Source organism: Pseudomonas frederiksbergensis (genome assembly GCF_003732705.1).
Lineage (GTDB): Bacteria > Pseudomonadota > Gammaproteobacteria > Pseudomonadales > Pseudomonadaceae > Aquipseudomonas > Aquipseudomonas frederiksbergensis_F.
Map to the genome: position 1 here is coordinate 1 of NZ_MOBR01000011.1, position 87,336 is coordinate 87,336.

Below are 87,336 nucleotides of genomic sequence, written 5' to 3' on the forward strand. Positions count from 1 at the left end.
ACTTCCTCATGAAACACCCCATCGGTTGTGTCCAACTTTTGGGGTGCAGACCAGAGCGTGGGAACGATCAACGACACAATTGTAGGAGCGAGGCTTGCCCGCGAAGGCGTCAGCCCTGTCACCACCGCACTTGGAACCCGCACGTAAACAAAAACCCGCACAAGGCGGGCTTTGCTTTTGATCGTTCCTACGCTCCGCGTGGGAATGCAGCCCGGGACGCTCCGCGTCCCTCCCAGAGCCGAACGCAGAGCGTCCGTTGAGGCATTCCCACGCGGAGCGTGGGAACGATCATCAGTCAGCCAAACGCCAGGTCGTGCCGCCCTTGCCGTCTTCCAGCACCACGCCCATCGCGGTGAGCTGGTCGCGGATGCGGTCGGATTCGGCCCAGTCTTTGCCGGCACGAGCCGCCAGACGCGCGGCAATCAGCGCATCGACTTCAGCCGCATCAACCCGGCCTTCAGCGCCGGCCTGCAGGAAGTCATCCGCCTCAAGCTGCAACACACCCAGCACGCTCGCCAGTTCTTTCAGGCGCGCCGCAAGCCCCGCCGCTGCCTCGAGATCGCTCTCGCGCAGACGGTTGATCTCGCGCACCATCTCGAACAGGACCGCACAGGCTTCCGGCGTGCCAAAGTCGTCGTTCATCACCTGAGTGAAGCGCTCGACAAACGCTTCGCCACCGGCCGGCGCCACGCTCGGCAGGCCTTTCAACGCGTGGTAGAAACGCTCGAGTGCGCCTTTGGCGTCCTTTAGGTTGTCTTCCGAATAGTTGATCGCGCTGCGGTAGTGGCTCGACACCAGCAGGTAACGCACGACTTCCGGGTGGTACTTTTCCAGCACGTCGCGGATGGTGAAGAAGTTGTTCAGGGACTTGGACATCTTCTCGCCATTGATGCGAATCATGCCGCAATGCATCCACGCGTTGGCGTAGGTCTTGCCGGTGGCCGCTTCGCTCTGGGCGATTTCGTTTTCATGGTGCGGGAATTCGAGGTCGCTGCCGCCGCCATGAATGTCGAAGGTCTCGCCCAGGCAGCAGGTCGACATCACCGAGCACTCGATGTGCCAGCCCGGACGACCGTCGCCCCACGGCGATGGCCAGCTCGGCTCGCCTGGCTTGGCGCCTTTCCACAACACGAAGTCCAGCGGGTCCTGTTTCGACTCGTCGACTTCGATCCGTGCGCCAATGCGCAGGTCTTCGATCTTCTTGCGCGACAGCTTGCCGTAGCCCATGAACTTGGCGACGCGGTAGTACACGTCGCCATTGCCCGGGGCGTAGGCGTAACCCTTGTCGATCAGGGTCTGGATCATCGCGTGCATGCCGGGGATATGCCCGGTGGCGCGCGGTTCCATGTCCGGCTTCTTGATGTTCAGGCGCGCTTCGTCTTCGTGCATCGCCGCGATCATGCGCTCGGTCAAGGCCTCGAACGACTCGCCGTTCTCGTTGGCCCGATTGATGATCTTGTCGTCAATGTCGGTGATGTTGCGCACATAAGTCAGGTCGTAACCGCTGAAGCGCAACCAGCGGGTCACCAGGTCGAACGCGACCATGCTGCGGCCGTGGCCCAGGTGGCAGTAGTCGTAAACGGTCATCCCGCAAACGTACATGCGCACATTGTTGCCATCCAGCGGCTTGAACACTTCTTTGCTCTTGGTGAGCGTGTTGTAGATCGTTAGCACGTTAAATCCCTTGAATCACTGGCCCCACGAATCACGCAAGGTCACGGTACGGTTGAAGACCGGAGCGCCCGGTTTCGAGTCCTTGATATCCGCGCAGAAGTAACCTTCGCGCTCGAACTGGAAACGGTCTTCCGGCTGTGCATTGCCCAGCGAAGGCTCCGCACGACAACCAGTGAGAACTTGCAGCGATTGAGGGTTGATGTTGTCCAGGAAACTGGCGCTGTCTTCCGCCTTTTCAGGGTTCGGCGAGCGGAACAGACGATCGTACAGACGCACTTCGCACTCGACGCTGGCCGCGGCCGGCACCCAGTGCACCACGCCTTTGACCTTGCGGCCTTCAGGGTTTTTGCCGAGGGTTTCCGGATCGTAGGAGCAACGCAGTTCGACGATGTTGCCATCGGCGTCCTTGATCGCTTCGTCGGCACGGATCACGTAGCTGCCGCGCAGACGCACTTCGCCGTTCGGCTCCAGGCGCTTGTAGCCTTTTGGCGGCTCTTCCATGAAGTCATCGTGGTCGATGTAGATTTCACGGGCGAACGGCAACTGGCGCACGCCCAGTTCTTCTTTCTGCGGATGACGCGGCAGTTCGAGGTTTTCGACCTGATCTTCCGGGTAGTTGGTGATCACTACCTTCAGCGGACGCAGCACGCACATGGCGCGCGGAGCGTTCTGGTCCAGATCCTGACGGATGCTGAACTCGAGCATGCCGAAATCCACCACGCCATCGGAACGGTTGGTGCCGACCATGTCGCAGAAATTGCGGATCGACGCAGGGGTGTAGCCACGGCGGCGGAAGCCCGACAGCGTGGACATGCGCGGATCGTCCCAGCCGAACACGTGCTTTTCATCGACCAGTTGCTTGAGCTTGCGCTTGCTGGTGATGGTGTAGTTCAGGTTCAGGCGGCTGAATTCGTACTGACGCGGGTGCGCCGGTACTGGCAACGCGTCGAGGAACCAGTCGTACAGCGGACGGTGGCTTTCGAATTCCAGGGTGCAGATCGAGTGGGTGATGCCTTCGATGGCGTCCGACTGACCGTGGGTAAAGTCATAGTTCGGGTAAATGCACCACTTGTCACCGGTCTGGTGGTGATGGGCGTGGCGGATGCGATACATGATCGGGTCACGCAGGTTCATGTTCGGCGAAGCCATGTCGATCTTGGCCCGCAGCACGCGTGCGCCGTCCTGGAATTCGCCGGCCTTCATGCGGGCGAACCAATCCAGGTTTTCTTCCACGGAGCGGTCACGGAACGGGCTGTTTTTGCCCGGCTCGGTCAGGGTGCCACGGTATTCCTTGGCTTGCTCCGGGCTCAGGTCGTCGACGTAGGCCTTGCCGGCCTTGATCAGCTCGACGGCCCAGTCGTGCAACTGGTCGAAATACTGCGAGGCGTAGCGCACTTCACCGGACCATTCGAAACCCAGCCATTTGATGTCGCTTTCGATCGCGTCGATGTATTCCTGGTCTTCCTTGGCCGGGTTGGTGTCGTCGAAACGCAGGTGCGTGACGCCGCCAAATTCCTGGGCCAGGCCGAAGTTCACGCAAATCGACTTGGCGTGACCGATGTGCAGGTAGCCGTTGGGCTCAGGCGGGAAACGGGTGACGATCTGCGTGTGCTTACCCGAGTCCAGGTCCGCCTGGATGATCGGGCGCAGGAAATTGACCGGCACGGCAGGGCCGGTCTTGGAATTCGAGGTAGGGTCGACAGTGGGCTTGCTCATAGGATCCTTGAACGTACGAGTGCGCGGCCGGAACGAAAGGCCTGACAAAACAAAGGCGCTATCATAGCCGATGCTGTCAAGCCGCTGACAGAGCAGGCCCTAAATCAGGTGCGTTTAATCCACCTGTTTTTAAAAACTGCCTCGAAATTAACGCCCGTCGCGCTAAACTGCGCACCTTGGCTGCTGTTGGCCGGACCGGTTAAGGGCCTTGATGCCCCCAAACCCACGAATTTATTAGAAGAGTACCGATCATGACCCAAGTCAAACTGACGACCAACCATGGCGACATCGTCCTGGAACTGAACGCTGAAAAAGCACCGGTTACCGTTGCCAACTTCATCGAATACGTCAAAGCCGGCCACTACGAAAACACCGTTTTCCACCGTGTGATCGGTAACTTCATGATCCAGGGCGGCGGTTTCGAGCCAGGCATGAAAGAAAAGAAAGACAAGCGCCCAAGCATCCAGAACGAAGCAGACAACGGCCTGCCGAACGAGAAGTACAGCGTGGCCATGGCTCGCACCATGGAGCCGCATTCGGCGTCCGCGCAGTTCTTCATCAACGTAGCTGACAACAGCTTCCTGAACCACAGCGCCAAGACTACCCAAGGCTGGGGCTATGCAGTCTTCGCCAAAGTGGTTGCCGGCACTGACGTCGTGGACAAGATCAAAGGTGTTTCCACCACCTCCAAGTCCGGCCACCAGGACGTACCAGCAGACGACGTGATCATCGAGAAAGCCGAGATCATCGAAGCGTGATATTGCTGATTTCAGACTTGCATCTGGAAGAGGAGCGCCCGGACATTACCCGGGCGTTTCTGGATTTGCTCGCCGGACGCGCCCGCTCGGCGAGTGCGTTGTACATCCTCGGCGACTTTTTCGAGGCGTGGATTGGCGACGATGCCATGACGCCGTTCCAGCGTTCCATCTGCCAGGCCCTGCGCGATCTCAGCGACAGCGGCACGGCGATTTTTCTGATGCACGGCAATCGCGACTTCATGCTCGGCAAGGCCTTTTGCAAACAGGCCGGCTGCACGCTGCTGAAGGACCCGAGTGTCGTGCAGTTTTACGGCGAACCCGTGCTTTTGATGCACGGCGACAGCCTCTGCACCCGCGATGTCGGCTATATGAAGCTGCGTCGCTACCTGCGAAACCCGATCACCCTGTTCATCCTCCGCCACCTGCCCCTGCGCACCCGCCACAACCTGGCGCGCAAGCTGCGCAGCGAAAGCCGTGCGCAAACGCGGATGAAGGCCAATGACATCGTCGATGTCACGCCCGAAGAAGTGCCGCGAATCATGCAGGCGTTTGGCGTGAAGACGCTGATCCATGGGCATACCCATCGACCGGCGATACACAAGTTGCAGATTGGCGAACAAGCGGCCCGGCGCATTGTGCTGGGGGATTGGGATCGTCAGGGCTGGGCGTTGCAGGTGGATGAGCAAGGGTTTTCCCTGGCCCCGTTTGATTTTGGGACACCGCCGCAGCTTGCATTGCCTAACGGCTAAGAGCCACCCCTCTCCCCAGCCCTCTCCCCAGAGGGGTGAGGGGGAAAGGGAGCAGATCTCCATCGTTTTCCAAACCTGAGTTCGACTCAGACTTTCAGGTCGATGTAGCTCGAAAGAACACCTCGGTCAGTCCCCTCGCCCCTCTGGGGAGAGGGTTAGGGAGAGGGGTCGATCTCAAGCCCTGCACTCAATGCCCAGACGCCGCAGGCCCGGCTTTCGCCGCGAACGGCGGTTTGGCCAGCCACACGATCAGCATCAACCCGAAGAATCCCCACCCCAGCAACGTGAAGTAATCCACGGTAGAGAGCATGTAGGCCTGGCTGGTCAACACATGATCGAGCTGCGCATACGCCGGGGTACTCGCCCCGCCCAGGGTGTTCAAGGCATCCCGGGTAGGTTGGTCGTAGGTGGTGATGCTTTCGCTCAAGTAGGCGTGATGCTGGTCCGCCCGACGAATCCAGATCCACGTGGTCAACGACGCCGCAAAACTACCGCCCAAGGTTCGCAGGAAGGTCGCCAGGCCCGCGCCATCGGCGATCTGGCTCGGTGGCAAGTCCGACATCAAAATGCTCAAGGTCGGCATGAAGAACAGCGCCACGCCAATGCCCATGAACAGCTGCACCAGGGCGATGTGCTGGAAGTCCACCTCGTTGGTGAACCCGGCGCGCATAAAGCAGCTCAGGCCAATCGCCAGGAACGCCAGCCCAGCCAACAGCCGCAGGTCGAATTTATGTGCGTATTTGCCGACAAACGGCGACATCAGCACCGGCAGAATCCCGATCGGCGCTACCGCCAGACCGGCCCAGGTAGCGGTGTAGCCCATCTGGGTTTGCAGCCACTGCGGCAGGATCAGGTTGATGCCGAAGAACCCGGCATAACCCAACACCAGGACAATGGTGCCGATGCGGAAGTTGCGGTAAGCAAACAGCCGTAAGTTGACCACCGGATGCTTGTCGGTCATTTCCCAGATGATGAACACCGCCAGGGCAATCACGGAAATCGCTGCGCCGATAATGATGAAGTTCGATTCGAACCAGTCCAGGTCATTGCCCTTGTCGAGGATCACCTGCAACGCGCCGACGCCAATGATCAGCGTGATCAAACCGACGTAATCCATCGGTTGGCGACTGGTTTCCACCGGACGCGCCTTGAGCTGCGAACGCACCACCATTACCGCGAAAATCCCGATCGGCACGTTGATAAAGAAGATCCACGGCCAGCTATAACTGTCGGTGATCCAGCCACCCAAGATCGGGCCGGCAATCGGCGCCACCACCGTGACCATCGCCAGCAACGCCAGGGCCATGCCGCGCCTGGCCGGGGGATACACCGCGATCAGCAGGGTTTGGGTCATCGGGTACAACGGCCCGGCCACCAGGCCTTGCAGCACCCGGAAGCCGATCAGTTCCGGCATCGAGGTCGAGATGCCGCAGAGAAACGAGGCCAGTACAAACAGAATCGTGGCCCAGAGAAACAGCTTCACTTCGCCGAAACGCCGACTCAACCAACCAGTCAGCGGCAGTGCAATCGCGTTGCTCACGGCGAACGAAGTGATCACCCAGGTACCCTGCTCCGAACTCACGCCCAGGTTGCCGGAAATCGTCGGCAAGGCCACGTTGGCGATGGTGGTGTCGAGCACTTGCATAAAGGTCGCCAGCGACAGGCCAATGGTGCTGAGCACCAGGCTGGGCGGCGTGAAAGACGCGTTATTGCTCATCGCTAATCCTATGGAACCGTGGCGTGCGCGGCGCCGTTCAACCGGCGCCGCTGACCTTGTGTGGGAGTGAGCCTGCTCGCGAAAGCGGTGATTCAATCAACAGAGATGTTGAATAGAAAGCCGCCTTCGCGAGCAGGCTCGCTCCCACAGGTTGGTGTGATGGCGAATCAGCGTTGCGCGGTCTTGCTGACCGCAGCGCTGTTGTCATGGATCAGCTGGGTGATCATCGCATCGGCCTCGGCCAATTGACGGTCATAGACGTTGGTGCTGAACGAAGCCTTTTGCGGTGGCTGTTGCGCCAGCACCGGGCCGCTCTGGTCATGCAGGTTCACATCCACTTGAGTCGACAGGCCAACCCGCAACGGATGTTTGGCCAGTTCTTCGGCGTTGACGTGAATCCGCACCGGCACACGCTGCACGATCTTGATCCAGTTACCGGTGGCGTTCTGCGCTGGCAGCAAGGCAAACGCGCTGCCGGTGCCGGCGCCGAGGCTGTCGATGGTGCCGCTGAATTTCACGTCGCTGCCGTACAGGTCGGCCTCGATGTCCACCGGTTGGCCGATGCGCATATCGCGCAGTTGGGTTTCCTTGAAGTTGGCGTCGATCCACAGTTGATCCAGCGGAATCACCGCCATCAGCGCCGTGCCCGGCTGAACGCGCTGGCCCAGTTGCACGGAGCGTTTGGCCACGTAACCGGTCACCGGCGCGATCAAGGTGCTGCGGGAGTTGTTCAGGTAAGCCTGACGCAAGTTCGCGGCGGCTGACATCACGTCCGGGTGCGACGAAACAACCGTGTCATCGACCAGCGCGCTGGTGGTTTTCAGTTGTTGCTGAGCATTGGCCAGGGCGTTTTGCGCCGAGGTCAGGTCGTCGCGGGCGTGGGACAGTTCTTCCTGGGAAATCGCGCCGCCAGCGGCGAGGTTTTTCCGACGGTTGAAGTTGTCCTGGGCTTTTTGCACATTGGCTTGCTGAGCGTTGACCTGGGCGCGCATGCCATCGACGTTGCTGTACAAGCCGCGCACTTGACGTACGGTGCGAGCCAGGTTGGCCTGGGCACTTTGCAAACCGACTTCGGCGTCATTCGGATCGAAGTTAACCAACACCTGGCCTTCGTGGACCAGATCCCCATCGTCGGCACCGATGCTCACCACCGTACCGGTGACCAGCGGGGTGATTTCCACCACGTTGCCGTTGACGTAGGCGTCGTCGGTGCTTTCGTTCCAGCGCCCGTAGAATTCGTGATACGCCCACACGCCGGCACCGGCGAGGATCACCAGAATCGCCAGCACCGTCAGCATGACTTTGCGTTTGCGTGGGTTGCTGGTGTCTTGAGCGTTTTCAGGAGCTTTTGTAGTTTCGGCAGTGGCCATGACAAGTACCTTGAATTAGTTGTTCAGCTTGGCTGGGGCTGGATTGGCCGAGGCGATGGTTTCGGCCTGGAAGCCGCCGCCGAGCGCCTGCATCAGTTGGATCGACAAATCGATCTGCTCGGCATTCAGGTTTGCCAGTTGACGCTGGGCCTGGAGCAATTGCTGTTCGATGCTGAGCACGTCCAGGTAATTGCCGATGCCGGAACCGTAACGCTGGACCACGGTGTTGTAAGAATCCTGGGCAATCTCGGTGGCGTGCTGCTGGGCACCAATCTGCCGGCCGATATCGCGCAACTGGTTGATGGTGTCGCTGACATCCCCCAGCGCCTTGACCAGGCTCTTGTTGTACTGCGCCACCGCCAGGTCATAGTCGGCGTCGCGGGCATCGAGGTTGGCGCGCAAGCGGCCACCGTCGAAGATCGGCACCGAGAGGGTCGGGGCAATGTTGAAGAAGCGACTGGCCGAACCGAACATCGCGTCACCCAATAAGGATTCGGCACCGGCGGCAGCCGTCAGGTTCAAGTTGGGATAGAACTGGGTCTTGCTCGCGGCGATGTCCTTGCTCGCGGCCTCGACCCGCCAGCGCGCGGCCACCAGATCCGGGCGACGACCGAGCAACTCGGCCGGTAACACCGACGGCAAGGCCACGGCGCTGGCCTGGAGGATCTTCGGCCGGGCGATTTCATTGCCGCGATCCGGGCCTTTGCCCAGCAACACGGCCAGAGCGATTTTCGCGCTGTTCAGGCGTTTTTCCGCATCGATCAGGCTGGCTTCAGAGCTGGCTTCCAGGCTTTCGGTCTGCTGGAACTGGTATTGACTGTCGATCCCCGAACTCAAGCGACGCTGGCTCAGGTCAAGCATTTGCTTAGTGCGCTTGAGGTCTTCATTGGACAGGTCATAAACGATGTGCGCCTGACCCAGATCGCTATAGGCGCGAGCGACGTCGGCGGACAGGGTCAACTGCGCGGCCTGCTGATCGACTTCAGCGGCGCGGGCCTGGCCCAACGCGGCCTCCCAGGCGTCACGCTGACCGCCCCAGAGGTCGAAGTTGTAATTGAAACTGGCGCTGACATTACGCACGGTGGCGTAGGCGTCGCCCTGCCCCAGCGGGTCTTGATCCTTGGCCAGGCGCGAACGGCTGATACCGGCGCTGGCATCGAGGGTCGGCATCCGCGCGGCATCGGCGGCATACGCTGCGGCGCTGGCCTGATGGGCGCGGGCGTCGGCGATTTGCATGTCCGGGCTGTCGTGCAAGGCTTCGCGGATCAGACCGTCGAGTTGTGGGTCGCCGAGGCTTTTCCACCAGTCGCTTTTCGGCCAGGCAGCGGGCGACAGGGTTACGCCGCTCAGGGATTGCCCGGCCTTGAGGGTTTTCGCATCGACACTTTTGCCTTCGGTGTTCAGGCCGCTGTAGCTGGCGCAACCGGCCAGAATCATCGACACCAGCACCAGGCTCAGGCCAGTACGCAAGGTTTTGCTGCTCATTTGTCACCTACCCGCAGCAAGGTGATCGAGTCACCGGCTGCCACCAAGATTTTCTTCAGGATTCGTTCCAGGGTTTGCAACTCGTCCGGGGTGATGGCGCCGGCCAGTTCGTTCATGGCATCGGCGCCGATGTCCGGCAGACGATCAGTCAATTGCTGGCCTTGTTCGGTCAGCACCAGTTGCACCTGTCGGCGATCGGCTTCGGAGCGTTGGCGAGCGAGGAAACCTTTCTGTTCCAGACGATCGAGCATTCGGGTCATCGAACCGCTGTCCAAGGACAGGTGACGGCACAACTCAGCCGGGGTATCGACGCCGAACTGGGCCATGATGATCAGCACTTTGAACTGCGCGGCGGTGATGCCGTGAGGTTCCATGTGCGTATCGATGATCCGGTCCTTGAGCAACGCGGCGCGCCCGAGCAGGAGGCCGAGGTGGCAATGCTTGAATTGTTCCGGGGTGAAATGCTTCATCTGACCACCAATTAGCTGCCTAGGCAGAGAATGTATGTCGAGATGTTACTGCCTAGGCAGCGAATGTCAACGTAATAGTTAGGATGCTTTGTATTTAGCTGATAAATGGCGGCGTGACTGATCGTTCCCACGCTCTGCGTGGGAATGCAGCCAGTGACGCTCTGCGTCACGATTCAAGAGCGGAACGCGGAGCGTCCCGGTAGGCATTCCCACGCAGAGCGTGGGAACGATCAGGTGGACGGGTTTAGAAATCCCGCTTGTAGAAGATATCCAGCGAACTGGCTACGCCGCTGGCGGCTTCGAGGTAGACCTTTTTGCTCAGTTTGTAACGCAGGGCAATGGTATTCGCCGGTTCAAACACCCCTACGCCATAACGCAAACTGAGTTTCTCGGAGATGTTGCCGCTGGCCACCACCGCCGTCGTCGTGCCGCTGCCCTGGGTGTCGAGCTGGAAGTCTTGAATGCCCAAATCCTTGGCCAAACCACTGGTCACCCCGGAGCTGCCCATCAAACCCAACCCGAGGGCCGCTTGGGCCAGCATGTTGTTGTCTTCACCGTTGGTGCTCAGCGGACGCCCCAGCACCAGATAGGACAACGCTTGCTCCTGGCTCATGGCCGGTTCGGAGAAGATTTGCGTGGTCGGCTGCTCGGCGCTGCCGCTCAAGCGAATGCCGGCGATGACGTCGTCGGTCTGGCGAATCGCTTCGATGTCCAGATAGGGCTGATCGAGCGGCCCGGCAAATAGCAGCCGCGCACGCCGCACCGTCAGGCGCTGGCCATAGGCGCGGTAACGACCGTCGTTAAGCCAGAGTTCGCCGCGGGTGTCCATGTTGTCGCCGATGTGCATATGGCCTTGCAGATTCGCGGTCAGGCCAAACCCGGCAAAGCTGAGTTTGTCCTCCCCCACCACCACATCAATATCCATTTTCATGGCGATGGGCGGCTTGCCTTCTTCGGTCTGCGCACCGACGATGATCGTGTCATCGGAGACCTTGACCGTCGATGGCGGCAATTCGCGCACGGTGATTTCACCCTTGGGCACCAGCACTTTGCCGGCGATGGCCAATTCGTCGCCCTTCATCGAGATTTTCAGGTCCGGCGCCACTTCAAGCTTCGCGTAGGGCTCGACGGTGACCGGCAATTGCGTGCCTTTGAGCGCCAAATCCACCACCAGCGCCTGCCCCCAGGCGATGTTGCCGTTCAAGCTGCCCTGCCCGGTCTTGCCGCTTTTCCAGGCGCCGTTCAATTGCACGGTTTCGCCGGCGATCACCGCTTTAAGCTGCAAGTCTTGCACTTCCATCGGCAGTTCAGCCCCAGACACCTCGCCATCACTGAGCAGCAGATTGCCGTTGACCAGCGGCGCCAGCAGTCCGCCGGACAAGGTGCCGCTGCCATTCAAACGACCGGTGAGCTTCTCGACCATCGGCACAAACGGTCGCGCCACCGACAGGTCCAGACCGTTGAGGCGGAACGAGCCGGTCAGCGGTTTGTTCTTGGCTAGCGGGTTGATCTGCGCCTGCACCATCAACTCGCCGAGCTTGCCGCCGACGAAGTTGAGGTCGGTGTCGATACGCTTGGGCGTGAGCTTGCTGGTGAGTTTGAGCGTCTGGTACGGGAAGTCCAGCCACTGATCCTTCTCTTTCATACGCAAGGTGCCGCCGCTGGCATCGATGCTGATCTGGCCGTTCGGGCCGCTGGCTGGGAGGTCCAATTGCAGGTCAGCGTTGAGCTTGCCCTTCCAGGCGAAGTCCTTCGGCAACCACTGGGCAAGACTGTCGATCGGGAATTGCTTGAGGTGATAACGCAGCTTCGGTTCCGGCATCAAGCGCTGGTCTTCGCCGCACAAACTGGCCGGCCCAGACATCCAGCAATGCGCGCCGAAATTGATTTTGCCGTCCGCCAATCGCTCAAGCTTGGCCGGACCTTGCAGCTTCCAGTCCTGACCGCCAGCCTGGATATCGCCGCTGGCCAGACGTCCGCGCCAGTTGCCTTTGTCCAGCGTGCCGTCGAGGCCCAGGGCCAGTTTCAGCTGCGGGCCTTGCAGGTCGAGGCTGAGTTTCTGGTTCTTGATATCGCCCTGGGCGCTGGCGGTCAAAGTGCCCAGCGAGGTTTCGCCGGCCTGAATGCCGCTGCCCTTGAGGTCGATTTTCGCCCGTTGCGCGCTGTCGAGGGTGGCGTCGAGGTTCAGGCTTTGCAGGCGATTGTCTTCGAAGGCCAGTTGCGAACCTTGCAGACCGAGCTTGCCTTGGGGCGCCTTGAGGGTGCCGGCGACATCGACCCGGCCGTTGAGTTGCCCGCGCAGTTGCGGCCAGAGTTGAGCGAGGCGCGGCAGCTTGATGTCGATTTGGCCCGCGAGTTTCTGTTGCAGGCGGCCCTTGCCGTTGATGCTGTTGTCGCCGAGACGAATCTGCAGGGCATTGAGGTTCCATTGCTCACCGGCCCCATCGGCCTTGGCCTGGATCACCGCCGGCTGGCCGCGCAGTTTGCCTTTCAAATCGAGGTCGGCGCTCAGGCTGAGCTGGTCGTTCTTCATCTCGCCTTTGCTGCGCAACGGCCCGGCCAAGGTGCCCGGCAACTCCGCCATCCAGTACGCCGGGTTGATCGCCGACAGGTCGAGCGCGGTGTCCCAGGCAATGCCATCGGCGAATTGCAGGTTCAGATGGCCTTCGGCCTTGCCCTGCCCGGCTTCGAGCTGGAATTGTTGCAGGTAGATTTTTGTCAGATCGCCAGCGAATGGGCTGCTCATCGTGAACGCCCCGGCCGGGCCATCCAGTGCGGCTTTGAAGTTGCCGAGGTATTTGCCATCGGTGTAGGACACTTCGCCATTGAAGCTGCGCAATGCCACTTGTGGTTCGTCGATCAGCGGATAGAGGCGGTGCCACGGGAAGTCCAGCCAATCGATCTTCGCCTGGGCGCTGAGGCCTTTGCTCCAGTCGAGGTTGCCGGTGAGCTTGAGGCTTTGCTTGTCGTTGGCGGTCAGGTCGAGCCCGGCGATTTGTGCGCCCTTGGCGTCGACCTTGCCTTGCAGCATCAATGCGACCGGGCCTTGTTCGGCGGGCAGTGTGGCTTTGCCGAGCAGCTGGTAACCGTTTTTCAGGTCGCCGTCGCCGGTCAGTTCCAGTTGATTGAGTTGCAGGGTGTCCGGCAGACCAGCGGCGGGCTTGAAGCCGTCGGCGGTGATTCGCACCTTGGCCGGCAGGTTTTCCACCAGCGGTTGCAGTTCGCCGGTCAGTTGCCCGTTCAGGTAACCGCTGCTGTCAGCTTTCAGATTGAGGGTTTTCAGCAGGTCGCCATCGACTTTCAAGGCCAGCGTCCAGGGCGCGGGCGTCGACATTGTCAGCTTGCCTTCGGCGGTCAGCGGCCAGTTGCCGCCGGGTTGCAGCAGGCCGGAGAGGTTCAGGCTCAGGTCGTCACGCTGCAATTGCACCGAGTCGATCTGCAAACCCTTTGCGGTCCAGTGCGCCGCCAGTTGCAGGCCTTTGAGTTCTTCGCTGCCGTTGAACAACAAGCTGCCGACCTTGACGTCGCCCAGTTCAATTGCCAGTGGCAGCTTTAAGTCTGGAAGTTTGATCGGGCCGCTGCTTTCTTCTTCGGCGCCCGGCGGGAATTGCAGGCTGACTTGATCGGCCTGCAATTGCTCGATGCACAAGGTCATGCGCGTCAGGCACAGCGGCGACCAGGCAAAAATCACTTTGCTCAGCTCCACCCGACTGCTGTCCTGCTGCCACAGCAGATGATCGGCGCTCCACTGCCCGCCCAAGCGGCCCTGGAAATTCTCCACGGTCAGACCCGGGACAAATCCGAGCGCCCAGCGACTGCCGGTCGCCGTGCCCAGCACCGTGGCCACGGCCAGGACGACCAGTAACAGCAGCGTCAGAATCGTCAGCAGCGTTATTTTCAAACCACGCTTCACAGCTCAGGCCCCATGGAAAAGTGCAGTCGAATGCCGCCGTCGTCGTCCATCGCGTGGGCCAGGTCGAGGCGAATCGGCCCGACCGGCGAGACCCAGCGCACGCCGATACCGACACCGGTCTTGAGGTTCGGCAGTTCGAGTGTGTTGAAGGAATTGCCTTGGTCGATAAAGGTCGCGACCCGCCATTTCTCGGCAATGGAATATTGATACTCGACGCTGCCGGCAATCATGTAGCGACCGCCGATGCGATCGCCCTCGGAGTTTTCCGGGGATAGGCTCTGATAGTCGTAACCGCGCACGCTCTGATCGCCACCGGCAAAGAAGCGCAAGGACGGCGGCACCGATTTGTAGCCGTTGGTGGCGCTGCCGCCGACCTGCACCCGGCCGAGGAAGCGGTGTTTGTCGAAGACCGTGGTCAGGCCTTTGACCAGCGCGGTGCCGTAAAGCAAGTTGGTGTCCGACCCCAGCCCTTCCTTGGCGACTTTGGTTTCGAAGGTCAGGCGATAGCCATTGTGCGGGTCGATGCGGTTGTCGCTTTTCAGATACGAATAGCTGACGCCCGGCATCAACAACGTGCTCAGGCCCGAGTCATCGCCGAGGGTGTATTCCTCGCGCTGCCATTTGAGCGACACCACCCGTTGCCAGCCGCTGGGCAACTTGCTGTGCCATTCAGGGCCGAGGGTCAGCAGCTTGCTCAGAGAGTCGGTGCCGGAAATTTCTTCATATTGATAACCGGCGGCCCAGCGCAGCTTGTCGGTGAGCGGCGGGTCCAGGGGAATGTCGTAGAACACCCCGACGTTCTGCCGTGGCGCTGACACTTCGGCTTCCCAGCCATAGCTGTCGCCCTGAGAGTTGACCCAGTGCCGGGTCCAGTTGGCCTTGATCCGCGGCCCGACGTCGGTGGAGTAACCCAGACCCAGGCCCATGGTGCGCGGCTTGCGGGTGTCGAGTTTGACCGCCACCGGGATGACATCGTCCTTGGATGCCGTCGGGGCCGCGTCCACCCGCACGCCTTCAAAATAGCCGCTCGATTGCAGGGCCTGATTGAGTTCAGCGATCAGTTCGGAGTCATACGGCGCGCCAGCCTTGAACGGCACCATGCGTTGCAGCAGGTCTTCGTCGAACGGTGTGTCGCCTTCGAACGTGACCTTGCCCAATGCGTAGCGCGGGCCGCTTTCATAAATCAATTCGACATCGGCAACGCCGGCGCGGGGGTCCACCAACAGCTTTTGGCTGGTGAAGTGGCCATTGAAAAAGCCGAAGCGCGAGGCCTGGTTCTGGATCAGGCGCTTGGCGTCTTCGTAATGGCCATGATTGAGCACGGCGCCGGGCTTGAGCAGCTCTGGCGGCGGCTTGCGAAAAGATTTGAGGGAACCGGCCGGCCCGTCGATGCGCACGGTGACGTTGCGCAAATGGATCGGTTCGCCAGGGTCAATCTTCAGCGTCAGGCGCGGCTTCTCGCCGCCCTTCACTTCGCTGTCGATCTGCGGCTGGTAGTAACCCAAGGCCTGGGCGGCCTTGCGTGCCTGTTCTTCGGCGCCACGACTGAAGCGCAACAAGGCTTCTTCATCACGATCGCCGAGGCTGCCGATATAGCCCTCTATATTGGCTTTCAGTTCATCGTTGGACGGTTTGATCCGCACATCCAATTCACTTTGCGCCAGCGCCGTGCAGCTGGTTAACAGCATGAGCACGCCACTGGTAAATCTTCCTGGAAACTTCATAGGCGCGGATGCTATCACGAGCTTGGGAGCGTGATAGAGCCTGGCGTGCAGCGAAAGTTCTACCGTTATGCCGTTGCAGTTTGTAACACCTGGGGATTGGCGTGGAAAAACACGTGTTCGCGGATCGGTCCTACCGCCACTTCGCCGATTTCCTCATAGCCCTGACGCTTATAGAACTCCAGATAACGCGGATTCCCAGTGTCGAGAATCACCCCTTCCGAGTGTTCATCCACCGCGCACCAGTTGTGCACCGCTTGCAGCAGTTGCTCGCCGAAGTGTTTGCCCTGGAATTGCGGGTGAATCCCCAGCAAGGGCAGCACGTGCACGGCGTCGGACGGCACGCAGGCCGCGACCGCATCGTGGTATTCGAGGTAGCGACGGGTGCAGCGGAAACCGGTGCTCAGCACCATGCGCAGGCGCCAGGCCCAGCTTTCAGTGATGCCCAATCGGCGTTGTGGCGGTGCGATCAGGGCGATGCCGATCAAACGGTCGTTGACCAACAGGCCGATGGCCGGCAAATCCTGGAGGAAATGCTGCTTCACCAGTTCGCGCACCGTGGCCCGAACTCGCTGCTCATAGCCAGGACGCTCGGCTTCGAACAGGTAGCCGAACGTCGGCTCGTGGCGGTAAGCCTGGTACAGCAAAGAGCGCGCTTCGCGGGAGTAGCCGCTGTCGAGCATGTGGATATCGGCGATGGCGGTCGAGGTTTCAGGCATAACGGTAGATCTCCCCGGGGCACCGTTCAAATGACGGCACTCTTCTGGTTACGAGCCTATAGCGCTGGCACAGTTCCTTTCTGATCCGAATCAGTGTTGTGGCTCAGGCCGTCTTCGCGAGCAGGCTCGCTCCCACAAAGGTATAGACCATAACCCTGTGGGAGCGAGCCTGCTCGCGAAGGCGCCAGCAATGGCGCCACATTCCTTCAGCCAAACACGAATCCCCTCACCCCAACACTGGCCCCATTCCTACATGTCAGCTAGCATCGCCCTTTTGCCAGGACTGCCGACCATGAAGATCGTCTCCTTCAACATCAACGGGCTGCGCGCTCGCCCGCATCAGCTGGCGGCGCTGATTGAAAAGCATCAACCGGACGTCATCGGCCTGCAGGAAACCAAGGTCCACGACGACCAATTCCCGCTGGCCGAAGTCCAGGCTCTGGGTTATCACGTGTATTTCCATGGCCAGAAAGGCCATTACGGCGTTGCCCTGCTCTCGCGTCAGGAACCGCTGGCCCTGCACAAAGGTTTCGTCACTGATGAAGAAGACGCCCAGCGGCGCTTTATCTGGGGCACGTTCGCCGACGCCAATGGCGTGCCGGTGACGATCATGAATGGCTATTTCCCACAGGGCGAAAGCCGCGACCACCCGACCAAGTTCCCGGCCAAGCAACGTTTCTATAACGATTTGCAGGTGTTGCTGGAAAGCCAGTTCACGAATGAACAGCCGCTGGTGGTGATGGGCGATGTGAACATTTCCCCGGAAGACTGCGACATCGGCATCGGCCCGGACAACATGAAACGCTGGCTGAAAACCGGCAAGTGCAGCTTCCTGCCGGAAGAGCGCGAGTGGATGGCACGCCTGAAGAACTGGGGCCTGGTGGACAGTTTCCGGCACCTGAACCCGGACGTGGCTGACCGTTTCAGTTGGTTCGATTACCGCAGCCGCGGCTTTGAAGACGAACCCAAGCGCGGGCTGCGGATCGACGTGATCATGGCGTCCCATGGCTTGTTGCCGCGGGTGAAGGATGCCGGGGTGGATTACGACCTGCGGGCGATGGAAAAACCATCGGATCATGCGCCGATCTGGCTGGAATTGAGCTGATCTCGCACGACCGATCGTTCCCACGCTCTGCGTGGGAATGCATCCCGTGACGCTCTGCGTCACATTCAGCAGCGGAACGCGGAGCGTCCCCGGCGGCATTCCCACGCAGAGCGTGGGAACGATCAGTGTCATCTTTTGGAAACTTTACTGACTTATTCTCCCGGCACTCCCTTTGGCTTACTTAAGGTGCCGGCATGACGCTGCGCGTATTGTTCCTGTTAATGGTGTGTCTCAACCTGCCGTTAATGGCCACCGCCAGTGACTTGCCGATGTCTGAAAGTGGCCCCGTGCTGCGCATCCAGGGCTCCAACACCATTGGCGCGGATTTGGGCCCGGCGCTGGTCGCAGGGCTGATGCAGGAGCAAGGCCTGCTCAGGGTGCACAGCGAAACCCCGGACAAGGCCAACGAACAGCGGATCGTCGGGCAAACGGCCCAGGGTCGGCGGGTGGTGGTGGAAGTCGCGGCCCACGGCTCCAGCACCGGTTTCACCGCCCTGAGAAACGCCACCGCCGATCTCGCCGCCTCGTCGCGCCCGATCAAGGACAGCGAACTGGCGGACCTGAAATCCCTGGGCGATCTGAAAAGCCCCAGCGCCGAACAAGTCATCGCCATCGATGGCCTGGCGATCATCCTGCACCCGCAAAATCCGTTGAATCAGCTCAACACCGAACAACTGGCGCGGATCTTCAGTGGCGAGGCCAGCACATGGGAAGAACTCGGCGGGATCGGTGGGACGATTCATCTGTATGCGCGGGATGATCAGTCGGGCACCTACGACACCTTCAAGGAATTGGTCCTCAGTCGGCGTGGGAAAAGTCTCAGCAGCGCAGCGAAACGTTTCGAGTCCAGCGAGCAATTGTCCGACGCGGTCAGCCTCGACCCGCAAGGTATCGGCTTCATCGGCTTGCCCTACGTGCGCCAGGCCAAAGCGGTGGCGATTGTCGACGGACAGTCCCAAGCGATGTTGCCGCTCAATAGTTTGATTGCCACCGAAGACTATCCGCTGTCCCGGCGACTGTTCTTTTACCTGCCGCCCAACAGCAAAAATCCCTGGGCCGAGGCGTTGGTGGCCTTCGCGCAAAGCAACAAGGGCCAGGCGATCGTCGCGGCCAACGGCTTTATCGCCCAGACCGTGCAGGCGATGGCCGTCACGCCGAATGCGCTGATGCCCGAGGGTTATCAGGCCCTGAGCCGGCATGCCCAGCGCTTGACCGTGAATTTTCGCTTCGAAGAAGGCAGCGCAAGCCTGGACAACAAGGCTCGGCAGGATCTCTCGCGGGTGCTCGACTATATAAAGCAGCACGACAAGGGAACCCGTGAGGTCACGCTGGTGGGATTTGGCGATGCCAAGAGCGATCCGGCGCGGGCCGACCTGCTGTCGAAACTGCGGGCGATGGCGGTGCGGCGGGAACTGGTGAAAAGCGGTGTGGTGTTTCGCGAGATTCGTGGCTTTGGCGCCGAGATGCCGGTGGCGGCGAATAGCGCGGATGAGGGACGGATCAAAAATCGGCGGGTTGAGGTTTGGGTGTATTGACCACGTCAATCGTTCCCACGCTCTGCGTGGGAATGCATCCCGTGACGCTCCGCGTCACCGCTACAAAAGCGGACGCGGAGCGTCCATGGCGGCATTCCCACGCGGAGCGTGGGAACGATCTGTAGGTGTTATTGCCCGCTACGCATCATCTCTTTCGGCACATATTTACCGATCTCGAATTTGCCAATCGCCGCGCGGTGCACTTCGTCCGGGCCGTCGGCCAGGCGCAGGGTGCGTTGCATGGCGTACATGTAGGCCAGCGGGAAGTCGTTGGACACCCCGGCACCGCCATGAATCTGGATCGCCCGGTCGATCACGCGCAACGCCACGTTCGGTGCAACAACCTTGATCTGGGCGATTTCGCTTTTGGCAATCTTGTTGCCCACGGTGTCCATCATGTAGGCGGCTTTCAACGTCAGCAGCCGCGCCATGTCGATTTCCATCCGCGAGTCGGCAATCTTGTCGATGTTGCCGCCCAATCGCGCCAGCGGTTTGCCGAACGCGGTACGGCTGACCGCACGTTTGCACATCAACTCCAGCGCACGCTCGGCCATGCCGATTGAGCGCATGCAGTGGTGAATCCGGCCAGGGCCCAGGCGACCCTGGGCGATTTCGAAGCCGCGTCCTTCGCCCAACAGGACGTTTTCGTACGGCACCCGGACGTTTTCAAACAGCACTTCGGCGTGGCCATGGGGTGCATCGTCGTAGCCGAACACCGGCAGCGGCCGCACGATTTTCACGCCCGGCGTATCCACCGGCACCAGAATCATCGAGTGCTGGGCATGGCGCGGCGCGTCGGGGTCGCTCAGGCCCATGAAGATCAGGATCTTGCAGCGCGGATCGCAAGCACCGGAGGTCCACCATTTCTTGCCGTTGATCACCCACTCGTTGCCATCACGCACGGCGCGGGCGGCCATGTTGGTGGCGTCGGACGAGGCCACATCCGGCTCGGTCATGGCGAACGCCGAACGAATCTCGCCGCGCAACAGCGGTTCGAGGTAACGCTGCTTCTGTTCTTCGTTGGCGTAACGCACCAGCACTTCCATGTTGCCAGTGTCCGGCGCGGAGCAGTTGAACGGCTCCGGCCCCAGCAGCGAGCGACCCATGATTTCTGCCAGGGGCGCGTATTCGAGGTTGGTCAGGCCCGCGCCAAGCTCGGACTCAGGCAGAAACAAATTCCACAACCCCTCGGCCTTGGCCTTGAGTTTGAGCTCTTCCATGATCGCCGTCGGCTGCCAGCGATCACCCTCGGCGACCTGACGCTCGAACACGGCTTCAGCGGGATAAACGTAGGTGTCCATGAACGCGGTCACGCGCTCACGCAGTTCCTGAACCTTGGGCGAATAAGCGAAATCCATGGGCAGCTACCTTCTTTTGTGAAGTTGTTTGGGGCATGCAATCGATGCTAGAACAGCTACGAAAATTTACCTAGCCTATTCTCGGCGTGTATTAACATTCATCACCGATATATGATCGGGTGATCGCAAAGGCCTCCGGCCACAACAAAAAGCCCCAAACAATAAGAGTGCCGCGCAATGAATCTGAGCAAGGTCGACCTCAACCTTTTCATCGTCTTCGACGCGATCTACACCGAAGCCAACCTGACCCGCGCCGGGCAGATTGTCGGCATTACCCAGCCTGCGGTCTCGAACGCTCTGGCTCGCCTGCGCGAGACCTTCAACGACCCGTTGTTCGTGCGTACCGCCCAAGGCATGGTGCCAACGCCGATGGCCCAGAACATCATCGGTCCGGTGCGCAACGCCCTCTCTCTGCTGCGGGTTTCGGTGCAGGAAAGCCGGATTTTCAATCCGTTGCAGGCAGTCAAGACTTACCGCATCAGCATGACCGACCTCACCGAAGCGGTGATCCTTCCGGCATTGTTCCAGCGCCTGCGTCGCCTGGCGCCGGCGGTGATCATCGAGAGTTTTCTGTCCAAGCGCCGCGAGACCACCAAGGAACTGGCGGCCGGTCGCCTCGACTTTGCGGTGGATGCGCCGCTCAACACCGACCCACAAGTGCGCCACGTCAAGTTGATGGAAGACCGTTACGTATGCGCCATGCGTAAGGGTCATCCGTTAGCGGGCAAAGAAAAATTCACCCTCGACGATTACCTGTCGCTGACTCACATCCATATTTCCAGCCGCCGCAGTGGCCTGGGGCATGTCGATCTGGCGCTGGGAAAAATGGGGATTCAGCGCAAGATCGCCCTGCGCTCCCAGCATTATTTGATGGCGTCCCAGGTGTTGCAGCAGACCGATATGGTCATGACCGTGCCGGAGCGTTTTGCCCGTCGCCATGATCTGCACGCGTTTAACCTGCCGGTCAACGACGTGCCGCCGGTGGAAACGCACTTGTATTGGCACGAAAGCACCGACCAGGACCCGGCCAACCGCTGGATGCGCGAGCAGATGATCGAGTTGTGCCAGCAAGTGACGGCGCATGAGAAGAAGCTCGACAAAGCGTAGGAGCAAAGCTTGCTCGCGATAGGATCGCTGCGGTGTGCCTGAAAGACCGCGTTATCGTTCTTCGCGGGCAAGCCTTGCTCCTACAGGTTTGGAGTTGTTCACACCATTTCGGTACAACCCAATCCCGTAGGAGCGAGGCTTGCCCGCGAAGAGGCCATCAGCCACACCAAAAACTTCCGCCCCTTGACGTAAACGTCAACCTGCCATTAGCTTAGCGCCATGACCTTCTTCGAGCGCTTCCATGAGCAGCCAGACCTACAGCATTTCCGACCTCGCCCGCGAGCTCGACATCACCACCCGGGCCATTCGCTTTTATGAAGAGCAAGGCCTGCTCAGCCCCGAGCGCCGTGGTCAGGAACGCATCTACTCGCCCCGGGACAAGGTCAGCCTGAAGCTGATCCTGCGGGGCAAGCGCATCGGTTTTTCCCTGGCCGAATGCCGCGAGCTGATCGAACTCTACGACCCCACCGGCGGCAATCAGAAACAGCTGCAAACCATGCTGACCAAAATCGCCGAACGTCGCGAACAGCTGGAACAGCAAATGCTCGACATCGAGCAGATGAAGCTGGAACTGGATACCGCGCAGGAGCGTTGTACCCAGGCGCTGGAGCAGACGATCAAAAGCCAGCAACCGGTTCAATAAAGCCTTACACAATTGATCGTTCCCACGCTCCGCGTGGGAATGCAGACCGGGACGCTCCGCGTCCCTACCGAAGCGGACGCATAGTGTCCATTGAGGCATTCCCACGCAGAGCGTGGGAACGATCTCTAACAGACAGGTGAATTGTTATGTCCCTCCCCTCCCACGTACGCCTGATCGAAGTCGGCCCCCGCGACGGTCTGCAAAACGAAGCCCAGCCCATCAGCGTCGCGGACAAGGTGCGACTGGTCGACGCCCTGAGCGCCGCCGGCCTGGGCTATATAGAAGTCGGCAGTTTTGTTTCGCCCAAGTGGGTGCCGCAAATGGCCGGCTCCGCCGAGGTCTTCGCGCAGATCCAGCGCAAGCCCGGCGTGACCTACGGCGCACTGGCGCCGAACCTGCGCGGGTTTGAAGATGCCATCGCGGCCGGCGTCAAGGAAGTCGCGGTGTTCGCCGCCGCGTCCGAAGCGTTTTCCCAGCGCAACATCAACTGCTCGATCAGCGAAAGCCTGGCGCGGTTCGTGCCGATCATGGAGGCGGCCAAGCAACATGGCGTCAGCGTGCGCGGTTATGTGTCGTGTGTATTGGGCTGCCCTTACGAAGGTCACGTCGCGCCGGAGCAAGTCGCCCTGGTCGCGCGCGAGTTGTATGCCATGGGCTGCTACGAAGTCTCCCTCGGTGACACCATCGGCACAGGGACTGCGGGCGCGACCCGCAAAATGTTCGAAGTGGTTTCGGCGGATGTACCGCGAGACAAACTGGCCGGGCACTTCCACGACACCTACGGCCAGGCCATGGCCAACATCTACGCCAGCCTGCTGGAAGGCATCGCCGTGTTCGACAGCTCTATCGCCGGCCTCGGCGGCTGCCCATACGCCAAGGGTGCCAGCGGTAACGTCGCTACCGAAGACGTGGTGTACCTGCTCAACGGCCTCGGAATCGAGACCGGAATCGACCTCGACGCGTTGATTCTGGCGGGCCAGCAAATTTGCACAGTACTGGGGCGCCCGACCGGTTCGCGCGTGGCCAAGGCTCGCAGCGCCCAGTGAGGGAGCGGATGTGTCCAGGTGTTACCGCTGTGTAAGAAACGTGGGGGACAAGCGAGTAACACGGAAACAAATTGTCGGGCTTTTACCGAGTGAAAAATCCATTGAAAACACAAGCCGTTGATTTAAAAGGATTTTTAAAACTTGGCACGGCTCCTGCTATCTCTATTGCATAACAAGAACAAAAAAAGCGGCAAACCTAATAAAAATAAGACGTAACGACTCTGACATAACAAAAACAACACGGCAGAGACGCAGCTAACAGATTTTTTTGGAGAAGATGTACTTTTCAGGGTGCTTTTCGGAGTAACCCGCAACCGGGCAGAGAACAATAAAACTACCTTCAGGTAGCTCCCGAACTGGTTGGATCGCTTGGCGAAAAAGTAGATCAGCGCTCAAAAAAATACGTTTGCTCTTGACCCCGGATGGGGGTCGACTAAAACAGCGGTAAAGGGCCACGGTTGCCAAAAACAACAACAGACCGCCCCTCAATAATAAAAAAAGAGCACGCGCAACGACAAATTAAAGGGGAGCTTCGGCTCCCCTTTGTGCTGTCTGTATTTCACTAAAACCGGCTTCTGTAGGAGCGAGGCTTGCCCGCAAAGGGAACGCCTCGATCTAACAGAAAAACCGCGTCATCGTTCTTCGCGGGCAAGCCTCGCTCCTACGGTATCGCTTTGAGCTCCTCGATACTGATCTCGCGCATCCGGAATTTCTGGATCTTGCCGGTCACGGTCATCGGAAACTCTTCCACGAATTTGAAGTAACGCGGCGTCTTGAAGTGGGCGATGCGCGACTTGCACCAGGTTTTCAGCTCTTCTTCGGTCGCGCTGTGGCCGGGGTGGAATTTGATCCAGGCGACTATTTCTTCGCCATAACGCGAGCAAGGAATACCAATCACCTGCACGTCCGCCACCGCCGGATGGGTAAAGAAGAACTCTTCCAGCTCTCGTGGGTAAACGTTCTCACCGCCACGGATGATCATGTCCTTGTTACGTCCGGCGATGCACACGTAGCCCTCGTCGTTCATGCTCGCCAGGTCGCCGGTGTGCATCCATCCGGCCTGATCGATAGCTTCAGCCGTGCCCTGCGGGTTATTCCAGTAACCAAGCATCACGCTGTAGCCGCGAGTGCAGAGTTCGCCAATCGTGCTGCGGGGCACCAGGTTACCGGCCTCGTCGATGATTTTGCTTTCCAGTTGCGGCTGAATGCGGCCCACGGTGGTAACGCGCAGTTCCAGCTCGTCTGACGGACCGGTCTGTAAAGACACCGGACTTGTTTCCGTCATGCCGTAGGCAATTTGCACCTCACTCATGTGCATCTCATTGATCACCCGGCGCATCACCTCGATCGGGCACGTCGCCCCGGCCATGATCCCGGTGCGCAGGGTCGACAGATCGAAGGACCCGCGTTGCGGCTGATCGAGCATGGCGATGAACATGGTGGGTACGCCGTAGAGCGCGGTGGCTTTTTCTTCGGCGACGGTGGTCAGGGTCAGCAGCGGATCGAAAGCATCGTTGGGGTAAATCATCGTGCTGCCATGGGTGATGCAGCCGAGGTTGCCCATGACCATACCGAAGCAGTGATACAGCGGCACCGGGATCACCAGCCGATCATCGGCGCTCAGGCCCAGGCTTTCGCCGACCATGTAACCGTTATTGAGGATGTTGTAGTGACTGAGGGTCGCGCCCTTGGGAAAACCGGTGGTGCCGGAGGTGTACTGGATGTTCACCGGTTGGTCGAAATGCAGGCTGTTTTGGCGTTCATTCAACTGTTCGACCGAGACGCTGGCGGCGAGATCGGCCAATTGCGACCACGGCAGGAAACCCGAGGGCGGCCGGGTGTCGAGGCTGATCACACCGCGCAGGTCCGGCAGGCGTTCGCTGTGTAATTGACCGATGGATTGCTCCGCCAATTCCGGCACCAGCCCTTGCAACATCCCGTGATAATCGGACGTCTTGAACGCCCCGGCGCACACCAGCCATTGGCAACCGGATTGCTTCAACACGTATTCGAGTTCGGAGCTGCGGTAGGCAGGGTTGATGTTGACTAGGATCACGCCGATTTTCGCGCTGGCGAACTGGCTGATGCACCACTGCGCGCAGTTCGGCGCCCAGATGCCGAGGCGGTCGCCAGCCTGCAAGCCCAGCGCCAGCAGTGCCCGGGCGTGCAGGTCCACGGTATCGGCCAGTTGCTGCCAGGTATAACGCAGCTGTTGATGACGCACGACCAGTGCTTCGCCGTCCGGGTATTGCGCGACCGTGTGATCGAACTTCTCGCCGATGGTCATCGCCAGCAAGGCTTTGTCCTGGGAACCGCAGGTATAGCTGCGCTGCGGGTTTGCACTGGGTTGATCCATGACGACCCCTATTGTCTTTTTTGTAGGAGCATGGCTTGCCCGCGACAGGAGCAATGCGGTGTGGCTGTAGGACCACGTTATCGTTCATCGCGAGCAAGCTTTGCTCCTACAGAGTCGCTCAAGTTGACGTTAACGTAAAGGGTGATTGACAGCCATTCGTCACAGGCTTACGTTAACGTAAAGGTGAGAGCCGGATCACTGCCCTCCCTACCCTACAAAAAAGCCAAAAGGTGACCCATGAGCTACCCATCCCTGAACTTTGCCCTCGGTGAAACCATCGACATGCTGCGCGATCAGGTTCAGTCCTTCGTCGCCAAAGAGATCGCCCCGCGCGCGGCTCAGATCGACATCGACAACCTGTTCCCTGCTGACCTGTGGCGCAAATTCGGTGACATGGGCCTGCTGGGCGTCACCGTGCCGGAAGAATACGGCGGCGCTGGCCTGGGCTATCTGGCGCACGTAGTGATCATGGAAGAAATCAGCCGTGGCTCGGCCTCGGTGGCGTTGTCCTACGGCGCGCATTCCAACCTCTGCGTGAACCAGATCAACCGCAACGGCAATCACGAACAGAAAACCAAATACCTGCCCAAACTGATCAGCGGCGAGCACATCGGCGCCCTGGCCATGAGCGAACCGAATGCCGGTTCCGACGTGGTGTCGATGAAACTGCGCGCCGACAAACTCGGCGACAAGTACGTGCTCAACGGCAGCAAGACCTGGATCACTAACGGCCCGGACGCCAACACCTACGTGATCTACGCCAAGACCGACCTGGAAAAAGGCCCCCACGGCATCACCGCATTTATCGTTGAACGCGACTCCAAAGGCTTCAGCCGCAGCAACAAATTCGACAAGCTCGGCATGCGCGGCTCCAACACCTGCGAGCTGTTCTTCGATGACGTCGAAGTGCCGGAAGAAAACATCCTCGGCGTGCTCAACGGCGGCGTGAAAGTGCTGATGAGCGGCCTCGACTACGAGCGCGTCGTGCTGTCGGGCGGTCCGACCGGGATCATGCAGTCGTGCATGGACCTGATCGTGCCGTACATCCACGACCGCAAACAGTTCGGCCAGAGCATCGGCGAATTCCAGCTGATCCAGGGCAAAGTCGCCGACATGTACACCCAACTCAACGCCAGCCGCGCCTATCTCTACGCGGTGGCCCAGGCTTGTGAACGCGGCGAAACCACGCGCAAGGATGCGGCGGGCGTGATCCTCTACAGCGCCGAACGCGCCACGCAAATGGCCCTCGACGCGATCCAGATTCTCGGCGGCAATGGCTACATCAACGAATTCCCGGCGGGTCGTCTGCTGCGTGACGCCAAGCTGTACGAAATCGGCGCCGGCACCAGTGAGATCCGTCGCATGCTGATCGGTCGCGAACTGTTTAACGAGACGAAATGAATTTCGCCAGCGGCAAGCGACAAGCTTCAAGCGGCAAGAGAGATGCGCTCTTGCTTTACTTGTGGCTTGCAGCTTGAAACTTGAAGCTGCTACGGAGTAGCACCATGATCCTGCATACCCAGCTCAACCCCCGTTCGGCGGAGTTCGCCGCCAACAGCGCGGCGATGCTCACCCAGGTCGACGCCTTGCACACCCTGCTCGCCCAAGTGCAGCAAGGTGGCGGTCCGAAGGCGCAAGAACGCCACACCTCCCGGGGCAAATTGCTGCCCCGTGAGCGGATCAATCGCCTTCTCGATCCGGGCTCGCCGTTTCTGGAAATCAGCCAACTGGCGGCCTACGCGGTGTACGGCGAAGACGTTCCGGCCGCTGGCGTGATTGCCGGGATTGGCCGCGTGGAAGGCGTCGAATGCATGATCGTCGCCAACGACGCCACGGTGAAAGGTGGTTCGTACTACCCGCTGACCGTGAAAAAACACCTGCGCGCCCAGACCATCGCTCAGCAAAACCGTTTGCCGTGCATTTATCTGGTGGACTCCGGCGGCGCCAACCTGCCGCGTCAGGATGAAGTGTTCCCGGACCGTGAGCACTTCGGCCGGATCTTCTTCAACCAGGCCAACATGAGCGCCATGGGCATTCCGCAGATTGCCGTGGTCATGGGCTCGTGCACCGCTGGCGGTGCTTATGTACCGGCCATGGCTGACGAAGCGATCATGGTCCGCAATCAGGCAACGATTTTCCTCGCTGGTCCGCCGCTGGTGAAAGCCGCCACCGGTGAAGTGGTCAGCGCCGAAGACCTTGGCGGGGCCGATGTGCACTGCAAGATCTCCGGGGTCGCCGACCATTACGCGGAAAGCGATGAACACGCCCTCGCCTTGGCCCGACGCAGCGTTGCCAACCTCAACTGGCGCAAGCTCGGCGAGTTGCAGCAACGTACGCCGATCGCGCCGCTGTACAGCAGCGACGAGTTGTACGGCGTGGTCTCGGCCGATGCCAAACAGCCGTTCGATGTGCGCGAAGTGATTGCACGACTGGTCGACGGTTCGGTGTTCGATGAGTTCAAAGCACTGTTCGGGACCACGCTGGTGTGTGGCTTTGCCCACTTGCATGGCTACCCGATCGCGATCCTCGCTAACAACGGCATCCTGTTCGCCGAAGCCGCGCAGAAAGGCGCGCACTTTATCGAACTGGCCTGTCAGCGTGGCATTCCGCTGCTGTTCCTGCAGAACATCACCGGGTTCATGGTCGGCCAGAAATACGAGGCCGGCGGCATCGCCAAGCACGGCGCCAAACTGGTGACCGCCGTGGCGTGCGCCAAAGTGCCGAAATTCACCGTGATCATCGGCGGCAGCTTCGGCGCCGGTAACTACGGCATGTGCGGGCGGGCTTACGATCCACGTTTTCTGTGGATGTGGCCGAACGCACGTATTGGCGTGATGGGCGCCGAGCAGGCGGCTGGCGTGCTGGTGCAGGTCAAGCGCGAGCAGGCCGAACGCAGTGGCCAGGCTTTCAGCGCCGAACAGGAAGCCGAGATCAAGCAGCCGATCCTCGATCAGTACGAAGAGCAGGGTCACCCCTACTACTCCAGCGCACGGCTGTGGGACGACGGCGTCATCGACCCGGCGCAGACCCGGGATGTACTGGCCCTGGCCTTGTCCGCGTCGCTGAACGCGCCAATCGAACCGAGCCGCTTCGGCGTGTTCCGGATGTGATTTGTTGGAGCGAGGCTTGCCCGCGAACAGGCTGGACGCGGTGCAACAGATACACCACGGCGCTTCCTTCGCGGGCAAGCCTCGCTCCTACAGAATAAAGTTGTGGAGACGGACCAATATGAGCGACTTCAACACCCTCGAACTGCTGACCGACCCGCGGGGTTTCGCGACCCTGTGGCTCAGCCGTGAAGAAAAGAACAACGCGTTCAACGCCGAAATGATCCGCGAACTGATCCTCGCCCTCGACAAAGTCTCGGGCGATGCCAGCCTGCGGTTTCTGCTGGTGCGTGGACGTGGCAAGCATTTCAGCGCCGGCGCCGACCTGGCCTGGATGCAGCAATCGGCCGAGCTCGACTACCACACCAACCTCGACGACGCCCGGGAACTGGCGGAGCTGATGTACAACCTGGCCAAGCTGAAAATCCCAACCCTGGCCGTGGTGCAAGGTGCGGCGTATGGCGGCGCGCTGGGCCTGATCAGTTGCTGCGACATGGCCATTGGCGCCGATGACGCGCAATTCTGCCTGTCGGAAGTGCGCATCGGCCTGGCGCCAGCGGTGATCAGTCCGTTCGTGGTGCAGGCCATCGGCGAACGCGCGGCACGGCGTTATGCCCTGACCGCCGAACGTTTCGGTGGGCAACGGGCACGGGAAATCGGCTTGTTGTCGGAGAGTTATCCGGTGGCCGAGCTGGAGCAAAAGGTCGAACAGTGGATCGACAATCTGCTGCTCAACAGCCCGGCGGCGATGCGTACCAGCAAGGACTTGCTGCGCGAAGTCGGCCATGGCGCACTGACCCCGGCGCTGCGGCGCTACACCGAAAACGCCATCGCGCGCATCCGCGTCAGCCCTGAAGGCCAGGAAGGCCTACGGGCCTTTCTGCAAAAACGTCCGCCGAGCTGGCAAGCCGCAACCACCCCCAAGGAGCCGCGTTGATGAGCGCACCTGTTCTCACCACCCTGCTGGTGGCCAACCGCGGCGAGATTGCCTGCCGCGTCATGCGCACCGCCAAAGCCCTGGGCCTGACCACCGTTGCCGTGCACAGCGCCACCGACCGTGAAGCCCGGCACAGCCGCGAAGCAGATATCCGCGTGGACCTGGGCGGCAGCAAAGCCGCCGACAGCTACCTGCAAATCGACAAAATCATCGCCGCCGCCCAAGCCAGTGGCGCTCAGGCGATTCACCCGGGCTACGGTTTTCTGTCTGAAAACGCCGGGTTTGCCCGTGCAATCGAAGCCGCCGGCCTGATATTCCTCGGCCCGCCCGCCTCGGCCATTGACGCCATGGGCAGCAAATCCGCCGCCAAAGCCTTGATGGAAACCGCCGGCGTGCCGCTGGTGCCGGGCTATCACGGCGAGGCGCAAGACCTCGACACCTTCCGCGACGCCTGTGAACGCATCGGTTATCCGGTGCTGCTCAAGGCCACGGCCGGTGGCGGCGGTAAAGGCATGAAAGTGGTCGAGGACGTCAGCCAATTGGCCGAAGCCCTGGCCTCGGCCCAGCGTGAAGCGCAATCGTCGTTCGGCGATTCGCGGATGTTGGTGGAAAAATACCTGCTCAAGCCGCGTCACGTGGAAATCCAGGTGTTTGCCGATCAGCACGGCAACTGCCTGTATTTGAATGAACGGGATTGCTCGATCCAGCGCCGACATCAGAAAGTCGTCGAAGAAGCACCGGCCCCAGGCCTGAGCGCGCAATTGCGCCGGGCCATGGGCGAAGCGGCGGTGCGTTCGGCTCAGGCCATCGGTTACGTCGGTGCCGGTACGGTGGAGTTTCTGCTGGATTCCCGTGGCGAGTTCTTCTTCATGGAGATGAACACGCGCCTGCAAGTCGAGCATCCGGTCACCGAAGCCATCACGGGCCTGGACCTGGTGGCCTGGCAGATTCACGTGGCGCGCGGTGAAGTATTGCCGATGACCCAGGATCAGGTTCCGCTGATCGGCCATGCCATCGAGGTGCGGTTGTACGCTGAAGATCCGGGCAATGATTTCCTGCCAGCCACCGGGCGCCTGGCGTTGTATCGCGAATCCGCCGAGGGTCCGGGACGCCGCGTGGACAGCGGTGTAGAAGAAGGCGATGAAATCTCACCGTTCTATGATCCGATGCTCGGCAAGCTGATTGCCTGGGGCGAGGACCGTGAACAGGCGCGCCTGCGGTTGTTGAGTATGCTGGATGAATTCGCCATCGGCGGGCTCAAGACCAACATCAACTTCCTGCGCCGCATCATCGGCCATCCCGCATTCGCCGCGGCGGAACTGGATACCGGGTTCATTCCCCGTTATCAGGAGCAACTGCTGCCAGCACCTGCCGACCTTAGCGATGAGTTCTGGAAAGCGGCGGCACAGGGGTTTGCGCAGGGCCAACCCTCGGTGTTCCGTGCCGATGATCCAAGTTCGCCGTGGGCGATCAACAGTGGTTTCCGTGCCGGATTACCCAAAGAAATCACCCTGCATTTGAGTTGCGAGGGTCAGGATCGAGCGTTGACCCTGGGCGATGTGAGTACTGCGCAGCTCAAGGGCGAGCAACTGTTGACCGAGCACAACGGCTTGCGCCGCCAGCATCGGGCTATCCGCCGTGGCGACGCTCTGTACCTGCAATGGGAAGGTGAACTGCGCCGGGTCGAAACGTACGATCCGATCGCTGCGGTCGAATCCAGTCACAGCCATCAGGGCGGCCTGACCGCGCCTATGAATGGCAGCATTGTTCGCGTGTTAGTGGAGGCCGGGCAAACGGTGGAAGCCGGGGCGCAACTGGTGGTGCTGGAAGCGATGAAAATGGAGCACAGCATTCGTGCGCCCCATGCCGGAGTGATTAAGGCGTTGTACTGCCAGGAAGGCGAGATGGTCAGTGAAGGCAGTGCGTTGGTGGAGCTGGAAGAAGCGTGAAATGAAGATCGGTCCTACGCATTGCGAGGACCGATCTGATTAGAATTTGGCTGTCGCCTGAACCACCACGCCGATAATTCGGCACTCCTCGGTGAAAAGGGCTTTCGGATACGTCGGATTGAGCGGGACCAGGTAACGCTGCCCGCCCTCTTCGATCAGCTTGCGAAACGTCGCTTCCGAACTGTCCGGCCACTGAGCGATCACCAGTTTTCCGGGCTCCGGCACAATGGCCGGGTCCACCAGGATCATCATCCCCTCGGCAATGCTGATGCCGGTGGGCGCGGTCATCGCGTCGCCCATCACGCTCAGCCAGAAGGCCGGGCCCTGGGCGTGGTAGTCGGTCAGCTCGAAGCGTTCCTCCTTGCGGTACACCGTCAGCTCCCCGTCGCGCAGTTGCGCCGGCTCCTTCCAGTCACTGACCGGGTAGCGGAAGTACGGGTTGTACTTGAGCGCCAGCGGCATCTCCTCCTCTTCCAAGATGAGTGGTTCGCGGATCACCAGCGCCACTTCGAGAAAGTCCATGCCCAACGCCTTCAACACACGGTTCATGTTGACGACGCCAGGATCGCGGCGTTTGTTCAGCCAGTGGCCGACGCCGCCCTGGGACATCCCGAGGCGATCTGCGAGTTCTTCTTGAGTGATTTTGAGTTCACTCATTTTGGCCTTGACCAATTCAATCCATTTATCCATGTGCGGCACGATACGTGGACGCCTCCGGCCATCAAAACACATATTGTAGTATTTAAATTCTGGTCACAAATACAGTACGTACTAGGATAAGTGAACGGATCTGAATCAATCACGGAGTTCACCCAATACCATGACCAACCCCAATCACGACGCGCCAGACACCCAGTTCGACACGACCTTCACCTCGCCAAAAGGCTGTGCCGCCGCGCAGCGGGCGCTGGACTATTACTTGAAACCATCTGTTTCAGAAGTAGAAATCCAGACGCGCTTTTTTGATGTAAACCGCAATGTCAGCAGTGAGGAGGAGTTGGTTCATGCGTCCGACCTGCTGCGCTGTGCCGCCGCCACCGCACAAGAGTCGGCCGACAACCTGCAAGGCGTAAACCGGGCGCTGGCATTTTCGGTGGTGCACATGATCGACATGGCGCAGGCAATGGTCGACCGATCCCTGGATGGCGATCAGAACGACTGAGACGGATGTGTTTTCGAGGAGGACGGGAAAGAATTTCCCAATCGAGCAGATAAAATTATTTGACTTGCAAACGAGAATGATTATTATTGCATGCAGCTGGTCGCGAGATCAGTCGATGGACCAGAGGACCTTAGGTCGGTCTCCTGGACTATCTCCTCATCAGGCTAATCACGGTTTTTGACCCGGCTTTATGCCGGGTCTTTTTTTTGCCAGTTATTCTGGCTTTGGCTTCAGGCTAATGAAGACTGTAGGTGCTGCGAATCCGATGGCCGGCATGATATCAAAAGAATATCTGTTGGCAAGAGAACCCCGGCAGCATTGGGCCAAACTAATCCAAAATAGCACTTGAGAATCAATCCCACAGTCTCTAAGCTGCTTCGGCGTCAAGGAGGACGCCCCCCGCTTCACACCGCAATTTTCCCCCGATTCATTCCCGCCTTGCGTGTAAAGTAGCAGCCATAAAATCATAATCAGGAATCGACTATGACCGTGGCTAAATCCTCTTTCGATATCAGCGCAAACTTCGACAGCGGCAACATTGAAGTGCTGGACATCAGCAACCCGTTGCAAGCGCTTCTGGCGATCAAGCCAGACACCCGCAGCCAGCATTTCCAGTGGTTCCACTTCAAGGCAAGCGGTCTGCATGTCGGTCAAGAGCATTGGTTTCGCCTGAACAACGCCAGCAAATCCTCGTACAACAAAGCCTGGGACGGTTATCAGGCCGTGGCGTCCTACGATCACGTCAACTGGTTCCGGGTGCCCACGATTTTCGAAGGCGACTGCCTGCGCTTCAGCCTCGAAGCCACGGCCACCCACGCCTGGTTTGCCTACTTCGAACCCTACAGCCGCGGTCGCCATGACTGGCTGATCGAGCAGGCGCTGACCAAGGCCGGCACTGAACTGCTGGCCACCGGCAAAAGCGTCGAGGGCCGCGACATTCAGTTACTGCGCAAAGGCAGTGGCGCCGAAGGTCAGCGTAAGGTCTGGATGATTGCGCAACAGCATCCGGGCGAGCACATGGCCGAGTGGTTCATGGAAGGCGTGATCGAACGCCTGGAAAAGCACGACGACCCTGTATTGAACAAACTCCTGGCCAGCGCCGACCTGTACCTGGTGCCGAACATGAACCCGGATGGTGCCTTCCACGGTCACCTGCGCACCAATGCCATGGGCCAGGACCTCAATCGCGCCTGGCAGAGCGCCAGCCAGGAAATCAGCCCGGAAGTCTTTTTTGTCCAGCAGCAGATGGAAAAATACGGCGTCGATTTGTTCCTCGACATCCATGGCGATGAAGAAATCCCCTACGTGTTCACCGCCGGTTGCGAAGGCAATCCGGGTTATACGCCGCGGCTCGAGAAACTCGAAACCCACTTCCGCGATCATCTGAAGCATCTGACCAAAGACTTCCAGACCAAGTACGGCTACACCCGTGACCTGCCGGGTCAGGCCAATATGACCCTGGCCTGCAACAGCGTCGGCCAGAAGTTCGACTGCCTGTCGCTGACCCTGGAGATGCCGTTCAAAGACAACAACGATGCGCCGAATGCGCTGACGGGTTGGTCTGGCAAGCGTTCCAAGCAGTTGGGTAAAGATGTGCTGACGACCGTTGCGGAGATGGTTGATACGTTGCGCTAAGATCAAAAGATCGCAGCCTTCGGCAGCTCCTGCGAAGGCGCGATCTTTACTCAGCCGCCACCCGCACACAATCCTCCGGCCCCAACAACCGCCCATCCTCGGCGCGCAATTCCAACGGTCGCACCGGCCGCCCCTGCTCTCGATCAACCACCCGTGAATGTGCCTCCCCCGCCTCAAAGAAAAACGCCTCGCCCCACTGCCGCAACCCGATGATCAGCGGAAACAGGCCTTTGCCCTTCGCCGTCAGCACGTACTCCTGATACGCACTGCCATCCGATGCCGGCACCAGATCAAAAATCCCGTGGGCCACCAATGTGCGCAATCGCGCCGAGAGAATGTTCTTGGCCATGCCCAGGTTGCGCTGAAACTCGCCGAACCGACGGATGCCATCGAACGCATCGCGCACGATCAGCAACGACCACCAATCGCCGATGGCATCCAGTGACCGGGCGACCGGGCATTCGGCGCCTTCCATGCTTGTACGTTTAACCATGATCGCGCTCGCAGACTGCAAATGTGGTTGCAATATAAAACAAGCCTCCTTACCGTACAACTGGTTTTATCTTGAAACCACAAGGAGTCTGGCATGAAGCCCAACCATTCTTTAAACAGCGGCGTGGTGTTGCTGTTCGCTGTCGCCTGCGGCCTGGCCGTCGGCAACGTGTATTACGCCCAACCGCTGCTCGATGCCATGGCCGACGCCTTTGCCATGAACCCGGCGACTATCGGCATCGTCGTCACCCTCACTCAGGTCGGTTACGGCGCGGGGCGGTTGTTGCTGGTGCCGCTCGGGGATCTGCTCAACCGGCGGCGCCTGATCGTGACGCAAACGCTGTTGTCGGCCCTGGCGTTGCTGATGATCGCGTTCGCACAGAACAGCACCTGGCTGCTGATCGGCATGGCGTTGACCGGGTTGTTGGCGGTGGTGACGCAGGTGTTGGTGGCGTATGCGGCGACCCTGGCAATTCCGGAACAGCGCGGACGTGTGGTGGGTGTGGTCACCAGCGGCATTGTCGTCGGCATTTTGTTGGCTCGAACAGTCGCTGGCGGCATGGCGGATCTGGCCGGTTGGCGTTCGATCTATCTGTTATCGGCGGGGCTGACCCTACTGATGGCGCTGCTGTTGTTTCGCGTGCTGCCCAAACATGAAGCGCCGCAACCCTCCCACACTTACACAGCGCTGATCGGCTCGGTCTTCACCTTGTTCAAGGAAGAACCGGTGCTGCGCCAACGAGCGATCCTCGCCCTGCTGACTTTCGCCAGCGCCATGGTGTTGTGGACGCCCATGGTGTTGCCCCTGAGCGCCCCGCCGCTGTCGTTGTCCCACACACAAATCGGACTGTTCGGACTGGCCGGCGCGGCGGGCGCACTCGCAGCGGCCCGCGCGGGTCATCTGGCTGATCGTGGTCTGGGTCAATGGACCAGTGGTTTATCGCTGTTGCTGATGCTGGCGTCGTGGCTGCCCATCGCCTTCACCCAATCTTCGTTGTGGGCGTTGTTGCTGGGGGTCATTACGCTGGATCTGGGTTTGCAGGCGGTGCACGTCACTAGCCAGAGCATGATCTACAGCGTGCGGCCTGAAGCGCAGAGTCGACTGACCGCCGGGTACATGCTGTTTTATTCAATAGGCAGTGCGCTGGGGTCGATTGGTTCGACGACGATGTATGCGTGGGGTGGGTGGATCGGTGTTTGCCTGTTGGGGGCCGGGATCAATGCTGTAGCGCTGATCTACTGGTGGCGAACACTGCCCGCCAAAACCCCCGAAGTCTGTGGGAGCGGGTTTGCTCGCGAAAGCGGTGTGTCAGAGACATAAATACCGACTGACACGCCGCCTTCGCGAGCAAGCCCGCTCCCACATGGGATCCTGCTGACTCAAACTCAACCGCGATCCTTACCCCGCAACATGCTGTCCAGCACATCATCGCGACGCACCCAGCCATGAAACAACGCCGCCGCCAGATGCAGCAGCACCGTCAGGAACAACAGATACGCCAGATACCCGTGAGCCTTGCGCAGTACCGCAAACACCTGCGCATTGGCCGGCACAATCGATGGCAGCTGCAACGAACTGCTGAGCATCACCGGGTCGCCCGCCGCCGAAATCATCGCCCAGCCCAGCAGCGGCAAAATCAGCATCAGCGCATACAGCAAGACATGGGACGCCTTGGCCGCCAGCACCTGCCAACCTGGCAGGTCTGCCGGCAGCGGCGGTTGCTGCGTGGAAAAACGCACAACCAGGCGCACGATCACCAACAGCAAAATCGCAATACCCAAAGGTTTGTGCAGGTGAATCAGCCACTCATGGCGCTCGGACACCGAAGCCACCATGCCCGCGCCGATAAACAGCATCGCGATGACCATCAATGCCATCAGCCAGTGCAGCAGGCGCGCCAGCGGGACGAAATGCTTGGGTTGGGCGCTCATTGTTGAGCCTCCTGTTTGGCGGCGGGCAACTGATTGACTTCGCTGGTGCGACGCAGATAGGAACTGGCGTAACCGGCGGAACGCGCGGCGAGCAGCGGGTCGTCGGAACCTTCGATCCCGGCCGGCAATACCAGCGGGTCGTAGTTAATGTCGCGGCACTCACCGTTCAATTGCGGCTGGGTCGCTTCCAGCACCAAAGTCCCGGCATTCAGCACTTTTCGGCCATCGGGCCAAGCCTTGCTGGCGTCATTCACCGGGTCACCGGGGTTGGCCAGGATGATATTCAACTGCCAGCGCAGGGGCCCTGCGGAAATCCGCTGCACCAGGTCTTTCTCAAGGAAATCCCCTCCTTCAGGCGCTGTGGCTCCCGCCGCGTCCTTGACCACCGGCACCATGCTCCAACGCACGGCCTGCTTCTGACCGGATGCATTCACCAGGTAAAACGCGTTGACGCTGTTGTAGGTTTCCGTCACGTAACTGGCCGACGGTTTAGCGGTTTTGATCCAGGCCAGGAACGGCCCGGCTTCTGGATGCGAACCAAAAAATGCTGGAACGGCAGCAGGATTGGGTTTGCCCGTGGCCGGATCCGGCGATTGCGCCTGCTGCAACTGATAGAACGCCTCGGGCGTGCCCACCGGGAACACCGGCATGCTGTTCATCCCGGTACGCCACTGCTGACCGTTGGCCTGGGTGAAGCGCAACGCCATGCTGCGGATCGGCACCGCACTGTCCGGTGCGTAAGGATTGCCGGCCGGCAGTGCGAAACGTCCTACCACCGGGGTCTGCGCCTCATTGAATACCTGGGCGCTGGAATAACTGCGCGCCTCGCCACTGCTCTCGAAATGCCCGATCACGCACACGCCTTTGGAGTGGTTACGCCGGAACCCCGGGTGCACGCCGTTGTTGGTTTCCAACACATTGATCAGTTTTTTCGGCGTCAGGCGTTGTGGGTCAAAGGTGCCATTGACGTAGGCAAAAGCCCCGGCCACTGCCGCGACGATGACCGCGATGCCGGCCAGGCGCGCTGTCAGGCTGGCGGTACTCAGCGGCGGCCGGTTGGGCGGTGTTGAGCTATCTACCATGAAAGACTCCAGGGCCATCGGCCACAAGTGAGAAGAACCAAGCAGACGCGCCCCAAACCGGTTTATTCCATCGCTCCGTATTTATTTTTACGGACGTGGAATAACCTCGCATGCCGGGCGTCTTCCTAGTCCAGCGTAGTGACTACTCAGAAACTCATGAACGATATCGACGAACAACTGAGAGAAATCATTCCCAGATTGCGCAGGTTCGCAGTGTCGCTCACGCGCAACCCCAGCAGCGCCGACGATTTGGTCCAGGCCAGCCTCGAGCGGGCGCTGTCGAGTTGGAGCGACAAACGCCCCGACGGCGACCTGCGCGCCTGGCTGTTTTCGATCCTGTATCGGCAGTTTCTCGACGCTCACCGGCGCTCCCGGCGGTATGCGCGGATGCTCGAATTCTTTACCGGGCGTGACGATGCGCAGCCGTCCGCCGAGCGCACGGTAATCGCGCAAACCACCCTGCAAGCCTTCGATCAGCTCAACACCGAACAGCGCGCCTTGCTGCTGTGGGTGTCGGTGGAAGGCCTGACCTATAAAGAGGTCGCCGAGATTCTCGGCGTCCCGACGGGCACCGTGATGTCTCGCCTGTCCCGCGCCCGCCAGGCCTTGCGCGAACTCAGCGACGGCGAAATCAGCCGCCCTTCCCTGCGGAGACTCAAATGATCAGCATGCCCCCAAGCGAGCGTGACCTGCACGCCTACGTCGATCACCAGCTCAGCGATGCGGACCGACGTCTGGTGGAGACTTTTCTGGCCACTAACGCCGACATTTGCGCGCAGGTGCGCGCCTGGCAACAGGACGCCCAACAACTGCGCGCGGCCCTTGGCGGAGCCTTGCAGCAACCGGCCAACCCGGAACTCGATCCGGCGCTGATTCGCCAGCGCCTGAAACGTCAGTCCCGGCGGCATCTGGCCAGCGCGGCGGTGTTGTTGATCGCGGTCAGCGTGGGCGGGATCAGTGGCTGGCAGGCGCGGGAGATGACCCTGCTCAGCACTCAGGCGCCGATGGCCGATGCCATGCAGGCGTACCGGTTGTTCGCTCAGCAAGGCATGTTGCCGGCGGACTACAAGGTCAGCGACGACGGCGACATACAGGGTTGGCTGGACCGCTACTTCACCCAAGCCCATCGCCTGCCGGATCTGGCGGGGGCCGGTTTCAAACCGGTCAGCGGACGTTTGCTCAGCACCGAGCAAGGGCCGGCGGCGATGGTGGTTTATGAAGATCAGGGCGGGCACAAGATCAGCTTCTACGTGCGCCCGCCCGGCCCGAAAAACTACCTGCTGCCACGGGGCAGTCGCAGCGATGGTGAGTTGCAGGCCGAGTATTGGTCGGGCGCCGGGTACAACTATGCGATGGTCAGCCCGAGTGATACGGCAGCGGCGCGGATGCTCAAGCAAACCGCACAGTTTTAGCCGAGCGATCGTTCCCACGCTCTGCGTGGGAATGCCTCAAGGGACGCTCCGCGTTCCAGCTCCGGCAAGGGACGCGGAGCGTCCCGGGCTGCATTCCCACGCGGAGCGTGGGAACGATCATCAGGCCTGACCGAAAACTTGGGAGGGCCTGCGCAATAACGGATCAAACGGATTAATCCGTGGCCCGATCAGCGCCGCCTCACGCTTTAGCATCTCCACCACCGTCGGCAACCTATCCGGCCCCAAGCGATCGCTGACGGTGGCCACACTCAACGCCGCCACCGCCCGCCCGTCACGATCCAGAATCGGCACCGCCACCCCGGCCATGCCCTGCAACACCCCCGTGTTCCGTCCGGCATACCCCAACGCTCGCACGTTATCGACTTCCGAGCGCAGGAACACTTCGTCATACAAATGGAAGTCCTTGAGCCGCGGCAGGTTGTAGTGAATCACCGTGTCCCGCTCTTCTTCCGGCAGAAACGCCAGGATCGCCAGACTCCCTTGCCCGACGCCCAGCGCCACCCGCCCGCCGATATCGCCAGTAAAGGTACGAATCGGAAACGGCCCTTCGCTACGATCCAGGCAGATTGCATCAAAGCCACTGCGCGCCAGCAGAAACAACGAATCCCCCAACGACGCCGACAGCCGCAACAGCGCCGGTCGCGCCAGTTCCCGCAGGTTGCCGGTGTTCCCCGCCCGCGCCGCCAGGGCGAAGAAATCCAGGCTCAGGCGATAGCGTTTACTGCGTGCATCCTGCTCGACCATGCCTTCGTCCATCAGGCTGCGCAGCAAACGATGCGTCGTCGGTTGCGACAAACCAATGCGCTGGGCCAGTTGCGTCACACGCTCACCGCCCTCGACCGTATCACCGAGGCTGCGCAGCACCGCAAACAGCCGGGAGACGGCGCCGACACCGACTTCATTTTTGTTTTCATTCCGCTCAGTGGAATCAGACATGGGTTTTCTCGATGAAAAATTTACTCACTGAATGAAACTGAAAATAGTCATCGCTTCAGTGAAATAGGCCATTGAGCCCATCCTATTCTTCGTCCTACTCTGCGTCCATACAGGGGCGATTCGAACAACAGCGGCAGCCGACCCACGTCGAGCGCCAACGCACCCCGCATCATCCTTTCGTATCTGCCCATACAAAAAAGCGCGACCCCGGCCGCGCATAACAATCTCAGGTGGAGCGCAGCTATGGCATTCGTGCAACTTGAAAACCTCGGTAAACGCTACGGCGAAATCGACGCAGTCGTCGCCACCAACCTCTCGGTGGAGAAAGGCGAGTTCGTGTCCCTGCTCGGCCCTTCCGGCTGCGGCAAAACCACCACGCTGCAAATGATCGCCGGCTTCGTCGAAGTCAGCAGCGGACGCATCGTGCTCGACGGTCGCGACATCACCCACGCCAAACCCGCCAGCCGTGGCCTGGGCGTGGTGTTCCAGAGTTACGCGCTGTTCCCGCACATGAGCGTGCAGGACAACGTCGCCTTCGGCCTGCGCATGCGCAAAGTGCCCAACGCAGAATTGCAGCAACGCGTTGATCGCGTCCTGAAACTGGTGCGCCTCAACCAACACGCCGAGCGCTATCCACGGGAATTGTCCGGTGGCCAGCGTCAGCGTGTGGCGTTGGCTCGGGCGTTGGTGATTGAACCGCCGGTGCTGTTGCTCGACGAACCGCTGTCCAACCTCGACGCCAACTTGCGCGAAGAGATGCAATTCGAGATCCGCCGCATCCAGCGTGAAGTCGGCATTACCACGTTGATGGTCACCCACGACCAATCCGAAGCGCTGTCGATCAGCGACCGCGTGGTGGTGATGCAGGCCGGGCGCATCACCCAGATCGACGCGCCGTACACTCTTTATGAACACCCGCGCACCGAGTTTATTTCCGGGTTTGTCGGCAAGGCCAATCTGCTGCCCGGCGAGCGCGATGGCGCCGGTGTGGTTCAAGTCCGCAGCGGCGGCGACCTGACCCTGAGCCTGCGCCCGGAAAAAATCGATCTGAGGGAAGTCGGTCAGGGTCGCTTGCCTGGGAACATCGTCAGCCGCTTTTTCCTCGGCAGCCAATGGTTGTATGGCGTCTCGACGACCTTGGGCGAACTCAGCGTGGTGCGTCGTAACGACGGCTCGGCGCCGCTGGCCGAAGGCACGGCGGTGGGCCTGGACTGGGACGCGGCGTTGCTGCGGGTGCTGAGTGTCGATGAGGTGTCGGCATGAGTGTGCTCGCCAACATCCGTCAGGGCCGCCAAGGCTATTTATTGTCGGCACCGGCGCTGGCGCTGTATGTGTGCCTGCTGGTGATTCCTTTGCTGCTGACACTGGTGCTGTCGTTCAACGTTTTCGACTACAGCTCGGGGATCAACAGCGACGCCTACACCCTCGACCACTACAGCAGCCTGCTCGGCGATCCGTACTTCTACGAGATTTTCCTGCGCACGTTCTGGATCAGCGGCCTGACCACCCTGCTGTGCGTGGTGATTGGCGTGCCCGAGGCCTACATCCTCAGCCGCATGGGCGCGCCGTGGCGTTCGATTTTCCTGATTCTGATCCTCACCCCGCTGCTGATTTCGGTGGTGGTGCGCGCCTTCGGCTGGAGCCTGTTGCTCGGCGCCGACGGCCTGGTCAACCAGACCCTGCAAGCCTTCGGTGGTTCGCCGATGAAGCTGCTGTACACGCCGTTTGCGGTGGTGATTGCGCTGGTCCACGTGATGCTGCCTTTCATGATCATTCCGGTCTGGACCTCGCTGCAGAAACTCGATCCGGCCGCCGAGCAAGCCGCGCTCTCGCTGGGTGCCAGCCACCTCACGGTGATGCGCAAAGTGATGCTGCCGCAAATCATGCCCGGCGTGTTGTCCGGCACCTTGATCGTGTTCGGCCTGGCTGCCAGCTCCTTCGCCATTCCGGGCTTGCTCGGCGGACGTCGACTGAAAATGGTCGCCACGCTGATCTACGACCAGTACCTGTCAGAGCTGAACTGGCCGATGGGCGCGGCGATTGCCGTGGCTCTGCTGTTGCTCAACCTGCTGATCATGCTGTCGTGGAACCGGATGATCGAAGGCCGCTACAAGAAGTCATTGGGATAACTCGACATGTCCAAGAACGGTCCTTTCGCCCTGTTGTTTCATGCCCTGGTGGTGCTGTTCATGCTCGCACCGCTGGTGGTGGTGTGCCTGGTGGCTTTCACCCCGGAAAACACCCTGAGCCTGCCCACTACAAACTTCTCGCTGCGCTGGTTTCGCGCGGTGTTCGAGCGTGCCGACTTTGTCGATGCGTTCTACAACAGCCTGATTCTGGCGTTCTGCGCCGCGACCTTGGCGACGCTGATTGCGGTGCCGGCGGCGTTGGCCATCACCCGTTATGAGTTTCCCGGGCGGGGCTTTTTCAATGGTTTGTTTTTGTCGCCGATCATCATTCCGCATCTGGTTTTAGGCGTCGCACTGCTGCGCCTGTTTGCGTTGATGGGCGTGAATGGCAGCTTCGGCTGGCTGATCTTCGCCCATGTGTTGGTGATCACGCCGTATGTGCTGCGGCTGGTGCTGGCGTCGGCGATTGGCCTGGATCGCAGTGCCGAACATGCGGCGCAATCCTTGGGTGCCGGGCGTTTCACGCTGTTCAAGCAAATCACCTTGCCGATGATTCTGCCGGGGGTGGCCGGGGGTTGGTTGCTGGCGTTTATCAACAGTTTCGATGAGGTCACGTTGTCGATTTTCGTCACTTCGCCGGCCACGCAGACGCTGCCGGTGCGGATGTACGTGTACGCCACTGAGTCCATCGATCCAATGATGGCGGCGGTCTCGGCTCTGGTGATTGGCCTGACGGCGTTGACGATGATTCTGCTTGATCGGGTGTATGGCCTGGATCGGGTTCTGGTAGGTAAACAATGAGGGCGCCATGGCTTTGCTGAAACGACTGGCCGAAGGCGACCGCCCGGCCCTGGACTTCGTCCTCGACGGCCAACCGGCCACCGCCCTGCTCGGCGACACCGTACTGACCGCCGTGCTGACCTGCAGCGAACACCTGCGCGGCAGCGACTTCAGCGCCGAACCCCGCGCCGGGTTCTGCCTGATGGGCGCGTGCCAGGATTGCTGGGTACGCCTGGGCGACGGCCGCCGAGTACGGGCCTGCTCGACCCTCCTCGAACCCGGCCAACACATCAGCCGCGAACCGGGGCGCTCGCTATGAACACCCAATCCAACTGCATAAACCGCATCCCCTGTGGGAGCGAGCTTGCTCGCGATAGCAATCTGTCAGCCACCACAGATGTTGTGTGTACTGCCGTCATCGCGAGCAAGCCCGCTCCCACAGGGGTTTTGCGCCGATCACAAATATTGCAGCCAACCCCGATCAACTGTGGGAGCGAGCTTGCTCGCGAAAGCGTCGTGTCAGCCACCACATCTGTTGAATGTGCCGGCCCCTTCGCGAGCAAGCTCGCTCCCACAGGGGTTTTGCGTCGTTCACAGAAATTGCAGCCAACCGAGATCAACTGTGGGAGCGAGCTTGCTCGCGAAGGCGTCGTGTCAGCCACCGCATCTGTTGAATGTGCCGGCCTCTTCGCGAGCAAGCCCGCTCCCACAGGGGTTTTGCGTCGTTCACAAATATTGCAGCCAACCGAGATCAACTGTGGGAGCGAGCCTGCTCGCGAAGGCGTCGTGTCAGTCGCCATCCCTTCTGAATGTACCGTCCTCTTCGCGAGCAGGCTCGCTCCCACAGGGGATCTGGTATGAATCCGGTGATTGTTGTCGGGGCTGGCCCTGCGGGGATTCGTGCGGCGCAGACGCTGGTGGCGCATGGTGTCCGTCCGATTTTGCTGGACGAAGCCGCGCGCGGTGGTGGGCAGATTTATCGGCGGCAACCGGCGAATTTCAAGCGCTCGGCGGTCAAGTTGTATGGCTTCGAAGCCCGCAAGGCCAGTGCGATTCATCAAGCTCTCGACGTACTGCGCGAGCAACTCGACTATCGCCCCGACACCCTAGTGTGGAACGCCGAGGCCGGTGCCCTCGATACCTTGCATGACGGCCGAGCCACGCGACTGGAGTTCTCTCGGGTGATCGTCGCCACCGGCGCCACTGACCGGGTTCTGCCGGTGCCGGGCTGGACGTTGCCGGGGGTCTACAGCCTCGGCGCGGCGCAGATTGCGTTGAAGTTCCAGGGCTGCGCCATCGGCGAACGGGTGGTGTTCGCCGGCAGCGGACCGTTGCTGTACCTCGTCGCCTATCAATACGCAAAGGCCGGCGCAAAGGTTGTGGCTGTGCTCGACAGCTCGCCCTTCAGCGCTCAGGCCCGCGCCCTGCCCGGCCTGCTCTCGCAACCGGCGACCCTGGCCAAAGGCATTTATTACCGCAGTTGGCTGACCGCCCACGGCATCCCGGTGCATCAGGGCGCCAGCCTGGTCCAGGTCAACGGCGAACAGCGCGTGCAATCCCTGAACTGGCGCAACGCCAAAGGCTCCCAACAAATCGACTGCGATTCGGTCGCCTTCGCCCATGGCCTGCGCAGCGAAACCCAACTTGCTGATCTGCTCGGTTGCGAATTCGCCTGGAACCCCCTCAACCGCGCCTGGCTACCCCAGCGTGACAGCGCCGGTCGCAGCAGTGTCGCCGAGGTTTACCTGGCCGGTGACGGCGCCGGGATCATGGGCGCCGACGCCGCGGAAATGGCCGGCGAGCGCGCCGCTTTGGCCCTGCTCGAAGACAGTGGCTACCTGATCCCACCGCAACGCAGCCTGCAACTGGAACACGCCCTCCAGCGCATCGGCGACTTCCGCCAGGGCCTGGAGCGCGCCTTCGCCTTCCCCGAAGATTGGGCCGCCAACAGCGCCGATAACCTGATCATCTGCCGCTGCGAAGAAGTCCGCGCCGGGGATATCCGTCAGGTCGTGCGCGAAGGTCACTGGGAAATCAACCGGGTCAAGGCCCATTGCCGGGTCGGCATGGGTCGTTGCCAGGGCCGGATGTGCGGTGCCGCCGCCGCAGAAATCATCGCCTGCGAAAGCCAACGTCCCGTGTCGGAGATCGGCCGATTGCGCGCCCAGTCGCCGATCAAACCGTTGCCGTTTGGCCTGGAGGTCGAGCCATGATCGAAGTCGATGCCATCATCATTGGCGGCGGCATTGTCGGTGCCTCCGCCGCGCTGTTTCTCAGCAAGGCCGGCCGTCGCGTGGCGCTGCTGGAGCGGGACTTTTGCGGTTCCCACTCCAGCGGCGTGAACTACGGCGGTGTGCGGCGCCAGGGTCGGCCGTTGTCGCAACTGCCGCTGTCGCAACAGGCCCACGAACTCTGGGGCCAACTACCGCAGTTGATCGGCATCGACGGTGAATACCAGCGCAGCGGTCACCTGAAACTGGCCCGCAGCCTCAACGACCTGCGCGCATTGCAGGACTACGCCGCCAGCAGCCAGGGGTTCGGCCTCGACTTGCAAATTCTTGAACGAGATGAACTTCGCGCGCGGTTCCCGTGGGTCGGTGATGTGGCGGCCGGCGCGTCGTTCTGCCCCGACGACGGTCACGCCAACCCGCGACTGGTGTCCCCGGCCTTTGCCCAGACGGCCCGCAGGCATGGCGCACAAATTCATGAGCAATGCGCCGTCACTCAGGTTGAACACGACGGTCAGCGCTTTCACGTCAGCACCGCCAGCGGCCTCGAACTTCGCGCGCCGTGGCTGCTCAATTGCGCCGGGGCCTGGGCCGGCAAATTGGCCGAACAGTTTGGCGAACCAGTGCCAATGCACGCCGGCCACCCGGCGATGCTGGTCACCGAGCCGTTGCCCATGGTGATGAACGCCAGCACCGGGGTCGAGGGCGGTGGCATCTATGCCCGACAGGTTGCTCGCGGCAATTGCGTGTTGGGCGGTGGCCAGGGTTTCGCCCTCGACGACGCCCGCGCCCGGCCGGGCCAGAACGCGGTGATCGAGATCCTGCGCCAAGCGGTCGAGCTCTACCCGTTTCTTGAAGGCGCCCAGGCGATCCGTACCTGGAGCGGCACCGAAGGTTATTTGCCCGACCGCCAACCGGTGATCGGGCACAGCGGCACCCAACCCGGTCTGTTGCACGGGTTTGGCTTTGCCGGCGCCGGTTTCCAGATCGGTCCGGCGGTGGGCCAGGCGCTCACCGAGATCATCTGCAGCGGCGCGCCAAAAACGTCGCTGGATGCGTTTTCCATCACCCGGTTTCACTCCATCTCCGTTGCTTGATAGAGGAAGGTCGCGCCAATGAATAACGTCAAACGCACCGCACTGCTCGGGTTGTCCTGCATGGGCGCCCTGCTCACGATCAGCCAGGCCCAGGCCGAACCGACGCTTTACCTGGGCATGAATGGCGGGACCATGGAGCGGCTCTACGCCGACAAGGTGCTGCCGGTGTTCGAGAAAGCCAACAACGTCAAAGTGGTGATTGTGCCGGGGACCTCCGCCGACATCCTGGCCAAGGTCCAGGCCAGCAAGGGCAATCCGCAACTGCACGTGATGTTCCTCGACGACGGCATCATGTACCGCGCCATCTCCATGGGCTTGTGCGACAAACTCCAGGACAGCCCGACCCTGGCGCAAATTCCGGCCAAGGGTCGGATCAAGGATGAGGCCGTGGCCGTCAGCCTCGGTGTCACCGGGCTGGCGTACAACACGCGGCTGTTCAAGGAAAAAGGCTGGGCCGCGCCGACCTCGTGGATGGACCTGGCCGACCCGCGCTTCAAAGACAAAGTGGTGTTCCAGTCGATGGCCTCTTCGACGTTCGGCCTGCATGGTTTCCTGATGTTCAACCGCATCCAGGGCGGTAGCGAAACCGACGTCGAACCGGGCTTCAAGGCCTGGCCGAATACCGTCGGGCGCAACGTGCTGGAATACATTCCGAGCTCGGCGAAGATTTCCGAAATGCTGCAAACCGACGAAGCCGCGCTGTTCCCGTTGACCCCGACCCAGGTCACGGCGCTGAAACTCAAAGGCATGCCGGTGGAATACGCGCAGCCTAAGGAAGGCGCCGTGGTGCTCAACGTTGCCGAGTGCGCGATCGCCAACAACACCCAACCGGAACTGGCGCAAAAACTCGCAGCGTTCCTGCTGACACCAGACGCACAAGCCGCTGCGCTTGAAGACGGCGACCAGATCCCGTCCAACCCCAACACCCCGACCACCGACAAAACCCGTGGTCAGGTTGAGGCGATGAAGAAGTACCTGGAGACCGCGATTGCGGTGGATTGGGACCAGGTGAACGAACAGCGCCCGGCGTGGAATGCGCGGTGGAATCGGAGCATCGAGCGCTAGGCATATTTGACCAACACCACAAACCCCTTGTGGGAGCGGGCTTGCTCGCGAAAGCGGTGTGTCAGCCACATCAATATTGACTGATACACCGCTTTCGCGAGCAAGCCCGCTCCCACAGGGTTCGCAGTGATCAGAAACCTACGTCGAGCACCACACTGTCCAGGTAAGTCCCGGCGGGCGGTGTGGCTTGGTCGGTGTAGATTTTCGCGTTGTAGTTGAAGACCTGACTCCCGGTGCCTAGACCATTGCCCGGATTGGCCTCGGCATCCGAACTGGCCCGCCGCGCACTGCCGACACTCCCCCCCACCGCGTCGTGCCGGCGCTTATGAAAATGTCATACGCCAGATAACTCTCCCCGGAAATCATCCGCCGTCCCGCCGACACTCACTGCCTGCAGACCATCGTTCAAGCCCACAGTGTAGGCACTGCCCCTGCGGGAAATAACCTGTACATGCCGCAGATTTCTGTCTCACTAAGCCACGACTATGTCAGCACGGGTGGTAGGACAATTCCCCATCTGGTTACACTACGCCGCCGCAGCTCGGTGAGCCGGCCTGAAGAACCCGGGGGTGACAGTATCGTGGCCATTCGACCGCCAATCCGTTCGCGTCTCACACCACGCTGGCCCGTATTGCGCCGCTTGTTCGGCAAGACCGCTGTGCTGGCGGCCAATCATCGGGTCATCCACGACTACTTCCGCCACAAGGCACTTGTCCAGGGCTACACCCTCAGCCATAGCCAGCAGCGGGTCATCGACCACATGGCCCAACAGGCGACGACGTTGCTGGGCCAGTCGGCGAAAATCCTGCCGGGTCTGTACCTGCATGGCGCGGTCGGGCGCGGCAAAAGCTGGCTGCTGGATGGTTTCTTCCAGGCCATGCCCATCGCGCAAAAACAACGCCTGCACTTCCATGAGTTTTTCGCCCAACTGCACCAGGGCATGTTCAACCATCGCGAGCAGCACGACGCCCTGGCGGCGACCCTGGATGAGTTGCTGCGCGATTGTCGGGTGTTGTGTTTCGACGAGTTTCACGTCCACGACATCGGCGATGCGATGCTCATTACCCGGCTGTTCAAGGCCCTGTTCCGCCGGGGCATCCTGCTGCTGGTCACCTCCAATTACCCGCCGGAAGGCTTGCTGCCCAACCCGCTTTACCATGCGCGGTTCAAACCGGTGATCGACCTGATCAATACGCGCATGCACGTCATGGAGGTCGGCGGCCCCCACGACTACCGAAGCCAGGCGCGAACCCACGCCCAGCAGGTGTTTACCCAGGGCCATTACGTCTGGCCTGCGACCCAGGCCCAGCGCCAGGCACTGAACCTGCCGCAAAGCATTGCCTCCCTGACGTTGCCCGTTGGCAAGCGGCATTTGCCGGCGCGGTACTGCGAAGAGCGAACTGTCGGTTTTACCTTCAGCGATCTGTGCGACCAACCCACGGCGGTCATGGATTATCTGGAACTGTGCCGCCGGTTCGATCACTGGATCATTGACGAACTGCCAAGCCTGGCCAGTTGCTCGATGGCCGCGCAGCAGCGGTTTATCAACCTGATCGATGTTTTGTACGATCAGGACAAGCATCTGGTTTTACTCGGGCAGCGGTCGTTGCGCGAAAGCCTGGGTGGGGATGCCATTGACCTGGCGCGCACGCGTAGTCGGTTGGGGCAGTTGGTGGAAGTCCGGGAGCCTGTTTAAAAGATAGATTTTGGGGATGGCTGCCGGCCTCTTCGCGAGCAAGCCCGCTCCCACAGGGAATTTGTGTTGGCCACAGATTTTGAGTAGTCCAAAAAACCACTGTGGGAGCGGGCTTGCTCGCGAAGGCGGCCTGACTGACACCACAAACTCCCGCTATCATGCAGCCCATCTTCAGGCCCCCACGGCCCTCTTCCCGATCAATAGCGAACCCGTTCATGAATACCCTTGCACAACTGCGAGCCGGCGAGCTGGCCGGCATCACCCGTCTGGACCTGACCTGTGGCCTCACGGAGTTCCCCCGGGAAATCTTTGAGCTGGCGGATTCGCTGGAGATTCTCAACCTCAGCGGCAATGCCCTGAGCAGTCTGCCGGACGATCTGCATCGCCTGACCCGTTTGCGCATCCTGTTCTGCTCGGACAACCAATTCACCGAACTGCCGACCTGCCTGGGCCAATGCGCTGCGCTGAGCATGATCGGCTTCCGGGCCAACCGCATCGAACGGGTGCCGGGAGCCGCGCTGCCGCCGTTATTGCGCTGGCTGATCCTGACCGATAACTGCATCAGCGAACTGCCGGCTGAGTTGGGCGAGCGTCCGCTGATGCAAAAACTGATGCTGGCCGGCAATCACTTGCAGCAACTGCCCGAGAGCCTGGTGCGGTGCCATCGACTGGAACTGCTGCGTATCTCGGCCAACCGTTTTACCGAACTGCCCGAGTGGCTGCTGACCCTGCCGGCCCTGACCTGGCTGGCCTACGCCGGCAATCCGCTGGAAACCGAGGCCGATGCCAGCGCACTCGATGCCACGCCGAGCATCCCGTGGACTGCGTTGCGTCTTGAACAAAAACTCGGTGAAGGCGCTTCCGGTGTCATCCATCGCGCCACCTGGGAACGAGAGCCGCAGCCAGCCACCCCCGTCGCGGTAAAACTCTATAAAGGTGAAATGACCAGTGATGGTTCGCCACTGCATGAAATGAATGCCTGTATCACCGCAGGCCTGCACCCCAATCTGATCCGCGTCGAAGGGCGAATCGTCGGGCATCCGCAGGACCAGGCCGGGCTGGTGATGCAACTGATCGATCCGAGTTATCGCAACCTGGCGGGACTGCCGAGCCTGGCGTCTTGCAGTCGTGACGTATACGCCGATGACACCCGTTTCACGGCGAAGATAGCCTTGCGCATGGCCCGTGGCGTTGCTTCAGCGGCCGAGCACCTGCACCAACAAGGCATCACCCACGGCGACCTCTACGCCCACAACATTTTGTGGAACGAGCACGGGGATTGTTTGCTGGGTGACTTTGGCGGCGCCTCTTTTCACGCCACCACGGACAGCGTTGAAACCCGCGCGCTGCAACGGATTGAAGTGCGGGCGTTTGGGGTGTTGTTGGGGGAGTTGCTGGAGCGGATTGATTCGGGGTTGAGCGATGATGATCGGGTGGCACTGGAGGATTTGCAGCAGCGGTGCTGTCAGCCGGATGTGCTAAAGCGACCGGGGTTCACTGAGGTTGTGCGGGAACTGAAGAGTCGCTGACCGCGGCGCGGTCAATCGCGAGCAAGCTCGCTCCCACAGGGAATTTATGTTGATCACACATTTTGTGTACGACACAAAACCACTGTGGGAGCGAGCTTGCTCGCGATAGCGGTATTACTGACGAAACAAACTAACCCGCCAACCCGACAAACATATCCTGCACATCATCATGGTTATCGAGGCCTTCCAGGAAGGCTTCAACCTCAGCCATTTGCTCATCGCTCAACCCGCTGACCGGGTTCTTCGGCTGGTAGCCCAACTTGGCCGCCAACACGGTAAAACCTTGCTCTGGCAGGGCTTTCTGCACGGCGTCGAGGTCGGCAGGCTCGGTCAGGAACAGGGTCGTGCCCTCTTCTTCGCCCGGCTCGAAATCCTGGGCGCCGGCTTCGATAGCGGCCATTTCCGGGTCGGCGTCAGGGCTGTCCGGGGACGCCTCGATCATGCCGACGTGGTTGAAATCCCAGGCCACTGAGCCGGAAGCGCCCAATTGGCCCTTGCGGAATGCCACGCGGATTTCCGCCACGGTGCGGTTGATGTTGTCGGTGACGCATTCAACGATCAACGGCACCTGATGCGGAGCGAAACCCTCGTAGGTCACGCGATGGTATTGCACGGTTTCGCCCAGCAGGCCTGCGCCTTTCTTGATCGCGCGATCCAGGGTTTCCTTGGGCATCGAGGCTTTCTTGGCCTGCTCGACCACCAGACGCAAGTGTGCGTTGGTGGCAGTATCGGCACCGTTGCGCGCAGCAATGGTGATTTCCTTCACCAGTTTGCCGAAGATCTTGCCCTTGGCGTTTGATGCCGCTTCTTTGTGTTTAACCTTCCACTGTGCGCCCATTACTCACTCTCTTGATCTGTGGCGCCGAGACATCTATTGGCCGACGCATGGCGGCAAGTTTATACGGCCTAAAGTCGGCAATCGACCAAAAATTCCATCCTGTTTACCGCCAAGACGCATCGGCATCTTCAACAGCACTTGTAGGGCAAATCTGAAAAGTCGATTAGCGGTGACTATTCAGGGCCGCGGTTTCGTACCCTCTGCACCCCGTATTTCATGGCAGAAGCGCACTCGATGCACAACGACAAGGAAAGTCCATTCACCCTGACCCTCGTCGAGGCTGACTTGAGTTTGCAGGTGCTGCAGTTCAGAGGCCATGAAGGCCTCAACCAGCTCTTTCGATTCGACATCGAAGTCATCGGCCTGGCCCCGGCCATGAACCTTGATCGGTTGCTGCAACAACCCGCCTTTTTGAGCCTGGGTGCCGACCAGGGCTTTCACGGCATTCTCCACAGCGTCAGCCGCGAACATCGCGGTCCGTACCGGGTCGGCTATCGACTGGAATTGGTGCCGCATCTGCAACACCTCGAACAACAGCCCACCCGCCGGGTGTTTCATCGCCTCAGTGTGCCGGCCATCCTGCGCCAATTATTGGAGGAGCATGCCTTGCCCGGGCACAGCTACCGCTTTGAGCTGAGTACCGGGCACTATCCGGTCCGGCCCTTTTGCATTCAGTACGAAGAAACTGATCTGGCGTTGCTGCATCGGCTCTGCGAAGAGGAAGGCATCCACTATCACTTCGAACATCGCCGCGACGGGCATGTGCTGGTATTGGCCGACGACAGTTTGAGTTTTCCCCAGGAGCCGGTGCTGACGCCTTTCCATGACAATCCCCTCGACGAACCTGCCTATGCCGCGATCCGCGAAATGTTCCAGCGCCATGATTCGCCGCTGCTCCACTCGCCAAAACAGGTTCAAGACAGAAGCGCGGTGGCTGCCAGTTTCGGCGCAGCGAATCATCCGCTGACCGGCAAACCGACGATGAACACCCGCCTCGCGGGCGGGCAGTTGCACCGCGATCAACGCAGCCGCCGGACGTTGGAGCGGCTGCGCTGCCAGCATCGGCAAGTCCATGGCCAAAGCGATGAGACCGGTTTGCTCAGCGGCCGGATCGTGCAGGTGGAGCAGCACCCGATATCGAGTTTCAACGATCAATGGCTGCTGACCGAAATACAGCATCAAGGACAGCAACCCTCGATCCTCGCGGACGAGCCGTTTGAAACGCCCGGCTATTGCAACCGGTTCAGCGCGATTCCCTGGTCAACGGTATTCCGACCCGCGTTCAAACAACCCAGGCCGAGCATACCCGGCTATCAACCGGCGCGAGTGCTGGGCGAATCGGGGCAACCCGTGACGCTGGATGAACAGGGCCGGATTCAGGTCAGCCTGTGGCCGGGATCGGTTGTGCAGGCGACTGACAGTCTCTGGCTACCGGTGGCGGTAGGCGCGTCCGGGCTACCCGTGGCCGGAAGCGATGTGTTCATCAGTTTTCTCGACAGCGACCCGGATCGCCCGGTGATTTGCGCCGGCCCAGGCCTTCAGAATCCACGACCGCCACAGACGCCACCGCCGCGCGGCGATACGCGTCTGCTGTTCGATTGGCTGGTCAACCGCCCGGACATGCCCTGACGCAATGGGGCGAACAAAAAACCACTGTGGCGAGGGGGCTTGCCCCCGTTCGGCAGCGAAGCAGTCGCAATTCCTGCCCATGCGGTGTGCCTGACAGAATGCCGGGGCCGCTTCGCGACCCAACGCGGGCTAGCCCCCTCGCCACAGGTTTTGTGTCGGCTCAGCCCTTGTCGGCCTTCCCCGCCGCCGCTGCGAATTTCGCCAGGCGCACATCCAGATGCCGTGGCCGGCGCCCGTGATCCTCGGCGCGCTCCTTGCGCCGGATCGCGTTGCGCACCATCAACGAACCCAGGTAACGAATCGGCTCCGGCGGGAAGTACCCCAACGGCCCGTTGACCAGCGGCGAGCGGGTCCAAGGGTTGTCCAGGCCTTGCACCATCGAGGCAAGAATCTGCCCGCCCATGTGACACGGCCCAACACCGCTGCCGGAGTAACCGAAGCCATAAAACACGTTGCCGCTGGTGCTCATTTGACCGAAGAACGGCAATCCGGTGACCGAGCGATCCGAAGGGCCGTTCCAGGTGGCCTCGACTTTGACCTCGGCAAACGCCGGAAAGAAGTCCGCCAGGCTATTGCGCAACAACCCGGCATAGGGCGATGGCTGATCGAACACCGGCAGCATTCGCCCACCGTAGGCGAAGGTGTTGCCGCCCTTGCCGAGCATGATCCGGCCGTCCGGGGTGTTGTGGTAGTAGTGCACGAAAATCCGCGAATCGAGCACGGTGACGCCGCTGGTCAAACCGATTTCATTCAGCAAGTCCGGGCGTGGCTCGGTGATCAGCATGTCGCTGGAGACAATCGCCACGCTGCGTTCGAACTGCGGGAACGCCCGGGCCATCCAGGCGTTCATCGCCAGTACCACCCGATCCGCCTGGACGGTGCCGTTCGGGGTTTTAATCCCCGCCGGTTTGCCTTCCTCCAGCCCGGTCATGGCCGTGTTTTCATGAATCCGCACGCCCAGTTGCAAGGCAACCCGACGCAAGCCGCGCACCAGTTTGCCCGGTTGCACACTGGCCGCCGCCGGGGAAAACCAGCCTTCCAGGTGTTTGCTGGAACCGGCCATGCGTTGCACGTCCGCTACCGGCCGCTGGCTGAATGAGTTGATGCCGTTGCGTTCCAGTGCCGCGATCACCGCATCCGTCGAGCCGCATTGGGCGCGGTTGGTTGCGGTATAGAGCGTACCGTCGAGGCGGTAATCGGCATCCACCCCGTACTGTTCGCAGAAGGCGCCGATGGCGTGGATGCTGCGCTCCGATTCCTTGACCAGCCGCACCGCTTCCTCGACACCGAACAAGCGCTCCAGGGTGAAGTACTTGGCCGACCACGACAACGCGCAACCGCCGTTGCGCCCACTGGCGCCAGCGCCACAGATATCGGCCTCGATCAGCAACACATCAAGCTCAGGGTTTTGCTCCTTGAGCATGATCGCGGTCCACAGCCCGGTGTAGCCGCCGCCGACGATGCACACGTCGGCGCGGGTGTCGCCCGCCAATGGCTCGCACGGCGCGCAGGGCTCCGCCGCCAGCGCTTGGTCCAGCCAGAAAGGTCTCATGGGGGTTTCCTCAGGTACGCAGGGGTTTGATGGTCATCGGTTGATTGGGCACGAAGGCGCAGTCGAGGCTCAGGCCAGCCGGGCGGCTGTTCCAGTGCGGGATCAGGACGAAGGCCGAAAACATCGCGCAACCGGCGAAGATGATGAACACCGTCACCGAGTCGAAATACCCCGGCAGCAAGCCGCCGAGAATCGCCCCGACCGAACCGCAGCCATTCACAAACCCCGCCGCCGTGGCGCCAGCCTTGGCCGTGCCGAAATCAATCGCCGCCGCGCCGCTGATCATCGAGTCAGGGCCGTAAAGGGTCAGGCCCATGACGAACAGCAACGCCACCACCAGCATCACGCTGCCGGTGTGCAAAGCGCCCATGAACAGCGCCAGGGAAACCGTCAGTGCCAACAGACTGATCACACAGGCCGGCATGCGTCGGGCGCCGAACAGTTTGTCCGAGGCCAGGCCAATCATGATCGGTCCCAGCAGCCCGGCCAGTTCAAAAGACGTCGGAATAATCGCCGCACCGACCTTGCCCACCGAGGGCATTTGCTCGAAAACGATCACCGGCCCCCACAACAGAATCGCGTAGCGCGCCGGTTTCAACAGGAAGTACGAGAGCCCGAGCACCAGCACGGTGCGGTTGCGCAGGATTTCCTTCAACGGCTCCCACACGCTGATCTTGCTTTGTGCGTAAGCCTCCTCGCTGCTCAGCTCCGGTTCCGGCTCCACGGCGGGTAAGCCGACGTCTTCCGGTTTGTTGCGTTGGAAAATAAAAAACAGCACGGCGACCAGCCCAACCACCGCCGCACTGGAAATGAATGCTGCGTGCCAAGTGCCCACCAGCGTGTAAGCCCACCAACCGGCGAACGGTGAGGCCACCAGTCCGCCGAAGGCATAACAGGAACTCCATAACCCCAGCACCCGCCCGCGCTGCTCGGCGGGGAAGAAACTGCCGATGTTCTTGCACAGCCCCGACCATCCGGTGGACTGGGCCAGTCCCTGGATCAGCATGCAGGTGGCGAAGATCGGCAACGTGGCGAAATTGCCCATCACCAGTGCCGCCGCCGCGGAAATCAGCAAGCCGCCGAGTACCACGACCCGTGGGCCGAAGCGGTCGGCGAGGATGCCCCAGGTGAATTGGCCGATGGCGTAGGCGGTCAGGTAAATCGCGTCGAGGTTGGCCATGGCCATTTTGTCGAGCATGAAGGTGGGGTCTTCGGCGATCCCCAGTTTGGCGACCGAAAAGGCTTTGCGGGTGAAGTAGAAAGCGGCGTAAGCGAGCCAGGTGATGGCGAAGATCTGCACGCGCCAACGCTTGATGGTGCCGATGTGCTTGTTCATGGTGGTTCTGACCTCAGGGTGTGAGTGTGCCGGCAGAAATTGAGAAATAACGCCTGTTTTTTTATTGTTGAGCACTTCGATATCGCGGCTTCCCTGAAGCGATACCGGTCAGATGAGTCCTGCTGTTGCACCTGCAGGCTCATGGCACCCGATGCTGTTCGACTGACCAGTCACCGGGGCTGAGGCCGATAAAAACAATTACTGATTAATAAGTGAAATCGATTTATCGTATTTCCAATATAAGTTCAGCTTGTTACTGGAGGTTTCGATGTCGGTTTCCCACGCCCAACTCAAAGCCTTCCACGCCGTGGCCGTTCACGGAAGCTTCACCAGGGCCGCCGAGCGGCTATTCCTCACGCAACCGGCGATTTCCGACCAAGTGCGCAAACTCGAAGAACGCTTCGGCGTGTTGCTGTTCCACCGCAACAAACGCTCGGTGCGCCTGACGGATTTGGGTGAGCGCTTGCTGAGCATCACCCAGCGCCTGTTCGTCATCGAGGCCGAAGCCCAGGAGCTGTTGCAGGATTCCCGGGCGTTGCAGACCGGCAGCCTGATCCTCGCCGTGGACGCGCCGGTCCATGTGCTGCCGCAGATCGCCCGGTTTTGTGAGCGCTACCCTGGCATCAGCGTGAAGATCGAGACCGGCAACACCGATGAATCGCTGTTTCGGCTGTTCAACTATCAGGCGGATTTGGCGTTGCTGGGGCGGGAAGTCAGCGACGAGCGCTTGATCTCGTTGCCGCTGCGCAATGACCCGATGGTGGCGTTCGTCTCGCGCAATCATCCCTGGGCGGATCGCGAGTCGATTTGCCTGGCGGACCTGGACGACACGCCGTTGGTGCTGCGGGAAATCGGCTCGGTGACGCGACAGACCCTGGAAGAAGAAATGGCCGGTGCCGGGTTGCGGATTCGCCCGGCGATTCAGGTCGAAGGCCGGGAAGCGGCGCGCGAAGCGGTGGTGGTGGGAATTGGGGTTGGCGTGGTTTCGGCTGCGGAGTTTGGCGCGGATTCACGGGTGTGCGCATTGCCGATTACTGACTGCAAGCGCCGGCTGACGGAGACGCTGGTGTGCCTGCGCGAGCAGAGTTCGCGGCGGGTGGTGGCGACGTTTCTAGAGATGGTGCGCGAGAGCCTGCCCAAATGATCGTCCTCACGTTGATCGTTCCCACGCTCCGCGTGGGAATGCAGCCCGGGACGCTCCGCGTCCCAAAGCGGACGCGGAGCGTCCATTGAGGCATTCCCACGCGGAGCGTGGGAACGATCAACGCGATTCCCGTAGGAGCGAGGCTTGCCCGCGAAGGCCGCGCCTCGGTCTACCGGTCTGGCGCCAACCCGAAAAACGCCTGGATCAAGCGCAAATCCCGCCGCCGCTCCATGCAGCCGATCATGTGTCGATTGACCAACCCTTCCCCCACAATCGGCACCGCCACCACCCTCGGGTCATGGCTGACTTCCACCGACGACACCACCCCAACCCCCAGTTCAGCCGCGACGGCCTCAGTCACCGCCTCCCGACTGTCCAACTCCAGCAACACCCGCGGATTGACCTTTGCCTGAGCGCAGGCATCATCAAACGTGCGCCGGGTTATCGAACTCGGTTCGCGCAACACCATGATCACCTGATCCAGTTCCTTGAGTTGCACATCCCTGGAACGTTGCGCCCACGGATGCCCGGCCGGCACCAGCGCGCAGATCCGTGATTCGCTTAACGCTTGCAGATGCAGGCCCTTGCGCGGTTCGACTTCGGTCAGCACCGCGACATCAGCGTGTTCGGACAGCAACGCGGCGAGGGTTTCCTGGGCATTGCCCAAACGCAGGTTCACGGTGATCCCCGGATAACGCGCCCGCAGGCTGGCGAGCATCGGCATGACCATGTGCGGCCCGTCCGCTGCCACTTCCAGGCGCCCGGTGAGTAATTGGCGGTTGGCCTCCAGCATCACTTGCGCCTCTTCCGCCAGGCCGAACATCGCCCGAGTGATCGCCGCCAGTTTGGTGCCCTCCTCCGTCAGCTCCACCCGTCGGGCGGTGCGGCGCAGCAGGATGATTTGGTAGTGCTCTTCCAGCGCCTTGATGTGCCCGGTGACCGCCGGTTGGCTGATGAACAGCCGTGCGGCGGCCCGGGTAAAGCTGCCTTCCCGGGCCACGGCGTCGAACGCGCGGAGCTGGAACAGATTCATGAATAACCCTCGCTGATGGCTGGCATAACAACAAACAATTTGATTGATGCGACGGCAAATTGCAATTTAAGCCCCGTAGCGTCATCCCATCGATTGCGAGGACATGAGAATGAGTACTGCCGAACCCATCCTGCTCACCCCCGGCCCGTTGACTACTTCGGCCCGCACCCGCCAGGCGATGATGGTCGACTGGGGTTCATGGGATGACCGTTTCAACCAACTGACCGCCAGCCTGTGCGAACAACTGCTGACCATCATCAACGGTGCCAACAGTCACCACTGCGTGCCCCTGCAAGGCAGCGGCACCTTCGCCGTCGAAGCCGCCATCGGCACGCTGGTGCCTCGCGATGGCAAAGTTCTGGTGCTGATCAACGGCGCCTACGGCAAACGCCTGGCGAAGATCTGCGAAGTGCTCGGTCGCCCGTTCAGCACCTTCGAAACCGCCGAAGACGAACCGACCACCGCCGCCGATGTGGATCGCCTGCTGCGGGCTGACCCGAGCATTACTCACATCGCGCTGATTCACTGCGAAACCAGCACCGGCATTCTTAACCCGCTGCCGGAAATCGCCCAAGTCATTGCGCAACACGGCAAACGCTTGATCATCGACGCCATGAGTTCCTTCGGCGCCCTGCCGATCGATGCGCAACAGGTGCCGTTCGACGCGCTGATCGCCGCTTCGGGCAAGTGCCTGGAAGGGGTGCCGGGGATGGGTTTTGTGTTCGCTCGCAAGGAATCCCTGGCGAATGCCGGCGGTAACTCGCACTCCCTGGCGATGGATCTGTTCGACCAGCACACCTACATGGCCAAGACCGGCCAGTGGCGCTTCACCCCGCCGACCCACGTGGTCGCGGCGCTGCACGAAGCCCTGCTGCAATACAACGAAGAAGGTGGCTTGCCAACGCGGCATCAGCGCTACGCCAATAACTGCCAGGTGTTGCTTGATGACATGGCCAAACTCGGTTTGCGCAGTTTCCTGCCCGCCGCGATCCAGGCGCCGATCATCGTCACCTTCCACGCCCCGAAAGACCCTCGCTACCAGTTCAAGGAGTTCTACGAACGGGTCAAGGCCAAGGGTTTCATCCTCTATCCCGGCAAATTGACCCAGGTCGAAACCTTCCGCGTCGGCTGCATCGGCCACGTCAACCCGCCAGAAATGCACGCGGCGGTGGCGGCGATTGCCGAGGTGTTGCAGGAAATGGAAGTCATCGAAATCTGATTACGCCTCAGCCCCCTGTGGGAGCGAGCTTGCTCGCGATAGCGGACTGTCATTCAACATCGACGTCGGCAGACAGGACCTCATCGCGAGCAAGCTCGCTCCCACAAAAAGCCTCGCTCACCTAATTAGCTAACAGGATCTGATCACCATGAACTACACCACCCCTACCAAACTCCAGGCCGCCATCCTCGACTGGGCCGGCACCGTGGTCGATTTCGGCTCGTTCGCGCCAACGCAGATTTTTGTCGAGGCTTTCGCCGAGTTCGACGTCCAGGTTTCCATCGAAGAAGCCCGCGGGCCGATGGGCATGGGCAAGTGGGACCACATCCGCACTCTGTGCGATCAGCCGCAAGTGGCCGAGCGTTATCGCAAGGCCTTCGGCCGCACGCCGACCGACGACGACGTCACCGCGATCTACAAACGCTTCATGCCGCTGCAAATCGAGAAAATCGCCGAGCATTCGGCGCTGATCCCCGGCGCCCTGGACACCATCGCCAACCTGCGCCAGCAAGGGATCAAGATCGGTTCGTGCTCCGGCTACCCGAAACAGGTCATGGACAAAGTCGTGGAACTGGCCGCCACCAACGGTTACGTCGCCGACCACGTAGTCGCCACCGACGAAGTGCCCAACGGTCGCCCATGGCCGGCCCAGGCCCTGGCCAACGTCATCGCCCTGGGCATCGACGATGTCGCGGCCTGCGTGAAGATCGACGACACCGTGCCTGGGATTCTTGAAGGTCGCCGCGCGGGCATGTGGACCGTGGCGCTGATCTGCTCCGGCAATGCGCTGGGCCTGGACTACGCGGGTTATCAGGCCCTCGGCAGTGAGGAACTGGCCAGCGAGCGCAAGCGTATTCACGCAATGTTCGAAGGCTCGCGGCCGCACTACATGATCGACACCATCACCGATTTGCCCCAGGTGATCGCCGATATCAACAAGCGCCTGGCCAATGGCGAAATGCCGCAAACCGCCTGACCCACCGCCCACCTTGTAGGAGCATGGCTTGCCCGCGATGACAGTCTCAAGGACGCCATCGCGGGCAAGCCATGCTCCTACAGGGTGTTTTATTGTCAATTAGCTGAACCAGAGCATTGAACGGGCAAATCGCCTCAGGCAAATACGGCAAAACAGGATTACAGTTAAAGCACAGTGCCGCACAAGAACGGCGCTTTGAGCATTGACCTGTGGAGAGCCCCGTATGCCCTGGAAGAACTCCGACTCACGCTACAGCACGGTGTCGATCGCGTTGCACTGGCTAATGCTGGTGCTGCTGATCCTGGTTTACGCTTGCATCGAATTTCGCGGGATCTTTCCCAAAGGCAGTGGCGGCCGGACGCTGATCACCGAATCGCACTTCATGCTGGGCCTGACGGTGTTTGTGCTGGTGTGGCTGCGGCTGTTCGCCCGTAGCCTGGGCCCGGCGCCGCAAATCTTTCCGGCTTCGCCACATTGGCAAATCACCCTCGCCAAACTGATGCACTGGGCGTTGTACCTGTTCATGATCGCCATGCCGCTGCTCGGTTGGCTGGTGACCAGCGCCAAAGGGCATCAGGTGATGTTCTACGGGGTTGACCTGCCGTTGCTGGTGTCTGAGGACAAGGTACTGGCCAAGCGGATCCAGGGCTGGCATGAACTGGGCGGCACGATCGGCTATTGGCTGATCGGCCTGCATGCGGTGGCCGGGCTGTATCACCACTATGTGGTGGGGGATAACACCTTGTTGCGGATGATGCCCAAAAGGGTCAGCCGCAATACCTGAAACCACCACCAATCCCCTGTGGGAGCGAGCCTGCTCGCGAAAGAGGTGGGTCAGTCGATCCATGTGTCGACGGGTACACCGCATTCGCGAGCAGGCTCGCTCCCACAGGGAGAAATGTGTCGGGTCAGTTGAAGCCGCGGCGGCCCTGCAGGCCGCCGGTGTGGATGAAGATCAGCCGCGTACCCTTGGGAAATCTCCCCGCTTCGACTTGCTGTTTGAGGGCCAGCAACGCCTTGCCGGTGTACAGCGGTTCCAAAGGAATACCGCTGACCTGCTCGGTCTTCTCGATGAACTCAAGCAACAGCGGATCAACCTTGGCAAACCCGCCGCGACTGGCGTCGAACAGTTCATAAGCCGAATCCGCCCCTGCCACAATCGCTTCAACCTGCTGCGCCACACCGTGATCCTCGGGCACCGCCAACGCGCCATAGACCGGATGCTCCCCCGCCTCGGCCAGCACCAGCCCAGCCAGGGTGGTGCCGGTTCCGCAGGCCAGCCACCAGCCGTCGTAGTCGTTCCAGCCCAGCCCGGCCCGTTGCTCACAAACCTGATCCTTGAGCCCCATGCAGCCCTGCGCCCCAAGCAAACCTGCGCCCCCTTCCGGCACCGGATGCAGCGTCGGGTATAGCGCTTGCCACGGTTGCCAGAAACCCGGTTCATGCCGCGCGCGATAACCGCCGTAGCCCAGCCAGTGCAGTTGCATGCCGAAGTCTTGCAGGTCCGTCACGGTCGGAGTGACTTGTGGATGTCCGCGCAGTAATCCGACAGTTTTGAAGCCCAGGCGTTTACCGGCGGCGGCGAGTGCGTGCAGATGATTGGAATGAGCGCCACCGAGGCTGATGATGCCGTCGGCACCGGCGCTGTCCGCGGCGTTGAGGTGTTCGATGAGTTTGAACCACTTGTTGCCGCTGATCAGCGGGTCGATTTGGTCCAGGCGCAGGATCGCGACTTCGATGTTGGCGGCGGTGAGCCAGTCGAGGTGCAGGGGTTCTAGAGGGGCTTGGGGGAGCCAGTCGTTGGGAGGGAGGAGCATTGAGGCCGGCTCTGGTGATAGAGCCAGCATCTTAGCAGCAGACAGGACGCCATCGCGGGCAAGCCTTGCTCCTACAGGTGTACGACCTCAACCGTAGGAGCAAAGCTTGCTCGCGATGGCCATTGGCAAATTCAGCCGCTGATTACAACTCGGCAGCGAGGCGCGAACCCTGGTTGATCGCCCGCTTCGCATCCAGCTCCGCCGCCACGTCCGCGCCGCCAATCAAATGCACGTTCTGCCCGGCTGCGACCAGACCCTCCTGCAACTCGCGCAACGGGTCCTGCCCGGCGCAGATCACGATGTTGTCCACCGCCAGCACTTGCGGCTCGCCGGTTTCGCCGATGCGGATGTGCAGGCCTTCGTCGTCGATCTTCAGGTATTCAACGCTGTTGAGCATCTGCACCTGCTTGTTTTTCAGACCGGTGCGGTGAATCCAGCCCGTGGTCTTGCCCAAGCCGTCGCCAACCTTGGAAGTCTTGCGTTGCAGCAGGAACACTTCGCGGGCCGGTGCATGCACCTGAGCCTTGATCCCGGCCACACCGCCGCGTGCCTCAAGGTGCGTGTCGATGCCCCACTCTTTCCAGAACGCCGCGCGGTCCAGGCTGGTGGCCACGCCTTCGTGAACCAGGAACTCCGAGACGTCGAAACCGATACCACCGGCGCCGATCACCGCCACGCGTTTGCCCACGGGTTTGCGCTCGAGGATCACGTCCAGGTAACTCAGCACCTTGGCGTTCTCGACACCCGGAATGGCCGGGGTGCGCGGCGCGATGCCGGTGGCGAGGATGATTTCGTCGTAACCGCCGGCCACCAGTTGCGCCACATCGACGCGGGTGTTCAGGCACACCTCGACGTTGGTGGTCTGCAACTTGCGGTTGAAGTAGCGCAGGGTTTCGAAGAATTCTTCCTTGCCCGGCACACGCTTGGCGATGTTGAACTGGCCGCCGATTTCGCTCGCCGAATCGAACAACGTCACCGAATGCCCACGCTCGGCAGCCACGGTGGCAGCGGAAAGACCCGCCGGCCCGGCACCGACCACGGCGATTTTCTTGATCTGTTGCACCGGCAAATAGTTAAGCTCGGTTTCATGACAGGCCCGCGGATTCACCAGGCAACTGGTCAGCTTGCCGCCGAAGGTGTGATCGAGGCACGCCTGGTTACAGCCGATGCAGGTGTTGATTTCATCAGCACGACCCGCAGCAGCCTTGTTGACGAAATCCGCGTCGGCGAGGAACGGCCGCGCCATGGAGACCATGTCGGCATCGCCTTCAGCCAGGATCTGCTCGGCGATTTCCGGGGTGTTGATGCGGTTGGTGGTGATCAGCGGAATGTTCACCGAACCCCGCAGCTTGGCCGTCACTTTGCTGAACGCCGCTCGCGGCACTTTGGTGGCGATGGTTGGAATCCGCGCTTCGTGCCAACCAATGCCGGTGTTGATGATCGTTGCACCGGCCTGCTCGATAGCTTTGGCCAGGGTGACAATTTCTTCCCAACTGCTGCCGCCTTCTACGAGGTCGAGCATCGACAGGCGGAAAATAATGATGAAGTTCGGGCCCACCGCTTCTCGCACGCGACGGACGATTTCCACCGGCAAACGCATACGGTTTTCGTAGCTGCCGCCCCAACGGTCGGTGCGGTGGTTGGTGTGGGCCGCGAGGAACTGGTTAATGAAATAACCTTCGGAACCCATGATCTCGACGCCGTCGTACTCGGCGGTCTGCGCCAGGACCGAACAGGTGACGAAATCACTGATCTGCTTCTCGATACCTTCCTCATCCAGCTCTTTAGGCTTGAACGGGTTGATCGGCGCCTGGATCGCACTCGGCGCTACCTGTTTCGGGCTGTAGGCATAACGCCCGGCGTGGAGAATCTGCATGCAAATCTTGCCGCCCGCCTCGTGCACCGCGCGGGTGACGATCTGGTGCTTGAGCGCTTCTGCCTCGGTGGTCAGCTTGGCCGCGCCGGAATACACACCGCCCTCATCGTTCGGGCCGATACCGCCGGTGACCATCAGGCCCACGCCGCCCCGGGCACGTTCGGCAAAATACGCCGCCATGCGCTCGAAACCGCCGGGTTTTTCTTCCAGACCGGTGTGCATCGACCCCATCAGGGTGCGGTTACGCAGCGTGGTAAAACCCAGGTCCAGCGGGGCCAGCAGGTGCGGGTAATGAGCGGCGGCCATCGGTAACTCCACATCGAGCGATCACGGAAAAATGCAGGAGCTCTTCGGCGCCTGTCAGTCATGTGCCACAGACTAAGAGTCGCGTGGTTGTCACTCAATGACCCAAACTGACAACTTATTGATCCAAATGCGCAGCGCCCCTTGGCAAGCGCTAACTGGCGCCCTACCCTAGTCGACGAATCCTGCACACGGCTGTTGACTGCTTTCCCATGCGCAAACTTCTGTACCTGACCTTTTCCATGGCGCTGGTCGCCGCCCTCACGACCTACGCCATGTGGGCCGCGGACCGTCCGGTGGGCCATTACCTGTCGGACCTGCGGATCAACCTCGCGGTCGATCAAGGCAACCCGGCCGATCGCGGCAACCTGCTGGGCATCCAGCCCGAGCTGTTCCCCACCGACTACCAAAGCCCCGAGCGCCTGCATCGCAAGCTCGCGGCCTATCTGCAAAAGGCCCAGGACCAGGGCCTGCTGAATGAAAAAACCATCGTCGTGCTGCCTGAACATGTCGGCACGTGGCTGATGGTCAGCGGCGAGAAAGATGAGCTGTATCAGGCCAGCACGCTCAAGGAAGCGATGAACTGGCTGGCGGCGAGCAATCCGTTGCAATTCGTCCGCGCCCTGATCAGCGCCACGGGCACCAATCGTCTGGATGACGCTCACTTGCGCATGAAAGCCAAAGGCATGGCCAAGGATTACCAGGCGCTGTTCGGCGGTCTGGCGAAAGAATTCCATGTCACGCTGGTGGCCGGTTCGATCGTATTGCCTGAGCCCAGCGTCATCGATGGCAAACTGAAAATCGGTCACGGTGCGCTGTACAACAGCAGCGTGGTGTTCGGTCGCGACGGTTTGCCGATCGGCCAGCCGCAACGGCAGATGCACCCGATCTTCGATGAACAGGACACCCTCGCCGCCAATACCGAGCACACGGTCAACGTGATCGACACCCCGGCCGGACGCCTGGGGATCCTGATCGGCAGCGACAGCTGGTACCCGGACAACTACCGCAAACTCGACGAACAGGGTGCGCAACTGGTGGCGGTGCCGGCATTCGTGGTCGGGCACGGGACCTGGGACAAACCGTGGCGCGGTTACAAAGGCGCGTCGACGCCGGGCTCCGTCAGCCTCAAGGCCGGCGAACTCAGCGAAGGCCAGGCCTGGCATCGCCTGACGCTGATCGCCCAGCCACCCAGCAGTCAGGCAATTGCCGGCATGAGTGTGTTCTTGCGTGGACAGTTCTGGGACAAGGGCAGCGCCGGTCAGAGCTTTCTCAGCAGCAATGGCCAGCACTCCGCCGACGGCGATACCCGTGGCGCACGCTTGCTGAACCTGTGGTTATAAACAATGAAGCCGCAGCCGATGCGCCTCGGGGATTTGTCGGTGGGCTTCGTTCACAGCCTGGCCGATGCCGTGCGCAGCCATGGCGCCGATCCTCAGCCATTGCTCGACCAATACGGCCTGGACGCCGCCCGCCTCGGTGAAGCCGGCGCGCGGCTGTCGATCCCGCGCTACATGCGCGTTGGCCACGGGGCAATTCAGCTGACTGCCGACCCGGCGCTGGGTTTGCGCATGGGGCAGCTCAGTCGCTTGAGTCAGGCCGGTTTGGCGGGGGTCACCGCCGCCCAGGCGCCGACGGTTCGGGAAGCCGCGCGATGCCTGATTCGCTTCGAAGCTTTGTACGGTTCCAACTATCGCGGCCAGTCGAGCTTTCACGAAGACGCCAAGGGTGCGTGGCTGCGGTTCTATTCCATCAGCCCTTACAACGCCTACAACCGCTTCGTGGTGGACTCGATCATTGCCGGCTGGTTGCAACAATTATCCAGCGTGTGCCTAACCCCGCTGCGCGCCGAACGCATCGAAATCGAATTCGAAGAACCGCCGTATAGAGAAGCCTACAACGTGTTCGATGGCCCGATTCAGTTCGGCGCCGAACACAATCAACTGCGCCTGAGCCTGGCCAGCCTCGCCCAACGCAACCCGCAACACTGCCCGAGCACGTGGAAGCACTTGCTGCAATTGTGTGAACGGGAACTGGAACAGCTGACACGCACCCGCAGCCTGCGTGAACGAGTCACTCAGTTGCTGGGGCCGTTGCTCAATGGTGGCCGGGAACCCGACCTGGAAGAAGTGGCGGCACGCCTGAAGCTGCCAACCTGGACCTTGCGTCGCAAACTCGCCGAGGAAGGCACGCAATTCCGTGCAATTCTCAACGACACTCGCCGCGACCTGGCCATGACCTACATTCGCGATACCGAACTGGCGTTCGGGGAAATCGCCTATCTGCTGGGCTTTGCCTCAGCCGAAGCCTTTCAACGGGCCTTCAAACGCTGGAACGGCCAGACACCTGGCGAGTATCGCCGCAGTCACCGCCAATCCGCGTGAAGCCTTAAAGTTCAGTTGCGTCTTCAGCCGGTTCCAGCGGATCCAGTTCAAACGCCGAATACTCGAGCAACTCTTCTTGATACTCATCCATTGTGGTGTCCCCCTGTCGCTCATTGAAAATCGCCTGATCAAGTGACCAGCGCCTTGAGCATAAAGTGCCCGCGTGAAAGAAAAATGACGCTCACACGACACTCGTTCGCTACTAAATAAAACGTAGCAGGTGGTCAGGAATTTATCACAGGATTTTTTCGATACAGGCCGTAGGACAACGGCCTGGTTTGACGTGGATCAAGCTTGACGGCCGTTACGGGAGACGTGTCGTGCGACACGCTCGCGTAACGCCTGGAGCGCTTACTGGGCCGGGATAGGTTCGCTTGGGGCCGGCATGTTGTCCGGGTGCGACGGTGGCGTGATGTTTTCAGTGGCCGGCGCTGGCTCAGAGGTTTCAACCGGCGTGATCGGGGTGGACTCCGCTGGCGGAGCGACCGGCTCAGAGGCGGCAGGTGCGGCTTCGACAGGCGCTGGGGCAGCAGCAGGCTGGGCGGCGGGTGCCGGTGTTGGCGCCAGTGCCGCCGGGGCAGCCTTGGCTTCAGGCACACCCAAGTCAGTTTTCGGCTTCTCGACAATGTGCGCCGCTTTCTTCGCTTCCGGCGGCAGGAACAATTCCACCAGAGTAAAGAAACGCTCATAAAACTTGGTTGAGGACACGGTTTCGCTGGCGACCTTGACCATCGAATCATCGGACGAGCCGATCGGCATCGATACCGAGCCCAACACGCCGACGCCGAGGCTGGCGGAGTTATTGGTCTTCTTCAGCGCATAGCGGTCCTGCAAGGCGTTGGCGAACATGGTCGCATGGTGCCCTTCGGAGCCATCATCGGCACAGACCACACTGAAGCTGATCTCCATATGGGTTTCGCCGGTTTGCTGGAAGCTTTTGTGGCCGCTGACCAGTTTCGGATCGCTGCTGGTGATGATGTAGCCCTGGCTGAGCAAGGCACGACGGGCGGCTTCGCAAGTCTGCGCGTCGGTCACCGGATAGCTGCGAGAAAACGTTCCGGAATCGTCGAAGTTCTCATGCTCATAGATGGCGGCTTTTTTCGACGAACAACCGGCAGCGATGGCCAGCACCAGGGCCAGCCCTACAACACGCATGGGAATTGATCTAAACATTGAACATCCTGAGAGAAAACGGTCCGGGGCGTATTGTGCAACAGATCGTTGCTTAGGTGCGTATCGATTAGTGTCTTAAAACGGTTACAGGTGTGTTGACCGTTATATGGGGGAAAAGTCGCATATCGTCGGTGGTTTCCGATGGACAGGGCAAAGATCAAAAAAAAACCCCAGCCTTTCGGCCGGGGTCTTTGTGTAGCGCCAAACTCAGCCAGCCATCAATAACGCTTGATGTCAGCCTCGCCTTCCAACTGCTTGCGGTAGGCCGCAAAGTCTTGCTGGCCAATGCGCGACGCGAGGAAGCGACGGTATTGAGCCTTCTCTTCGTCGGTCGGCGCCGCAGCTTCGTTCACGCCGTTCAAGCGCACGATCACCAGGCTTCCGTCGGCCAGGGTCACGCTGCTGAACGTCGGCTTGTCCTTGGCGGCAGGCTTAGGCATGCGGAACAGCGCTTGCAGCACAGTTGGGTCAACCCCTTCCTGCGCACGCGTAGCGGCTGCGGTGACTTTCCAGCCTTGGCCGTCAATCGCCTTGTCCAGCGGTGTCTTGCCCTCGCGCAGGCTGACGATCAACTCATCGGCCTTGGTCTTGGCGGCAGCACTGGCGTGCTCCTTGGCCAATTGCGTACGGATGCTGGCGGCAACGCTTTCGAGCGGCAACTGCGAAGGCTTCAAGTGCTCCTTGGCGCGCAACACGATCACGGTTTCCGGATCGAGCTCGATGGCGGTGCTGTTGGCACCTTCATCCAGCACTTCAGGGCTGAACGCTGCAGTGACCACGGCACGGTTGGCCGCAACACCTTCGCCACCCTCACGGCCGAAAGGCGCGGAGGTATGGACGGTCAGTTTCAAGTCTTGTGCTGGCTGGGCCAGATCGGACGCTTCGAACGACGAGTCTTCCAGTTGCTTGGTCGCCTCGACGAAACGCTGCTCGACCTGCTGGGTCTTCAGCTCACGGGTCAGCTTGCCTTTGAGGCTGGCCAACGTCGGAACTTCCGGCGCTTCAACGCCCAACAGTTTGATCAGGTGGAAACCGAAGTCAGTGCGGATTGGCTCCGACACCTGGTCCTTGCTCAACGAATACAGGGCTTTTTCAAACGCTGGATCGTAGACACCAGGACCAGCGTAACCGAGGTCACCGCCATTGTTCGCCGAACCCGGATCCTGGGAGAATTCCTTGGCCAACGCCTCGAACTTCTCGCCTTTGGCCAGGCGCGCCTGCACTTCTTCGATCTTGGCCTTGGCTTGCGCCTCGGTCACCTTGTCGTTCACTTCGATCAGAATGTGCGCAGCCCGGCGTTGTTCGGCCAGGTTGGCGGTTTCTTTCTGATACGCCGCTTGCAGGTCTTCGTCCTTGACGCTGACCTCATCAAAGAAGGCTGCCTTCTTCAATTCCAGGTAATCGATGACGACCTGATCCGGCGTCATGAATTCCTTGGCGTGTTCGTCGTAGTAAGCCTTGACCTCATCGTCGGTCAGTTTCACTGCCGCCGGGTCAGCCTTGATGTTCAGGGTAGCGAAATCACGGGTCTGTTTTTCCAGACGGGCGAAGGCCAGTACCTGTGCATCAGTCACGAAACCACTGCCGGCCAGGCCAGCACGCAACTGACCGATCAGCATTTCCTGAGCCAGCATCTGGCGGAATTGCATACGGCTGTAGCCCAGCTGACGGATCACCTGGTCGAAACGCTCAGGGCTGAACTTGCCGTCGGCCTGGAATTCAGGCGTCTGCAGGATCACCTGGTCCAAAGCGGCTTCGGAGAAAGCGAATTTCGATTTTTCTGCGCCTTGCAGCAGCAGTTTGCGATCGATCAGGCCTTTGAGGGCCGATTCGCGCAGCATTTTTTCGTCAAGCAAGGAAGCATCGAAATCCTTGCCCAGCTGTTGCATCAGCTGACGGCGTTGCATATCGACGGCCTGGCTCAGCTCGTTCTGGCTGATTTCTTCGCCGTTGACCTTGGCCGCATCATTGCTGTGCGTCGTGGCCTTGAAAATAGCGTCGAAACCGGTCAAAGCCATCAGTGCAACGATGACCCCGATAATGGTCTTGGCAATCCAGCCTTGTGAATTGTCCCTGATATTCTGCAGCATGCGTCCCCCAGAAACGGTTGAACTTCAAAATTAGGCAACCGTGGAGCGTGGGTAGAATCCGGATAGAAGAAAGGCGCATCCGGGGATGCGCCTTCTCGTAACTGGCGGAGCGGACCGAGGGTTCGAACTTGCGACCCTCGGTGTCTCAGATCAACGACTTGTTGGCTGGACTACCGCTCCGCTGCCAGGTCAGGCATGACCCCGACCCGGATAGGCAAAAACCTGAATCGAACTTAGTTGACAGCTTCTTTCAGTGCTTTACCGGCTTTGAAACCTGGTTTTTTGGCTGCAGCGATTTCCAGCGTCTTGCCAGTCTGTGGGTTACGACCGATGCGAGCTGGGCGATCAGTGACGGAGAACGTACCGAAACCAACCAGAACAACGGAGTCGCCAGCCTTGAGAGCGCCAGTGACGGATTCGATTACAGCGTCCAGCGCACGGCCAGCAGCAGCTTTCGGGATATCAGCGGATGCAGCGATAGCATCAATCAGTTCCGACTTGTTCACTCTAAGTCCCCTTATATCTATTTGAGTATGATTCTAAGTTTTTTGGTGAAAGCAAAAACGAGTGCTGAATGGCCTACAGACACTTAAGAGCCGCTTTATAACAAGGGCTCTAAAAAGCTGTCAAGGAAGCCCCCCAGGCAAATGCGTACTAATGCGTGCTAATTCTTTCCTTAGAGTCAGACTCGCGTTTTTCATCCTTTGCAACTATCTCCGGAGCCACATCCGGCAAGGGCTCCGGCGCGTATTGCAGCGCAATTTGCAGGACCTCGTCAATCCATTTAACCGGTTTAATCTGCAGATCTTGCTTAATATTGTCAGGAATTTCCTTCAGATCGCGTACGTTCTCTTCAGGAATGATCACAGTCTTGATCCCGCCGCGGTGAGCCGCCAGCAGTTTTTCCTTCAATCCACCGATCGCCAGCACCTGGCCACGCAGGGTAATTTCGCCGGTCATGGCGACGTCCGCGCGTACAGGAATCCCGGTCAATGCTGACACCAGGGCCGTGCACATGCCTACACCAGCGCTAGGGCCGTCTTTCGGGGTCGCCCCTTCCGGCATATGGATATGCGTGTCGCGCTTCTCGTGGAAGTCCAGGGGGATCCCCAGGCTCTTGGCACGGCTGCGGACCACGGTCAGTGCGGCGGTGATCGACTCGACCATCACATCACCCAGGGAACCGGTCTTGATCAACTGGCCTTTGCCCGGCACGACGGCGGCTTCGATGGTCAGCAGTTCGCCGCCCACTTGAGTCCACGCCAGGCCGGTCACTTGACCGATCTGATCCTGGGATTCAGCCAGGCCGTAACGGAATTTACGCACGCCGAGGAAGTGTTCCAGCATGTCTGCGGTGACCTTCACCGAGAAGCGTTTTTCCAGTGCGTGCTCTTTGACCGTCTTGCGGCAAACCTTGGCAATCTGGCGCTCAAGCCCCCGTACACCGGCTTCGCGGGTGTAGTAGCGGATGATGTCGCGGATCGCTTCGGCGTCGAATTCCAGCTCGCCTTTCTTCAGGCCGTTGGCAGTAATCTGCTTCGGCGAGAGGTATTTGACAGCGATGTTGATCTTCTCGTCTTCGGTGTAGCCCGGCAGACGAATCACTTCCATCCGGTCCAGCAGCGCCGGTGGAATGTTCATGGAGTTGGAGGTGCAAAGGAACATCACATCGGACAGGTCGTAATCGACTTCCAGATAGTGATCGTTGAAATTGTGGTTCTGCTCGGGATCGAGCACTTCCAGCAACGCCGACGCCGGGTCACCACGCATGTCACTGCCCATTTTGTCGATTTCATCGAGCAGGAACAGCGGGTTGCGGACGCCCACCTTTGTCATCTTTTGAATCAATCTTCCTGGCATCGAACCGATGTAAGTACGGCGATGACCACGAATTTCCGCTTCATCACGCACGCCACCGAGGGCCATGCGGACGAATTTGCGGTTGGTGGCGTGAGCAATCGACTCCGCCAGGGAGGTTTTACCCACCCCAGGAGGACCGACCAGGCACAACACCGGACCACGAATCTTCTTCACGCGCTTTTGCACGGCGAGGTATTCGAGGATGCGTTCTTTGACTTCGTCCAGACCGTAGTGGTCGGCATCGAGAATGTCTTCTGCACGAGCCAGGTCCAGACGCACCTTGCTCTGAGCTTTCCACGGCACCTGGACCAGCCAATCAATGTACGAACGCACCACCGTCGCTTCCGCGGACATTGGCGACATTTGCTTGAGCTTGTTCAGTTCGCCCTGGGCCTTGGCCAAGGCATCTTTTGGCAGGCCGGCGGCATCGATGCGCTTTTTCAGCTCTTCGATTTCGTTGTGGCCTTCTTCGCTGTCGCCGAGTTCTTTCTGAATAGCCTTCATCTGCTCATTCAGGTAGTACTCGCGCTGACTGCGCTCCATTTGCTTTTTGACACGGCCGCGAATGCGTTTTTCGACTTGCAGCAGATCGATCTCGGCATCCAGCAACGCCAGGACGTGCTCGACCCGGGCCGACAAATCGATGATTTCGAGGATTTCCTGCTTCTGCTCGATCTTCAGGGCCATGTGCGCGGCCATGGTGTCGACCAGGCGGCCTGGCTCGTCGATGCTGTTGAGCGACGACAGGACTTCAGCCGGGACTTTCTTGCCCAACTGCACATATTGTTCAAACTGAGCCAGCAGGCTGCGAACGAACACTTCCGACTCGCGCTCAGGCGCGTCGACTTCGTCGATCAGCGAGACTTCGGCACGGCAGTGACCGTCCACTTCGCTGAAGCGCTCCACGGCGCCCCGCTGCTCGCCTTCGACCAGAACCTTGACGGTGCCGTCAGGCAGCTTGAGCAGTTGCAGAACGGTGGCGATGGTACCTACGCGATAAAGTGCTTCTTCACCGGGATCGTCGTCAGCAGGGTTTCTCTGAGCCAGCAGAAGGATCTGCTTGTCGCCCGTCATCGCAGCCTCGAGGGCTTCGATGGATTTCTCGCGCCCCACGAACAGCGGGATAACCATGTGCGGATAAACCACGACATCACGCAATGGCAAGAGAGGCAATTCGATGGTTGTCTTCATGATTTCGCCTCTACGGCGGCCATATGGCCGTAAACAGATGGAAGTAAGCTTGAAACCAAGATGGGGGCTGCTTTCAAAAAAAACAAGCGCAAAGAGGGTGTTAAAAACGCTTTAAAAGAAAAGGGGCCCGAAGGCCCCTTCTTTGTTCCAGCAGCGTGACGCTTAAGCGTCTGGCGCGGCCTTGGCTGTCGGCTCACTGTTTTCGTAGATATACAGTGGCTTGGACTTGCCTTCGATAACACTTTCATCGATCACTACTTTGCTCACCTCGGACTGCGAGGGGATTTCATACATAGTGTCGAGCAATACACCTTCAAGAATCGAACGCAGTCCACGGGCACCGGTTTTGCGTTCCAGGGCACGTTTGGCGACCGATTTCAGTGCGTCGGCCCGGAATTCCAGGTCCACGCCTTCCATCTCGAACAACTTGGCGTATTGCTTGGTCAGAGCATTTTTCGGCTCGGTGAGAATCTGCATCAAAGCAGCTTCATCAAGCTCGTCCAGCGTAGCGAGGACCGGCAGACGACCGACGAACTCCGGGATCAGACCGAACTTGACCAAATCGTCAGGCTCGACTTCACGCAGGGACTCACCGACTTTCTTGCCTTCTTCCTTGCTGCGCACTTCTGCGTTGAAACCGATACCACCTTTGGTGGAACGATTTTGGATAACTTTTTCCAGACCGGAGAAAGCACCACCGCAGATGAACAGGATGTTACGGGTGTCGACCTGAAGGAATTCCTGCTGCGGATGCTTGCGGCCACCTTGCGGCGGAACGGAAGCGACCGTGCCTTCAATCAACTTGAGCAGGGCCTGCTGCACGCCTTCACCGGAAACGTCCCGGGTGATCGACGGGTTGTCAGACTTGCGCGAGATCTTGTCGATCTCATCGATGTAGACAATGCCCATTTGGGCTTTTTCTACGTCGTAATCGCACTTCTGCAGCAGCTTCTGAATGATGTTCTCGACATCTTCACCTACATAACCCGCCTCGGTGAGGGTGGTTGCGTCGGCGATGGTGAACGGAACGTTCAGCAAGCGGGCCAGTGTTTCGGCAAGCAGGGTTTTACCCGAGCCTGTCGGGCCGATCAGCAAGATGTTGCTTTTGCCGAGTTCGACGTCGTCATTCTTTTTGTCACGCTGGTTCAGACGCTTGTAGTGGTTGTATACCGCTACGGCCAGAACCTTTTTCGCACGCTCCTGACCAATCACGTACTGATCAAGGATGCCGCTGATTTCTTTAGGCGATGGCAATTTATGCGCGCTGCTCTCGGCCTGGGCTTCCTGCACCTCCTCACGGATGATGTCATTGCACAGGTCGACGCACTCGTCGCAAATAAAGACCGAGGGGCCGGCAATCAATTTGCGCACTTCATGCTGGCTTTTGCCACAGAAGGAGCAATAGAGCAGCTTGCCGTTGTCCTCGCCGTTGCGGGTGTCAGTCATTCGTTCGATCCAAATCCGATAGGCTTGCAACACAAGATGAAGGCTATTGCGGGCTTTTTCAAGCCCGCTAGTGATCGGAGCAGCCGACCAAGCCTATTTTGAGCTGCTTATTTTAAGCGGGGCGCTGGCTGATCACTTCATCGATCAAGCCGTATTCACGCGCGGCTTCTGCACTCATGAAGTTATCGCGGTTGGTATCGCGCTCGATTTCTTCAAGAGTGTGCCCGCTATGCTTGGCCATCAGCGTGTTGAGACGCTCACGAATGAAGAGGATTTCCTTGGCATGGATTTCGATATCCGAGGCCTGGCCCTGGAAACCGCCCAATGGCTGGTGAATCATCACACGCGAGTTCGGCAGGCAGAAACGCTTGCCAGGAGCACCTGCGGTCAGCAGGAAAGCGCCCATGCTGCACGCCTGTCCAATACAGGTGGTCGACACGTTGGGTTTGATGAACTGCATGGTGTCGTAGATCGACATGCCAGCTGTCACCGAACCGCCCGGGGAGTTGATATAAAGATGGATGTCCTTGTCCGGGTTTTCCGCTTCAAGGAACAGCAGTTGCGCACAGATCAGGTTGGCCATGTAGTCCTCTACCGGGCCAACCAGAAAGATCACTCGCTCCTTGAGAAGGCGCGAATAGATGTCGTAGGCGCGCTCGCCACGAGCGGACTGCTCGACAACCATCGGGACCAGGCCGCCTGCGGCCTGGATATCAGAGTTCTGCTGAATATACGAATTACGGAACATGCTCTGCAGTCACTCCCAAATAGTTATGTCTTGAATACGCATAAGCCAGCACGAAGGCTGGCTTATGGTGATTACTTCTTACCGCAAGAAACGATCAGTCGGCTTGTGGAGCTTCTACCGGCTTGACTGCTTCTTCGTAAGAGACCGACTTGTCGGTCACGCTAGCTTTCTGCAGAACAGTATCCACAACTTGTTCTTCCAGCACAACCGAACGGACTTCGTTCAGTTGCTGGTCGTTCTTGTAGTACCAGGACACAACCTGCTCAGGCTCTTGGTAGGCCGAAGCCATTTCCTGAATCATTTCGCGAACGCGGGCTTCGTCAGGCTTGAGGTCGAATTGCTTGACCACTTCAGCCACGATCAGACCCAGTACAACGCGGCGCTTGGCTTGTTCTTCGAACAGCTCGGCCGGCAGTTGGTCAGGCTTGATGTTGCCGCCGAACTGCTGAACAGCCTGCACGCGCAGACGGTCAACTTCGTTGGACAGCAGAGCCTTAGGCACTTCGATCGGGTTGGTGGTCAGCAGACCGTCCATTACCTGATTCTTGACCTTGGATTTGATTGCCTGACGCAGCTCGCGCTCCATGTTCTTGCGAACTTCGGTGCGGAAGCCTTCCAGACCGGTTTCCTTGATGCCGAATTGAGCGAAGAACTCTTCGTTCAGTTCTGGCAGTTTTGGCTCGGAAACAGTGTTCACAGTCACGGTGAACTCGGCGGTTTTGCCCGCCAGGTCGAGGTTCTGGTAGTCCTCTGGGAAAGTCAGGTTCAGAACGCGCTCTTCGCCGGCTTTAGCGCCAACCAGACCGTCTTCGAAACCAGGGATCATACGGCCGGAACCGATAACCAGTTGAGTACCTTTGGCGGAGCCGCCAGCGAACACTTCACCGTCAACCTTGCCAACGAAATCGATGTTCAGTTGGTCTTCGTTCTGGGCAGCGCGATCGGCCACTTCAAAACGGGTGTTCTGCTTGCGCAGCACGTCCAGCATCTTGTCCAGATCAGCGTCAGCCACGTCAGCGCTCAGGCGCTCAACGGTGATACCTTCGAAACCGGCTACAGTGAACTCCGGGAACACTTCGAAAATAGCGACATATTCCAGATCCTTGCCAGCTTCGATCGACTTAGGCTCGATCGAAGGCGCGCCAGCCGGGTTCAGCTTCTGCTCAACGACAGCTTCGTAGAAGGAGGACTGGATCACGTCACCAACAGCTTCCTGACGTGCATCAGCACCGAAACGGCGCTTGATTTCACTCATTGGCACTTTGCCTGGACGGAAGCCAGCAATCTTGGCCTTTTGGGCGGTCTGCTGCAGACGCTTGTTGACCTGAGTCTCGATGCGCTCAGCCGGCACGGTGATGCTCATGCGGCGCTCAAGAGCAGAAGTATTTTCAACAGAAACTTGCATGGATATTCCTCGTTGCACAGACGTTAGCCGGCCGTTTCCGACCCCAGAATCAAGGGCATGCATTCTAGTGGGTCAAACTCAAGAAGTCACCCTACTGAAAACGGGTAAAAAAACAGCAGGCAATTTATAGGCGAGGGACAAATGGTTATGCCTCGCCCTGTTAGCAAATACAGCCAATCAAGCCAGGGCTCTGCACCGACCCTTCTATATATAGAAGAAGTGGCCAATCATCTCCCTGACAGCCGATCTTGCGAGCAAGGCCGGCGAGCGGCGCGGCATCATCGAGAAACATAAATACGACGAAACACCCCGCCCCTGCGACCCAGGACATGCAGTCGCCGAACACTCGAACCGCTAAAACAAAAAAGGCGCCAGACTGTTAAATCTGGCGCCTTTCGAAATATGGGGTGGACGAAGGGGATCGAACCCTCGACAACGGGAGTCACAATCCCGTGCTCTACCAACTGAGCTACGCCCACCATATTGCATTGCAAAGAAGCCAAACAACCTCCTTGCTGTGCCCCAATCAGGCCAACCGGCCTGAGTGAAGCTTTATTTGGTGCGGATGAAGAGACTCGAACTCTTACACCTTGCGGCGCTGGAACCTAAATCCAGTGTGTCTACCAATTCCACCACATCCGCGGACTGAAGCTGTTAAAGCAAAGGCGCCAGACTGTTAATCTGGCGCCTTTCGAAATATGGGGTGGACGAAGGGGATCGAACCCTCGACAACGGGAGTCACAATCCCGTGCTCTACCAACTGAGCTACGCCCACCATATTGCGCTACTTGTGCCAAAGCTGCCTAATGGCGCACCCGGCAGGACTCGAACCTGCGACCATCCGCTTAGAAGGCGGATGCTCTATCCAGCTGAGCTACGGGCGCCTTATTAATCTGTACTCTTGGAGGACTACAAACTAAGTGCTTCCAGTCTTTCAGAACCGTAATTCCGATTGACCTTCTCATCCAGTGCTAGGCTGTGCCCGACAAGTGCGACGAATAGTATAGAGCGCCCCGGAGGCCGTCAAATCCTTTTTAAAAAAAATTCATTTAATTAAAGGGCTTAGAAGAATTTGCAGACCAAGCGCCTTTGCCCTTGCCGCCTGACATGCGAGAATGCGCCCTCTTTTTTTCCCCTCTCGATGGTTAATCACGCGCAATGACTGCACAACTAATCGACGGCAAGTCAATCGCCGCCAGCCTGCGCCAGCAGATCGCCAAACGAGTTGCCGAGCGTCGCCAGCAAGGTCTGCGCACGCCCGGCCTCGCGGTGATCCTGGTCGGCAGCGATCCTGCCTCTCAGGTTTATGTCTCGCACAAGCGTAAAGACTGTGAAGAGGTCGGCTTCCTGTCGCAAGCCTACGACCTGCCTTCTGAAACCACTCAAGAAGCGCTGACCGATCTGATCGATAGCCTGAACGACAACCCGGCGATTGACGGCGTTCTGCTTCAGCTTCCTCTGCCGGCCCACCTGGACGCCTCCAAATTGCTGGAGCGCATTCGTCCGGATAAAGATGTCGACGGTTTCCACCCTTATAACGTCGGTCGTCTGGCCCAACGCATTCCGCTGCTGCGCCCCTGCACCCCCAAAGGCATCATGACTCTGCTGGAAAGCACCGGGGCTGATCTTTACGGGATGGATGCGGTGATTGTCGGCGCCTCCAACATTGTTGGCCGCCCGATGGCGATGGAATTGCTGCTGGCCGGCTGCACAGTCACCGTCACCCACCGTTTCACCAAGGATCTGGCCGGCCACGTCGGCCGTGCCGATCTGGTGGTGGTGGCCGCCGGCAAGCCGGGCCTGGTCAAGGGTGAGTGGATCAAGGAAGGCGCGATCGTGATCGACGTCGGCATCAACCGCCAGGAAGACGGCAAACTGGTGGGTGACGTGATCTACGAAACCGCCCTGCCCCGCGCCGGCTGGATCACTCCGGTTCCGGGTGGCGTCGGTCCGATGACCCGCGCGTGCTTGCTGGAAAACACGCTGTACGCAGCGGAAACCCTGCATAGCTGAGTTCGCAGGCTTGCCGCATCAATGAGCCCCGCTATTTGCGGGGCTTTTTATTTTTGGGCACTGGACAAACAATTCACGGGTTTCAGAATAAAGAGACAGGCCAAGGGGAAAACGACCTACAGACCTCAGCAAGGACTAGCGGATATAAATGGCACTCGCCAGGAGCCGTCCATGAAGCCAAAGAACTTACCTGAACTGCACACGAATGCTTTCGCAGGCAAACTGGCAGGCCTGCTTTACAGCCTCTGCAGTTACCTGCTGTTTCTGCTCACCGCGCTTTACCTGATCGGTTTTCTCTCTGGTATCAGAGTGCCCAAAGACATTAATTCGGGAGTCGGCCTCAGTTGGCCACTGGCCGTCATCGTCGACACCTTGCTGATTACGCTGTTTGCCATCCAGCACAGCGGCATGGCACGACAGCCTTTCAAACGTTGGTGGATCACATTTATTCCAGCCCCCATCGAGCGCGCGACCTATGTGTTGTCAACGTGTCTGGTGCTCATACTGATTTTCTGGCTGTGGCAACCCATGCCAACGTCCATCTGGAGCGTAACGTCCACAGGGGGCCACGGATTGCTCATGGCTTTGTTCTGGCTGGGCTGCGGCGTAGTGGTGCTTTCCACATTCCTGATCAGTCATTTCGAATTGCTCGGCATCACCCAGGCACTCAGCGCCTGGCACTCTGCCAGGCCCGACAATCCCACGTTCAAAACCCCTTTACTCTATAAATTGGTCCGCCACCCTTTGTACCTGGGGTTTCTGATTGTGTTCTGGGCGACACCGGACATGACGGCCGGACATCTTTTGTTTGCGCTGCTCAATACGGTCTACATCCTGATCGGGGCTCATTTTGAAGAGAAAGACCTGGTGGACTTGTTTGGCGAGCGATACCAACGCTATCAACAGAACGTCGCCATGCTTGTGCCCCTGACCAAACGTAAACCCGACCGCGAGCGCGGGGAATAAAAGCGAGTGAATCCGGCGTAAAAACATTAAATTTTCTTCATATAAAGCGCTCGTCATACGGGCGCCTAGCGCTTTCGTAGCTCATACTCCTAGAATGCGTCGTTTTTAAGAAACAGCCCGTAACAAAACGGCATATCCACCCTTATGAGTTCGCCCGCGTGAAAATCCGTCTTTCCATCCTGAGTCTATTTTTTGCATTTACAGGGACTGTTATCACGCCAATGACCCATGCTGCGGAAACCACCGCGGCACCGCGAGACGCGTCACAACTGAAGATCGCTTCAGGCAGCGCTTTGCTGATGGATTTGCAGACCAACAAAGTCATTTATGCCAACAACCCGGACGTGGTCGTGCCCATCGCATCGGTCAGCAAACTGATGACCGGCCTGGTGGTGGTTGAAGCGCGCCAGAACATGGATGAATACATCAACGTCGACATCAGCCACACGCCGGAAATGAAAGGTGTGTTCTCCCGGGTCAAGCTCAATAGCGAACTGCCGCGCAAGAAAATGCTGCTGATCGCGCTGATGTCCTCGGAAAACCGCGCCGCTGCGACCCTCGCCCACCACTACCCGGGCGGCTACGTCGCATTCATTGCGGCGATGAACGCCAAGGCCAAGGCGCTGGGCATGAGCAACACCCACTTCGTCGAACCGACCGGGCTTTCCCCGCGCAACGTCTCGACGGCTCGCGACCTGAGCAAACTGCTGATCGCCGCGCACAAGTACCCGCTGTTGACTGAGCTGACCACCACTAAGGAAACCACCGTGGCGTTCCGTAAACCCAACTACACCTTGGGTTTCCACAACACCGATCATTTGGTGAACAAGGCCAATTGGGATATCAAAATCACCAAGACCGGATTCACTAACGAAGCCGGCCACTGCCTGGTGCTGGTCACCAGCATGGGCAATCGCCCGGTGGCACTGGTGATTCTCGATGCATTCGGCAAGTACACGCACTTTGCCGATGCCACCCGGATTCGCAGCTGGGTCGAAACCGGCAGGAGCACTAACGCGCCGTCGGTTGCCTTGCAGTACAAAGCCGCGAAGAACCTGAAGCAACGTCAAAGCGGCGTGGTTGAAGCCTCGAAATAGGCAGCAATCGCACATAAAAAGCCCCGATCAGTCGGGGCTTTTTTATCGTATCCCAGTGAGTTAATCGTTGGGCAACGGCATCTGGTCGTCATCGGGGATGCCGTCCCCGGCACTCGGGTCTTTCCAGCCGTGGGGATGCTCCGTCGGCACCACCATTGGACGCGCCAGTGGATCGCGTAGCGGGCTGTCCGGATCCAGCACTGGATCGACGTCGTCTTCGGGAGTGGTTGGCACGCTGTCTGGACGTTTATCGTTAAAACTCGAATCGGTAGACATAAGCCACCTCATTGCGCATCAGGGTTTGAGATCAGCAAGCGGGTCGTAAGGCTTCGCAGGTTTCTTGTCGTCGTCACCCGGCTTTACATCCCTGGGCGCCTTGGCAGGTCCTATGGGATCGACTTGAGGGTCGGCGAGATCCGGCGAATCGGGATCGAAACCCAGGTCATGGCCAGACGAATGCTCGGACGAGTGCGGGCCGCTTGGGGTAGAGAAATTTTCCATGGGACGCCTCCTTGAATCTGGCCCGGAAAGATCCGGGCCTTATTCATAAGAGGCCAAGCGCACGCGACGGTGCCCTGCAGATGACGAACGGAGCTACTGAGCCTTCAACGCCTTGGTCGCTTGCGCTGCCGCCTGCTCCTGACCGGCCTGACCCAGATCGCTCGCCGCTTTGAGCCAGCGCTGCTCATCGACCTTGGCCGGAATCTGGTTCGGCTTCTGGATCAATACGGCCCAGCCGCCGGCGTCTTTGAAGGAGGACTCAAACGAACTGAAGCTCTTCAGCAACCGCCGGTCCATCCCGGAACGCAACAGCACTGTCTGCTTCTGGCGGTTGTACCCCGCGAGGATGGCGTAGCGCGGCTCGGCCCAGAACGCCGAGCCCTCGGTGAAGCGCACCATCACCGGATAACCGGCCGCCACTTGGGTCAACAACGCCGGCAGATTGTTGTCGAGCGGGTACACCACCATGCCGTACTCGCGAGCCAGGTTCTGCATGTTTTGCTGCAACTGCGCCTCGGCGCCCGGCAAATGCAGGGGTTTTTCCAGCAGTCCCGGGGTAATCACCACGCCCTGTTGAGACAGCATGCTGGCCAACACCTGAGGCCCACTTTGATTGGCCTGGCCGCGGTAGAACGTACCGCTGAGCTCAACACGTTCCGGCAGGCGCTTGACCTCCGGCGCCACAGTACCGGCGCACCCCACCAGCGCGGCAACACAGCCAGTCACTAACACTGCACCTCGAATTCGAGAAAATACCCGCACCATCATCGCTCTCTTGTTCAGACGCCAGGCAATCGTGCCCCCGGCTTGGCCACTGATCATAGGATGCCGCGCGACAGCGGTATAGCCTAAACCGGCAGTTGTTTGCATTCGATAGAGCGAACGGGTTGGTGACAGGCTACCTTTGGTCAATAGCCTGAAACACAGCAGCGACTAGACTGTCATTTGCAGAGAGCGTGTGCCCGATGCAGGGCAAAGAGGAGGCGCCGATGAGCCTGACAATGACAATCGTAATGCTGATTTCCGGCTGGCTGGCCGTGGCCGCCGCCATGTTATGGGGCGTCCTGCGTATCACTCGCCGGCACCATCACCCGCCCGTGCAATCGGTGACCGCAGCCAAAGCCGATCAACCGGTGGCCCGCCCCGCCGCCGCCGCCCACTGACCGACATTTTTTATCCGGCCAGACAAAAACGGCCGCCTGGACTCTTTCGAGTGCAGGCGGCCGTTTTGTTTCAGCGCCGGTCAGGCTTCAGCAGCGATGCGCTTCTGCTTGGCCCGCCGGGACATCATGTTCAACCCTTCGATCGTTGCCGAGAACGCCATGGCCGCATAGACGTAGCCTTTCGGCACGTGGGCGCCGAAGCCTTCGGCGATCAGCGTCATGCCGATCATGATCAGGAAGCCCAGGGCCAGCATCACCACAGTCGGGTTGTCGTTGATGAACTTGGCCAGCGGGTCAGCGGCCAGCAACATCACCAGTACCGACACCACCACCGCGATGATCATGATCGGCAAATGCTCGGTCATGCCGACAGCGGTGATGATGCTGTCAATGGAGAACACCATGTCGAGCATCAGGATCTGACCAATTGCAGCGGCAAAGCCCAGGGTGACGCCTGAAGTCGCCGACTTAGGATCTTGCGGCGCCGGGTCCATGCTGTGATGGATTTCGGTGGTCGCCTTCCACAACAGGAACAGGCCACCGGCGATCAGGATCATGTCCTTCCAGGAGAACGTCTGGCCGAGGATATCGATCACCGGCTCGGTCAACTGGACGATGAAGGCGATGGTGCTCAACAGCGCCAGGCGCAGGATCAACGCCATGCCGATACCGATGCGGCGCGCTTTCTGCCGATGCTGTTCCGGCAGTTTATTGGTCAGGATCGAGATGAAGATCAGGTTATCGATGCCGAGCACGATTTCCATGACGATCAACGTGGCCAGGGCGACCCAGGCAGTGGGGCTGGCGGCTAGTTCTACAAGGTATTCCATGGGTCAGTCCTGACTCGCTGTAAGACGGTTTAGATTTCCTGGGACGAAGATTCGGTTTTCTCTTTATCTTCGGCCGGTTGTTCTTTCTTGCTGATCAGACCACCGGTGGCATCGCTGAGCGCCTGTTCGGCGGCCTTATGGGTGTCGTCGATGGCCTGTTTGGCGGTTTCGGTGGCCTTACCCATCAGTTGCTGGGCGCTCTTTTCGGCCTGGTCGCAACCGGCCAATACCAGTAAAGACGTGATCAACAGCGCCGTGGCAGTAAGTTTCATGGGGCTTTCCTCGATAGAACGGACAGGTGCGAAAAGGCACCCCGTCGATAGCGAGGCATTCTATGGAGACAAACACTTCAGTAAAATTCGTATTTTTAGCGGTTATACTTCGGCCATTACGAATCCAGGCCAACAGGCCTCGATGTGATCGCGAACAGGGGTTCACCCAAATGCTCAACTATCGACAACTGCATTACTTCTGGGTGGTGGCCAAAACCGGCAGCATCGTGCGCGCCTGCGAGCAACTGAACCTGACGCCGCAGACCATCAGCGGGCAGATTTCCCTGCTGGAACAAACCTACGGCATCGAGCTGTTTCGCCGGGTCGGGCGCAATCTGGAACTCACCGAGGCCGGGCGCCAGACGCTACCCTACGCCGAGCAAATGTTTCAGCTCGGTGGCGAACTGGAGCTGATGCTCCGCGCGCAGCCCAATGAGCAGCAGATTCTGTTTCGGGTCGGTGTGGCGGACGTGGTACCCAAATCCATCGTCTATCGACTGATCGCGCCGACCATGGAATTGAGCGAGCCGCTGCGCATCACCTGTCGCGAGGACAAACTGGACCGTTTGCTCGCGGACCTGGCGATCCAGCGCCTGGACCTGGTGATCTCCGACAGCCCGATGCCATCGCACCTGGACATCAAGGGCTACAGCCAGAAGCTCGGTGAATGCGGGATCAGTTTTTTTGCGACAAACGCATTGGCGGAGCAATACGGTCAGGATTTCCCGCGCAGCCTGCACGGCGCACCTTTGTTGATTCCCGGGCCGGAAACCGTGGTACGCAGTCGTTTGCAACGCTGGTTTGCCGAGCAGCAAATTCAGCCGCGCATCGTCGGTGAATTCGACGACAGCGCACTGATGCAGGCTTTCGGTCAATCCGGCAGCGGGATTTTCATCGGCCCGAGCGTGATTGCCGATGAAGTGAAACGCCAATACGGCGTGGAGTTGATCGGCCAGACCGACGCGGTGACCGAGTCGTTCTATGCCATTTCAGTGGAACGCAAGGTCAAGCACCCCGGCATCGTTGCGATTACCGAAGGTGCCCGACGCGAGTTGTTTACTGAACTGTGAGCGGCTCACGGGGGGCCATGGTCATCAGCGCCATGGCCAGCAGGATCGAAGCCAGGATGAACGCCGCCGCCGCGAAACCCAGGCCACCCAGGCCAAAGGCATTGATCACCCGACCGCCAACCATCGCGCCCAGGCCGATCCCGAGGTTGGCCCCGGCGATGTTCAGCGAGGCGGCAAAGGCCGGCGCCTCAGGCGCAGCCTTCATCAAACGCACATGGCTGACCAAAAACAAGGCAGCCTGGGTGATCCCCCAAATGCCCATTGCCGCCGCCAGCCCCATCGGCGACTGAATGTTCGGCACCAGCGCAATCAGGCCGGCAATCAGGAACGCGCAGAACATCATCGACGCGATCAGCGGATGACGATCCACCGCGCGGCCGCCCCACCAGTTACCGATCAGCCCCACCGCACCGAAGCCCATCAGGCACCAACCCACCACCGTGCCATTGAAACCAGCGAGGCGCTCAAGGATGTCCGCCAGGTAGGTATAAGCGGTGAACATGCCGGTAAACACCAGGATCGACAGCAGCACATGCCCGATCATCAACGGGCTGCGCAGGATTTTGAACTGTGAACGAAAGCTCGCCTGCTGCTGATGCAGAATGGTTTTCGGCAAGTAGATAAACAACAGCAACGCCTTGGCAAAGGCGATCACCGCCAGGATGCCGAAGGCGCTGCGCCAGCCGAACGCATCGGAAATCAGCGTGCCGACCGGAATGCCAAACACCATCGCACACACAATCCCGAACCCGATCTTGGAAATCGCGCGACCGGCGTGGTCCGGCCCGACGATGTCCACTGCCGTTTCGCTGGCCAGGGCCCAGAACACCGGCAGCCCTAACGCCGGGATCAACCGGGCGGCGGCCATGACCCAGATGTTCGGCGCCAACGCTGCGACGGTGTTGGCCACGCCGAACATGATCAGCACCGAGATGAACAGCTTGCGCCGCTCGAAGCGGGCGAAATACGCGGTGAGGAACGGACCGAACGCAGCCACGGTAAACGCGAACAGCGTCACCAGCAGTCCGGCCTGGGGAATCGTGACCTCAAGGTCCCGGGCAATCGCCGGCAACAGGCCGACGATGATGAACTCCGTGGTCAGCACCGTAAAACCGGCGGCAGACAACAGAAGGATGGGCAGCAGCATGCAGAACTCCAGAAAACGCCGACAGCAGCGATAGCCCGGAGGCCCGCTGGCAGAACTTGAAAATGAAGGTGGCGAAGCTTACCAGAGTGTCTCCATACCGGGTTGCACGAACCTGCATATCGCGTGGAACAGCCCGGTGGCAGATCGTCACAGGTCTGAAGGATCGAGACGACCCTGTGATAAAGTCCGCGCCCTGCGATTCGTACACCCTATTCATCGGCCAGTTGTTGGCATTGATGTCGCGACACCCCCTCGGTTCCTCCATGTGGCCTGCCCTGCTTATTGCTGCGTGATCCGCGGAACCCTGCACCTAAAAAAATCAGAGATACCGTTATGAGCGCTGCATCCCCGACCCTGTTACACCGTTTGAAACGCACCAGCCTGGTCACGCAAATCATCATCGGCCTGATCGCCGGCATTGCCCTGGCCTTGTTCGCGCCCGACGTGGCGAAGTCCACCGCGTTCATCGGCAAAGTCTTTGTTGCAGCCCTTAAAGCCGTCGCGCCGATCCTGGTGTTCGTGCTGGTGATGGCCTCGATCGCCAACCATAAACACGGTCAGGAAACCCATATCCGGCCGATCCTGTTTCTTTACTTGCTGGGGACCTTTGCCGCAGCCGTGGTCGCGGTGGTGGCCAGTACGTTGTTCCCGTCGCACCTGGTTCTATCGACGCAGGATGTCGCGATAACGGCGCCGGGCGGTATCGGTGAAGTGCTGCAAAGTCTGCTGCTGAGCGTGGTCGACAACCCGGTCAGCGCGCTGATGAACGCCAACTTCATCGGCATTCTGGCGTGGGCGATCGGCATGGGTGTCGCGATTCGCCATGCCGGCGATACCACCCGCGAAGTGCTGGGTGACCTGTCCAATGGCGTGACCCTGATCGTGCGCCTGGTGATCCGCTTTGCGCCGCTGGGAATCTTCGGGCTGGTGGCTTCGACCCTGGCCACCTCGGGGTTCGGGGCGTTGATCGGCTATGCGCATCTGCTGGCGGTGTTGCTGGGCTGCATGCTGTTTGTGGCGCTGGTGATGAACCCGGTCATCGTGTTCTGGAAACTGCGCCGCAATCCGTATCCGCTGGTGCTGATGTGCCTGCGAGAAAGCGGCATTACCGCATTCTTCACCCGTAGTTCGGCGGCGAACATTCCGGTCAACCTGGAACTGAGCAAGCGCCTGGGCCTGCATGAAGACACGTATTCGGTGTCGATCCCGCTCGGTGCGACCATCAACATGGCCGGCGCGGCGATCACCATTACCGTGTTGACCCTGGCCGCCGTGCATACACTGGGGATTGCCGTGGATATTCCGACGGCGATTTTGCTCAGCGTCGTGGCGGCGATTTGCGCGTGTGGCGCTTCGGGCGTGGCCGGTGGTTCGTTGTTGCTGATTCCATTGGCGTGCAGCCTGTTTGGCATTCCGAGTGAGATTGCGATGCAGGTGGTGGCGGTGGGTTTCATTATTGGCGTGTTGCAGGATTCAGCGGAGACGGCGTTGAATTCGTCCACCGATGTGTTGTTCACAGCGGCGGCTTGCCTGGGTGAAGACGAAAAAGCCCAGCGTCTGGCGTAACGCCCCGCCCCTGTAGGAGCAAGGCTTGCCCGCGATGGCGATTTCAAGGACGCCATCGCG

General features: G+C 60.0%; 73 protein-coding genes, 4 tRNA genes and 1 pseudogene. 38 read left to right on the top strand and 40 right to left on the bottom strand.

Annotated features, from left to right (window positions below; all coding sequences use genetic code 11):
- Positions 1–291: 291 nt before the first annotated feature.
- Together cysS and BK667_RS14665 are read right to left on the bottom strand one after the other, a co-directional pair.
- Positions 292–1,674: a cysteine--tRNA ligase gene (cysS, locus tag BK667_RS14660; RefSeq protein WP_123598044.1), complete on the bottom strand. Its 1,383-nt coding sequence runs from the start codon at positions 1,672–1,674 to the stop codon at positions 292–294.
- 15 nt (positions 1,675–1,689) lie between these two features.
- Positions 1,690–3,390 (bottom strand): glutamine--tRNA ligase/YqeY domain fusion protein, encoded by a 1,701-nt coding sequence (locus BK667_RS14665; RefSeq protein WP_123508903.1) that lies wholly within the window; start codon positions 3,388–3,390, stop codon positions 1,690–1,692.
- A gap of 251 nt (positions 3,391–3,641) precedes the next feature.
- Here BK667_RS14665 and BK667_RS14670 point away from each other — a divergent pair, with 251 nt between their 5' ends.
- Positions 3,642–4,148: a peptidylprolyl isomerase gene (locus tag BK667_RS14670; RefSeq protein WP_123508902.1), complete on the top strand. Its 507-nt coding sequence runs from the start codon at positions 3,642–3,644 to the stop codon at positions 4,146–4,148.
- Positions 4,145–4,897, top strand: a complete 753-nt coding sequence (lpxH, locus tag BK667_RS14675; RefSeq protein ID WP_123598045.1) for a UDP-2,3-diacylglucosamine diphosphatase — start codon at positions 4,145–4,147, stop codon at positions 4,895–4,897. The genes BK667_RS14670 and lpxH overlap by 4 nt, the downstream gene beginning before the upstream one ends.
- 187 nt (positions 4,898–5,084) lie before the next feature.
- Here the strand turns inward: lpxH and BK667_RS14680 are convergent, their stop codons facing one another.
- The 7 genes from BK667_RS14680 to BK667_RS14710 form a co-directional block, all read right to left on the bottom strand.
- Positions 5,085–6,710 carry a DHA2 family efflux MFS transporter permease subunit gene (locus BK667_RS14680; RefSeq protein WP_375539172.1) on the bottom strand — a complete coding sequence of 542 codons (1,626 nt, stop codon included), beginning with the start codon at positions 6,708–6,710 and terminating at the stop codon, positions 5,085–5,087.
- A 71-nt stretch (positions 6,711–6,781) separates the two neighbouring features.
- Positions 6,782–7,984, bottom strand: coding sequence for an HlyD family secretion protein (locus BK667_RS14685; RefSeq protein WP_123598046.1), 1,203 nt, complete (start codon positions 7,982–7,984; stop codon positions 6,782–6,784).
- Between the two features lie 15 nt (positions 7,985–7,999).
- Positions 8,000–9,469, bottom strand: coding sequence for an efflux transporter outer membrane subunit (locus tag BK667_RS14690; RefSeq protein ID WP_123598047.1), 1,470 nt, complete (start codon positions 9,467–9,469; stop codon positions 8,000–8,002).
- On the bottom strand, positions 9,466–9,939 hold the full coding sequence (locus BK667_RS14695) for a MarR family winged helix-turn-helix transcriptional regulator (RefSeq protein WP_123410053.1): 474 nt from the start codon (positions 9,937–9,939) through the stop codon (positions 9,466–9,468). The genes BK667_RS14690 and BK667_RS14695 overlap by 4 nt, the downstream gene beginning before the upstream one ends.
- Before the next feature lie 244 nt (positions 9,940–10,183).
- The gene (locus BK667_RS14700; protein WP_123598048.1) at positions 10,184–13,852 is read right to left on the bottom strand and encodes a translocation/assembly module TamB domain-containing protein; all 3,669 of its coding nucleotides are present in this window, start codon (positions 13,850–13,852) and stop codon (positions 10,184–10,186) included.
- Complete coding sequence (locus BK667_RS14705) at positions 13,849–15,576, bottom strand: autotransporter assembly complex protein TamA (protein ID WP_123508895.1); 1,728 nt, start codon at positions 15,574–15,576, stop codon at positions 13,849–13,851. Before BK667_RS14705 ends, BK667_RS14700 begins: the two co-directional genes overlap by 4 nt.
- A 65-nt stretch (positions 15,577–15,641) precedes the next feature.
- Entirely contained in the window at positions 15,642–16,292 is a 651-nt protein-coding gene (locus tag BK667_RS14710) for a GNAT family N-acetyltransferase (protein ID WP_054053735.1), read from the bottom strand.
- Positions 16,293–16,584: 292 nt separating this feature from the next.
- Between BK667_RS14710 and xthA the strand changes: the two genes are divergently transcribed.
- Positions 16,585–17,397, top strand: a complete 813-nt coding sequence (gene xthA / locus BK667_RS14715; RefSeq protein WP_123508894.1) for an exodeoxyribonuclease III — start codon at positions 16,585–16,587, stop codon at positions 17,395–17,397.
- A 194-nt stretch (positions 17,398–17,591) separates the two neighbouring features.
- Complete coding sequence (locus tag BK667_RS14720; protein ID WP_123598049.1) at positions 17,592–18,932, top strand: substrate-binding domain-containing protein; 1,341 nt, start codon at positions 17,592–17,594, stop codon at positions 18,930–18,932.
- Between the two features lie 128 nt (positions 18,933–19,060).
- Here BK667_RS14720 and BK667_RS14730 read toward each other — a convergent pair whose 3' ends face one another.
- The gene (locus tag BK667_RS14730) at positions 19,061–20,290 is read right to left on the bottom strand and encodes an acyl-CoA dehydrogenase (protein ID WP_123508891.1); all 1,230 of its coding nucleotides are present in this window, start codon (positions 20,288–20,290) and stop codon (positions 19,061–19,063) included.
- A gap of 177 nt (positions 20,291–20,467) precedes the next feature.
- On the opposite strand from BK667_RS14730, the gene BK667_RS14735 reads away from it, so the two are divergent.
- The 3 genes from BK667_RS14735 (at position 20,468) to BK667_RS14745 (ending at position 23,086) form a co-directional block, all read left to right on the top strand.
- Positions 20,468–21,397, top strand: coding sequence for a LysR family transcriptional regulator (locus BK667_RS14735; RefSeq protein WP_123508890.1), 930 nt, complete (start codon positions 20,468–20,470; stop codon positions 21,395–21,397).
- Positions 21,398–21,638: 241 nt separating this feature from the next.
- The gene (locus BK667_RS14740; protein WP_123410046.1) at positions 21,639–22,040 is read left to right on the top strand and encodes a MerR family transcriptional regulator; all 402 of its coding nucleotides are present in this window, start codon (positions 21,639–21,641) and stop codon (positions 22,038–22,040) included.
- 146 nt (positions 22,041–22,186) lie between these two features.
- Positions 22,187–23,086 carry a hydroxymethylglutaryl-CoA lyase gene (locus BK667_RS14745; RefSeq protein WP_123598050.1) on the top strand — a complete coding sequence of 300 codons (900 nt, stop codon included), beginning with the start codon at positions 22,187–22,189 and terminating at the stop codon, positions 23,084–23,086.
- Positions 23,087–23,747: 661 nt separating this feature from the next.
- Here BK667_RS14745 and BK667_RS14750 read toward each other — a convergent pair.
- Positions 23,748–25,442, bottom strand: coding sequence for an AMP-binding protein (locus tag BK667_RS14750; protein ID WP_123598051.1), 1,695 nt, complete (start codon positions 25,440–25,442; stop codon positions 23,748–23,750).
- Between the two features lie 237 nt (positions 25,443–25,679).
- Here BK667_RS14750 and BK667_RS14755 point away from each other — a divergent pair, with 237 nt between their 5' ends.
- The 4 genes from BK667_RS14755 to BK667_RS14770 all read left to right on the top strand — a co-directional run bounded on the left by BK667_RS14755 (position 25,680) and on the right by BK667_RS14770 (position 31,435).
- Positions 25,680–26,843, top strand: a complete 1,164-nt coding sequence (locus BK667_RS14755; RefSeq protein WP_123598052.1) for an isovaleryl-CoA dehydrogenase — start codon at positions 25,680–25,682, stop codon at positions 26,841–26,843.
- 104 nt (positions 26,844–26,947) lie between these two features.
- Entirely contained in the window at positions 26,948–28,552 is a 1,605-nt protein-coding gene (locus BK667_RS14760; protein ID WP_123598053.1) for a carboxyl transferase domain-containing protein, read from the top strand.
- A 118-nt stretch (positions 28,553–28,670) separates the two neighbouring features.
- On the top strand, positions 28,671–29,486 hold the full coding sequence (locus tag BK667_RS14765) for a gamma-carboxygeranoyl-CoA hydratase (protein ID WP_123598054.1): 816 nt from the start codon (positions 28,671–28,673) through the stop codon (positions 29,484–29,486).
- Positions 29,486–31,435 (top strand): acetyl/propionyl/methylcrotonyl-CoA carboxylase subunit alpha, encoded by a 1,950-nt coding sequence (locus BK667_RS14770; protein WP_123598055.1) that lies wholly within the window; start codon positions 29,486–29,488, stop codon positions 31,433–31,435. Before BK667_RS14765 ends, BK667_RS14770 begins: the two co-directional genes overlap by 1 nt.
- 39 nt (positions 31,436–31,474) lie before the next feature.
- Here BK667_RS14770 and BK667_RS14775 read toward each other — a convergent pair whose 3' ends face one another.
- Positions 31,475–32,125: a LexA family protein gene (locus BK667_RS14775; RefSeq protein ID WP_123508883.1), complete on the bottom strand. Its 651-nt coding sequence runs from the start codon at positions 32,123–32,125 to the stop codon at positions 31,475–31,477.
- Between the two features lie 130 nt (positions 32,126–32,255).
- On the opposite strand from BK667_RS14775, the gene BK667_RS14780 reads away from it, so the two are divergent.
- On the top strand, positions 32,256–32,597 hold the full coding sequence (locus BK667_RS14780) for a DUF6124 family protein (protein ID WP_123598056.1): 342 nt from the start codon (positions 32,256–32,258) through the stop codon (positions 32,595–32,597).
- Positions 32,598–33,080: 483 nt separating this feature from the next.
- Positions 33,081–34,232 carry a M14 family metallopeptidase gene (locus BK667_RS14785; RefSeq protein ID WP_123598057.1) on the top strand — a complete coding sequence of 384 codons (1,152 nt, stop codon included), beginning with the start codon at positions 33,081–33,083 and terminating at the stop codon, positions 34,230–34,232.
- 46 nt (positions 34,233–34,278) lie between these two features.
- Here the strand turns inward: BK667_RS14785 and BK667_RS14790 are convergent, their stop codons facing one another.
- A complete protein-coding gene (locus BK667_RS14790; RefSeq protein WP_123509052.1) occupies positions 34,279–34,725 on the bottom strand; it encodes a winged helix-turn-helix transcriptional regulator in 447 nt (148 codons plus the stop codon).
- A gap of 93 nt (positions 34,726–34,818) precedes the next feature.
- Between BK667_RS14790 and BK667_RS14795 the strand changes: the two genes are divergently transcribed.
- The gene (locus BK667_RS14795) at positions 34,819–36,045 is read left to right on the top strand and encodes an MFS transporter (protein ID WP_123598058.1); all 1,227 of its coding nucleotides are present in this window, start codon (positions 34,819–34,821) and stop codon (positions 36,043–36,045) included.
- Between the two features lie 65 nt (positions 36,046–36,110).
- Here the strand turns inward: BK667_RS14795 and BK667_RS14800 are convergent, their stop codons facing one another.
- Together BK667_RS14800 and BK667_RS14805 are read right to left on the bottom strand one after the other, a co-directional pair.
- The gene (locus tag BK667_RS14800; protein ID WP_123513552.1) at positions 36,111–36,656 is read right to left on the bottom strand and encodes a cytochrome b; all 546 of its coding nucleotides are present in this window, start codon (positions 36,654–36,656) and stop codon (positions 36,111–36,113) included.
- Positions 36,653–37,738 (bottom strand): catalase family peroxidase, encoded by a 1,086-nt coding sequence (locus tag BK667_RS14805; protein ID WP_123513554.1) that lies wholly within the window; start codon positions 37,736–37,738, stop codon positions 36,653–36,655. Before BK667_RS14805 ends, BK667_RS14800 begins: the two co-directional genes overlap by 4 nt.
- Before the next feature lie 156 nt (positions 37,739–37,894).
- Here BK667_RS14805 and BK667_RS14810 point away from each other — a divergent pair, with 156 nt between their 5' ends.
- On the top strand, positions 37,895–38,401 hold the full coding sequence (locus tag BK667_RS14810; RefSeq protein ID WP_123410032.1) for a sigma-70 family RNA polymerase sigma factor: 507 nt from the start codon (positions 37,895–37,897) through the stop codon (positions 38,399–38,401).
- Positions 38,398–39,150, top strand: coding sequence for an anti-sigma factor family protein (locus tag BK667_RS14815; protein WP_123598059.1), 753 nt, complete (start codon positions 38,398–38,400; stop codon positions 39,148–39,150). The genes BK667_RS14810 and BK667_RS14815 overlap by 4 nt, the downstream gene beginning before the upstream one ends.
- A gap of 120 nt (positions 39,151–39,270) precedes the next feature.
- On the opposite strand, the gene BK667_RS14820 is transcribed toward BK667_RS14815, so the two are convergent.
- Positions 39,271–40,107 carry an IclR family transcriptional regulator gene (locus BK667_RS14820; RefSeq protein ID WP_123598060.1) on the bottom strand — a complete coding sequence of 279 codons (837 nt, stop codon included), beginning with the start codon at positions 40,105–40,107 and terminating at the stop codon, positions 39,271–39,273.
- A gap of 243 nt (positions 40,108–40,350) precedes the next feature.
- Between BK667_RS14820 and BK667_RS14825 the strand changes: the two genes are divergently transcribed.
- The 7 genes from BK667_RS14825 (at position 40,351) to BK667_RS14860 (ending at position 47,406) form a co-directional block, all read left to right on the top strand.
- On the top strand, positions 40,351–41,370 hold the full coding sequence (locus tag BK667_RS14825; protein WP_123598061.1) for an ABC transporter ATP-binding protein: 1,020 nt from the start codon (positions 40,351–40,353) through the stop codon (positions 41,368–41,370).
- Positions 41,367–42,236: an ABC transporter permease gene (locus BK667_RS14830; protein WP_123598062.1), complete on the top strand. Its 870-nt coding sequence runs from the start codon at positions 41,367–41,369 to the stop codon at positions 42,234–42,236. Before BK667_RS14825 ends, BK667_RS14830 begins: the two co-directional genes overlap by 4 nt.
- 6 nt (positions 42,237–42,242) lie before the next feature.
- Positions 42,243–43,037: an ABC transporter permease gene (locus BK667_RS14835; protein WP_054053788.1), complete on the top strand. Its 795-nt coding sequence runs from the start codon at positions 42,243–42,245 to the stop codon at positions 43,035–43,037.
- A gap of 7 nt (positions 43,038–43,044) precedes the next feature.
- The gene (locus tag BK667_RS14840; protein WP_123513564.1) at positions 43,045–43,335 is read left to right on the top strand and encodes a (2Fe-2S)-binding protein; all 291 of its coding nucleotides are present in this window, start codon (positions 43,045–43,047) and stop codon (positions 43,333–43,335) included.
- A gap of 538 nt (positions 43,336–43,873) precedes the next feature.
- The gene (locus BK667_RS14850; RefSeq protein WP_123598063.1) at positions 43,874–45,229 is read left to right on the top strand and encodes an FAD/NAD(P)-dependent oxidoreductase; all 1,356 of its coding nucleotides are present in this window, start codon (positions 43,874–43,876) and stop codon (positions 45,227–45,229) included.
- Positions 45,226–46,341: an NAD(P)/FAD-dependent oxidoreductase gene (locus BK667_RS14855; protein WP_123598064.1), complete on the top strand. Its 1,116-nt coding sequence runs from the start codon at positions 45,226–45,228 to the stop codon at positions 46,339–46,341. The genes BK667_RS14850 and BK667_RS14855 overlap by 4 nt, the downstream gene beginning before the upstream one ends.
- Positions 46,342–46,359: 18 nt before the next feature.
- The gene (locus tag BK667_RS14860) at positions 46,360–47,406 is read left to right on the top strand and encodes an ABC transporter substrate-binding protein (protein WP_123513574.1); all 1,047 of its coding nucleotides are present in this window, start codon (positions 46,360–46,362) and stop codon (positions 47,404–47,406) included.
- 130 nt (positions 47,407–47,536) lie between these two features.
- Here the strand turns inward: BK667_RS14860 and BK667_RS14865 are convergent.
- Positions 47,537–47,839: pseudogene (locus BK667_RS14865) on the bottom strand (spore coat protein U domain-containing protein); the annotation flags it as partial.
- Between the two features lie 147 nt (positions 47,840–47,986).
- Here BK667_RS14865 and zapE point away from each other — a divergent pair.
- Positions 47,987–49,102, top strand: coding sequence for a cell division protein ZapE (gene zapE, locus BK667_RS14870; RefSeq protein ID WP_123598065.1), 1,116 nt, complete (start codon positions 47,987–47,989; stop codon positions 49,100–49,102).
- 215 nt (positions 49,103–49,317) lie between these two features.
- Positions 49,318–50,631, top strand: coding sequence for a leucine-rich repeat-containing protein kinase family protein (locus BK667_RS14875; RefSeq protein ID WP_123598066.1), 1,314 nt, complete (start codon positions 49,318–49,320; stop codon positions 50,629–50,631).
- A 130-nt stretch (positions 50,632–50,761) separates the two neighbouring features.
- On the opposite strand, the gene BK667_RS14880 is transcribed toward BK667_RS14875, so the two are convergent.
- On the bottom strand, positions 50,762–51,469 hold the full coding sequence (locus BK667_RS14880; protein WP_123432313.1) for a YebC/PmpR family DNA-binding transcriptional regulator: 708 nt from the start codon (positions 51,467–51,469) through the stop codon (positions 50,762–50,764).
- Positions 51,470–51,703: 234 nt separating this feature from the next.
- Between BK667_RS14880 and BK667_RS14885 the strand changes: the two genes are divergently transcribed.
- Positions 51,704–53,098: a type VI secretion system Vgr family protein gene (locus BK667_RS14885; RefSeq protein ID WP_123598067.1), complete on the top strand. Its 1,395-nt coding sequence runs from the start codon at positions 51,704–51,706 to the stop codon at positions 53,096–53,098.
- Between the two features lie 160 nt (positions 53,099–53,258).
- Here BK667_RS14885 and BK667_RS14890 read toward each other — a convergent pair whose 3' ends face one another.
- Both BK667_RS14890 and BK667_RS14895 read right to left on the bottom strand, forming a co-directional pair.
- Positions 53,259–54,650 carry an FAD-dependent oxidoreductase gene (locus tag BK667_RS14890; RefSeq protein ID WP_123513583.1) on the bottom strand — a complete coding sequence of 464 codons (1,392 nt, stop codon included), beginning with the start codon at positions 54,648–54,650 and terminating at the stop codon, positions 53,259–53,261.
- 10 nt (positions 54,651–54,660) lie between these two features.
- Positions 54,661–55,986 (bottom strand): MFS transporter, encoded by a 1,326-nt coding sequence (locus tag BK667_RS14895; protein ID WP_123598068.1) that lies wholly within the window; start codon positions 55,984–55,986, stop codon positions 54,661–54,663.
- Between the two features lie 268 nt (positions 55,987–56,254).
- Between BK667_RS14895 and BK667_RS14900 the strand changes: the two genes are divergently transcribed.
- On the top strand, positions 56,255–57,130 hold the full coding sequence (locus BK667_RS14900) for a LysR family transcriptional regulator (RefSeq protein WP_123598069.1): 876 nt from the start codon (positions 56,255–56,257) through the stop codon (positions 57,128–57,130).
- A 169-nt stretch (positions 57,131–57,299) separates the two neighbouring features.
- Here BK667_RS14900 and BK667_RS14905 read toward each other — a convergent pair whose 3' ends face one another.
- Entirely contained in the window at positions 57,300–58,163 is an 864-nt protein-coding gene (locus BK667_RS14905) for a LysR substrate-binding domain-containing protein (protein WP_123598070.1), read from the bottom strand.
- A gap of 109 nt (positions 58,164–58,272) precedes the next feature.
- On the opposite strand from BK667_RS14905, the gene BK667_RS14910 reads away from it, so the two are divergent.
- From BK667_RS14910 to BK667_RS14920, 3 genes are all read left to right on the top strand, one after another.
- The gene (locus BK667_RS14910; protein WP_123598071.1) at positions 58,273–59,382 is read left to right on the top strand and encodes a 2-aminoethylphosphonate--pyruvate transaminase; all 1,110 of its coding nucleotides are present in this window, start codon (positions 58,273–58,275) and stop codon (positions 59,380–59,382) included.
- A 148-nt stretch (positions 59,383–59,530) separates the two neighbouring features.
- Positions 59,531–60,358, top strand: coding sequence for a phosphonoacetaldehyde hydrolase (gene phnX, locus BK667_RS14915; protein ID WP_123513593.1), 828 nt, complete (start codon positions 59,531–59,533; stop codon positions 60,356–60,358).
- Positions 60,359–60,581: 223 nt separating this feature from the next.
- Positions 60,582–61,142, top strand: a complete 561-nt coding sequence (locus BK667_RS14920) for a cytochrome b (RefSeq protein ID WP_123598072.1) — start codon at positions 60,582–60,584, stop codon at positions 61,140–61,142.
- Positions 61,143–61,266: 124 nt separating this feature from the next.
- On the opposite strand, the gene BK667_RS14925 is transcribed toward BK667_RS14920, so the two are convergent.
- Positions 61,267–62,175 carry a 1-aminocyclopropane-1-carboxylate deaminase/D-cysteine desulfhydrase gene (locus tag BK667_RS14925; RefSeq protein WP_123598073.1) on the bottom strand — a complete coding sequence of 303 codons (909 nt, stop codon included), beginning with the start codon at positions 62,173–62,175 and terminating at the stop codon, positions 61,267–61,269.
- Positions 62,176–62,317: 142 nt separating this feature from the next.
- On the bottom strand, positions 62,318–64,357 hold the full coding sequence (locus BK667_RS14930) for an oxidoreductase (RefSeq protein ID WP_123598074.1): 2,040 nt from the start codon (positions 64,355–64,357) through the stop codon (positions 62,318–62,320).
- A 209-nt stretch (positions 64,358–64,566) separates the two neighbouring features.
- On the opposite strand from BK667_RS14930, the gene BK667_RS14935 reads away from it, so the two are divergent.
- Together BK667_RS14935 and BK667_RS14940 are read left to right on the top strand one after the other, a co-directional pair.
- The gene (locus tag BK667_RS14935; protein ID WP_123513601.1) at positions 64,567–65,697 is read left to right on the top strand and encodes a carbon-nitrogen hydrolase family protein; all 1,131 of its coding nucleotides are present in this window, start codon (positions 64,567–64,569) and stop codon (positions 65,695–65,697) included.
- Between the two features lie 3 nt (positions 65,698–65,700).
- The gene (locus tag BK667_RS14940; RefSeq protein WP_123598075.1) at positions 65,701–66,738 is read left to right on the top strand and encodes an AraC family transcriptional regulator; all 1,038 of its coding nucleotides are present in this window, start codon (positions 65,701–65,703) and stop codon (positions 66,736–66,738) included.
- A 351-nt stretch (positions 66,739–67,089) separates the two neighbouring features.
- Here the strand turns inward: BK667_RS14940 and BK667_RS14945 are convergent, their stop codons facing one another.
- From BK667_RS14945 to BK667_RS14995, 11 genes are all read right to left on the bottom strand, one after another.
- Positions 67,090–67,911, bottom strand: a complete 822-nt coding sequence (locus tag BK667_RS14945) for a DUF2242 domain-containing protein (protein WP_123513606.1) — start codon at positions 67,909–67,911, stop codon at positions 67,090–67,092.
- 218 nt (positions 67,912–68,129) lie between these two features.
- Positions 68,130–70,001, bottom strand: coding sequence for a SurA N-terminal domain-containing protein (locus BK667_RS14950; RefSeq protein WP_123598076.1), 1,872 nt, complete (start codon positions 69,999–70,001; stop codon positions 68,130–68,132).
- Positions 70,002–70,234: 233 nt separating this feature from the next.
- A complete protein-coding gene (locus BK667_RS14955) occupies positions 70,235–70,507 on the bottom strand; it encodes an HU family DNA-binding protein (RefSeq protein ID WP_002552737.1) in 273 nt (90 codons plus the stop codon).
- A gap of 148 nt (positions 70,508–70,655) precedes the next feature.
- Positions 70,656–73,052, bottom strand: coding sequence for an endopeptidase La (gene lon, locus BK667_RS14960; protein WP_123598077.1), 2,397 nt, complete (start codon positions 73,050–73,052; stop codon positions 70,656–70,658).
- 162 nt (positions 73,053–73,214) lie between these two features.
- Entirely contained in the window at positions 73,215–74,498 is a 1,284-nt protein-coding gene (clpX, locus tag BK667_RS14965; protein WP_007901798.1) for an ATP-dependent Clp protease ATP-binding subunit ClpX, read from the bottom strand.
- Positions 74,499–74,610: 112 nt separating this feature from the next.
- Positions 74,611–75,246 (bottom strand): ATP-dependent Clp endopeptidase proteolytic subunit ClpP, encoded by a 636-nt coding sequence (gene clpP, locus BK667_RS14970; RefSeq protein WP_054053844.1) that lies wholly within the window; start codon positions 75,244–75,246, stop codon positions 74,611–74,613.
- 94 nt (positions 75,247–75,340) lie between these two features.
- On the bottom strand, positions 75,341–76,651 hold the full coding sequence (gene tig / locus BK667_RS14975) for a trigger factor (RefSeq protein ID WP_123513611.1): 1,311 nt from the start codon (positions 76,649–76,651) through the stop codon (positions 75,341–75,343).
- 403 nt (positions 76,652–77,054) lie between these two features.
- Positions 77,055–77,130, bottom strand: a tRNA-His gene (locus BK667_RS14980).
- A 78-nt stretch (positions 77,131–77,208) separates the two neighbouring features.
- A tRNA-Leu gene (locus tag BK667_RS14985) sits at positions 77,209–77,293 on the bottom strand.
- A gap of 57 nt (positions 77,294–77,350) precedes the next feature.
- Positions 77,351–77,426 (bottom strand) — tRNA-His (locus BK667_RS14990).
- A gap of 32 nt (positions 77,427–77,458) precedes the next feature.
- Positions 77,459–77,535: transfer RNA gene (locus BK667_RS14995), tRNA-Arg, on the bottom strand.
- Between the two features lie 274 nt (positions 77,536–77,809).
- Here BK667_RS14995 and folD point away from each other — a divergent pair.
- From folD to pbpG, 3 genes are all read left to right on the top strand, one after another.
- Positions 77,810–78,664 carry a bifunctional methylenetetrahydrofolate dehydrogenase/methenyltetrahydrofolate cyclohydrolase FolD gene (gene folD, locus BK667_RS15000; RefSeq protein WP_123513612.1) on the top strand — a complete coding sequence of 285 codons (855 nt, stop codon included), beginning with the start codon at positions 77,810–77,812 and terminating at the stop codon, positions 78,662–78,664.
- A 171-nt stretch (positions 78,665–78,835) separates the two neighbouring features.
- Positions 78,836–79,630 (top strand): methanethiol S-methyltransferase, encoded by a 795-nt coding sequence (mddA, locus tag BK667_RS15005; protein WP_123598078.1) that lies wholly within the window; start codon positions 78,836–78,838, stop codon positions 79,628–79,630.
- Positions 79,631–79,788: 158 nt separating this feature from the next.
- The gene (pbpG, locus tag BK667_RS15010) at positions 79,789–80,727 is read left to right on the top strand and encodes a D-alanyl-D-alanine endopeptidase (RefSeq protein WP_123513616.1); all 939 of its coding nucleotides are present in this window, start codon (positions 79,789–79,791) and stop codon (positions 80,725–80,727) included.
- A 60-nt stretch (positions 80,728–80,787) separates the two neighbouring features.
- Here pbpG and BK667_RS15015 read toward each other — a convergent pair whose 3' ends face one another.
- From BK667_RS15015 to BK667_RS15025, 3 genes are all read right to left on the bottom strand, one after another.
- Positions 80,788–81,003 carry a hypothetical protein gene (locus BK667_RS15015; RefSeq protein WP_123598079.1) on the bottom strand — a complete coding sequence of 72 codons (216 nt, stop codon included), beginning with the start codon at positions 81,001–81,003 and terminating at the stop codon, positions 80,788–80,790.
- A gap of 18 nt (positions 81,004–81,021) precedes the next feature.
- Positions 81,022–81,228, bottom strand: a complete 207-nt coding sequence (locus tag BK667_RS15020; RefSeq protein ID WP_123598080.1) for a DUF6021 family protein — start codon at positions 81,226–81,228, stop codon at positions 81,022–81,024.
- A gap of 93 nt (positions 81,229–81,321) precedes the next feature.
- Positions 81,322–82,050, bottom strand: coding sequence for a peptidase C39 family protein (locus tag BK667_RS15025; protein ID WP_123598081.1), 729 nt, complete (start codon positions 82,048–82,050; stop codon positions 81,322–81,324).
- Between the two features lie 179 nt (positions 82,051–82,229).
- Here BK667_RS15025 and BK667_RS15030 point away from each other — a divergent pair, with 179 nt between their 5' ends.
- On the top strand, positions 82,230–82,391 hold the full coding sequence (locus BK667_RS15030; protein WP_185058220.1) for a hypothetical protein: 162 nt from the start codon (positions 82,230–82,232) through the stop codon (positions 82,389–82,391).
- Between the two features lie 80 nt (positions 82,392–82,471).
- On the opposite strand, the gene BK667_RS15035 is transcribed toward BK667_RS15030, so the two are convergent.
- Both BK667_RS15035 and BK667_RS15040 read right to left on the bottom strand, forming a co-directional pair.
- Positions 82,472–83,221: a TerC family protein gene (locus tag BK667_RS15035; protein WP_123598083.1), complete on the bottom strand. Its 750-nt coding sequence runs from the start codon at positions 83,219–83,221 to the stop codon at positions 82,472–82,474.
- 29 nt (positions 83,222–83,250) lie between these two features.
- The gene (locus tag BK667_RS15040) at positions 83,251–83,493 is read right to left on the bottom strand and encodes a hypothetical protein (RefSeq protein ID WP_123598084.1); all 243 of its coding nucleotides are present in this window, start codon (positions 83,491–83,493) and stop codon (positions 83,251–83,253) included.
- Positions 83,494–83,663: 170 nt separating this feature from the next.
- Between BK667_RS15040 and nhaR the strand changes: the two genes are divergently transcribed.
- Positions 83,664–84,563, top strand: a complete 900-nt coding sequence (nhaR, locus tag BK667_RS15045) for a transcriptional activator NhaR (protein ID WP_123598085.1) — start codon at positions 83,664–83,666, stop codon at positions 84,561–84,563.
- On the opposite strand, the gene BK667_RS15050 is transcribed toward nhaR, so the two are convergent.
- On the bottom strand, positions 84,550–85,710 hold the full coding sequence (locus BK667_RS15050) for an MFS transporter (protein WP_123598086.1): 1,161 nt from the start codon (positions 85,708–85,710) through the stop codon (positions 84,550–84,552). The genes nhaR and BK667_RS15050 overlap by 14 nt on opposite strands.
- Before the next feature lie 333 nt (positions 85,711–86,043).
- On the opposite strand from BK667_RS15050, the gene sstT reads away from it, so the two are divergent.
- Positions 86,044–87,276, top strand: coding sequence for a serine/threonine transporter SstT (sstT, locus tag BK667_RS15055; RefSeq protein ID WP_123598087.1), 1,233 nt, complete (start codon positions 86,044–86,046; stop codon positions 87,274–87,276).
- Positions 87,277–87,336: the final 60 nt, after the last annotated feature.

What these genes read in the sequence shown, in the direction of transcription:
- BK667_RS14665 (WP_123508903.1), bottom strand. Translation starts at nt 3,390, where the DNA reads ATGAGCAAGCCCACTGTCGACCCTACCTCGAATTCCAAGACCGGCCCT.
- BK667_RS14670 (WP_123508902.1), top strand. Translation starts at nt 3,642, where the DNA reads ATGACCCAAGTCAAACTGACGACCAACCATGGCGACATCGTCCTGGAA.
- BK667_RS14685 (WP_123598046.1), bottom strand. Translation starts at nt 7,984, where the DNA reads ATGGCCACTGCCGAAACTACAAAAGCTCCTGAAAACGCTCAAGACACC.
- BK667_RS14690 (WP_123598047.1), bottom strand. Translation starts at nt 9,469, where the DNA reads ATGAGCAGCAAAACCTTGCGTACTGGCCTGAGCCTGGTGCTGGTGTCG.
- BK667_RS14695 (WP_123410053.1), bottom strand. Translation starts at nt 9,939, where the DNA reads ATGAAGCATTTCACCCCGGAACAATTCAAGCATTGCCACCTCGGCCTC.
- BK667_RS14705 (WP_123508895.1), bottom strand. Translation starts at nt 15,576, where the DNA reads ATGAAGTTTCCAGGAAGATTTACCAGTGGCGTGCTCATGCTGTTAACC.
- BK667_RS14710 (WP_054053735.1), bottom strand. Translation starts at nt 16,292, where the DNA reads ATGCCTGAAACCTCGACCGCCATCGCCGATATCCACATGCTCGACAGC.
- xthA (WP_123508894.1), top strand. Translation starts at nt 16,585, where the DNA reads ATGAAGATCGTCTCCTTCAACATCAACGGGCTGCGCGCTCGCCCGCAT.
- BK667_RS14720 (WP_123598049.1), top strand. Translation starts at nt 17,592, where the DNA reads ATGACGCTGCGCGTATTGTTCCTGTTAATGGTGTGTCTCAACCTGCCG.
- BK667_RS14730 (WP_123508891.1), bottom strand. Translation starts at nt 20,290, where the DNA reads ATGGATTTCGCTTATTCGCCCAAGGTTCAGGAACTGCGTGAGCGCGTG.
- BK667_RS14735 (WP_123508890.1), top strand. Translation starts at nt 20,468, where the DNA reads ATGAATCTGAGCAAGGTCGACCTCAACCTTTTCATCGTCTTCGACGCG.
- BK667_RS14740 (WP_123410046.1), top strand. Translation starts at nt 21,639, where the DNA reads ATGAGCAGCCAGACCTACAGCATTTCCGACCTCGCCCGCGAGCTCGAC.
- BK667_RS14745 (WP_123598050.1), top strand. Translation starts at nt 22,187, where the DNA reads ATGTCCCTCCCCTCCCACGTACGCCTGATCGAAGTCGGCCCCCGCGAC.
- BK667_RS14750 (WP_123598051.1), bottom strand. Translation starts at nt 25,442, where the DNA reads ATGGATCAACCCAGTGCAAACCCGCAGCGCAGCTATACCTGCGGTTCC.
- BK667_RS14755 (WP_123598052.1), top strand. Translation starts at nt 25,680, where the DNA reads ATGAGCTACCCATCCCTGAACTTTGCCCTCGGTGAAACCATCGACATG.
- BK667_RS14760 (WP_123598053.1), top strand. Translation starts at nt 26,948, where the DNA reads ATGATCCTGCATACCCAGCTCAACCCCCGTTCGGCGGAGTTCGCCGCC.
- BK667_RS14765 (WP_123598054.1), top strand. Translation starts at nt 28,671, where the DNA reads ATGAGCGACTTCAACACCCTCGAACTGCTGACCGACCCGCGGGGTTTC.
- BK667_RS14770 (WP_123598055.1), top strand. Translation starts at nt 29,486, where the DNA reads ATGAGCGCACCTGTTCTCACCACCCTGCTGGTGGCCAACCGCGGCGAG.
- BK667_RS14775 (WP_123508883.1), bottom strand. Translation starts at nt 32,125, where the DNA reads ATGGATAAATGGATTGAATTGGTCAAGGCCAAAATGAGTGAACTCAAA.
- BK667_RS14780 (WP_123598056.1), top strand. Translation starts at nt 32,256, where the DNA reads ATGACCAACCCCAATCACGACGCGCCAGACACCCAGTTCGACACGACC.
- BK667_RS14785 (WP_123598057.1), top strand. Translation starts at nt 33,081, where the DNA reads ATGACCGTGGCTAAATCCTCTTTCGATATCAGCGCAAACTTCGACAGC.
- BK667_RS14790 (WP_123509052.1), bottom strand. Translation starts at nt 34,725, where the DNA reads ATGGTTAAACGTACAAGCATGGAAGGCGCCGAATGCCCGGTCGCCCGG.
- BK667_RS14795 (WP_123598058.1), top strand. Translation starts at nt 34,819, where the DNA reads ATGAAGCCCAACCATTCTTTAAACAGCGGCGTGGTGTTGCTGTTCGCT.
- BK667_RS14800 (WP_123513552.1), bottom strand. Translation starts at nt 36,656, where the DNA reads ATGAGCGCCCAACCCAAGCATTTCGTCCCGCTGGCGCGCCTGCTGCAC.
- BK667_RS14805 (WP_123513554.1), bottom strand. Translation starts at nt 37,738, where the DNA reads ATGGTAGATAGCTCAACACCGCCCAACCGGCCGCCGCTGAGTACCGCC.
- BK667_RS14810 (WP_123410032.1), top strand. Translation starts at nt 37,895, where the DNA reads ATGAACGATATCGACGAACAACTGAGAGAAATCATTCCCAGATTGCGC.
- BK667_RS14815 (WP_123598059.1), top strand. Translation starts at nt 38,398, where the DNA reads ATGATCAGCATGCCCCCAAGCGAGCGTGACCTGCACGCCTACGTCGAT.
- BK667_RS14820 (WP_123598060.1), bottom strand. Translation starts at nt 40,107, where the DNA reads ATGTCTGATTCCACTGAGCGGAATGAAAACAAAAATGAAGTCGGTGTC.
- BK667_RS14825 (WP_123598061.1), top strand. Translation starts at nt 40,351, where the DNA reads ATGGCATTCGTGCAACTTGAAAACCTCGGTAAACGCTACGGCGAAATC.
- BK667_RS14830 (WP_123598062.1), top strand. Translation starts at nt 41,367, where the DNA reads ATGAGTGTGCTCGCCAACATCCGTCAGGGCCGCCAAGGCTATTTATTG.
- BK667_RS14835 (WP_054053788.1), top strand. Translation starts at nt 42,243, where the DNA reads ATGTCCAAGAACGGTCCTTTCGCCCTGTTGTTTCATGCCCTGGTGGTG.
- BK667_RS14840 (WP_123513564.1), top strand. Translation starts at nt 43,045, where the DNA reads ATGGCTTTGCTGAAACGACTGGCCGAAGGCGACCGCCCGGCCCTGGAC.
- BK667_RS14850 (WP_123598063.1), top strand. Translation starts at nt 43,874, where the DNA reads ATGAATCCGGTGATTGTTGTCGGGGCTGGCCCTGCGGGGATTCGTGCG.
- BK667_RS14855 (WP_123598064.1), top strand. Translation starts at nt 45,226, where the DNA reads ATGATCGAAGTCGATGCCATCATCATTGGCGGCGGCATTGTCGGTGCC.
- BK667_RS14860 (WP_123513574.1), top strand. Translation starts at nt 46,360, where the DNA reads ATGAATAACGTCAAACGCACCGCACTGCTCGGGTTGTCCTGCATGGGC.
- BK667_RS14875 (WP_123598066.1), top strand. Translation starts at nt 49,318, where the DNA reads ATGAATACCCTTGCACAACTGCGAGCCGGCGAGCTGGCCGGCATCACC.
- BK667_RS14880 (WP_123432313.1), bottom strand. Translation starts at nt 51,469, where the DNA reads ATGGGCGCACAGTGGAAGGTTAAACACAAAGAAGCGGCATCAAACGCC.
- BK667_RS14885 (WP_123598067.1), top strand. Translation starts at nt 51,704, where the DNA reads ATGCACAACGACAAGGAAAGTCCATTCACCCTGACCCTCGTCGAGGCT.
- BK667_RS14890 (WP_123513583.1), bottom strand. Translation starts at nt 54,650, where the DNA reads ATGAGACCTTTCTGGCTGGACCAAGCGCTGGCGGCGGAGCCCTGCGCG.
- BK667_RS14895 (WP_123598068.1), bottom strand. Translation starts at nt 55,986, where the DNA reads ATGAACAAGCACATCGGCACCATCAAGCGTTGGCGCGTGCAGATCTTC.
- BK667_RS14900 (WP_123598069.1), top strand. Translation starts at nt 56,255, where the DNA reads ATGTCGGTTTCCCACGCCCAACTCAAAGCCTTCCACGCCGTGGCCGTT.
- BK667_RS14905 (WP_123598070.1), bottom strand. Translation starts at nt 58,163, where the DNA reads ATGAATCTGTTCCAGCTCCGCGCGTTCGACGCCGTGGCCCGGGAAGGC.
- BK667_RS14910 (WP_123598071.1), top strand. Translation starts at nt 58,273, where the DNA reads ATGAGTACTGCCGAACCCATCCTGCTCACCCCCGGCCCGTTGACTACT.
- phnX (WP_123513593.1), top strand. Translation starts at nt 59,531, where the DNA reads ATGAACTACACCACCCCTACCAAACTCCAGGCCGCCATCCTCGACTGG.
- BK667_RS14920 (WP_123598072.1), top strand. Translation starts at nt 60,582, where the DNA reads ATGCCCTGGAAGAACTCCGACTCACGCTACAGCACGGTGTCGATCGCG.
- BK667_RS14925 (WP_123598073.1), bottom strand. Translation starts at nt 62,175, where the DNA reads ATGCTCCTCCCTCCCAACGACTGGCTCCCCCAAGCCCCTCTAGAACCC.
- BK667_RS14930 (WP_123598074.1), bottom strand. Translation starts at nt 64,357, where the DNA reads ATGGCCGCCGCTCATTACCCGCACCTGCTGGCCCCGCTGGACCTGGGT.
- BK667_RS14935 (WP_123513601.1), top strand. Translation starts at nt 64,567, where the DNA reads ATGCGCAAACTTCTGTACCTGACCTTTTCCATGGCGCTGGTCGCCGCC.
- BK667_RS14940 (WP_123598075.1), top strand. Translation starts at nt 65,701, where the DNA reads ATGAAGCCGCAGCCGATGCGCCTCGGGGATTTGTCGGTGGGCTTCGTT.
- BK667_RS14945 (WP_123513606.1), bottom strand. Translation starts at nt 67,911, where the DNA reads ATGTTTAGATCAATTCCCATGCGTGTTGTAGGGCTGGCCCTGGTGCTG.
- BK667_RS14950 (WP_123598076.1), bottom strand. Translation starts at nt 70,001, where the DNA reads ATGCTGCAGAATATCAGGGACAATTCACAAGGCTGGATTGCCAAGACC.
- lon (WP_123598077.1), bottom strand. Translation starts at nt 73,052, where the DNA reads ATGAAGACAACCATCGAATTGCCTCTCTTGCCATTGCGTGATGTCGTG.
- clpX (WP_007901798.1), bottom strand. Translation starts at nt 74,498, where the DNA reads ATGACTGACACCCGCAACGGCGAGGACAACGGCAAGCTGCTCTATTGC.
- clpP (WP_054053844.1), bottom strand. Translation starts at nt 75,246, where the DNA reads ATGTTCCGTAATTCGTATATTCAGCAGAACTCTGATATCCAGGCCGCA.
- tig (WP_123513611.1), bottom strand. Translation starts at nt 76,651, where the DNA reads ATGCAAGTTTCTGTTGAAAATACTTCTGCTCTTGAGCGCCGCATGAGC.
- folD (WP_123513612.1), top strand. Translation starts at nt 77,810, where the DNA reads ATGACTGCACAACTAATCGACGGCAAGTCAATCGCCGCCAGCCTGCGC.
- mddA (WP_123598078.1), top strand. Translation starts at nt 78,836, where the DNA reads ATGAAGCCAAAGAACTTACCTGAACTGCACACGAATGCTTTCGCAGGC.
- BK667_RS15015 (WP_123598079.1), bottom strand. Translation starts at nt 81,003, where the DNA reads ATGTCTACCGATTCGAGTTTTAACGATAAACGTCCAGACAGCGTGCCA.
- BK667_RS15020 (WP_123598080.1), bottom strand. Translation starts at nt 81,228, where the DNA reads ATGGAAAATTTCTCTACCCCAAGCGGCCCGCACTCGTCCGAGCATTCG.
- BK667_RS15025 (WP_123598081.1), bottom strand. Translation starts at nt 82,050, where the DNA reads ATGATCAGTGGCCAAGCCGGGGGCACGATTGCCTGGCGTCTGAACAAG.
- BK667_RS15030 (WP_185058220.1), top strand. Translation starts at nt 82,230, where the DNA reads ATGACAATCGTAATGCTGATTTCCGGCTGGCTGGCCGTGGCCGCCGCC.
- BK667_RS15035 (WP_123598083.1), bottom strand. Translation starts at nt 83,221, where the DNA reads ATGGAATACCTTGTAGAACTAGCCGCCAGCCCCACTGCCTGGGTCGCC.
- BK667_RS15040 (WP_123598084.1), bottom strand. Translation starts at nt 83,493, where the DNA reads ATGAAACTTACTGCCACGGCGCTGTTGATCACGTCTTTACTGGTATTG.
- nhaR (WP_123598085.1), top strand. Translation starts at nt 83,664, where the DNA reads ATGCTCAACTATCGACAACTGCATTACTTCTGGGTGGTGGCCAAAACC.
- BK667_RS15050 (WP_123598086.1), bottom strand. Translation starts at nt 85,710, where the DNA reads ATGCTGCTGCCCATCCTTCTGTTGTCTGCCGCCGGTTTTACGGTGCTG.
- sstT (WP_123598087.1), top strand. Translation starts at nt 86,044, where the DNA reads ATGAGCGCTGCATCCCCGACCCTGTTACACCGTTTGAAACGCACCAGC.